This window comes from Halobacillus sp. HZG1 (assembly GCF_035818575.1).
Lineage (GTDB): Bacteria > Bacillota > Bacilli > Bacillales > Halobacillaceae > Halobacillus > Halobacillus litoralis.
Genome location: NZ_JAYLVQ010000042.1, coordinates 1 through 94377, shown reverse-complemented (window position 1 = coordinate 94377; position 94377 = coordinate 1). Strand labels below are relative to the sequence as shown.

The following is a 94377-nucleotide window of genomic DNA, read 5'->3' as shown; positions in this document are numbered from 1 at the left end:
TTGATTTTGATGATCTTGCATTTTATACTTCATATTAGAGTTCCTCCTAAGAATTGGTTTATCTGACTATAATCATCTTAGCGAGGGGCTCTTTTTTTATCAAACTTGAAATTTAACGCTCTACAGGAATGCTAACGGGGGGGCAATTCTTTAACAGAAGAATTGCCCCCTTATTATTGTTTTTGGCAGGTTGCTTGAAGACTCAGTTTCGAGATAATAATCAGTTATGAAACAAAGCCCTTCTTCAAACGTACAAGTTATTAAAACAAATAATATTTACCTAGGAGGGTCAGAAATTAAATATATTACTATTTCAATATTAGGAATCTTACTGTTTGTTTTTTCGGTTGGATGTTCAGAACAAGGAGAATCTAGTAATAGTTGGGCGTATGACTTTGTTAATTGGCAAGGGGAAAATTATGTAGTTAATGATGCAAATAAGGTGAACAAACAAAATGTAGGTAAACAAATAGGTGAGGTAGCAATTCATTTAGAACGAGAAGAAAGAGATACACCTAAGAATTCATCAAATATCTTCAAAGCTGGAACTAAATACTTCAAGTTAAAAGAAACAAGTACCTCAGAAGCTATAGTTGTAAAACAAGAAGGTGGGGCTTATATAAAAGCTATACATACAAGCTTATGGAAAGAAAAGAATTTATAGTATTAGATTAGCCTTAAATCAAGTATTCCAGGTAAAGGGCTTGGCCTTAATTAATAGGATAGGTTTTTTTAGCTACTACTTTTAGAAAAGAAAGAAAATTCATTTATTTCCATCTTTTAGTGTGTTAAATTGGTATAAGTCTTTAGTAGTGCATAGGGGGAAAGAGGGATAATAAATAGAAGGTTTTGATACCATTTGGCTTGATGATCAAAGGGTGCATGGAATAGTAAAGGTTCAAGATTTTATCTTTGAATTTATTTACCACCCAATAGTATCTGATGAAATCCTAGGGCAGTTTAAAATAATCAATAATCTATGGTACACGACTTACCATGGAGCGAGGGAATACTTTAGATCTTCCACGAATGCTTATTGCATTGCAGGGAGGATGCAAATACATAGTATAAGAAAGCTCTTTCATAATATCTCGATATCGAGATTGAAAGTATAGAGGCGATTGTTCAATGGTATCAGTCGCTTGGTAACTAACATAGCAGTTTAAGCAATCTAAGAGAAAAACAAAAAATTTAAGAAGGAAGAGTGTTAATGGTGAATTTATTCGGTAACGTAGCTAAAGATTTCAGTAAATATCGTGGTGGATATCCAAAAAAGTTTTATAATAAATTACAAGAGGAATACGGGGTAGCTCTAAAAAATCAGAAAGTATTAGATATTGCAACTTCTAATGGCTTGGCGGCTACAGATTTAGCAAGTGAAGGGTGCTTGGTAACGGGAATAGATAATTCACCAGAACTGTTAGAAGAAGCAGAAAAAAAGAATAATACAACATTAAATATTAATTATGTTCTTGGTGATGTTACAAAATTACCTTTTAATAAAAAGAAATTTGATGTTATTACTGCAGTTCACTGCTGGAAAGTGCTGCCTACGGAACATGCAAGTAGCGAAGCTCTACGAGTTCTAAAAAAGTGTGGGAAATTTGTAGTTGCTCAATATGATCAACTTCCACTAAGGGGTAATATAGTATCTGAAACTAAGAAGATTGTTTCCAAATATAACTCTAAATGTAACGCTAATAATAATTTTGGTTTTTATCCAAAATGGATTGAAGAAATTTACGGCGTTGGCTTCTCAAATATAGAAACTTTTACATTCGATACCACTACTAAATTTACCCACGATGAATGGAGAGGACGTATGAGAACATCAACAGAAATAGGCGGGAGTTTGTCAAAAGAAGAGGTAGCTCAATTTGATAGGGAGTTAGATAACTTATTAAAGGGTAACTTTTCAGTACAAATGTTAGAAGTACCTCACCGGATGTTCTCAATTGTATGTGAGAAGTAAAAACACTCATAGTTGAAGACTCGATTTCGAGATATTTTGGATAATATGCTAAAACAATGCATACAAAAGGACAATTCTTTACATGCAAAGGACATCAGTAACAACCTGCGGGGCGTTACTTAAATAAGTTTGTCATAAAGATTAAGAGTATGTAACCCTCATTCACCGAGTTTTGTTTCGCTGAATGAGGGATCTTTCAATTGTCTTATATTATAAAGAAAGGTTTTGGCCTGGTCGAACTTCTTTAGGTGGAGTTCCATGAATGTATGGAGGACCTGGTTTGAGGTCTGGGACCTGTCCCATTGGCTGAGGATCCTCGACGTATTCAAAAGAACCTTTACCGTCCAATGCAGGGCCGTTTGCCCATCTTCCTTGTTGGCTTTCCGTGCCTTTCGAGAAGTTGTAGAACGAGTAGGATACTTCTTGTTTTTCGTATTCTGAGTTAAATGAACTTGGTACGACGGCTCCCTGCGTTTGCTCCAGTTCTTCGATGGCTGCCATCCATTGGTTCTGGTGCATTGTATCACGCGCAATAAGGAAAGAGAGCATGTCTCTTACACCAGGATCTGTCGTCATTTCGTACAGCCTGCATACTTGAAGCCTTCCCTGTGATTCAGCGTTGAGGTTTGCACGGAAATCGGCAAGTAAGTTTCCACTCGCCACTGTATAACGGGCCGTCCAAGGGAAACCGACACTGTCGTTAGGCTGTGCGCCTAGTCCATTGACAATGGCGTGTTGGGGGTTTATTCCACCGAGCACAGCCTCAATAGCTGGGTCCGCAGCCGCTTGTTCCTGAGCGTGCGCGGGTGCGCCATCCAAAAGCTGGGCAATCATCGTTGCAATCATTTCTACGTGTGCAATTTCCTCTGTCGCAATGTCTAGGATCATGTCTTTGTATTTATTTTCAGCCCGGCAGTTCCATCCTTGGAAAAGGTACTGCATCATGACAGACATTTCTCCGTATTGTCCGCCTAGAATTTCCTGCAGCTTTTTTGCATAAACAGGATCAGCCTGGGATGGTTTGGCATTATATTGAAGTTCCTTGATGTGATAGAACAAGAAATCACTCCTCATTTTTTGATGTAACCTTCTTATTGTTTGGATAAGAACTAGATATATGTAGAAAAAAACAAGGGAAAACATGTCATATGTTTTCCCTTGGACGTGCGTTTATTTATCTTTATCCTCTTTTTCATAAGGAAAAAGTTCTTCCGAAGCCTCTGTTTGGAGTTGACCATTAGAACGGACTTCGTGATTTTCTTTCTTTTCCTGATCGAGACTTCTTGCCACCGACTGATGGAAAAAGTATTCGAATATCGCTAAGGAAATAGCTGAAATGAGTGTGGCTTCAAATACATCGTCACCGACCGTCAGTGCATCTGTCATAAAGTATATGACGGCGAAGATAAGCACAAAATCCCCCAGTGTGGCCATAGTGTTGTTGGATTTCTTTAGAATCGTCACATCTCCTAAATACCCGAGACCACTAACGACAATGGAAATGAGAAAGACGTTTCCGAAAGAGACGTCAAACCCTAGACCTAAAATGATAAACAATAAACCTAAAGTGAAGACAAACTTCAGGGCCCATAACTTTAAATGTGTCATATATCGCACCTCCTCAAGATTATAATGTGTGTTATTGGTATTAAAATATTCCCCTTGCATCAAGGGGTTATGTAATTTGAAAATTCTGTTTTTTTCTTGGTATGGACTTCCTTCATTATGGAATCACGGTGTTAAAATGACTTTAATGCAGTCATCTTCCTGCTGCTTTTTTTAAAAGGTAATCCATTAAACCCATGCCCGTCTTATATAGAATAAAATATTACCACAAGGGAGCCCCTTGTGGCATTGATGGAATTAATTTAAGTCAGTTAGCTTTTCTTATGCTGTGGGGGGAGAACCAACCAGCCTTTTTCTTTGTTCAGTCGAAGTGCTTTGGCACCGGCCTGTACTTTGTTCATATGGAATTTACCAAACAACATTGCGATATCTTCCCGAGTACATTGTCCAATTGCCTGACTGCAAGCGACGAGGCCTTGAGCAATGTTCAACGAAATAGCTGCACTGATCTCTGGATCGTTCATTCGTGCACCTACGGGAATGTCTTCAAGGTCTGCTATAGATCTTTCAGGTGGGGAAGGGGGGAGGATCACTCCATTTACTTTTAAGATATCTTCAATTTCTTGTGTTTCTTGTTTGATGCCTTGAACAAGTTCCTCCAGAAGGCGCTTCAATTCTTTATCACCTGCATGATTGTACATGGTTTGATAGCCTGCAGAAGTCCCTTTTGCCACTGACAAATAGCTCCAGAGACTGAAAACTTCACCGTAATGAAGAGGTTCCTGTTGTTGATTCCCACTTAAAATACCCATAATGATCTACTCCTTTGTTTTTGATACAAATGTAGTATTCTTATTTTAGGGAAAATGATTCATTAGTGAATTGACAGTCATTAATTTTTCTGATTGAAATTCATAATCTTTGTGAGCATTGTAATAACCACAATACTAAACCGTTGACGCCAGAGTGCTCCCAATAAGAAACCAAGCCACAAAGGACGTTTTATTCAACAAAAAATCCTCCTTTTGTTCGTTACTATTTATATTTTGCAAAAAGGAGGAGAAAATTCATAAAACAATTTTGGGCAATTCTGAAATAAAGGAATTGTCCTCTTTTAACGTTTAATGCAGGTTAATGGAAGACTCAGTTGCGTAAAATAAATTTATCCACAGAAATAAAACTTTCATACTTTGGGAAACATTAGGATGAGGTGATTATATGGATAAAAATCAATTAAAACTTACATCCTCTGAAATAGGAACATTGTGGGGAGAGTATGTAAATGGAACGGCCATTGATACCGTAAATAAATACATGCTGTCCATTATAGAAGATGAGAGAATAAAAGCGATCTTTGAGGATGCAATAAAAATTTCGGGTAATCAAAAGCAAGAAATAGAACGGTTTATTGAAAACGAAGGATTCCCAATTCCTGTTGGTTTTTCAGAATCCGATCTTAATGATGGTGCCAATCGTTTGTTTACTGACATATTCTGTTTACACTATTTGCATATTATGACTTTACACGGATTAATAGGGCATACGACAGCACTCAGTTCTTCTGTGAGAAAAGATTTAAGACTTTTCTACGAATCCTTAAGTAATGGTGCTATGAGTATGTACCAGCGAACCACTGAATTATTATTAGAGAAGGGGCACTTTCAACGAGATCCTTACTTCTATCCTGAAAAAACACCTGAATTTATAACAGATAAAAAATTTATTAACGGCTTCTCAGGAGAAAAGCGTCCTTTAGCCGCAACTGAGATTATTGCTTTATCACTTAATATTAAGAAAAAGATATTGGAAAAATCATTATCAATAGGATTTAGCCAAGTGGTCCAATCAAAAGAGGTTAGAAAATTTTTAGAAAAAATGGAAAATACGTCCAACGATCAAATTCAATCTTTAGGTAAAATATTAAATGGCGATAATTTACCTGTACCCATGTCTTGGGAATCTGAGGTTACTGCTTCAAAAGATTCCCCCTTCTCAGACAAGTTAATGTTGTTCCATATGGGTTTTTTACTACAATCTGCCCAATCATACCATGGCGCAGGGCTTGCATCGGCAATGCGTGTAGATCTTGTCACTACTTATGAAAAAATCATACTTAAAAATATTATGACTACAAAAGAATGGTTTAATTTAATGGTTAGAAATAGTTGGTTGGAACAGCCGCCCCTTGCTCCAAACAGAAAGGATATTGCAAAAGATAAGTAAATAAATCTGCAGGAAGAAAAGGCATAACAAATTAGGTGAATTTATGGGAACAGGATCTTCTGAAAAAAGCAGAAAATTAGAAGTTTTATTATGGAGTATAGCTTTTCCTGGGTTCGGACAATTATTAAATGGAAAATATTTAAAAGGAATAGTGTTAATGATTTTAGAGATTCTTGTTAACGTAATGGGAAACTTTAATAAGATCATTATTTTGAGTTTTCATTTTAAGATTGAGGATGCTATCGCTGAAACAAATTATGAATGGCTTATGTTTTATCCCTGCATATATTTTTTTGCTATTTGGGATGCTTACAAGGATGCTAGCGGGGGAAGGGGTAAAACTTTTTCTTATTTGCCCCTTGTATTTTCAGCTTATTTCGTGACAATAGGACTAGTGCTTTCTTCTGAGATCACATTTTTTGGATACCTGATTGGTCCGATATGGCTTCCTATATTATTTTTACCGGTTGGGTTAGGTATAGGGGGAATCATAAGAACAATGTTGTTGAAAAAATATTCAAAGCACAACATCTAGATTTCTCAGTGCGTGTCCCCACTTTGCTAAAGGAATAGTAGGGTGGGGCACAGGGACTTGTAGACCGGTCGAGAAAACTATCGAACAAAACACAGGCAGCTGAACTTACTGGACGTTCTAGTGAGACAGATGGGATAATTACAAATAATCTAATAATATCTCAGTTTAGAGTCTTCACCTAAAGGGGCATTGTTCAATATAGACAATCGCTTCTTTTTTTTTGTTGGAGGCAGAAAATTGAATTAAAAAATAAATTTTCAGTAATTACTAATGGTTCTATTTATTCAATTATCAAAAGCTGAGGAATTCGACAGAGTTCTGTTTATTAACCGTGCAAACATAATCTAAACTATATGAGAAAGACGAAAAATAGGAGGAACAATTATTCCTTATGAAAAACTCAGTGATCAAAAGGTAATTGGTTTGTATTATTTCTACCTATCAGAAATTTCTAATGAGAATTTGTCATACGCTATGCTGAGCGAAGTTGAATTACTAGAAGCACTCGCTAAAGCAAGAGGCATATCCCTCATAGGCTTCCGTTGTGTAAATCAGCAAACCACTCCAACAAAAGTTTTAGTTTTAGTAAAACCCTTAAAGATTACTTGAACTATAACTGATAAAGGGACAGTCTTTTAAAAGAGTGTCCCTTTATACGGGGGATTTGTATTTCTAGAAACTAAACCGTTTATAATAGTTTAGAGCAGACATTACATACTCAAACGGAAACAGATCAAACTGGAAGATTTCATTTTATGGTTCGTTGTTGTAAAAAGTGTATATTAAAGAAGAGAGAGTGAGATGAATATTATCTCGAATTCAAGTCTTACTGTATGTCGATTGGTTAATAGTGACAATCGCTTTTTCACCATAAGAGCTAAGTTGTTTTAAAATGAAACACTAATTTATTTTAAAAAATGAGGTTCCTGAGGTGTTGTTTTCACGTAATGATATAAATTTCATTATTCCTAAAATAAACAAGATGGGGCGTAAAGATAAATTGTAAACCACCTCGGTTTCAAGTTTTAAACAAACGTGGGTGTTTATCCAAAATCGATAACAATGAGTATAGAGAATTTCGGTTCCCGACAGAAGAAGAGTATCACTTTTTAGAAGCTACATGTAAGGATGGAAGTAATGCTGTTCAATATGCAGGAAACATTGTTTTTAACGATGATCCACATACTTCTCATTAGTTTTACAAAAGAATAAACGGGTGCCTTTAGTTGAACTATTTTATTTAGTAATATAAACACTAAACTTTAACAGAGCCTTAGGTTACACAGCCTTCTTTTGCCTCTTATCTTTGCTTTTTATGGAGGATGAGGAAGGTTTCACACTAAGTACGATAACGGTAACCAGGATGATTGCTATTCCAAGAAGTTGAATAAGGGTTAAGTGATCCCCGATAAGGAGAAAGCCGAATAATGAAGCTGTTACCGGCTCAACCATAGCGACCATTGAAGCTGTAGTCGGAGCAGTCCACTGAATGCCAATGACATAAAATATAAACGAAATTCCAGCGCCCAGGATCCCCAATAAAAGAAACAAGTTGAAGTCGTTTGAGGTCATTGCGCTAGTGACTTCATCCATGTCTGCCATAAACAAAAGGATAAGACAAAATGTGAAGAAAGCGATGGTTAACGTGGTCTGTGGCTTTGCGATGGAAGAGGCGTTTTTAAAACCGAAGATAAATAATGCATAGGAAAGTCCTGCAGCAAGCCCGGAGGCGACCCCTAGAAAACCCACTGATAGCGACTTAGTATTGTAGGCACCTGTGAGCATGACAATCCCGATAAGTACACCGAATATGCATGCCCCTTTAAACCAGGTCGGACGCTCGATTCGTAATAAGAATGAGATGACCAGGACGAAAACTGGTGCTGTGTACATTAAAGTAGAAGCAACAGCCACGCTTGAGGCCTGGATTGTGAAAAAATAAAAAATGAAATTTCCAGCAACACCTACACCAGCTAATGAAGACCAAATGTATATATGAGGAGAGGAGGCCCAATTTTGTTTAAAACGTAAAAGAAACCAAGTAAAAAAGCATACAAAGCCAATAGCTCCTCGGTAAAGAGAAATCACAATAGGATCCCAGCCGTTATTCATTAAAATATTCGCGATTCCTCCACTAAAACCCCAGCATATAGCGGCAACAATAACTAAGCTTACACCTACAGATCTCATCATTTGTATGCCTCCTAAAAATTACTCCAAAGATTAATCCCTTTTTAAGAAATCTGAATGGGTCTTGTTGATAATGGAAGCTTAAGGGCCAAACCATCTTTTGTAATTTCCTAATTAAAAGGTATGTTCTTTAGAAGGCATAAATGGTATTTGTTACTTCATGTTACGTTTGTTTTAATTGACGGATAGTAATATCTGAGACTTGACAAGCGGACATCGGCTGCCTTTCTGCCCGCTTATGGGGGTAGCTGATCTTTATAGGAATACCTAGATGCTTTCCATTAAACAAAGGAGGTACCGGAAACTTGATATCCTTGAATATGGAAATAATTAGTAATGTTGTCTAAGTGTAGCAGCGAGGAAACTTTTTATCAACGGAAAAATTGAAAAATATGGTACTTTTAAGAACGGGCAGATTCAGGAAAGTGGATCGAACTATTGTTTTTATAAATTGGCAGCCTGATTCTTTTTCTTAATGGAGGGAGGGTTGGAGAGAAAAGAACTCTCTCCTGAGATGTAGTCATTGAAATGAATAACTTGGGGTGTTCACTTATTGTTTTATCTGGAGGGATATGATGGATACTTTTGTAATTATGGCTTTTGTGTTCGGAACTTTGTCTTTCACTTTTGGTCTTACTGCCTTTACGACAGCCATGAGTAATAGTAAAAACATAAAAGACCTTGAGAAGAAGATTGATGATTTAGAGAAAAAACTGTGAACAATCTTTTAAGGTGATAGGAGGAATAGGAAAAGGACTGCCTCACCTATCTTGAAAATAAGTCTTAAATAAAGGGGGCGAAACTTTAATGAAAAGTTTCGCCCCCCTGTATGATTGTTTGTTGAATTTCATTTTCAATCTCTGGTCCAAAGGTGGAAAACTCAGGACCATAACGTAGGACTCTACCCCTTAACTTTATAAGAGTCAGTCTATATATTCACCGCTTCTCCTGTCTTCGCCGATTCATAAAGAGCCTGGATGATCTGTTGGATGAGCACTCCTTCTGATGGAGTACTTACCGGTTGTTTGTCGTGAACAATGCACTTGATAAAATCGTGTACGAGGGATTCGTGGACATCACGTTTTTCAACATAGGCAGGGGTTGTATCCACGAGCGTATCGTATTTTTCCTGATAGATTTTCAATGGGAAAAGGTCGGCGCCACCCTGGTCACCAACGATGGACACTTTTTTACTGCTCAGCTCCTCTATATTCGCTGCAAATGTGGATTCGAACATAAGAGAAGAGCCATTTTCAAAGGTAATCATTCCTCTAGCCATATCTTCGACAGAAAAGTTCTCATCATCCCATTCACCCATTAGCCCCACGCCCGGTCGATGACCGATTTTTTGATAGGTCGCCCCTAACACGGTTTTAGGTTTTGGATAGCCCATTAAATATAAAGCGGTGTCCAGCATATGGACGCCATTATCGATCAGCGTGCCACCGCCTTGAAGCTCTTTGTCCGTGAACACCCCCCATCCTGGAATGCCTCGTCTTCGGTTATAGTGGGTCTTGGCTGCATAAATTTCCCCTAATTCATGGCCGTCAATGAATTTCTTCAGTGACTCTACTTCTGGTTGAAAACGAAAATGGAACCCATAGGTAAGAATCCTGCCTGCTTTTTCTGCTTCCCAGGCCATGGTTTCGGCTTCTTCCGCCGTCATAGCCGGCGGTTTTTCACAAAGGACATGACAACCCGCTTTCAGAGCGGCTATCGCTTGAGCAGCATGAAATTTGTTGGGGGTACAAATACTGACGGCATCCAGGTCCATCTCATCGAGCATCTGCTGTTCATTTTCGTAGGCATGGGGGATGGAGAACTGTTCGGCACATTCCACCGCTTTTTCTTTATTATGGTTGGATACAGAAACGACCTCCACGTCTCTGCCGTAACTTTGGTAGCTGGGAATATGGGCCCCTCTGGCAATTCCACCTGCTCCTATAATTCCAATTCGAATGGGTTTTGACATGGAACTCCTCCTATTTATCTATTATTCTTACTTCCTTCATACAGGACTCTTTTCATTGTATCAGTTCACGACGGTGGCAAAAACAAACACTCCTTCCTCAATGGTGTGGAAAGTTTGAGCAGTCAGCCTATAAAGCGTTATCTTTTTGTAGGAACTTTCTTGAAAGTCCTCTATAATAATAGTAAATAAGATAGGAGAGAAGGGAATACAATGAGAGACACTGTGAATCTTTCAGGGACGATTTTCCTGTCGAAACTAATTGCCCAATATGCTCACTTGCACAGCCGCACGGTCGGGTCAAAAGCTGAAGAGTACATCCGTCAATTAGGAATTAAGACAGGGGAATGGCTCGAGTCCTTTTATAGTGAAAAAGGGCAGGAATGGACACCTGATCAATATGCCCGTGTGATTGTCGACTTGAAAAATTCAATTGGCGGCCACTTCGAAATATCAGAAGTCCATGAAGATCGTGTCATTGTGAAGGCGACAGCCTGTCCCTTCGGTGAAGCTGTCCATGATGCCCCTCACTTATGTATGATGACGTCCAGTGTGTTTGGTGGAGTGGCCTCCAGAAGAATGGGTTATGGGAAAGTGAATTTGCGTAAACGAATTGCCCTTGGAGATGGAGGTTGTGAAGTCGCGATTTACTTCAAGCCGACAGAGGAAGAAGACGGAATCGTATATGAAGATATCCCGATCACTCCTGAACAGGGAGATCCGTTCAACTGGGAAGAAGAGGCGATCACTGCCTTGAATAATGAACTACGAAAGAGCGATGAGATGGTGATGGAGTTATTGAAAGAATTGGAGCGTCTCCGTGAGGAAGTGGAGGAGATGAAAGGGAATGTCTCCACATCGACTTCGTGAAGAGCTCGTCACTTATTTTAAAATCTGGTCATATGAATGAGAAACGCTGGTCCTTATGGATCAGCGTTTCTTTAGTGGGGATATGGATGACTTTTTATATACCTTCCGGCTGTTTGGGAGAGGGCCCTTTCTAATCAGACCTTTTTAATTGTCGTTTTTCTTTGTGTGCTGAAGGCAATCGAGGTTTTCATTCAATTTTCTCAGTTCTGCAATCACTTCGTTCAACTTTTCTTCAAGTCCGGCAAATGTATGAGAACATGCTTCTGAAATATCCGTAATGATATTGGATAGATCCACGTTATTGGATTCATCCGTTCCTGCCGTCTGTGACCACTGGCTCAATAACCCTTCTTGTTGAGTCAAATTGGAGGCAAGCTTCAGAAGGCTGTCAAAGTCTATATTGGTATCATTTGTACCATTTTCTTCTTGTTGTTTTTTTCTTTTCATATGTCCATCCCCTTTCTAATTAAAATAGGGAGAGGGCTATGTTGGTATGCACAGCCCTCTAAGCTAAATCATGTTTTAGCTGATTGTTCCAAGAATCTCATTAATACATGAGATGACAATCTGGCGTTGCTCACTTGATCCTAGTAGAACCGCAACCAAAAGTGCCAGCAAAAACAAAACAGCAATAACCACAGCGACTAAGTTTCTTAAGAAGTTCATCATGTTTCCTCCTTCATCACAAGAATGTGTGCAGGAGACGTCCCTTACATAGATACTCTATGAGAATTTAGCAAGAGTGCTTGTATGATAGCCTGTTTAATAGAATATGGGTGGAAGGCTTTCCTCTCATTCGTCACCTCATCATAAGAATAGAGGTAGAAGGGGAGAGGAGGAGGATTCTAATAGAAAAGACGGTCGAGAATGTCTCGACCGTCTTTTTTGATTTCCTTTTATACAAACAGGCTCAGTAATAGAGTAAAGGCAAGGCCAAGGACAGAGATGATTGTTTCAAGCAGTGTCCATGTGGCGAATGTTTCTTTCATTGTAAGTCCGAAGTATTCTTTGAACATCCAGAACCCGGCATCGTTGACGTGGGAGGCAACTAAGCTGCCGGCTCCTGTAGAAAGTACCATAAGCGCCAGGTTGACATCCGTCTGTCCTAATAGTGGGATGACTAGTCCGACAGTCGTCAAGGCTGCAACCGTAGCCGAGCCTAAAGAAATCCTAAGAATGGCTGCAATCAACCACGCGAGTACGATCGGAGACATGGTGGACCCTTCGAAGAGTTCAGCGACGTAATCGCCGACACCACCGTCGATCAATACTTGTTTAAACGCACCGCCACCGCCGATGATCAAGAGCATCATCCCGATTTGGGAGATGGCTGTCGAGCAGGATTCCATGACATTTTTCACTGGAATGTTTCGGGCAATTCCCATGGTATACATCGCTACAAGCAGGGAAATGACCATAGCCGTGGAGGCGTTACCGATAAGATTGATAATGGATAAGAACAGGTTTGTTTCAAAGCCGGCCATTTCCTGAATCAAGGTAATGATCGTGGAAATAGCGATGAGAATAACCGGAAGCATCGCTGTGAAAACACTGATGCCGAATTTTGGTGTATCTTCAAGGTCGAAATTCTTTTGTTCGCCTAAGGAAGTGATATCCCCCTGTTTTGTGAACGAATCAGGTACAAGTTTTTGAGCCATTTTCGTGAAAATCGGCCCCGCAACGATAACGATCGGGATGGAAATAATGATTCCGTAAAGCAGTACTTCTCCGAGATCCGCGCCATACTCACCGGCAATGACCGTTGGCCCCGGGTGTGGTGGCAGGAAGCCGTGGGTGACAGACAAAGCAGCCGCCATTGGAATTCCTAAATAAAGAATAGAAACCTTCAATTCTCTTGAAATCGCAAAAACGATCGGGATAAGAAGGACGAGTCCTACTTCAAAGAACAACGCAATTCCGATGACGAAAGAAGCGGAAACGACCGCCCATTGAATGTTCTTCTCACCGAATTTGTTGACGAATGTCATGGCAATACGCTGCGCACCGCCGGCATCGGTAATCAGCTTACCGAGCATCGCTCCAAGTCCGAAAATCAGGGCCAGGTGTCCAAGCGTCCCGCCTAATCCGGTTTCAATCGTTCCAACAATCTCTTCAAGCGGCATTCCGAGCAGGATCGCTACTCCAAATGAAACAATAATCAAAGAAACAAAGGTATTCAGTTTCAGCCCCATAATCAAGATCAGCAGGGCGACGATTCCTATAGCAACCATTACTAATGGCATGATGATCCCTCCATGTTGTGTGTTTTACTTGTGAATTAAACGTCTTTGGTATTCGGCAATCCTTGTATAATCACTGCTCAGTCTTCTGGATAAATCGATGAAGATCGGCAGCAATTGACGGTATTCGTGAGAGGCTTCCTCTACTGGTGTGTGTTGATGGGTACTTCCGATCATCTCGGAAGCTACTTCAAACGACTCTACTTTTCCTGTGGCATAGAGTCCTAGAATACAAGCCCCGAGACAAGAGCTTTCATAGCTTTCCGGCACAGCTACTTCTGATTCGAAGATATCAGCCATCATCTGACGCCATACGTCTGAACGGGCGAAACCTCCTGTCGCCTGGATGCGGGTTACTGGTGTGTCCATACATTCCACAAGGGCGAGATAGACGGTATACAAGTTGTAAATGATTCCTTCCAGGGCCGCACGGATCATGTGCTCTTTTTTATGAGACATCGTCAGTCCAAAGAATGATCCCCGGACATCCGGATTCCAAAGCGGTGCCCGTTCACCGGCTAAATAAGGGTGGAAAATCAACCCTTCTGCCCCAGGTCGCACACCATCAGCAATTTTTGTCAGGACTTCATAAGGGTCTATGCCGAGGCGCTTCGCTGTTTCAATTTCTGCTGCCGCGAATTCGTCTCTGATCCAGCGCAGGATCATCCCGCCATTGTTGACAGGACCGCCGATGACCCATTGATCTTCGGTCAGGGCGTAACAAAAGATTCTTCCTTTTTCATCGGTCTTGGGCTGATCGATAATCGTTCGGATCGCTCCGCTTGTCCCAATGGTGACCGCGACTTCTCCTTTACCGATAGCGTTTACACCGAGGTTCGATAAAACACCATCGCTCGCACCGATAATGAAAGGAGTTTCCGGGTCTATGCCGATTTTCGCTGCCAGGGAGCGGTTGCAGGAAGTAAACGCTTCCGTTGTGGGCACAAGCCTTGATAATTTATCACGGGAGATCCCTGCGACTTGAAGCGCTTCCTCATCCCAGTCCAATTTCTCCAGGTTCATCATTCCAGTAGCGGAAGCAAGCGAATGATCAAGAACATAGTCATTAAAGAATTTATGGAAAATGTATTCTTTGATCCCAATATACTTGCTTGTGATGGAATCGATTTCAGGATGCTCCTGGACCATCCATGTGACTTTACTCAACGGAGACATGGGATGGATTGGTGTCCCTGTACGTCTGTAAATCTCATGACCGTTCCATTCGTCTTTGATTTTTTGTGTCCATGCTTCACTTCTGTTATCTGCCCAGGTGATACAGGAGGTCAGGGGATGGCCGTCTTTGTCTACGGCAATCAGACTGTGCATCGCACTACTGAATGACACGAACGATATATTCTTGTCTTTATGATCAGCCATAATCGCGGTCATGACTGTGACAACCGCCTGGAAAATTTCATCCGGATCCTGCTCGGCTGTTGAGATATCCGGAGTATGCAGGGGATACCCCTGGCTTTCCTTTTGAATGACCTCGCCTTTTTCACTGAATAATACGGCTTTTGTACTTGTGGTACCGATGTCGATACCGAGCATGAAGTTAGTCATCTTCTTTTTCGACTCCTTTAGTGAAGGTTTCCTGTGCCATCCATAATTCTTCGACGCGCCCTTTGGCGACATCATCGAAATTCTTGTGCAGGGATTGGACCATAAGTTCGCGGTCCTTCTTATGGATCGCTTCAATATATAATTCGTGGTTCTCTATGATTCGTTCAAAGTCCTCATACATCTCTTCAAACCTGTACCGCATAGAAAGGAGGACGAGGCTTTCGAGTGTTGGCTTCAAGTTGTTCCAAATCATTTGTATATGAGAATGACCGATCGAACGGATAATCGTATCGTGAAACTCCAGGTCCTGTTTGGAAAATTCATCGGCATCCTTATATTGGATCGCTATTTTCATCATTTCAAAAATCTTGCTGAGATCTTTGACCAGTTCTTCTGTCTCCATATGGACGAGCCGTTCAAATACGAAACTCTCAATGAGCAACCGGACATCGTACATTTCCTGGATTTCTTTTTCCGTGATATCGAGAACCCGTGCGCCCATCCTTTCCAATCGGATGAGATTTTCCGAAGCAAGGGCTTTCAATGCATCCCGCACAGGAGAGCGGCTGACGGAGAATTCGGAAGCCAGCTGATTCTCGGACAGGATTGAACCGCTTTCAACCGTGCCCGAGATAATCCGCATGCGGAGCTCGCAGGCGACACGTTCCCCGGCGGATGCTTTCGATAACCATTGGGACGGATACAAAAATTCATTAGAATCCTTCATGTATTCACCTCGTTTTGTTCAACTCTGTATACTTGTATACAAGTAGTGTAGTACAACTTTTCTATTTTGAAAACGCTTTTTATGTAAAATGTCGAAAAAAATCGAAAGAGGAGGATTGGAAAAGGTAGTTCTCGTCGTCGTTTTTTTCTATTTTTATATCCCACCCGGAATGAGTCGGAATGCTACTTCTATTTTTTGGTACAGGCCGTTTCCTATGCTAAAGTGGGAACAGACGAGGGGTCAGACATCGACTTCTAAGAAAAGAAGGACGGGGAGGAATTTCAGTGAAAACGATCAAATGGGGAATTGTAGGATGCGGGGACGTCACAGAAGTGAAGAGTGGTCCTGCATTTCAACTGATTGAACAAAGTTCCCTTCAAGCGGTGATGAGAAGGAATGGCGAGAAGGCGAAAGACTACGCGGAACGTCACGGCGTGCCTCAATGGTATGACCAGGCGGAAGATTTAATCCATGATGACGAAGTGGACGCAGTATATATTGCGACACCACCTTCTTCTCATAAGGAGTACACCATCATGGCAGCCAAAGCCGGCAAGCCCGTCTACGTGGAAAAACCGATGGCCAACAGTTTGGAAGAATGTGAAGAAATGGTTCGTGCATGTGAAGAGCATGGTGTACCTTTATTTGTAGCCTATTATCGGAGGTCACTGCCGAGATTTTTGAAAGTGAAAGAACTGATTGATGAAGGCGCAATTGGGGAGGTACGCTTCGCGTCTATGCAGCAGACCCAGCAGATCGTTGCGAAGGATGAGAATGGAGATTGGCCGTGGAGAGTCATTCCTGAAAAGAGTGGCGCCGGATTATTTTACGACGTTGGTTCCCATACGTTGGATCTCTTCGATTATCTGCTTGGACCTTTGAAAGATGTGAGAGGATTTGGGCTCAACCTTGCTGATTCCTATCCCGCCGAAGACACCGTCAGTGGTGTATGGCAATTTGAAAGCGGAGCGGTTGGAACAGGCGTATGGAATTTCTCTTCTTATAAAAATGAGGATGATAACCGTATCGTCGGAACAAAAGGAGAGATCCAGTTTTCCACCTTCGATGACAAACCGGTGGTCCTGGTCACCGATAAAGGGGAGGAGTCTTTTTATATCGAGCGCCCGAAACATATTCAACAGCACCATATCCAGACGATCGTGGATGAGCTGCTTGGAAAAGGGACGTGCCCAAGCACCGGAAAAACAGCGCTTCGCACCAATAAGGTGATGGGGGAGCTTGTTAAAGAGTATTATCAAGAACGCGGCTGAACGACCTACCGTTCCATAAATATTTTATGGGACGGTTTTTCTTTGCTTATGCATAGACTTCCGTGAGAAATGAAGATAAAATCAATGTTTAACAGCTTGAAGAACTTGGGGACATGATTCAAGGAGTTATAATTTTAGATTGAATAGAAGAAGGTGTTTCATATGTTACATAATCCAAAAGGTAAAGAGAGATTAGGGCTTGCGTTTCTACTTGGCATGCTCGGGATTCTAGGGCCATTGAACATTGATATGTATCTGCCGAGCTTCCCGGGGATCGCCTCCGACTTAGAGACGAGTGCCTCTCTTGTTCAGCTCAGTTTGACGACCTGTTTGATCGGACTTGCCGTCGGTCAAATTGTCGTGGGTCCCGTCAGTGATTCGCAGGGGAGGAAGAAACCGCTCATCGTTTTCCTTTCTCTCTTCGCACTGGCATCCTTCCTTTGTGCGCTTGCGCCGAATATCCTGGTGCTCGTGATCGCCCGTTTCATCCAGGGGTTCACAGCTTCTGCCGGCGTCGTCCTATCCAGAGCTGTCGTGCGTGACGTATTTTCAGGGAGAGAGTTGACGAAATTCTTCGCCTTACTCATGGTGATCAATGCGACGGCTCCGATGATCGCACCGATGACAGGGGGAGCCATTTTACTTTTACCATTCGCCACCTGGGAGACGATCTTTTTCTTTTTAAGTATCGTAGGTATTGCGATTGTTCTGACTGTCGCGGGAAAATTACCGGAAACCCTTCCGGTAGAAAAACGAATCCCGAGTTCTGTGAAAGAATCGATCCTGACGATCGGACGCCTGTTGAAAGACCGCTCGTTCATCGGCTACGCGCTGACGATCGGTTTTGTCCATGGCGGGAGTTTCGCTTATGTATCCGGAACGCCGTTCGTTTACCAGGGTATCTACGACGTATCCCCTCAGGCCTTTAGTGTCCTGTTCGGGATTAACGGACTCGCAATCATTACCGGAAGCTTTTTAGTCGGCCGCCTCGGTGGGATTTTCCATGAAAGAAGTCTGCTCCGGACCGCTGTCATTGTTGCCGTCAGTGCCACCGGTTTTCTTTTGGCGATGACCATCATTGAAGGACCGTTGTATTCGATTGTCATACCGATTTTCATCTACATGACGGCGATGGGGATGGTACTGACAAGTACGTTCACGTTGGCGATGGAACATCAGGGGCACCGGGCCGGGAGTGCCAGTGCGGTGCTCGGGATGCTTCCCTTGTTATTTGGCGCGACCGTTTCCCCCCTTGTCGGCCTTGATGAGACGACAGCTGTACCGATGGGGGCGATCCTGTTTACGACCGCTTCGATTGGTGCGGTGATCTTTTTCACATTGACGACGAAAAAACAGCATGCCCAAATCTAATGATCATTCAAAAGTGGTGTCAGCGCTAAGCTCTTTTACAACAGTAAAGAGGGGGGCTGGCACCGTTTTTATAAGTTATGAAGGAAAGGAATGCTAAAAATTTAAATGATGAGTCATTCGATTGATTGAAGGGTAAGATAATATATACTAGAATAGATAGGAATGAATGTTCATTCCGCATAGGAGGGAGGATGTTTATATGCCGACATCCACAAATAAAAGAGATCATATCTTCCATAGTGCGCTGTCACTATTCGCCGAACGCGGTTTCGATGCAACGACGATTCCGATGATTGCGAGCGATGCTAAAGTAGGGGCGGGTACAATCTACCGCTATTTTGAGAACAAAGAAGTTCTAGTCAATACATTGTTTCAATATTACACAGGCTTGTTCACAAAGACCCTTGAAGAAGGGTATCCCAGGGATGCAGGAATCCGTGATCAATTTCATCATTTGTTTCAAGGGATGGTGCGCTTTACAAATGAGCATGAGCATGCGCTTTATTTCATTAAAACTCATAACGCGGCCTACTTTCTTGATGAAACAAGCAAGAACCAATTCAACCATTTGTTAATGATTCTTCAGGAATTCCTTGATGAGGGAAAAGAAAAGGAAATCATAAGGGATTTGCCGTCAAAAGCGTTGATTGCTATCATCTTCGGCGGGTTTCTTGAGCTGTTCAAATTGATTCGTGCAGGTGAGATCGAAGCGACGGATCAATTGTTAGCCGGTGTCGAAGAAAGTTGCTGGGATGCTGTGCGTCATCATGAGTAAGGAGACAGTGTCTCCTTTACAATAAACGGAATGAATATTCATTCCGGTAACTACAATTATGATCAAAGAGGTGGGTAACTATGAATCATACAGAAAATCTTCCACAACCTAAGTCTTATGGACCGCTCGGAAATTTGCCGAGTATTGATAAGGAAAAACCCGTACAGTCGTTCATGAAGCATGCCCGTGAACTCGGCCCGATCTTTCAAATCCAATTTCCGGGACGGACCAGTACGTTTATTTCAAGTGCCCGTTTTGCTACTGAGATCTGTGACGAGACCCGTTTTGATAAAAAGGTAGGCCCTGCTCTCCAAAAGGTGCGTGCTTTTGGCGGAGACGGTTTGTTTACAAGTGGAACAGATGAGCCGAATTGGAAGAAAGCTCATAATATTCTGCTGCCGAGTTTCAGTCAGCAGGCGATGAAAGGTTACCATGACAAAATGATCGACCTCGCTTCACAGCTGGTTCAAAAGTGGGCGAGACTCAATCCCAATGAAGAAGTGGACGTTCCCGATGATATGACCCGTCTAACGCTTGATACGATCGGGTTGTGTGGATTCAATTATCGGTTCAACAGTTTCTATCGGGAAGATGCGCATCCTTTCATTGAAAAAATGGTGCGTGCCCTGGATGAATCCATGAGCCAGACGCAGCGCCTGGGCATTCAGGATAAGCTGATGGTCCGATCCAAGCGACAGTTCAGAGAAGATATCGATTACATGTTCAATCTTGTCGATCAACTCATCGAAGAACGAAAACAGGCAGGAGATCAGGGGGAGGACGATCTGCTTGGGCACATGCTGAAAGGGAAAGACCCTGAAACAGGCGAAGCCCTGGATGATAAGAATATCCGCTTCCAAATCATCACCTTCCTCATCGCTGGACACGAAACGACGAGCGGACTGCTTTCTTTTGCCATGTATTATCTATTGAAACATCCGGACAAGTTACAAAAAGCCTATCAGGAAGTAGATGAAGTGCTGGGTGATGATACCCCTTCCTTTAAACAGGTGAAACAGCTGAAATATGTACGGATGATTTTGAATGAAGCGTTACGTCTATGGCCGACTGCTCCTGCATTTTCTGTGTATGCCAAAGATAAGACAACCCTTGATGGCGAATATGAGGTGCAAGAAGGAGACACGTTCACACTGCTCATTCCGGAGCTTCATCGTGATACCACGGTTTGGGGAGAGGATGCTGAGGAATTCAACCCGGAACGATTTGAAGATCCAGCAAGCATTCCTCATCATGCGTACAAGCCTTTTGGTAATGGTCAGCGTGCGTGTATCGGGCAGCAGTTCGCCCTTCATGAAGCGACTCTCGTTCTCGGCATGATTTTACAGCACTTCGATCTTGAAGATCATACGGATTATCAATTGGACATCAAAGAAACGTTGACGTTCAAACCGGATGGTCTAACGATGAAAGTGAAATCCAGAAGAGCATTCACCGGATTCCAAACACCAGAGGCGGATGAAAAGAGTGAAACCAAAGACATGCCTGCACGTGAGTCTCATGGTACGCCATTCCTTGTCCTGTTCGGATCGAATATGGGAACCGCCGAAGGCGTGGCCCGCGAGCTTGCGGAAACGGCCCGTCATCAAGGGTTTGCTGTAACGACGGCTCCGCTTGATGAATGGACAGGAAATCTTCCGAAAGAAGGAGCGACATTGATCGTTTCCGCTTCCTATAACGGCCACCCGCCAGACAATGCGACTTCGTTTGTCCAGTGGCTGACTTCAACTGAGGAAGCAGACCTCGATGGGGTAACCTACGCCGTTTTCGGATGCGGAGACCGGAATTGGGCGAGCACGTATCAACGGGTTCCTTCAACGATCGATGATGAGCTCGATGCGAAAGGAGCCTTCCGTCTGCTTGAGCGGGGAGAAGGAGATGCCAACGAAGATTTTGATGGCGATCTGGAAAAATGGGAAGAGAAGCTTTGGCCGGCCTTAGCTGATCATTTCAGCCTGGACTTGGAAGAAGGACAGGATGCCTCGAGTCCTGTTTCCATGGAATTCGTCAGTGGAACGAGCTACACACCTGTGGCGCGCACCTATGATGCCTTCACTGCCGTTGTCCTTGAAAACGATGAACTGTTGAAGGATGCCGAACGCAGCACCCGTCACGTGGAGGTGGAACTTCCTGCAGGGATGACTTTCCAGGAAGGGGATCACTTGGGTGTCGTACCGGAAAATACGCCGGCCATGGTAAACCGTGTGCTCGACCGGTTCGGACTCAAAGGAGAAGAGCATGTGATCTTGAGCGAAGGCACAAGCCGCGCCTCCCATCTGCCTACAGGACAACCCGTTCAACTTCTGCAGTTGTTGTCGTCCTACGTGGAATTACAGGAGCCTGCATCAAGGACGCAGATCCGTGCGCTTGCAGCGAGCAACCCTTGTCCGCCTCACAAAATCGAACTTGAGCAGCTCGTTGAGGATGAAACCTATAAGACCGAGATTCTGAAGAAACGTCAAACGATGCTCGAGCTGTTAGAAGCCTATCCATCCTGTGAGATGGAATTTGAGCAATTCATTTCCCTGCTTCCAGCTTTGAAAGTGCGTTATTATTCGATTTCCAGTTCCCCTCGAGTTGAGGCTCATCAACCGAGTGTCACGGTCAGTGTTGTCAGGGGAGAGGCCTGGAGCGGGACAGGCCAGTATAAAGGCGTGGCTTCGAACTATTTGGCATCACGGGAAGCCGGAGATAAAATCGCCTGTTTCGTCCGTACCCCTCAATCAGACTTCCAACTGCCGGAAGACCCTGAAACACCGATGATTCTTGTTGGTCCGGGAACTGGAATCGCTCCCTTCCGAGGCTTCATCCAGGCTCGTAAGGCGATGCATCAGGATGGAGTGACGCTCGGCGAAGCGCACCTCTATTTCGGATGCCGTCATCCGGAACAGGACTTTTTGTACGAGGAAGAATTGAAAGAAGCAGAACGCCTCGGATTGATCGACCTGCATACTGCTTTTTCAAGACAAACGGATGGAGAAAAGGTTTACGTTCAGCATGTGATGAAGAAAAATGCGGAAGCGATCCTTTCTCTATTAGATCAGGGAGGCCGTCTCTATATTTGTGGGGATGGCAGCAAAATGGCTCCTGAAGTCACGCATACACTGGTGGAGTGTTACCGTGATCTCAATGAAGTTAGTGAGCAGGAAGCTGTTTCGTGGTTAGAAGAATTAGAACAGTCTGGCCGTCTGGCGAAAGATGTCTGGGCCGGTTCTTAATAGATTTCATTTCCTGGTTGATGCATGAACGGGAGGATATCATGAAATTCTCTCAGGGTAGCCCCTAAGGAGGATCATGATCAACCGTTTCATGCATCAGCCCTGATTATTTTATTTACAGGAGCAACATGTATGAAACAGATATGGAAAATTTTCGCAAGAGATTGGAAGAGTATTTCAACAAACTGGGTGGCTATGATTTTGATTGGCGGATTGATTGTTCTGCCTTCCTTATATGCCTGGTTTAATATTAAGGCTTCATGGGATCCCTATAGTCAGACCGATCAGCTGCCTGTTGCGGTCGTCAATGAGGATGAAGGGGCAACCGTCAGAGATACGGAAATTGATGTAGGGAAAGATTTAGTAGAAGAATTAAAAGATAATGACAGCTTTGACTGGCAGTTTACCGATCGGGAAACGGCTATGGATAAAGTCGAATACGGGGATTATTACGCCGTCATCGTCATCCCGGATACCTTTTCCGAGAAACTTGGGACAGTGGTCAGTGATCAGCCGGAAAAATCCAAAGTAGAGTACTATGTCAATGAAAAAATCAATGCTATTGCACCTAAGATCACAGAAAAGGGTGCCAGCGTGATCGTGGATCAGATTACCAATGCGTTTGTTTCAGAAGTGAATGGCACAGTCGCAGAATTGTTTAACGACCTTGGTCTGGAACTTGAAAAAGATCTCCCTGATATCAAACGTTTTGAAGAATATGTCTTTAAGCTTGAGGAAAATCTCCCGGAAATTTATGATCTGATTTCCGGAGCTTATGATGATTCAGAAAATGCGGCTTCCATCATTAACGATGTGCAGGGACTTCTCCCCCGGGCAGATCAAGTGACCCGCGAAAGTCTTGGCACCATTGATGAGACCACAAGCTTCTTAAATGACGCAGAACAGCGGTTGAATGAGGTTGCGCCTCAAGTGGAAGCTGACTTGAAAAAAGCTCAGCAGACGGCAGAAGATGTCAACAGCTTCATTACTGATGTTCAATCTGTGGACCTTGATTTAGAAGGCGTCACGCAATTGAAAGATGGAATTAACCAACGGACGAATGAGGCGCTGGAGCAGTTGAATACAGTGGAAAACTTGTTGAAGCAGATTCAGGAGCAGCAGCAACAGCAGGAAGAACAGAATGGTGAAGAGAGTCCTGAAAACGGGGAAGAGAATCAGCAGGCTGGTTCTCAAGTGTCCCAGGAAACGGTGAATCAAGCGTTAGAAGAGGTCGAGCGCATTCGTGAAGGGTTGCAGAATGTTCAGAATGATGCCGGCCAGCTTGAAGAACAACTCAAGGATAGTCAGACAGAGATTGATCAAACACTGACGACGCTGGAAGAGAAATCCGGCGAAACATCTGATCGAATCGATGCTTTTCTGACAGAGTACAATGAAAATATTGAGCCAAGAGTCCTCGAAGAAATCAATCAGGCTCAGCAGACGCTTGCTGATGCCCGAAGTATTCTGACGGAAGCTCAATCTACGATTCCACAGATCTCGCAGATCCTCGGAAGTACAGAAAGCAATCTGGCGGAAGGGCAGGATATTCTTGAATATATGTTAAATGAATATCCGTATGTGAACGAGAAAGTCAATCAGATGGCTGACCGAATTCGGGATATCCAGGGAGAAACAGATATAAATGAAATCATTGAGCTTTTGAAAAATGATCCTGAAGCAGAGCAAAGCTTTTTTGAGGAGCCGGTGAGTCTAAGTAAAAATACACTGTTTCCGATTGAAAATTACGGAACAGGGATGACGCCGTTTTACACGGTGCTTGCGCTATGGGTAGGAGCCCTTCTACTTGTATCCCTTTTATCAACGGAACCCGTCCATACGTCGGAGTACCGATCCTACGAACAGTATCTCGGTAAACTGGCGACTTTTGTAAGTATTGGTTTCCTGCAGACCTTGGTTGTTACTTTAGGTAATCTGTTTTTATTAAAGATTGGTATTGCCGAATCCCTTTATTTTGTGCTGTTTGGCCTTGGGATTAGTTTTGTTTTCATGACGATTGTGTTTACGCTTGTATCCGTTCTTGGGGATGTCGGGAAAGCAGGGGCGATTGTCTTTCTTGTCCTGCAGATTGCCGGTTCAGGGGGAACGTATCCGGTCGCTTTACTTCCGGAATTCTTCCAGAACATTCATCCATTCCTGCCGTTCTCCTACGCGGTCGACTTATTGAGGGAAGCGGTTGGAGGCATTGTTGAGGCACGCGTTAAAACAGACGTGATCCGCTTATCTGCGTTTGCCGGCCTATTCCTTGCCATTGGGATTTTCTTAAAGGGACCACTGCATGATAAATCAAGAAAATTAATGAAAAAGTCAAGAGAATCCGGTTTATTCCATTGATATCGATGGACAGTGAAAAAGGAACTTCCGATGCGGAGGTTCCTTTTTGTATTTACTTGAAATCAAAAGTATGGTCATCGTCCATGGGTACAGGGCCGATGAATACCAACCTTGTAATCAAGGGAGGACTTCTCTTTTACCGCCGCTCTTGTTCAGGAATGGATGTGCCGGGTAGAAACAGATTGCTTTCGTTCTTATTTTTTATCTGTAATAATGAAAAATACCGTTACAAAAGGAGGCAGATCAATGACAAACCAAACAACAACAAAACCTTTATTCGAAACATTTACGAGTGATAAATTAAATCTTCCGAACCGGACCGTGATGGCCCCGATGACACGTGGATTTTCTCCCGGCAACATTCCTAATGAGGAAGTGGCTGCGTATTACCGCAGACGTGCCGAAAATGAAGTCGGGTTGATTATTACAGAAGGGACAGGAATTGACCATCCCGCTTCTGTCTCTGGTGCGAATATTCCTGTGTTTCACGGAGAAAAGGCGCTGGATGGCTGGGCCGATGTGGTGAAACAAGTACATGAGGCCGGCGGTAAGATTGCTCCGCAGCTGTGGCACGTAGGAATGACTCGCAGCAAAGGCGACCTTCCGAATGAAGAGGCCATGCCTGTAGGTCCATCAGGTCTGAGCCTGGATGGGGAGCAAGTGACCGAGCCATTAACCACAGAAGAAGTAGAGGCATTGGTGGAATCCTATGCCAAAGCAGCTGCCGATGCGAAGCGCCTTGGCTTTGATGCGATTGAAATTCACGGGGCTCATGGGTACTTGATCGACCAGTTCTTCTGGGAAAACACCAATAAGCGTACCGACCGTTATGGCGGCGATTTCGTCGAGCGCACGCAGTTTGCCGTAGAGATCGTTGAAGAATGCCGTCGTGAGGTCGGAGAAGATTTTCCGATCATTTTCCGTTTCTCCCAATGGAAGATGAATGACTTCCAGGCGAAATTGGTTCACACACCTGATGAGCTGGAACGTTTCTTGCAGCCACTTGTAGAAGCAGGCGTGGATTTGTTCCACTGCTCGACACGCAGGTTCTGGGAGCCTGAATTTGAAGGTTCCGAATTAAACCTTGCCGGCTGGACGAAGAAGCTCTCCGGTAAGCCCGTAATTTCCGTTGGTTCTGTCGGTCTTGATGGTGTCTTCACAGACTTCTCAGGTGCTGGTACAACAAGTCTTGACGGTTTAGTGGAGAAACTGGATCGTGAGGAGTTCGACCTTGTGGCTATTGGCCGTTCGTTATTGATGGATCCTGAATGGGTGAAGAAAGTCCATGAGGGTAGAGCGGACGATCTGTTGGCCTTTAATAAAGAAGCATTGCAAAAACTGTATTAATGTGAGCGTACAAGTTCAGGCGTCCTAAATTTTGGACGCCTGTTTTTTTTCTTGTGAAGACTATCGACGGTACTCAATTTTAAGAGAATTTTACTCTGCATGAGACAGCACTGACGTAAAAAAGAGTGACCCCCCTCTGCCCTCTATGATCATGAATCCTGAAAACGGTCCTATATAGGAAGACTACCAAGCCCGTTTCCAAGAGGTAAGTTCAGACTCTAAGGCTTTTATCAGTTTGGTCATGAGGCTGCCATGTAATTGATCTTTCCGCTGAATTAGTCCAATAGGATAACTGAGCTGCATATCCTCAATTTCTCTCAATTGTGTTCCTTCCAAGTCACGCTCTGAGGTCGTAACCGGGACGATAGCAATTCCGAGATTTTGCTTCACCGCCTTCTTCAATGTCTCCGTGCTTCCTATGGAAATACCTGAGTATAAGGTGTTTCCATATTTCATGAGCTCCGTTTCCAAAAGGCTGCGACACGTATGATTTTGCCCTGGATATATGAGTCGTTCTCCATGCAAATCACTGACTTTAATAGTTTTCTTCTCTCTTAGAGCATGATCTTCCGGAAGGAGAAGTCCAAGAGTTTCTTCAAACCATGATGTGAAAACAAGGTTCTCTTCAATAGAAGGAGGGGCGCTTATCGCAAAATCCAATTCTCCTTTTGCGACCAGCTGGCTAATATTTTTGGTGTTTCCTACCTCCAGCTCAAACTGCACCTGGGGCCTTTCGTCTAAAAAAGGAAAGATAACAGAAGGTAAGATTAAGCTTGCGGCAGGTTCAATCGATCCCATTCGAATAGTTCCGGCCTCTCCTTTTTCATAGGAGACCATCTTCTGCCTTACGGTTTCAGCACTGAATAATAGAGGGGTTGCTTCTTCCAAAAGTACTCTTCCCGCGTCTGTTAATCCTATTCTTTTGCCTCTTTCGAAAAGCTTCACCCCTAAATCCTCTTCAAGCTTTTTGATTTGCATCGTGACAGTGGATTGAGCATAATTCAACTCTTCTGATGCTCTCTGGAAGCTACCAGTTGAAGCAATAAGTTTAAAGGTCTTTAAAGATTTTAAATCCAAAAAGATAACCTCCTTCGTTAATTCAAAAATATTGAATTTGGTAATTGAATAATTCATTTTTACAAATGTAACATAGTGCATTACGATAAATCTATCGTTTCATTTGGATTAAAATAGCTTTTCAAATAAAAAGGGAGGGGAATCGTAGTGAAACAAAATAATAAATTTTTAATTGGTATTCTTATGTGTTTGGTGGCTGTGGTGGCTTGGGGCGGTATGTTTCCTGTTATGGGCAGTGCGCTAAAAGTTATGGACCCTTTTTACTTCACCCTGTTTAGATATGGGATTGCATCTATTATCTTTGTTTTTTTATTAACCAAACAGGAAGGGAAAAAGAAGTTATCACCTGATGGTGCTTTTAAGAAAGTCACATTCTTAGGCACCATGGGGTTTGCCGGGTTTAGTTTTTTGGTATTTTTAGGGCAGCAGCTTGCTGGCCAATCAGGAGCGGTTATTGCGGCTGTAATTATGGCGGTCCAGCCACTATTGGGAGCCCTCGTGCTTTTAGTAACGAAAAAAATTGTTCCTAAACCTTTAACCTTTTTCTTTATGGTGTCAGGACTCGTAGGGGTGGTTATGGTAATTTCAAAGGGAGATTTAAGTGTATTTGTCTCGGAAGATACGAATCTCCTTGCTTATCTTTTTATTCTCTTAGGTGCTTTATGTTTTGTCATTTATACGATGGGGGCGGGTACATTTCCTGGATGGTCCCCGCTTAGATACAGCGCAGTAACATCTATATTCGGAACCATTTCCATTACGGTTATTGTTGGTTTAGCTACGTTCATTGGCTGGTTAAAGGTTCCGACTCTCACAATGGTACAGGATATTTCAGGAGAGCTGATGTATATGTCACTTATTGCAGGGGTAATGGCTTTCTTTGCTTGGAATATTGGGAATAAAATCATCACACCGATAAATGGGATTCTCTTTATGAATATGGTTCCTGTAACGACGTTTATCATCTCTGTTATTCAAGGTTATCAATTAACGACCTTTGAATTGATCGGGGCACTTATAACCATCGCAAGTTTGGTTGGCAATAACCTCTATGTGAGAAAGGTTAACCATCGTACTTCAGCTCAAACAAAACTTAGAGCAGCTCAATGATCCGGTAACCAGGGATAGACGTGACGTATGTGATTTTTATAACATCACGAAAAAAGGAGAGAAGTTGTGTCGGGGAAAGGTACTGCGGTCAAGGGAATGGGCAGCAGTATCTTCTCTTTTTAGAACAAATGAACTAAAGTTTCAATCGCAGCCGAAGATCGCTCTATGGAATATAGCGAAAGAGGAATAGGGGTTTTTTATCTAGGAAAGGTGGTAGGCTTGGATGAATTCAGAGGTTAGTATTTTAGGTGTGTTGGTGGCAATGGCTGTAACGATTTTATTAATCTTCCGGAGAATTAACCCTACATATGCCATGATGGCTGGTGCTTTTACCGGGGGGATGGTTGGCGGTATAGAGGTAGCAGCAACCCTTGACTACATGCTGGAGGGAGCTCAATTATTGACCCCTGCCGTATTACGTATACTAGCAGCTGGAATCTTAGTAGGTGTGTTAATCGAATCAGGGGCTGCTAACGTCATAGCGAATACAATTGTCGAAAAAATGGGGGAAACTAGAGCGTTATTAGCTATTACTGTGTCTACTTTAGTTTTGACGGCAGTAGGAGTGTTCATAGCAGCAGCTGTCATTACCGTCGCTCCTATTGCATTGATGATAGCCAAACGGACGGAAGTTTCAAGATTAAGTATCCTCCTTGCCGTCGTATGCGGGGCGAGAGCCGGCAATCTGATGTCCCCGAATCCAAATACGATTGCAGCTTCGGAAAGCTTTTCCATACCTTTGACCGAAGTGATGTTTGCAGGACTTGGACCAGCTGCAGTAGGAGCAATCTTCACGTATTTTATAGCTAAAAAAGTGAATGATAAAGGGTCTAAGGTCAAAGAAATAAAGGAAGAAAGAGCGGTTGAGGAGAATCAGCCCACTTTCCTGGCTGCCATTTCCGGGCCAATATTCGCTATTGGCATCCTTTCTCTGCAGCCTTTACTGGATATTAAAGTGGATTCATTACTTGCCCTGCCTGCAGGTGGTTTGTTTGGGGTGATGGTTATGAGAAAAACAAAAAAGATGAAGTCTTATATGTCGAGTGGACTTGAAAAAATGTCAGGGATTTCTATTTTGATACTTGGGACGGGGACCTTAGCCGGCATTATCGTTAATTCGTCCCTTAATCAAATCATTATGAGCGGTCTGAACACATTTCAATTACCCATCTCACTCATCGCACCTCTTTCGGGTTCATTTATGTCATTAGCAACAGCTTCAGCGACATCGTCTGTTGCCATTTCCAGTAACGTGTTTGGGGAAGTGTTATTAGAGAATGGGGTCAGTGCTTTAGCGGGTGCGATGATGATTAACGCAGGTGCCGTTGCTTTTGATTTTTTACCCCATGGTCCTCTTTTCCATATATCGAGAGATAGCTTCTATATGGATATGAAGGAAAGGATCAAAGCACTCCCTTATGAGGCACTTATCGGAATTTTGCTCGTTTTGGTTTCTACCATTATATATGGGGGGCTATTTTAGAATGAGAATCAAATACCCCCTATGAAAATGTAGTCTATCATTCATTGATTATCTCGCAAATGAAGTGGTAGATGATGGTATAATGGCAAAAAGCGGAGGTGTTGTAATGAGTGAAGAAAAAAAGATCACATTTATGCTGCCAGACCAACACAAAGAGGCGTCGGTCTCGGATACCTCAAGCGAAAAATATTTAGAGTTTCTCCCGGATGAACTGACGGATCTGGTCAATTCTTTCGATGGATTTGAGCTGGATACGATTGAATTACATGTAACTGGGGCGCTTGATTCTGGAGGAGCGACCAAGCTGTTTGTGGATTTTTCTGGTGAGGCGGGCATGAAATTTACGTTGAAGAAGAAAGAAGAGAAGAAGGACTAGGGAAGAGTTTAAGGAGGATTTTTTTCTTCTATACTAAAGGGAAACATGCTCTGGGCTTTCCTATGAATAATGAAGAGAGTGTGAAAAATTTTCATGATTGGAACGTTCACAGCCATTTTCATTGTTGAACGTGAACTCAATCTAACTTTTGCGATTGTGTACCTTGTGGTTTATGGGTTAGTACTCGGAGACAATGCGATTTATGTTCTGAATAAGAGAAGAAAAATAGCAGGGAAGTAAAGGATGAAGAAGAGCGTGGGTAGCTCTATAAGGACGCTTATCCTATAATATCTTGGTTACCCCTCGAAAATTAGATCTTATTATTGTAATATATTAATGGATGTTACCCGATCATTGAGAAGATTTTTGAGGAGGAAGACTAATGACGACTGCAAAATCAGGAACATTGACGCCCGTAACGACGACCATTCTTGAGCAGAAAGAACAGTTGGCCCGCGCCGTTGCTATTCCTAAGGAAATAGGAAAAGGAGTGTCAGAGCAGCTCATTGACTGGAGAATGGAATTAATCGAAGCTTATGCCAATTCTTTAAGTCAGGATTTCAAGGAGGTTACTTCCAATCTTGAAAAGTGGAGCGACAACGTCTCAGGACAGCTCGTAGAATTAAGGCTGCCTTTGAATCTGGCACTTGTAGAAATAAGTGAGTATAGGGAAGTCATTGGGGCAATCATTAAGGACGTAGCTAAAAAACAGGATCTATCCTTTGACGATTTTTATGATATCCTCACTCGGTTTAATCACGCGGTTGACCAGGCCGTACAATTCATGAGTCAATCCTATATGGATGATTTTGAAAATACTATACAAACCGCTAATTATGCAGTGGATGAACTCTCCGTTCCGATCGTTCGAGTCACAGAGACGGTTGGTGTCATTCCGATCGTAGGAGAAATCGATACGAACCGTGCGCAGCTCCTCATGGAGAATGCCTTGAAGCAAGGGGAAGAGTATGAGCTTGAGACGATCATCTTGGATTTATCCGGGGTGAGTATCATTGATACGATGGTCGCTCATCAATTATTTAAAGTGATCAATTCGTTAAAACTTACGGGTGTGAATGGAATCATGAGCGGCATCCGTCCGGATATTGTACAGACAATGGTCAGCCTGGGTATTGATATGAAAGGGATCAGCACTTTCAGCAGCCTACACAGGGCAATCGAATCATTGCAATTACTTGATGGGAAAGCCAACATTTAATGTTGGCTTTTTTTTAACGAAAATAGATAGCCGTATAGGAGGAACGAGGAAAACACATGAGAGGCTCACCTAGTTATACAGAAGGATAGGTGTTAAAGATATTCATACCTGTACTAATCTATTATAATGAACAGTGAACAAAACCTTAGCATCATTTTCCTGTAATCGGGGGTATTATATGAAAAAAAATCTATGGATTGTTGTTAGCATACTTTTTATTATAGCCTTGCCATCGGTCATCTGGCTGTTTTCACCATCCAAAACACTCGATGTCACGATTCTTGATAAAACCGTACCGGATGAGAGCGCTCGTGAACACAAAAGCCTGACATGGCTGTTGAATTATAACAAATACAAGACCAGTGAGAAGAAATCCTATGACTCTATGAACTATTACGGTTTAGTTCCCGATGAAGAGGAGCAGATCATAGAAGAAAAAATGCTGCCAGAAGGTCTCGGGGGTACTGACTTGATTTATGTCGCTGATACATACGGAGTATATAAGCAGGATCTGCCCTGGGCGGAGGAACCTGATGAAGGATCTCCTGAGTTGATCGAGGGAGGCCTTGGGATGGATGAATGGCAGCAGATCAGGCAGCAGGTCCAATCCAACGGGAAGGACCTGGTCATGGAGTTCAACAGCTTTGCCTCTCCGACGAGTGACGCGGTTAGAAAAGATGTGACCGACTTTTTGAAGGTGGATTGGCAGGGTTGGATCGGCCGGTATTTTCAGGATTTGAACAAAGGTGGAGAAGTCCCGGAGTGGGTGGTATCACGTTTTGAAGAAAAGGAAAAGTCATGGACGTATGAAGGAGAAGGAGTGGTCCTTATCCATGAATTCACGAGCGAAGTTGTCGTCTTGTCTTTAGAAGAAGGAGACTTGGAAGGTGCTCCTATCCTAGCGACTTTTACTGATAAGGGGGAAGAGCAGTTCAACCTCCAACAGAGTACGCCATATCTTTACTCGTTCGATATCCTTGAGGCTGAAGAAGGAGCGGAAGTGCTGGCTGAGTATGAAATCCAAACAAGTGAGCAGGGGACAGGGAAGCTTGATGAGCATGGAATACCTGCTACATTCCCGGCGGTCACTCACTATGAGGACCAAGGGGGCCATCGCTATTATTTCTCAGGGGATTTCGCTGATTTGGCAGATGTCCCCTCGTTCTATCAGTACAAGGGTTTTGCGAAAGTAAGGGAATGGGTCGCAAAGTTCCAACCGGACTCTGAAGAGAGCTTCTTTTGGAGCACCTATCAACCGATGATGGGAAGAATTCTCTCTACTGCCGCAAAGGAAGAAGAATCAGATCCTGTCACTGCTCCTCAAGCCGTGACGGAAAAAATTCATCACCCCTCTCGTGTCCATGATCAGAAAGTCGAAGTTTTTCAGGACAACGAATGGCAGTCAATGACGGTTAAAGGTGTCAATATCGGCATGGGGAAACCCGGATACTTCCCCGGGGAAGCAGCGATTGATAAAGAGGAATACGCGCGCTGGTTTGAGCAGATAGGAGAAATGGACGCGAATGCCATTCGTGTGTACACCCTGCATCCCCCGGGTTTTTATGAGGCCTTAGCGGAATACAATGCACAGGCGGAACAGCCTCTTTATGTGTTTCATGGCGTATGGATCGATGAAGGGCCTTTAGAGGAGACGAAAGATGCTTTTGATGCAACCATCACAGCCGCTTTTCAAAAAGAAATGAAGAAGATCGTGGATGTCATTCATGGTGAAGCTAAAATATCGGCACAGCCCGGTCACGCGTCCGGACTTTATACGAAGGACATCTCGCCTTATGTAGCTGGATGGATCATTGGAATCGAATGGTATCCGATAATGGTCGATCAAATGGAAAAGGATTACCCGGATCTTGGCGACTATGAGGGTACATATACGAGGACCGAAGACGCAAGTCCGATGGAATATTGGCTTGCGGAACAGATGGATGTTCTCACCACTTATGAAATCGAACAGTACCAAAGCATGCGTCCGTTGAGTTTTACCAACTGGGTGACGACAGACAACCTCGATCAGCCGGCAGAACCTCTGGAACAGGAGGATCTTGCAAGTATCGATCCCAATCATATCTTTCCAAAAGGGAAGGCGGAAGCAGCCGGCATGTTCGCTTCCTATCACGTCTATCCGTATTATCCGGATTTTCTCAACCTTGAGGAGTCCTATACGGAATTCGAAGATCACCGTGGTGAAAAGAACAACTACGCAGGCTACCTGAAAGACCTGCATGAATCGCACGACCTTCCTATTCTGATCGCCGAATTCGGCATCCCGGCTTCAAGAGGAAAGACGCACGAAAACCCGTTTGGCTGGAATCAGGGTTTCATTTCAGAAAAAGAACAAGGCCAGATCGTCAAACGCCTGTATGAGGATATTCTGCAGGAAGAGCTGCTTGGAGGTCTTGTTTTCAGCTGGCAGGATGAGTGGTTCAAGCGGACGTGGAATACGATGGATTACGACAATCCCGACCGCAGACCGTACTGGTCGAATGCACAGACGAATGAACAGCAGTTCGGACTCTTAAGCTTCGATCGTTTGAAAGTGAAAGTGGATGGAGAGGACGATTGGGAAGAAGGAGCAACTCTTTATGAAGGTGGAAAAGGGGAGCTGCAGTCTGTGATGGCCGATCACGATGAACGGTATCTATATCTCAAAGCGGTAGTCGCCCCTGAAGGTTTTACGAAAGAAAAAGAGGTTCAATTTCAGATCAGCGTGCGACCTGACAAAGGGATTCAGCTGGAAAATCAAAATCTCGTTTCAGATTTCCGTGTGACGATTCCAGGGGAAGAAGACGCGAAGGTTGAAGTTGCACGTGATTATGATGTGTTCCACTTTCAATACGTCCAGGAAATGGAGATGACCGAGGATCCCTATATGGACGAAGACTTCCATCCGATACGACTAGCTCTCAACAAAGGGCTCGTCCGCCCGGATACCGGGGAAGAGTTTCCTTTTGATTCTTACGAGACAGGCGTCCTGCGCTATGGAATCGGAAATCCTGAGTCGGAAAACTATGATTCTCTCGCCGATTATTATTACTCCGCGAAAACAGGGATTCTGGAACTCCGCCTTCCATGGATGCTGTTGAATGCAAAAGACCCTAGTCAGAAGGAATTTATCGGAGATCTGGATAAAGGTGGCCTGGGATCATCAATCACCATCGATGGACTGGATATCACAGCAGCTGTGACGGAAAAAGGAAAAGTCGTCGAGTCGTTCGGGTTTGATCAGCCTGCCCGCTATACGTGGCAGAACTGGGATCTCCCTCTGCATGAAGAACGGTTGAAGAAGTCTTATCCAATCATAAAAGATATCTTTTCTACGGTCGAATGACCCTGAGAAATTTGGACGTGATATACTTTAAACCATAGATCAGGAAGGGCAGGGTGAATCATGGCTAAACATAAGATTTATACGATGAGTTTTGCTAGTGTCTATCCCCATTATGTCAACAAGGCGGAAAAAAAGGGCCGTACGAAAGAAGAAGTCGATGAGATTATCCGCTGGTTAACAGGATATAACCAGGGGCAGTTAGAGGAGTTATTAGAAAAGAAGACAGACTTTGAAACCTTCTTTGCGGAAGCTCCTGAGATGAACCCTTCACGGACGATGATCAAGGGCGTCATCTGTGGCGTTCGGGTGGAAGAGATTGAGGAGCCATTGATGCAGGAAATCCGTTATTTGGATAAAATGATTGATGAGCTGGCCAAAGGGAAAGCGATGGAGAAGATTCTGCGTAAACCCTGATCCAAATACAAAATCCCGCTCCTAGTCATAGGAGCGGGATTTTTTTATAGCCAAGCACGCAAAGATAGAATTTCATCAGTCCGACTGCTTCACACTAAGGAACGTGATCGTAAACAGAATCAGGACTATCCCAAGGAATTGGACAGCACCAAGCGAATCTCCGAGAATCAGGACACCGAATAATGAAGCGGTCACGGGTTCGATCATGGCGACCATGGAAGCGGTTGACGGAGCGGTCTTGCGTATCCCGATTACATAAAAGATAAAGGAAATCCCAGCCCCGACGAGCCCAAGCAGAATAAACCAACCGAGGTCGCCTGAGCTCAGTACATCAGCCAATTCATGCCTGTCGCTCAAGAGGAAGAGGATGACACAGAATGAGAAAAAAGCGATGGTTGAGATGGTCTGTGGCTTTCCGAGCAAAGCGGCTTTTTTAAAACCGAAGATGAACAAGGCATAGGAGAGTCCAGCCCCAAGTCCGCCTGCCGCTCCTAGAAAACTGACGGAAACGGACGCAGGGTTATAAGCGCCTGTAAGCAGGATGATCCCTAAAAGGACACCAAGAATGCATCCCCATTTAAACCAGTTTGAACGTTCAATCCCTAATAAAAAGGATATCAAAAGCACGAAGACCGGAGCGGTGTACATTAAAGTAGCAGCAACAGCAATGCTTGAGGCTTCAATACTCAGGAAATAAGAAGTGAAATTCCCTGCCACACCGAAGCCGGCCAATGTCGCCCACAAGTATAAACGTCTGGAGAAGGTCCAATTTTGTTTTACATTCGTAAGCAGCCAGGCAAGGAAACAAATAAATCCAACTGCGCCTCTGTAAAAGGAAATGACGACCGGGTCCCATCCCTTTTCCATAAGAATATCCGCAATTCCTCCGCTGATGCCCCAGCCAATCGCTGCGAGCATCACTAATCCTACTCCTGCATATCTCACTATTTGCCTCCTAAGGTTTGAGTAATGATGCCATTGTTCCGTTCGCTGTAAGTTCCCTTAGATTGACACAAGTACCGAAAGAGGCGGCCGATTTTTTAAAGCTATTTCACAATAGTTTTTGGAAATGTGTTAACGGTTTTTCCTTATATTTCTAATTATTAAACATGGACCATTTTGTGTGGAATGGAACATTCCGTCTCCAAATGGGATAAATGAGAAATTCTGCTTGGGGAAATGGTGGGGACTTTTGGTGTTTTATCGAGGATTCACTGGGGACCGGGTTATAAGCCCATGAAAGATTCGATACTTCTCCCTAATTTTCGATAAAAATATAAAAAACAGGTTCACTCTCCTTCTTTACAGGGTAGGAATTAGGAGTATTTAAAAGTCTTAAGAAAAGAATGGGGATCATATGGGAATCTTTTACTATATAAAAAAATATTTAAAGATGTCGAAACGTCAGCGTAAAAGTGAGTTGAAATCCACGCTATGGTTTATGCCTTTCTGGTACATCGTGGGTGCGATCGGGTTGTCCGCCTTCACGTTTTATCTTGATTATGTGGTGGATGTCGGTTTGTACCTGCCGCCTGCCATCGGTTTCAGTGGGCAGACGCTCCAAGTGCTTCTGAGTGCGCTTGTCGGAGGGGTTCTGACATTGAGTGCCTTTACGATTAACTCCCTCCTTGTTGCGCTGACGACGTTCAGTGGTCAGTTTTCTTCCAAAATGCTCGTAAACTTTGTCAGTGACCGGGCGACCCAGCATGTGCTTGGTATTTTTAATGGGAGTTTTATTTATGTGCTGCTGAACTTCTTATATGTGACGCATGAAGAAGAGGAATATATTGTCGCGACACCGGTTTTATCCATTCTTACAGCGATAACTGCTGCCGTGACGTTCATATATTTTATCAACCACACCACGACATGGATGCAGGTCCATAACATCAGTTTCAATATGAATGCCAAGTCGAAGCAGGTGCAGCATTCACTCGAAAAGGAATTAAAACCTTATCACATGGAGAAGGAGATCGAGGTGGAAGCCCTTCCTGATGAATCTGAAGGGAAAGTCATTAAGACCCGCCAATCCGGTTATCTTCAAGTTGCCGATTTTTCCCGGTTGATTAAGCAGGCGGAGAGTGACGACATCCTCCTAAGGTTCGATGTCAGGATCGGAGAATTTGTCTTAGAAGGAACCCCGCTGCTCACGTATTGGGAAAGCGGAAAAACCGTCAATCCAGATTCCTACTACAAGTCCATTGAAATCGGAGTCAAACAGACCGAGATTCAAGACTTGGAGTATGGTCTGATCAAGCTTGCGGAAGTAGCGATCAAAGCCTTGGGACATAATGATCCGCTGACGGTTACGAACACGATTCATCAGATTGCCGATTTGCTGAAAAGCATCGGACAGTCTACCGATTTCTCTCCCTACCTGTTTGATGAGGAAGAGGAGCTTCGTGTGATTCTGAATCGAAAAGATTTTCGCTATTACCTTCACAAGGGCTTCGCCTCCATAAGGGAATATGCGGACCAGAATTCCGCCGTGATGACAGAACTGTTAACGATGATCAAAGTGTTGAGTAAAACGGTGGATGAAGGATACCACAACGATTTATGGGAATTCGCCAGGCAGACGATCTTAGGTTTCGATAACGATAGTATGTATGAAAATGACTGCCTGTACATGTTGGAGCAATTATCGGAGCTCTCTAAACAGACGGGGCATGAGAAGGATTACCTTTTCCTTCTTGAATATATGCTGAAGCGGGTCAGTTCGAAAAGTGCCACGGAAGAATCTGCTTCTCTTTAATGAATGGATCTGAAAATAGTGCGAAAGAAAGAAGCTGACATCTATAGATGTCAGCTTCTTATTTTTCTTAATACATATGAAGGAGGGGACTTGATGGCAGCCTCCTATGCAGGGGAGCTTGGAGCCCTGATCCCTGCATTAACCGTTAATGGACTTCATCGTTGTAACTATCTACATAAAGCGAGCCATCTTCTTTAACCTCAGCATAAAAGATATCCTCTAAGGTGTTTAATCCGTTGGCGGAAAGTTTTTTTTCCAGTTTCTCCAGGCTCCATTGCAGACTTTCCAAATTTCCATGGTTTACCTTCCCATCCTGAATGACGATCGAAGAGGTGGGGTTGGACTGCGTCGTTTGGTATGGAGTGTGGACATCGTCTTTGGTGGCGGGACGTTTCCCTTGTTTTTTCAGTACAGATAGGGTCCCGTCCGTTTCAAAGATTGCATAATCAACGTCTCCTACAGAAAAGACATTCTTTTTTCTTAGGAGTAAGTTCAATTCGTCTGTATCAAGGCGGGTCTTCCTCATCTCATTTTCCAGTATCTGTCCGTTACGAATGATGATGATGGGCTGCCCTTCTAGCGTTTTACGTGCGTTTTTCGACTTAATATCGAGAAGTCCCATGAGAATGGTGAAGGCACTCCATACGGCTAGAGCAATGAGTCCGTTCCTCACACTCAATGTGGAATCGATGGCAAGGGAGGCGCCAAGTGTACCAATGGAAATGGCGGAAACGAAATTAAAGAAGGTCATTTGGGAAATTTCTTTTCTTCCCATAATCCTTGTAAGAATGAGTAAAGTGAAAAATGCGATGGCAAGGCGGATCAATAATGTAGTAATGGACACTTCAACACTCTCCTTTGAATTAGGAAATCTTCCATATTCTTTGAAGTGGGAGTAAGTTTTATCCCTTTCTATGAAATAATTTCATCCTCCCTGGGGAAAGAAAAGGGAGTATAATCTAATGTAGACATTACGGTTTTAGGCTGGTCTTTAATGGGGCCGGGCGCCAATTTTCCAATGACAGAGAAACAGGAGTGGAACGCTCGCTGGTTCCAAGGGGAGGTATATTCAATTGAGTGTACTTGTTACTGGTTTTAACGGAAAAGTAGGGAAGGAAGTCGCAAGGAAGTTGAAGAAACAAAACTTTTCCTTTACGTGCGGGGTGAGGAACGTTGAAAAAGCTGTGAAGCGGTTCGGAGAAGAATTTTCCTTTGTAGAACTGGATTTCTCAAATCCTGAGACTTTTGCTGCTGCGCTGGAAGGGATCGACCAGGTTTTTCTTATTTATCCGCCGGGTGACAAAATGGAGTTTGGTAAATTCCTGAAAGTCATCAAGGAAAGGGGTGTCCAACACATCGTCTACCTTTCTGTTAAGGATGTCCAATACCTGCCTTTCATTCATCATTTTAAAAACGAAAAGTTAATAAAAAAACTAGGCGTTCCCTACACTTTCATCAGGGCCGGTTACTTCATGCAGAATCTGCAAGATTTCCTGGGTCAGGAAATCAAAGAAAATAAAAGGATATTTGTACCGGCAGGAAAAGGGAAAACCAGCTTCGTGGACACCCGGGATCTTGCAGAGGTGGCCCTGAAGGCTTTTCTAAACCCTAAGGAATTCAGAAATACGAGTCCTGTCATTACCGGTGAGAAAGCCTTGGATTTCTATGAGGTCGCTGAGATTATGACGGCGATACTGGGGGAAAGAATCAAATATGCCAACCCTTCGGTGAAGGAATTCAAGTCTTACATGGTAAGCAAGGGCGAAAAAGAGGACTTTGTGAACGTAGTGGTCGGTATTCATTTTCCAACGAAACTTGGATTAGCGAAAGGCGTCACGGCAGATATCGAAAAGATCACGAAATCGAAACCTATTCCATTGGAGCAGTATGTCAAAGATTATCAGGAGAAATGGTTGATGGATGAAAATGATTGAGTAAACGCTTTACAAATAGCGTTCATTCTTGCATAGTATAGAGAAATGAAAGCGGCAATGAAGAGAAGAGTAGATAAGCAGAAGTCTTTCCAGAGAGCTCCGGGTGCTGAAAAGGAGCAGGGCTTCCCTTATTGAACCAAACCTCTGAGCTTCTCATGGGAACCTGATGGGGGATCATGAGACGGGTGCTCCCGTTACAGAGACAGGGTATGAAGCGTACCTGATGAGCTGGGTGTGGCGACACATTCATAAAACTGGGGTGGCACCGCGGATGAAACAGACCTCGCCCCCAAGACTTACATGTCTTGGGGGTGAGGTTTTTTTATTGCTCTGAAATGATCTCTAAGGAGGGGGAGTCATGTTTCGTTCGTGGAAGTATCCGTTTCTATTGTTATCAGGGATCGGCTTATCGAATATCGGAGATTGGATTTATTTGATTGCGTTGAATCTTATCGTGCTTGAAATGACAGGTTCGCCACTTGCTGTCGCTGTTTTGTACTTGCTGAAGCCGGTGGGTGCGCTTCTAACAAATGTATGGGCAGGGTCGTTCGTGGACAGGGTGGATCAGCGGAATCTTATGATCGGTCTTGATGTGTTCAGGGCTATCTTACTTGTTTTTCTCCCCGCCATGTCCTCGCTTCCAGCGATGTATGGGCTTGTCTTAATTGTGAACATGGCGGGTTCTGTTTTCGAGCCTGCATCAATGACGTATGTGACGAAGTTGATTCCGAGAGAGAAGCGGAAACGATTCAACGCACTGAGAAGTTTGATTGATTCGGGAGGATTTCTGATCGGGCCTGCGATTGCAGGCGTGTTGTTTATCATCGGAACGCCTGAACTGGCGATTTACTTTAATGCCTGGACATTTTTTCTTTCTGGAATGATTTCTCTATGGCTTCCCCGTTTGGAAAAAGAAGCAGGAGCAGGGCAGGAAGCATGGTCTGTGGCCTTGCTCAGGAAAGATTGGAACGTTGTGCGGACGTTTGCGAAACAGCACCTCTTCATCATGACGATTTATTTTCTATTCGGACTGATGATGGTCATGGCAGCGGCGCTCGACTCATTGGAAGCCGCTTTTTCCAAAGAAGTGCTCGGGCTTACGGACACGGCGTATGGTTATCTGGTAAGTATTGCGGGAGCGGGAATTGCAATTGGGGCCCTGGTCGTTACGTGGGTCGGAAATGATTTGTCCACGAGGTTTCTTCTAACAGGCGGTGGTTTGTTGGTAGCGTGCGGCTATTTGATTTATGCATGGTCGGTGGATTTTTCAGGAGCGGCGATCGGGTTCTTTTTGCTATCGTTTGCGCTTGCTTTTGCAAATACCGGTTTTCATACCTTCTACCAGGAGTGGATTCCTGTTGAAGTGATGGGGAGGGTGACGAGCGTGTTCGGGTTGGTCGAAAGTGTGCTCGTCATTCTTGCGACCATCACTATAGGAGCCGCAGCTGAATGGGTTTCGATCAAAGCGGCAGTTGTAGGAGGATCATGGATAATGCTTCTAGTAACGTTAGGGATCGGTTTTGTCAATCGGCAGTGGAATGAGAAGAAAGTGGATGAAGCAGCGGTATAGCTCGCGGTTTACATTTTCATCAAACCGTCAGGGGGATGGTTTGGTTTGTCACCACTCTTGGGTAAGGATAGGGATATACAGATGAAAAAGTTGGTGGAGATTCTTATGTCAAAGGTTCAACGCATCATCATGAGTATAGGTTTGATCGGCTATCTCCTGTTTCTCGCGTTTTACATGTTTTTTCAATGGCGTGGGTCGGCGGGGATGTCTATGAGTCTAGTGGAATATATACAAAACCGTTCCAATTTGGTTCCGTTCAAAACCATCGGGAATTATATAACAGCCTGGGAGAATGGGACGATGAATACGTGGACGGCTGTGAAGAATCTGCTCGGGAATGTGCTGGTATTCATCCCGATGGGCATTTTCCTGCCGTCTCTGTTTAGAAAACTGAGGCGGATGAGTGCCTACCTGCTAGCCTTCGTTTTGATCATTCTCTCAGCTGAAGTCACACAATTACTGACGCAGAGAGGGAGTTTTGATATCGACGATTTTATTTTGAATCTATTTGGTGCCTGGCTCGGTTTCCTCGTGTGGAAAACATCCTTTGTCCAAAAATGGGTAGGTGAGAGACGCGGTGAATAGATTTGTCGTGTTGACTGTCGGGATGACTCACAGCGGGAAGTCGACGTTTGCTGGAATGCTTGAGGAAAAGGTGAAGAACACGGTCGTGATTGATCAGGATGATCATGCAGCGTTTTTGAATACCCATTATTCCCGGCTCGTTCCTAAAGGTGGCCCGAATTCGATCAAACACAGCATGACGAAAATGATTGTCGACCATGCGATTGTAGAAACGGATCTGCATCTCATCATTTGTAATTCGAACCGTAAAGCAAAGGCAAGGAATGCGCTGCTGGAAGACTTTAAAAGGAAAGGCTTTTCTACGATACTTGTATATTTTAATGTGCCGGACTCCATAATTGAAACACGTGTAAGAGAAACAATGCGGGATCCATCCGTTTTACGCACCGTCTCTTCTTTTGATGAGGTACTGAGACGTCAGCAGGAAGAATCGCTATTTCTATCGTCCCCGTCTGTTGAGGAAGCGGATCACTTTTTTACCATTGAAGAAGAGGGAGAAATCAGCGGTGTGCTTGCAAAAGTTGCGGAGCTTCTATCGTCCTAGTATAAGAATCTCGTATTCTGGCTATGCTAGTGATAGAAAGGATGATGGGCATGCAGTACATGGAGAAGACGAACAAAGTGATGGCCGATCTTATTTCAGGGAAACGTAGTCATTTCGGAAATTATTCTTATCATCAGTCGGTGTTTACGGATGGCTTAAAGGAAGTGCCGGAATGGGAAGTGCGTCAGTTCGTGCTCAATTATTTTATGGCGCTTGAGAATGTGAAGAGTCACGCGTGAGTCCAGGATTTATTATAGGTACACACTCGCTGAAAAAAGCAGGTGTGTACCTTTTGCGTTTTCATAGTAAGCAAACAGAAATATCGAAAAAAAAGTGTAGTCCTAGGGTTATCCCTAGAATCATCATCTACTCCCATCGGGGGAATTCTGATAAAATGAAGCCTACTTGAGATGGTAGGGAGCTCAAATCAAATTGAAAACCCCCATGAATACTGATAACATGAAGAAAAATGAACGTAAATGAGGGAAGCACATGCCAAGAGTATCGAAACGGCAAAAGATTTTGGAAGCAGCCGCACTCATTGTCCGGGAAAAGGGAAGCGATGCGCTCACCCTGGACGCTGTCGCTAAACGGGCAGAAGTGAGCAAGGGCGGACTGTTGTATCACTTTTCCACAAAAGAAGCGCTTGTAGAAGGTCTCGTTCAGTACATGAACGATGTCTACCGGGAGAATGTGGAAGAATTAGTAGAAAACGATGAAGAGGACACAGGGAAATGGGCACGGTCGTTCATTAACGTCATGCATGATAAAAGTACGGAAAACCGTCCGCTTAGTTCCGGGATGCTCGCCGCTCAAGGGATCAATCCCAAGTTGATGAAACCTCTGCAGGATACATATGCCGACTGGCAGAACCATATCGAGCATGACGGCCTCGACCAGGTCGATGCGACGATCCTGCGTCTTGCTGTTGATGGGTTATGGCTGTCTGAGATTTTCGGGCTCGGGAATTTGCCGCCGACGCTCAGAAAACAGGTGCTTGAACGATTGAACGAACAAACATATAAACCGAAATAAAAATCACCAGCTCTTCTGAAAGAGCTGGTGATTTTTTTCTGTAGAAAGCTTATGCGTAGGCCTTTTCCGTACGTTCCTGGAATACTTTTCTTGCCTGGGTAAGAGCATTGATGACGGATGGAAAACCGACGTAAGGAATCAGCTGCATCATCGATTCTATGATTTCTTTTTCCGAGAGCCCGGCATTTAGAGCGGTATTGATGTGAAGCTCGAGCTGCGGCAGGCTGCCGGACCCTTGGGTGACAAGGCTTGAAAGCACGGTCAGGGCACGGGATTGTTTACTCAAATGATCGCGGTTGTAAATATCGCCGTAGGCAAATTCGATGATGTATGTTCCGAGATCCGGGGCGATATCCTCCAACGCTTTCATCAGTTCAAAATGGTTGGTGCCTTTTTCTTCATCTGTATAGGATTTTAAGGTTTCCAATCCTTTTTCATAGCGAGTAGTCATGATGTGTCTTCCTTTCTTAAGATGCTTTCTTGTTTTCTTTTTCTTCTTTGGCGCGGTCTTCGTTGACCATTTTAATGAACGACCACCCGAGAATCGGTAGGATGATCAGAAGTGGGAAACCACCGACGATACTGATTGTCTGAAGGGTTGTTAGTCCACCCATGTTCATGAAGATCATCGGTAGAATCGATAAAGCCAAAGCCCAGAACAGACGGTTCCATTTCAGTGGTTCCCCTTCGACGTGTTTTTGTACAACGGATGCAATGACATACGAGCCGGAGTCATAAGTCGTCGATAAGAAAATGGTGGCGAGCAGAATGAACACGATAATCGCGAGTGTTGCGAGCGGCAGTTCTGTCAGCGTGCCGATGATGGCCGCTGGTGCTCCTTGCTGGTTCAAGGTTTCAATAACTGGGTACTGCCCGCTCAATTCGAGATACATGGAGTAGTTTCCTAAGATTCCGAAGAAAAGGATCGTCCCTAAACTTCCGAACAAGATCGTTCCGAAAACGACTTGGCGGATCGTCCGGCCTTTGGAAATCCGGGCGATGAACAAGCCGACAAACGGAGCATAGACAATCCACCATGCCCAGTAGAAGACGGTCCAGCCTTCAGGAAATCCTGTCCGGGTGAAGGAGGCAAGGTCGTTGAATGGTTCTGACCATAAGCTCATCAGGAAGAAGTTGTCCATCATCCGGCCGAGTGCAGAAGTCGTCGATTCTGTAATGAATGTCGTCGGTCCGACAGTGAAGATGAAAATCAACAGGATGAACGCGAGCCACAAGTTGATATCACTGAGGACGCGGATCCCTTTTTGTAAACCCGAATAGGCACTCAGGCCGAAGATCAATGTACAGAACAGCAGAATGATCGACTTCGTTGTCATCGTATCGGGAATACCAACCAAATGGTTTAGACCAGCTGAAATAATTGGTGCGGAAAGCGCAAGGCCTGTTCCGCCTCCACCTAACAGACCGAACATGAACAGAATGTCGACAAGGCGTCCGACCCAGCCATCGGTGTATTTTCCGAGCACAGGGCGACAGGCTTCACTGATTTTGAACACATCGGTTTTCTTCACGAAAAACATGTAGCCGATCGGTAAAGCGGGGATGGCGAACATCGCCCACGCGATCGGTCCCCAGTGGAAGAATCCGTACGTCGATGCCCACTGGATCGCTTCATTGGAACCCGCTTCTACGCCGAAGGGAGGTCCTTGATAATAGTAGGCCCATTCAATGACGCCCCAATAGAGAATCCCTGTTCCGATTCCACTTGTGAACAGCATCGCTGCCCAGGAGCTCGTTTTGAATTCCGCCTTCGTTTCGGCGTCTCCGAGCTTGATATCTCCATAGCGGCTTACTCCGACAAACAGTAAGAAGAGCAGCATGATTAATCCGACAGATAAAAATAAGAATCCTAATCGTTGTGTGACGACTTCATTCGCCGCCAGCACAATCTCTTTTCCTTGTTCAGGGAAAATGATCAGAGGCAATGATACGAATAGTAATAAGGCGAGTGCGCCTCCGAACGTTTTCCAATCCATGAGTTGTTTCTTCATGGCTATTCCTCCTTTATTCAAATGCGGTTGTTTCGTCTGTGACTTTTTAAACTGTACAATCTGGACGGTTTTGTTTCAAAACCTGGACAAGGGTGCAAATGGGAGAATATAAAGCCATATTCAAGGAATGATAGGGTAGGAAGTTATATTTCACTGATTTTCGTATGTTTTGTCCTTTAATGACTGTTCATCTATTGTGAAAAGTAGAAATTGCTTCAATGATTGATTCGTTGATGTCCCTCCTATAGGGGAAGAAAAAAGGTTTTAAAGAAAAATCCATAAAAAGCATTTGAAACTAAACAGTCCAGATGGTATAGTTTGTGCAGGTTGATTAAACAAACAAATTCAAAGGAGGACCTTTGGAATGAAAAATAAAGTATTGCTGACATCTGCCGTGACAGGAGCGGGAGATACAATGAAGAAAAATCCACATGTCCCTGTAACACCAAAAGAGATTGCAGAATCCGCGATTGAATCGGCTAAAGCAGGAGCGACGGTTGCTCACGTCCATGCCCGTGATCCGAAAACAGGTGGCATCAGCCATAATTTGGATCATTACCGTGAAATCGTCGATCGCATCCGTGAATCAGAAACGGATGTCATCATTAACATCACATCCGGAGGCGGCGGTGATTTTATTCCGAGTTTGAATACACCGGCCGCTGGTGGCGATGGTACCGATATCCAAACGCCAGCAGAACGCCATGAACCGGTGGGAGAACTTTTACCAGAAATGTGCACCCTTGACTGTGGAAGCACGAACTTCGGCAACATGATCTATATGAGCCCGACGGACTGGCTTCGTGATCAGGCGAAAATGATTCAGGAAAGCGGTGTGAAGCCGGAGCTTGAATGCTTCGATACCGGACACATCCGTTTTGCCAATCAATTGGTGGAAGAAGGATTGATCGATGGCGATCCGATGTATCAATTCTGTCTGGGTATTCCGTGGGGAGCAGCAGCCGATGCGGAAACGATGCTTTACATGAAGAATCGTATTCCAGAGAATGCGCACTGGTCCGCGTTCGGCATCGGTCGTATGCAAATGCCGATGGCGTCTCAAGCAGCGATGCTTGGCGGAAATGTTCGTGTGGGTCTTGAAGATAACATTTACCTTTCAAAAGGTGTGGTGGCCAGAAACGAACAGCTTGTCGACAAAGCGGTGACGATGCTGCGTGGCCTTGATCTTGAGCCAATGACGCCGCAGGAAGCACGTGACTATTACAATCTTAGAAATCCACGCGGAGGGAAGTAATCATGACTGTACAAAAAATAGCCGTCGTCGGCACAGGAGTTATCGGAAACGGCTGGATCGCCCGCATGCTTGCGCAGGGGTATGACGTGGTCGCGACAGATCCAGCAGAAGGAGCGGAAGAGCGCATGCGCCGTGCGGTCGAGCAGTCTTGGCCGTATGTGGAAGCACTGGGACTTGCAGAAGGTGCATCCAAAGAACGTTTGACGTTTGAAAAGGATTTGGCAGATGCCGTGAAGGATGCGGACTTTATCCAGGAAAACGTACCGGAAGTGGAAGAGTTGAAGCAGACGGTCCTGAAGAACATCGATCAGCATGCGAAACCTGATGCCCTGATCGGATCCAGTACGTCAGGTATCATGCCATCTGAACTGCAGGCGTACTTGCAGCATCCGGAACGCGTTGTCGTTGCCCACCCGTTCCACCCGGTGTATATTCTGCCGCTTGTGGAAGTCGTGGCAGGAAAACAGACGGCGACGGAGAACGTAGACAAAGCGAAGGCTTTTTATGAGAGCTTGAATATGAGTGTCCTGCTTGTCCGTCACGAGATTGAAGGGCATATCGCTGATCGTCTCATCGAAGCGATTTGGAGAGAGTCCCTGCATATCGTCAATGAAGGCATCGCCACGACAGAAGAAGTGGACAAAGCCTTCACACACGGGGCTGGTATGCGTTATGCGCAGTATGGTCCGTTTCTCACGTTCCATCTGGCGGGTGGAGAAGGCGGCATGCGTCACATGCTGAAACAGTTCGGACCGGCATTGAAAAAGCCGTGGACGAAGCTTGAGGCGCCGGAACTGACCGATGAGCTTTATGAGAAAGTCGTGACCGGTTGTGAAGAGCAGTCGAACGGCATGAGCATGTCTGAACTCGATCAGAACCGAAATGAATTCCTGATCCGTTTGTATGATCTTGTTCAGGAATACTGGCCGAAAGAAACAGAAAAAACAAAAGCGTAAAGGAGGGGTTTTTGTGTCATCCTTTTCTTACAAACAGACTGTTCCGAGTGAGTGGGTCGATTATAACGGGCATATGAACGATGCGGAGTATAATCGTGCGTTCAGTCTTGCTACCGATGCGTTTATTGATTGGATCGGGCTTGATGAAAAAGGCCGTGAGCAGTACCAGTACACGATTTTCACGCTGGAGACGCATACGTGTTACTTGAAAGAGATGCACGAAGGGGGAGCCTTTGATGTATCTGCTCGTGTCTTTGACTATGACGCAAAGCGCATCCATCTGTTTTTGGAGATGCATAATGCTGATGGGGAAGTCGTCGCAACGCTTGAGGAGATGCTGATGGGCATCGACCAGAACGAAGGCCGACCGGCACCATTTCCGGAAGAAGTGGCTAACAATGTGAAAGCGGAGTATGATAAAGTGTCCGACCAAGAACAACCCAAACAAGTCGGCCGCACGATCGGCATTCGCAGGAAGTGAATATGGGATTATCTGTAAGACCTGGTCACCCATTTTATGGGTGACCAGGTCTTACTTTTATTGGTAATATTACTGAAGTGGCTCACCCCTTCTGATATAATTGGTAATGATTTCTTTATGTGAGGTAGGTTGTTTATGATACGAAGTTTGTCTACTAGTATTTTGTTAGTCTTAGGTTTCTTGATTGCAGGAGTCGCTATCTTATATCAATGGTTGATCACTTCGGATATTCCTTTGTCCTATACAGCGGCAGAAGCTTTGACCACCCATGTGATGTTTGCCTTATCGACGGTCTTGTTCCTTGTCGCTTCTGTGATGTTTAACGAGAGAAAAGGTAATTTTCTGTTAGGCGTCATCTTCTCCGCAATCTTTATAGCCAACATCGCTATTTTTAAGCATCATTTAGGAGCTGAATATTACAACCACTCTTTTGCTCAATTGCAAGGAGCCGGCGTGTTGTACTCTGGAATAGTCATGGTATTTAATTTATATTTGGCTGCTACAAAAATTAGTGTAAAGGTGGAACCTTCAAATCGTGTGAATAGTTATGGATAGAAAATAGCGATCCACTGTCCTGGATTTCGGATGGGTCACATAAATAGGAAGAAAAAGTAAGACCTGGTCACCCAATAATTGGGTGACCAGGTCTTACTTTTTTTTCCTTTCATTCATCCGCTTGAGATTTATCATTCATGGTATAATGTAGGGAATATTTAGAATTATATGACGTTAGCAGGGTGTGTGGAGAAGATGGAAAGCTGTACATATATGGTTCGAGATCTGTCGTATGCAGTAAGAGTTGCACGAGAAGAAGATTCGAAGGAACTTTCTAGAGTTAGATTTCAGATTGACGGTGAAACGGAATACCTTGACCGGGAACAGGGAGAGGATTATTTAAGTGAAGTCGATTTAAAAGAGCTCATCAATAAGGATAGAGCAGGGGCGAACCGTTTGTTCCTGGTCGCAGAATCGGAAGGGGCCATCATTGGTTTCAGCCGATGTGCGGGCAGTGATTTGAAGAGGCTCTCCCATCAAGTAGATTTTGGTGTAGGAGTGCTAAAAGATTACTGGGGACATCGTGTCGGAAAAGAACTCTTGCAGCATTCGATTCGCTGGGCTGAAAGAAATGGAATCTTGAAAATAAACTTACGAGTGCTTGAAACAAACGAGAAAGCGATGGATATGTACAAGCGATTTGGTTTTGAAGTGGAAGGGGAGCTGAAAAAAGATAAGCGGCTTTCCGATGGCCGCTATTATTCTACACTATTGATGGCACGTTTTATAAAAAAGGAGGAGAACTATGGCCGGTAAAGTATTTTCGGGACGTTATACAGCGGAAGCTGATGATGAAGTGATCGTCTTTTTAATTGGGATGAGGGTGAACAAGTGGCTGGCCATCCATAAATGGCTCCCCGTTTTCCTTGCGATGCCCGCAATGGTTCAGGAGCTCTACACTCAAAAGGATCGTGGATTCTTCTCGTTGGAAAATTTCTTCAACTTTCGTACGACGTTAATGATTCAGTACTGGCGCTCGGGAGAAGAACTTTATGCTTATGCCAGAGCACCGAAACATTTGAAGGCGTGGAAAAACTTCAACCGAAAAGTGAAGAACAATCCGGCTGTCGGGATCTACCACGAAACGTATAAAGTGAAGGATGGGGACCATGAAGTCATTTACGGGAACATGCCTTTGTTCGGGCTTGCCAAAGCTTATCAGCATGTCCCTGTCCTACCCAATACAGTTTCAGCGAAACAAAGATTAGGCAAAAAACAGGAAGAGCGGGATGTGGCTTCCCTTAAATAAAGCGAAGAGTTTCCATCCTGGTCCTTGGTCAGGAAGACTATTAATGGAAGAAACTCGTCTAAAAGTGATTCGAAGAATGGAGAAAAGATGAAAGTGAAAATAAGCAAAAAACATAGCCACGACAGCAAAAACAAACTCAACCACCAATTGTACGAATATAATTTAAGGCACTTTCCTGAAGATTTAAGAGGGCGGTACGAAGAAATCCAGCTCTATGTAGAGGATGATGAGGGGGCGGTTCGGGGAGGTCTTCTCGCTGAAATCTGCTGGAACTGGCTCGAGATCCATACCCTCATGGTGGATGAAGAGCTTCGTGGGTCAGGGTATGGTTCAAAATTATTAATGGAAGCAGAACGAACGGCCTCTGAAAAAGCGTGCGATTTTATCAAAGTGGACACCCTTAGTTTTCAAGCCCTGGATTTTTACAAAAAGCATGGATATCGCGAGTTTGGGGTATTGGAACACGTGGGAAGAGATTTTAAGCATTACTATTTAATGAAGAACCTCTAGGTCATGATAAGGCGGTTCCTTCAGAACGGAGAGTTTCACCATGCAAAACATCACTCACACCTTTCGCATTGTCGGCATCAAGGGTCACGGTGCTTTTGAAAATTTTGCAACCGAAGTTCCTGAATTTGCGAGGCAGCTGCTGCATCGGACAAGGGAAATCGAACATCATACCAATATCGAAATCGCTCTCTTTGAGCCGAAATGGGGGGACAGTCATCTTGAAGGTCATTATTATGTAGGCATCCTGGTAAGAGATAAGCCAAGCCATGTTCCCAAAGGGATGGAGTATTTAGAGGTTTCCGGCACCTATGTCTCGGCAAAAGGGTCCATCGATCACGTAGATCTCCTCTATGAGGAAGTGGGCCAGTGCAGAGCTGAACAAAATCTCACGCGTGATTGGCTTTCCTATATTGTAGAAACTTATCACCCCATGGAAAACGGGGAAGAGGTCGAGGTTTTTCTGCCAGTGATCGGTTCTTGAATAGATCCTGTGAGCCAATCACTTGATGAAAACATTGCATAACCTTATGATGAATGTCGCATATTAGTTGAGAAAAGCGAATCGGAAAGAGGTGTCTTGAGATGAAAGCAGTACAAGTGACTGGATACGGTGATGTCGATCAGTTAGAGCTGGTGGATATCCCGACTCCGGAACCGAAAGAAAACGAAGTGCTCGTGCAGGTGAAAGCCTGTGCCATCAATAATACAGAAATCTGGATGAGGGAAGGGGCTTACGGGCAAGGCGGCAAGTCAGGCTGGCGTCCGGAAGGCGTTCAATTCCCGCGTACCCCGGGGTCTGATATTACCGGAAAAGTGGTCCAGGTCGGTGACCAGGTCGATGAGACAATGATGGGCAAAGACGTCGTTCTGTTTCCTTTCACATCGAGCGGTCCGGTTGGACAAGAACACATCTCGGAAGACATGTCCTTCATCGGTTCAGAATATGATGGGGGTTATGCCGAGTATGTGGTGTGGCCGGCAGAGCTCTGCTTTGATATGCCTCTTGAAGACTATACGGATAGCTGTGTGTTCTCTGTCAGTGGAATGACTGCATGGCATATGGTTGAACAAGTGCAGCCGAAACCGGGCGAAACGGTGATGGTCACAGGAGCCAACGGCGGGGTAGGCTCGCTTAACATTCAAATCGCATCCAAAGTCTTCGGAGCGGATGTCATCGCCCTCGTCGGAGATTTGAGTATGGAAGAGAGAATGAAGGAACTTGGAGCGACCCATGTCCTGTCTTATAAATCCGAGAACCTGGCGGATGAAATTTTAGAGGCCAACGGTGGTCCGATTGATACGGTGCTTGACGTCGTCGGAGATGCCTTGTTCTCTACGGCCCTGACTGTACTTAAAAAAGGCGGGAAATTCTGTACTTCCGGTTCTTCCGGTGGTCAAAAAACAGAACTCGATTTCCGCACCCTTTATTTGAAACACATCACGATGTATGGCTCTGTTTTAGGTACACGTGAAGAATTCCAGCGGATGTTAAAAGCGATCGCTGAACAGAAAATCCAGCCTGTGATCGATCGTACCTTCCCTTTAGAAGAAGCGAAGGAAGCGCAGCAGTATTTCAAGGAATCGGGTAAAAAAGGAAAAATCGTCCTTCTTCCATAAAAGGTGTTTCATCAATTCTGAGAACCTGTTTCACTTTTATAGTGAAACAGGTTCTTTATTTTTTCATGAAAGTTGAATTTATTATCATTCACGAATGTATGGAAAAGGTTTTGTTTCACCTGCTGGAAGGGAACGGAGATGGGAGAGCGCACCATCCCCGGTTGTTCTTGTTTATTCGACGTTAAAAAATTCCAACCCCTTCCTGAACACACATCCTTATTTTTATTAAATTGTTAGTAATTTCCTTGAAAGCGTCTATCATGTGGCGGATTTATTAAAAGTTCGTGAACGATGTATGACAAAGTTGTGAACTTGTACTTCAAATTCCGCAAAATCTGATATAATCAGTCAAGCCCTGATACGTATAACAGCTCCTAGTTTCCGAGTTTTATACTTATAATTTAACAGATTGATAGGAGGGTTAAGATTCATGAAAGCTAAACATCTCCGCAATAGATGGTTAGGTTTGCTGCCGCTCGGCTTGATTCTTTTCTTAAGCGGGTGCGGGCAGTTGGAAATGACTGTGCTCGATCCCAAAGGGCCGGTCGCTCAAAGTCAATATGACCTGATTGTATACTCCCTTTGGTTCATGCTTGGAATCATTGTTGTTGTGTTTGCTCTATTTGCCTACATGCTCATCAAGTACCGAGAGAACCGACCGGGACGTAAAGAAAGTGACTATGACCCGAATCTCCATGGAAATACGACGATCGAGGTCATCTGGACGATTATTCCTATTATTATTGTTGTCCTATTATCCATACCGACGGTTACGACGCTGTTCGATTTGGAAAAGCCTCCCGAGCCCGAAGCTGGTGAAGAGGTGAAAGAGCCGCTCGTTGTTTATGCGACAACCGCGGATTGGAAATGGTTCTTCAGTTATCCGGAGCAGGATATTGAAACCGTGAACTACTTACACATCCCGACCGATCGTCCAATCGAATTCAGACTGTCATCCGCAGATTCGATGTCAGCACTATGGATTCCGGCACTCGGCGGTCAAAAGTACAACATGGCCGGTATGATGACGACATTGTATCTAGAGGCCGATGAAGAAGGGGTCTACGATGGACGTAACTCCAACTTCAATGGGGAAGGTTTTGCTGCTCAAACGTTCAAGGTTTATGCCGAGAGCGAAGAAGAATTCAATACATGGGCAGAGGAAATCAAAAACGAAGCACCAGAGCTGACAGCAGAACGTTATGATGAGCTGCTGGCACCTGGCATGACCGACGTACAATCCTATTCCAACACACATCTGGATTATGTGAAGCACCATACGAGAGAGGATATGGGGTACGTCGTCGATAAGTACCGTGAACAATTCAAAGAGAAGCTTCATTTATATGAAATTGAAAAACAAGAGAGCTTCCAATAGAACGTAAAGAAAGCAGGTGAAGACATGCACATTACAGATATTCTAGTCACCGGTGAACCGATCATCTATGGTGCCATGGTATCGATGGCTCTAGTAGGGATCGCCCTCCTTTTCATTCTGACGTATTTCAAAAAATGGAAATGGCTATGGAGCGAATGGTTGACGACCGTTGACCACAAGAAAATCGGTGTCATGTATATTTTAAGTGCCCTTCTCATGTTATTCCGTGGTGGCGTAGACGCCATGATGATGAGGGTGCAGCTGGCATTTCCTGATTTGGGTTTCTTGAACTCCCAGCACTATAACGAAATTTTCACAACGCACGGAACGATCATGATCATTTTCATGGCGATGCCGTTCTTGATCGGACTCATGAACATTATCGTTCCACTTCAGATCGGAGCGCGTGACTTCGCGTTTCCATATTTGAACGCCTTAAGTTTCTGGTCCTTCTTCTTCGGAATGGCGCTCTTCAACATCTCCTTCGTCATCGGAGGTTCTCCGGATGCCGGGTGGACAAGTTACACGCCGCTTTCCGGTGCAGCGATGAGCCCTGGACCTGGACAAAACTTCTACCTCATGGGACTGCAGCTATCAGGAATTGGTACCCTTGCTACAGGGATCAACCTGATGGTCACGATTTTGAAAATGCGTGCTCCTGGCATGAAGCTTTTCCATATGCCGATCTTCACATGGTCGACATTGGTGACCTGTTTCATCATCGTGTTCGCGTTCCCGATTTTGACAGTAGCTCTTGCACTACTTACGATTGACCGTGTATTCGGTGCACAATTCTTTACTTTGACAGGGGAAGGCCTGCCGATGATGTGGGCGAACCTGTTCTGGATGTGGGGACACCCGGAAGTGTACATCGTTATTCTTCCTGCCTTCGGTATTTTCTCCGAAGTCATCGCCACATTCGCGAAAAAACGTCTGTTCGGCTACAATGTGATGGTTTGGTCAATGATCGTCATCGCATTGCTTAGTTTCTTAGTATGGGTCCACCACTTCTTCACGATGGGTGCCGGCGCCTTCGTCAACTCCGTCTTCTCCATATCGACGATGTTGATCGCCGTACCGACCGGAGTGAAGATCTTCAACTGGCTTGCGACCTTATATAAATCGAAAATCGAGTTCACCGTACCGATGCTTTGGTCCCTGGCCTTCATTCCAAGTTTCATCCTTGGTGGTGTCACAGGTGTCATGCTCGGTATGGCGGCAGCGGACTATCAGTTCCACAACTCGTACTTCCTGATCGCGCACTTCCACTATGTGCTGATCGCAGGTACTGTCTTCGCCTGCTTCGCAGGTCTTGTGTTCTGGTATCCGAAAATGTTCGGTCACAAGATGAACGAGCGTTTGGGTAAATGGGCATTCTGGTTGTTCTTCTTTGGCTTCCATGTCTGCTTCTTCCCGCAGTACTTCCTGGGACTTGACGGCATGCCGCGTCGTTTGTTCATCACGAACGTCGCCGAGTGGCTTCCATTGAACGTCATCTCAACTGTCGGTGCCTTTGGAATGGGACTTGGTTTCATCGTGTTCGTTTACAACGTCTATTACAGCTACCGTTACAGTGAGCGCGAAACAACTGGCGACTCCTGGAATGGAAACGGTCGTACGCTTGAATGGGCGACAACGACACCAGTACCTTATTACAACTTTGCAACGGTTCCATATGTGGACGAAATCGATCCATATATCCGTATGAAAGAAGAAGGCAAGACGACGTTTGAGGAAGACAAAGTGAAGCCGATCCACATGCCAAGTTACACAGCACAACCGTTCATCATGATGGCACTGCTTGGACTTGCCAGCTTCGGTCTCGTCTTCGAATGGATGTATGTCGCGGTCTTCGGATTGATCGGTGCCGTATTCATGATGATCCGCCGTTCCTTCGATTACGACGACGGTTATTATGTACCGGTTGAAGAAATCAAACGCACAGAGAAAAAAGCGAGGGGGTTATGATATGGCTGCGGAAGAACTGAAAACAGGTCCTTTAGAATATCGCACCCAAGAAGGTCAAATGGGCATCATGGGCTTCTGGATTTTCCTTGGAGCCGAAGTCGTCCTCTTCGCTACTCTTTTCGCAACGTATGCGGTGCTGTTCGGTCGTACGGCCGATGCCCCGCTGCCAAGTGAATTGTTCGAACCGGGCATCGTTCTTGTCATGACCTTCCTGCTATTGACGAGTAGTTTCACATGTGGACTTGCGATTCATGAAATGAGAAGGGGATCGGTCAAGGGACTGATCCTCTGGATGGTCATTACGTTAGCTCTTGGTCTTGGATTCCTTGGCTTTGAGATTTACGAATTCGTTCACTATACGCATGAAGGAGCAACGATCCAGTCCAGTGCTTTCTGGTCAGCATTCTTTATCCTTGCTGGAACACACGGGCTGCACGTTACCCTTGGTATCGGCTGGGCGATTCTGCTCTTGATCCAAATCAAGCAGCGTGGACTGACGAACGTCACAAGCCGTAAATTCTTTATCATCAGCTTATACTGGCACTTCCTTGATGTCATTTGGATCTTCATCTTCACGAGTGTCTATCTGATTGGGATGGTGATTTAATATGGCCGATTCTAAAAAACGCGTACCGATGAATCACGTTATTGGATTCATCTTGTCACTCGTCATGACGCTGGTCGCCGCCTGGGCAGCGATTCAATCTGATCTGCCTGTCACATGGGTCATCATCGGCATTATGATTCTGGCTCTTTTGCAGGCGGGCGTTCAATTGTTCATGTTCATGCACGTCACAGAAGCATCAAGCGGAAATGGACATGTGCCATGGAACATGATGTTCCACGGCTTCGCACTCGCTGGTATCCTTGTCGCAGGCTCCCTGTTCGTTATGTCCTTCGGGCATGACCATGGAGACCACGGAGATATGGGCGAGAACCAACAGCACGAAGAACAGCATTCAGAAGACCATAGCGGTCATTAAAACAAACGGGGGTTATTAGGATGGAACAAAAACAAAACATGCCGATGGAGGCCGGATGGCCGTGGAAAGATTTAGTTGGATTCGTTCTTTGCATACTGCTGACGGCTTTTTCATTGGGTGGAGCGCTTTATTCCTCCTATGACCCTAAATTCGTTTTATATATTCTGACAGGCTTCAGTTTCGTACAGGCGATGATCCAACTGTACAAGCTGCAACCGAGAGATTAAAAAAAAGAAACGCTTCTTTCCTGGAATCAGGAAAGGAGCGTTTCTTTTTCTTTGGATAAACTTTCTTTGTAACCAGGGCCGGATTTCACCGTAGACACGATGAACATCACCCAGGCGACGTGCGCGCCGATTAAACCGAGGTAGAACATCGACCATGTGATGGAGAATACTCCTGGATCTGAATACATCGTCACCTGGAAGAAATACAGCCACATGCCGATGAGCAGAATCGATTGCGCGACGGCGAAAGCCATCTTTTTCGCTTGTAAGAATAGAAATGGAGCCACTGTCGCCAAAATCAAGAACATTACGATCGCACCCATGAAAATCATCTCCTTATTGATGTTTCCTTAATGTAAACGTTTTCTTTGATATTATTGTAACAAAAAATTCGCACTTTGGACACAAAATGTTCATAAATTGGGCCGACAATTTTAGAATTACCGTTTTGGGGCCTGTTTAAACAGGTTTTTTGGAGGTTTCGGATGGGTCGTTCTGTGTGAAAGTGACCGAGCAGGCAGTTAAAGTGACTTAACGTCGCGGGAAAGTGACCTAACGCTAATGTAAAGTGACTTAACGCAGCTTGATAGTGACCTAAAGCCCATCCAAAGTGTCTGAACTCTAAATTTTATGAAAATGTTCATTTTTTTAGACACCAAACTGTCACTTCTATCGATTATAGTTTGAGACTGTAAAATAGGAGTGGAAGAAATATGGATTGGAACAGCTTAAAGGACCATCAGCGCTTCAAAGATAAAAAAGAGCTCGACCTGCATGTGCGCAGTTTTTTATATAAAAGAAAAGCAGCTTTGTCAGAGGGGACAATCAAGGTACTGACGTTCATCTGGCGTCATGCCGTCAAGTTTCCCGGTGTTGCTTTTCCGAAAAGAGCCACGATTGTAAAAGGGACGGGTTTGAGCGAGAGTACCGTGGTTCGTTCTTTAAGATGCCTCGTGACCGAGAAACTGATTGAAAAAGTCGTAACGAAAAAAACGAACGGACGGCAGGGTGGCAACTTGCTTGTGTTCCTCCCGCAGCCGGATCTTTTTTTACCCACGGATGACACCCCTCATGACACCCTTCCTGACACCCCACAAAAAACGGAAACCCCTCGACTGGACAACCCTCAAGCAGCCAAATCCACACCTGAAACAGAGAAAAAACAGAGAAAATCTTCTATTAGTAAAGTTGTACCGTTTGATGCTTCGTTTCTGCCTTCTTTCATTCCAGCCTCTTTTATTGATACCTCTCTGCCATTTGTAGGTGTGGAGCAGGTGTTACCAGCTTGGCGGACGGTTCAGAGTGCGTATAAACAATGGAAGCTGCAGCACCCGGTCGAGCACTATATGGATAAGATCAATGAGACGTTCAGGCAGGCGGTTTTTGCTTATAAAAAAGGGATGGTACGTACAGAATTGCTGCGCTATTTTTATGGAGGACTAATGGAAGTGTTTAAACAGCTGGTGAGGAAGGAAGGTTTTGAAGAGAGAAGAGGATTGATTTTTTATGACTGGTTGGAAGAAATGGATACGTCTTATAAAGGATAGTTTAAGGGTGAGAGTAACGACCTCATCCACTAACATAGCTACTTAACGATCGGCCAATTTGTAATTGAGAAAAGTTTTCATTGACAGAAATTTGTGTCTAGGGTAGGATAATGATTGTGATGATAATGAGAATCTTTATCATTCGTTGAAATTTTATAAAAGGGTATAAAGATGAAGCGATTGATCAAGGATTCTACATAATAGAAACGTGTGAAAGGATGTCGATTATGAAGAAGTTTTGGTTGTTTGCCCTCATGCTTGGGCTAGTCCTTCTTGCTGCCTGCGGAGGCGGTTCTGAGGAAGGATCAGATAGCGAAGGAACAGAAGATCAGGAAGAAGAAACAACAGAAGAGGAAACGCGTTCGGTTACGATTGAAGACGCGAACGGAGAGCAGACGATTGAAGGAACACCTAAGAAAGTCGTTGTTCTAGAGTGGACCTATGCGGAAAACCTTCAGGCGCTTGGTATGGAGCCTGTCGGCGTTGCCGGTCTTGACCAATATGGCGACTGGGTCAACGTTGGAATTCCATTCAGCGAAGATGTGGAAGATGTAGGGACGCGTCAGGAGCCGAACTTGGAAGCAATCTCCCGTTTGAATCCTGATTTGATCATTGGTGTTGATTTCCGCCACAATGCGATCAAAGAGGATTTGGAAAGCATCGCACCAACAGTGATGTTCGCCCCATACTCTGAAGAAGCGGCTCAGGATCAGTTCAAGAATATGAAAGAAGAGTTCAATACGATGGCTAAAATCGTCGATAAAAAGGACAAAGCTAAACAAGTCCTTTCTGATATGGAGAAGACATTCAAAGAGCAGCAGGCCCGCCTTGAAGAAGCAGGGAAAGATGGCATGAACTATGTGATCACTCAAGCGTTCACGATGCAGGACACGCCGACGCTTCGTTTGTTCACAGACAACTCCATGGTCGCACAGATCATGAACAGCATGGGTATGAAGAACGATTATGAGTCTGAAAAGCTTGAAGTATACGGCTACACCGAAACAACTGTCGAAGCGCTGCAAAACTATCAGGACTCCAACTTCTTCTACATCGTTCAGGAAGAAGACAACATTTTCGAAAAACAGCTGTCAGGTAATCCGGTATGGGAAAACCTTGCGTTCGTAAAAGAAGATCGTACGTATCAAATGCCAGGGGATGCCTGGACATTCGGTGGACCACTATCCGCAGAAGTCTTAGCTGAACAAGTGGTGAACGCAGCACTTGAAGAAAAATAAAGTGAGTGGATGTTATGAATTCTACCCTTAAGAACACAATGATTGCGGTTCTCACCTTTGGAGGTGGGACCGCGTTGTTGTGTCTTTTAACATTTATACATATCAATCAAGGGAATGTGGAAATACCATTAAGGGTTGTGGTTGAATCAATCGTCAATCCTCAGGATACGCTCCAGCACCATACGGTTCGGACACTCAGGCTGCCGCGGGCCGTAATGGGGATCATTGCCGGTGGGGCGCTGGCCGTATCTGGTGTGATTCTACAGACCGTTACGAAAAACCCGTTGTCGTCTGCAAGTACGCTCGGGATCCATTCCGGCACGTATTTTGCGGTCGTTGTGACAACGATTTTCCTGCCTACCGCTATGGTCGGTAATGGAATCATGACCGCTTTTCTCGGCGGTATTCTGACGTTCCTGTTCGTTTACGTTCTATCCGGTGGTTCGGATGCAACCCCTGTCCGGATGGTGCTTGCCGGTATGATTGTGACGTTCTTATTCTCTGCGCTCACGTCCGTCCTGCAGATTTTTTATGAAAATGAAACGCAGGGGCTGTTTTTGTGGGGCTCAGGAACACTGATCCAAAACGACTGGGGCGGCGTCACGTTTTCACTTCCGGTGATCATCGTGGGAGTGATTGTGTCTCTGATCTATTCCAGCAAACTTGACACGCTTACCCTCGGGGACGATGTCGCGACGGCGCTCGGGCAGAATGTGCGCCGTGTTAAAGTCGTGACGATCATCGCCGCTGTGCTTTTGACGAGTGTGACCGTCAGTATTGTCGGGCCGATCGGCTTCGTCGGACTTGTCGCGCCGCACTTGATCAAACTGATCGGTTACCGTGCCCACCTGCCACTTATCTTAGGATCGTTTTTATGGGGAGGAAACGTACTGCTTTTAGCGGACGTTCTCGCTCGCGTCATCGATCCATCCTTCAATGAACTGCCGGTCGGAGCCATTACGGCACTTGTCGGTTCGCCATGGCTCATCTGGCTTGTCATGCGCATGAAACAGACAGGCAGTCAGGATAGCGGGGCGATTATGGCCGGGAAGAATTCCGCAACCCTTTCGATGAAAAAACTGCTGCCCCTTTTACTGGCGCTTATCACGATTACGCTGCTCGTCAGCCTTGCTTCAGGGAACTACGGCTTTGAGCCGTTGGTCACCTACAATGCGTTTTTCGGGGAAGCGAATACTTTCTTACAAAACTTGATCATAGACTTGAGACTGCCGCGTGCGCTTGTTGCGTTGTTCAGTGGAGCGGTTCTCGCAGTCAGTGGTCTCATTTTTCAGGGAGTATTACGAAATCCGCTGGCAGACCCTTCTGTGATCGGGATCACTTCCGGTGCAGGGGTTGGTGCGTTGATGACGATGTACTGGTTCAGTGTGTCAGCCGTTTGGATTCCGGTCGGTGCGATGGCCGGCGCGTTGGTCTTCTTCATCATTGTCATGGCTCTCGGGGCAAAAGCGGAGTTCCAACCGACGGTACTGGCGTTACTCGGAATCGGGATGTCTGCCTTCGGTTCTGCGCTCATTCAAATCATGGTGGTTCAGGCGGATATCAGCGTAGCCTCAGCGTTGACGTGGCTTTCTGGAACAACGTATGCCAAAGGGTGGAGTGAACTGCTCCAATACTTGATCTGGCCGGTATTGTTGTTCATTCCACTGCTTGCTTTTTATATTAAAACGCTCGATGTTCTGTCGCTCGGAGACGATACAGCGAAAGGGCTCGGACTTCGTGTCGTGAACGTCCGCTTCCAAATGGCGTTGATTGCTACACTCCTTGCTGCCTGTAGTGTTGCTGCCGTCGGTTCGATCGGTTTTGTCGGTCTGATCGCACCGCACCTTGCCAGGCTGCTTGTCGGAAGCGTCAATCAGAAGCTTCTGCCTGTCACGATGCTGATCGGCGGTGCGCTGCTGGTCGTTGCTGATTTGTTCAGCCGGACCCTGCTTGCGCCGAATGAAATTCCATCAGGGATTCTCGTTGCCCTGATTGGAGCCCCTTACTTTTTATGGTTGATGAAAAAGCGTGCGGCTTAACGGTCACACGCTTCTTTTTTTCCGCGTATGTATGCTATGATAATGAAAAAATGAACGCCAGGGGAGAGTTTTATTATGAAGATTCCATATATCAAATGCCACGGGTCGGGAAACGATTTCATCCTCATTGACGAGATTGAAAACGACTTTGGCTTTTCAGAAAAAGAGCGCGAGGAACTCTCGTTATTATTATGTGACCGTGAAAACGGGATCGGTTCAGACGGCATACTGTTTGTGATGCCGAGTGAAAAAGCAGAAGGCCGGATGCGGATGTTCAACTCCGACGGAACAGAAGCGGAAATGTGCGGCAACGGCCTTCGTTGTGTCGCGCGACATATGATTGAGAAACTCGGCAAAAAGGAAATCGCGATTGAAACAGAAAAAGCGGTCCTTCCCGTTTCACAAGTGGAGGAGATCTTCCCGGAGATCGATACGTTCTCTGTCATGATTGAGCCGGTCAGCTTTGAGGTTGAGTCCCTGCCGATGATTTTCGACGGAAAAGAAGCCGTTGATATGAAGATTCCAGAATTGTCAGAGGAACGTACGTTTACAGCTCTTAGTGTTCCGAACCCTCATATCGTAAGCATTATGGATTCCGTTGACCAGGAGGAGCTGCTGTCGGTTGGGAAAAAAGCGAACGCGTTGCCGGAAGTTTTTCCGAATGGCGTGAACGTGAGCTATGTTCAAGTTCTTGAGAGAAATAAAATCTTCGTCCGGACGTTCGAACGTGGGGTCGGATTGACGAACGCGTGCGGTACGGCCATGAGCGCTTCATCGTTAGTCTCGACAATTCTGGGACCGAATGATTTGGATACACCGATCGTAGTCATCAACAAAGGTGGCCTCGTCAACTGTGTCGTTGAGAAACAAGACGGACGTTTCTCAATCCAACTGCGCGGGAATGGAACCAATGTCTATCAAGCAGAGGTTGACGTCGACTTGGAAGCCCGTACCTTTGAAGTTTCAGAGAAGCAATTTTTTGAAGAAGAAAATGCGATTTATGAAAAACTAGAAGCGTTTGCCGCTTCAGAAATTGGAGGTTGATGCTATGTTAAAAACATTCCATGTGAAAACCGATCACCACGATCAAATGATCGATGTGACCAGTCAGATTCAGGATTGGATCCGTGAGGAAGGCGTCAAGGACGGCGTTGTCGTTGTACAATCGATGCACACGACGGCAGGTCTCACGGTAAATGAAAATGCCGATCCTGATGTGAAAACAGATATGCTGAACCGCTTCCGTGAAGTGTACCCATGGGATCATCCGGAGGATCGCCATGCGGAAGGGAACACGGCTGCCCATATGAAGACGAGTACGGTCGGACATGCTCAGACACTGCTTGTGGAAGATGGCAAGCTCGTACTCGGGACTTGGCAGGGGCTTTATTTCTGCGAGTTTGACGGACCGAGAAGCCGTAAGTTTGTTGGGAAGTTGTTATAAGAGAGAAGGGAAGGCCCGTGGTCGGTGCCTTCCCTTTTTAATGGATAGTCCAAAAAGCCTGTCTGTTTCCGTGGAGCTACATGGTATAATTTAAAGTGGATCACGTTTTAGGCCAATTGAATAGGGTGTCGGCTAACCCCATAGCAAAGGGGGTGATGCCTCTGAGTATGTATGAATCGTTGATGGTGATGATCGCGTTCAGTTCGTTCATCGTTTCCGTTCTCGGCTTAGTAGTCGCGATTTTACGCATAAAAAAATAGACTCCCTATTCTGACGTGAATGCGGGTGAGTCTATTTTAAGGCTGCGCCCTTTGGCTGAAGCGCTGATCCGGGAGGACCACAGTGCCAGCTGTGGTCCTTTTCTTATGTGTATCCTTTATCTGCTCTTATCATACCACATTTTTTGAAAAAGAAACAGCGTGGGTGGTTTGGACGGATATCAATTAAATTTCGGATATATCGGCTAAATTTATAATATATCGGTTAAATCGCTAATATATCAATGAAATGCAGGTGCATTTCGGCTGAATATTCTATATATCAACAAATGATAAAAACCCTCCAGCTTCCGGGCTGGAGGGTTTCCTTTTAACAGATCGAGTCTTTTGGATTTGGATTTTTCATGCCGAACATCGGACGCAGGAACAAAGCAAGGTAGGTCCCGGCGAGCGCCATGATCATCCATACCCAACCGTGCAGGCTGAAGGAAGCGATGCCGCCGAAGTACGCGCCGATGTTACATCCGAAAGCAAGGCGGGCGCCGTATCCCATGAGCACACCACCGATGATGGATGCCGCTCCAATGCCTGGTTTAATTTTTCCAGGTTTGAAGTTGCCTTGAAAGCTTGCCGCGATGAACGCGCCAAGGATGATGCCGAAGTTCATCACACTTGTAGAGTCGGCAAGGACGGTTTGATTGAGTGGTGCCGGATCATTGGACCAGTACGTCCAGCTCGCGACATCGACGCCGAACATCTGGATGAACTTCGATCCCCAAAGTGCGAAGGCGGAAGTGATGCCCCAAGGATTGCCGCGTACCGCAAGGGTGATCGCATTCAATACACCAAGAATCACGGCAGCAAGAAGCAGCGGCCACGCGCCACGCCAAAGTTTTTTCAAACCGGTCGTCGTCTTGAGCGGCGCCATTTTTGGCGGATTCTTTTTCCGAGCCACTTTAACCGTGATGCCATAGATGCCTAAGAAAATCGCCAGCTGCAGAATCCAGCCACCGAAATAACCGAAGCCGGTAGACTCCGCTAATGAAATAGCCGGAAGTGTAGGCGTTTCACGCCAGAATCCGATGTGGTAAGCACCAAGTACGGATCCTCCGATGAAACCGAGCAGCGTGAGGATCATGGAAGACTTACCTCCGCCGATAGTATAAAGTGTTCCGGATGCACAGCCGGAACCGAGCTGCATGCCGATTCCGAAGATAAAGGAACCGAAGACAACGCTGATGCCGACAGGGAACACATACCCTTGAGGCGCGTTACCTGTGAAACTGAATCCTGTTCCAAGGATGATGGCGAAAAGGGTTGTCGCAACAGCGAGCATGAGCATATGTGCTTGAAGCCCCTGCACATTTCCGACCGAAATCAGCCGTCTGAATGCAGAAGTGAAGCCGAACCGTGCATGCAGAAGCACGAGTCCGAAAGCAAGGCCGATCAAAAACAATACGCCTTGTGTGAGAGTGGTGACAGATACAATCGTTATAAATAAAAGCAGCGATACAATCGCTCCGATCCATACGAATGGCTTTTGTACCGGATCTAATGGAGCGATAACGGTGGAACGGTTGTTTTCATAAACCGTCTGCTGGGCTGTCTGTTGTTGCATGTTTTATTCTTCCTAAATCCGATTTGTTTACTTAGTATTAACTGAACTTTTGATATTGTAACGGAGACTCGTCTATTTGTAAATCATGTTGCATACAATGGTTGTACAAAGAGAACAAAGCTCAGTCTTTACGTAGAATTAACATGGTTCAACGTGGACAAGTGGTACAATAAATGTGTAGACAGGACGACCTAAAACACTTATTGGAGGGATGTCTTATACCTGTCGCTCGCTCATATGTCACTCGCTGGTTTTTCTTTGTTTGTGGGAAAGCAAATCGAAGAACTTCTTGGCGTACATCTGGCGCACCTCCCCCTACATAAAGACTGAGATCGAAAGCGACGCTGACGGCGTGGCTTTTTTGTTGTTTTTAAAGTCGTTGAGCTGCTATTGAAGGAGGAGGTGGACCTGCTAATAAATGCAGGGAAGTCGCTAATATATCCACTATAATTGTGAAAGCTGCTAATAAAACAAGCCGCAGAACTTCATCATCAAAAACACCGTAAAATGACGGAAACGCATAGACTCCTATACCTATGTCCGTTGAAAATGATGTATGAGTTTTAATTTTAAGATTAAACTAAAAAGCAGGTGGGTAAGTAATAGTAAATTACATATAGGAAAAGGAGTGGTTAACATGGCATCAAAAAAAGAATGGCACGTGATTTTCCTGCTGGATAGTAAGCGCGTGGTGACGCATGACCTGGAGTTGAGCGAAGATATGAATGAACGCGAAGCGGCTGAGTTCATCACGAAGCAGCTGGACAAAGGGACATGGTGGTTCTTAGAAGATGGCGTCGCGCTTCATACGAGCGGGGTTGAAAGTTTTTATTTAGACAAGTGTGCGAAGAAAACAAGGTTCAGCAGAGATTAAAAAAAGCGCGGCTTTCCTGGAAAAGGAAGCTGCGCTTTTTTTAGAGGTTCTTTTGTTTAAGGGTCAGGAATGCGGCGGCTATGACAAAGAGATCAATGATGACCATGCCCGTGCCCATCGCTATAGAGACATTGAATCCTTGGATGAGTTGATACACGAGTAATGCACTTAGAAAAGAAAGAATGATCCATCCTTTTTTCCTGCTGTTTGAATATGTAGAAATAAAAATCATGGCAGCGAGTGATACGCCAATAATTTGAGCGGTAAATATGCCGATGTACATGATGATGCTCATTCTGAATCATTCCCCTTTCAATAGGATCTGAACGGGAAAACTGTCTCGATGTGTATGTGTCGTTCTTATGAGGTACGTATTTCGATAAGAGCAAGTTTCAAAATGCTGCTGCAAAAATAAAAAAACTCTCCCTTAAAGGAAGAGTTTAATTCAGAATTTCCACTTCGACTTGACGGCGTCCGTAGTCGAAGGCGTCATTTTCCTGTGCCATAAACAGATCGATGCGGTGACCTTCAATGTCCCCACCAATGTCACCAGCGACAGCTACGCCATAGCCGGGTACGCGGACTTTAGATCCTAGAGGGATGACGTTTGGATCGACGGCGATCACTTTTTGATCCGGATTGGCACGAAGGTCGATTCCTGTGTAGGTGACTCCGCTGCATCCTTCACAAAAGGCCGTATAAGCCGTTGCTTCCACAGCAACGGTGCGTTTGACATCATCTTTCTTCGTGGATGCTGTGACGGCTTTCTTTTCTTTATCTGGAAAACGTTCGAGATCTTTGGTTTTTTTATCTAAAGAGAGCGATTTCGTTTCAATATTTTGAGCGGGCTTGTCCACTTCATCGGCAGCTACCGGAAGTGTAAGACCGAAGATGACCATAGGCAAAAGAAGAAGGGATAGTAGACGTTTGTTCATTATGCATGTCCCCTTTCAATATTTCACTTAGCCCATTGTAACAACTGCCGGATACCCTTACAAAGACAAAATACCTACAAATAGATTACATTCCTGTGACAAATGACACCTTTTTGAAAAAGAGCCGCTTTTATTCTGCGGCTCCAGTTATTTTCAGCGTGATGTCCCTTTACGTTTGCGTCCACAGCACGGTTTTGAGGGCTTTCTGCTCGGCTTGTTTTCATTAGGGCGATTTGACATGAGGACCCTCCTCTCGGGTTTCAGATACATCATTTTATGCGGACAAATAAGAACGGGCCGTGCGCTTATCCTGCATGAGGGAATTTTTTTGAAAAAAGGGACCTATGTCGTTTACTAATCCATCGGATGGCATGCTATAATAGATAAGGATTCTTTGAGATTCCAGAATTATGAAAGTGATAGAAAAGGAGGACGGGACCATGACTGAATGTCCTCATTGCCAGCATAAGATGGATGACGGTGCCCGTTTTTGTTCTCAATGTGGAAAGAACTTAATAGGAACACCTGAACAGAATAGCACGGCTAAACGATCGTGGTTGCCAATCATTACGCCTATCATCATGCTTGTCGTAATGGGGGTAGCCCTTTATTTTGTTTATGACTATCAAAAAGATGTGAATTCCGAAGTGGTTGCGATGAAAAAAGAAGCCGAGCAGGAAGCTCTCGCCGGGGAATACCGGGAAGCTGAGAAACTGCTCGTCGGAGCGATTGACCGCCGTCCGGAGATCGAGGCTCTCAAGCAGGAACTCGGCTCTGTTCAGGAAGCGTTGACCTGGGATAAGGAACTGGAGACAGTCGGTCAGTGGATTGAAGAAGGTTCTTTGAAAAAGGCGAATGAGAAGCTTACGGCCATTCAAGAGGCTTTGCGTCAGGAAGACAGCCGCCTGCTTGTCACCCTTGTGCCCAAAATGAATGAAATGGATTCCAGATTGACATTAAAGGAAGTCAATCAGGAGCTTTCAAAGTTGACGAACGTGGATGAACTGGCAGGGAAATTGAATACATTATCCGGCCTTAACCTGGAGGAAGCCTCCAAAGTCCGGGATAAAATTTTTGAAAAAATCGTGAACCAGTCGACGAAAAAAGCGGAAGCAGCAGCCGGTGAAAAACGCTATGCAGAAGCGATTGCCACCATCGATCAAGGGTTGCAATATGTGTCCAATGATGAAAAGCTGATTCAGTTGAAGGAACGAATCCAACAGGAGAAGTCAGCCTTCGAACAAGCGGAACAGCAGAGGCTGGAAAGTGCCATGCAGCAGGCCGCGCAGGATGAATTGCGCAACCAGACACAGGCACTGGAAGTTGCTGATCTCTCGATAACGAAAGATGAGTTCGGTGATTTTAAAGTGAAGGGATCACTGAAAAGTGTGGCCACTCAGATCATCAGCACGGTGACCGTCAAATATGACATCCTCGATAAAGATGGAAAGGTCGTCCGTTCAGAATCTGTAAAAGTGTTCCCGAACTATATGAACCCTGGTGATCAGGGGACTTTTGAAAAAGTACATTATGAATTAGAAGAAGGAGAATACTCCGTTGAAATGACAGAGATGGAGTGGCTCGTAGAATAGGGGGATGGAAGATGAAACGCTCTTGGATCATCAGCCTTCTCGCCACTCTTTTGATTCTTGGTGGCGGGATTGCGGGCGTTTTCTACGTGATGGATACCGTTCAAAAAGACGTCACGGTTTCGGCTGTTTTAAATGAACCACCCGCTGAGGATGACGAAGAGGGAGAAGTACCTAAGGAAACACAGGAGATCATTTTTGAATCGCAGAAGCTTGTCGTGCAGTTAGAGCTCGAAGATGGTTCGGTCGGTTCAGGATTTTTATACAATGATCAGGGAGATATCATAACGAATGCACACGTGGTTGCAAATACAGAGAAGGTTAACATCATTACATCGGATGGGAAAAAAATGCCCGGTGATGTGATCGGCGTCAGCCGTGACATTGATGTAGCTGTCGTTCGTGTACCAGGTTTGAAAGGAAAAGACCCACTGCCAATTAGAGAAGAGAATACAGCAGAACTTCTTGATGAAGTCCTGGCGCTGGGAAGTCCACTTGGGCTGCAAAACACCGTTACGCGCGGGGAAATCAGCGGCCTTGAGCGGACGCTGGATATCGAGCCTTTCCATTACAAAAACTTATATCAGATTTCAGCACCCATATCCCCGGGAAACAGCGGTGGCCCCCTTCTTGACAGGGAAACCGGTGAGGTCATCGGGATCAATACTGCCAAAATGAATGACGAAACGATCGGCTTCAGCATTCCGGTTGCCGATGTGCTTCCTATGGTGAAGCGCTGGAGTGAATCGCCGATGCGCTCGCTTCCGGAATTTCCTGAGCTTACGGGCGAGGTGTACTCTCCCGTGACAGGGACAGATGCTGAGCAGGCGAGTTATATGGTGCAGTATTTTTATGACAGCATCAATCAAGGGGATTTCGTCACCGCGTATTCTTTACTCAGTGCCAGCTGGCAGGAAGACATTTCTTTTGAAGACTTCCGTTCCGGCTACAACAACACCCTCAGTGTGAAAGTGGATAACCTTGTTGTCGATCCGAAGGGTGACCACATGGAGGTGACTGCTTTCCTCACAGCCGAAGAAACGGTGGATGGGGAAGTGCAGATGAAGAAGTACAAAGTCGTGTATCCGGTCAAAAAAGAGAACCAGTCCGTTAAAATTTGGAGCGGCTCCGGCGAAGAGCTGAGTGCCGAACAAAAAGAAGCTTCCTAAGTATAAAAACCCCTTTCCGTTTTGAAAAATGGAGAGGGGTTTTTTGGGTTTTTTGTGTGAAATGGTGCACAGAAAGTCTGGCACCTGGGGGGATTTTTGTGGTGCCAGGCACTCCGACAGCCAGTATGGTGCCAGGCACCGCGGCAGCCAGTAATAGTGCCAGGCACTCCGACAGCCAGTAATAGTGCCAGGCACCCGGCACCCTCACATGGCACCTCACAACCACCCCCACACATTCACAGTTCATTCATTTCCTTCGCAGCACGGATACCGGATTCGATGGCGCCTTCAATCCAGCCATGGTAGGAGGACGTTTGTTCACCAGCGAAGTGGATCCGGCCTTCCGGGAGCGGCATCACTTCTTCCAAATCACGGCTCTGCCCCGGGGTAAACAAGGTGAAGCATCCGGCGGAGAATGGGTTTTGGCTCCAATTGTAAACAACGCTCTGCATGTACTCTTCATACACGATGTTTCCGTAGATACGAGCGAGATTCTCAAGTACTTCTTTGGTTGCTTCTTCCTGACTGAGACTGTTGAAGAGAAGGGCGTTCTGTCCCCACGTGTAACTGGCTAGTAAAATGCCCGGTCCCGGCATGCCCTGGTGGTGGCTCGCTTGGTAAGCAAAACGAATCGGTAAGTCAGAAATGAGATTTCCGATCGGATACCTTTCCCAGAAACGGGTCTTGAATTCGATGCCGATCTTAACGGCAGGTACGTTAATGACCTCTCGAATCGCCTGCCACTTCTTCTGAGATAAGCAGCCGAAGGGGAGAACGTCGATGAACTGAAAAGCGCTGAAAGGAATGGTCGTCAGTAATAAGTCACCCTTCCAGCATGATGGTTTGGCAAAACGCTGGTCTTCTGTATGGACAGTGACATGGTCATGGTTGTGGATGATTTTCGTCACTTTTTGTTCAAAGTAGATATTATCAATCAATTCGGGTAGAAAAGCATGAGGAAGCCGGTCATTGCCACCCTGAATTTCAACGAATTCCGTTTGCCCATTGAATATGGGAAACGTAATGTCGATTAAAATATCAAGAAAGGAAAACTCAGGAAACCCTTCAATCCCAAGCACCACTTTGATCATACGTACAGCATTCCTGGACATCGAGGGGCCGTATGGGTTGTTTCTCAAATATTCCCCCATGGAAAAATTAGAAAATTGATCCTCCAATTTCTTTTTCTCCTCATCCGAACTATTCTGATAGAGGTCCAGAAACGGCTGGACAGCGTCCAGAAACAATTGCTGGGCTGTCTTACCTCGTTCTTGCGGGAGGAGATGGAACTGTAAGAGGTCAGGGTTTTCTTCATATTGCGAACGGAACACCCTTTGACCATTGATCATAAAAAGGTCGTTGGGTTTAGAGTTAATAAAGGAGTTGGTCGATAGGCCGAACTGATCGATATAGGTTTGGACGTATTGGTGATTCTTTGGGATTCTCATGGCGCCGGCATCGATGTAGTTTCCATTTGAAAAAGGTTCGCGTATGGTATGGACCCTTCCACCGACCCGGTCGTTCCCTTCTAAAATAACGACATCATGTCCGGCTCTTTTCAAAAGGGATCCGGCCACAAGACCAGACATACCCGCCCCTAAAATAAGAATCCGCTTCCTTCGTCCGTACATGGGTAAACCCTCGAGAATATAAGATTTAAATTCTTCCACGCTTTCTTCATATACACGATGCATCGACACCACCCCCCTTTTACTATGTATTCAAAAAATGGAAATAAAAGTATGGGGAGAAATCCTTATCTCGAGAAAGGACATAATCCTTCGTTCTTCTTCATTAAATGTAAAAGGGGGAGATGCGAGATGTATTATCCTGGTATGAGGCAGATAGCAAGAGAAGGAGAGGGAAGACTTCTCAAAGTCAATGGGGTCGGAAAAGTGCAGGTGCGTCCGGATGTGGCGAATGTAAATATTGGCGTCGTGACACAGGATGAAAACTTGGAAAAAGCACAGCAGGATAATGCCCGGATAATGGAAAGCGTACGCAATCAATTGGTTGCTGCCGGCATACCGGAAGAAAACATTCAAACCTCGGACTACTTTATTTTTCCTGAGTATGATTATGTCGATGGCAAGCAGGAGTTCCGTGGCTATCAGGTGACCCACACGCTGAAAGTCACCATCGACGATGTGAGTCAGACCGGTTATGTCATTGATACAGCGGTAACGGCCGGGGCGAACCGGATACCCAGTATTGCATTTACAGTGAGTGACCCCTATCAGAATTATCAAGAGGCGTTAAGAATCGCTCTCGGAAACGCGCTTGCCAATGCGCAGACCATCGCAAATACGATGGGGTTGAACCTGGATCAGACCCCTGTCAAGATCATGGAATTAGGAACAGCGCCTGTTGCACCTGTCCAAAGTTTTCAAAAAGCAGAAGCTCTTGGAGCAGCCACCACTCCGATTGAACCGGGTACACTTGAAACGGTCGCAAAAGTGGAAGCACATTTTCAATATTTCCCGTAATCCGCCACTTTCCAATCCGGAAGGTGGTTTTTTTATGGGCAAAAAAGGATAGATTATGCACGGGAGGTTCTAAATATGAATATAAAAGTTGAGAATAATGTGTAGCACTTATTTTATGGGCTCATAAAATATAACTGAAACTAAAAAAGTTGCTCTAAGGAAAAACCTTCGTTACAATATGCTTAGAGAAAATGGTCGAATTGAAGGAGAGGTACCATGGAAAACTTGTTATTGGCTTTCGGGCTAACCTTGCTTGCGGGATTAGCCACAGGTGTAGGAAGTTTGATCGCTTTTTTCGCAAAGACGACGAACACGAAGTTCCTTTCCCTTGCGCTCGGTTTTTCGGCGGGGGTTATGATCTATGTATCGATGGTGGAAATCTTTTTTAAAGCTCAGGATTCACTCGTCGATGCGATGGGGAACGAGGCAGGGCAGTGGACGACGGTCGGCGCCTTTTTCGGAGGTATGCTTGTCATCGCACTGATTGATAAATTCATTCCTAAATCAGGGAACCCTCACGAAGTGAAAAAAGTGGAAGATATGACGAAACGGGACACAGCCGTAAAAGATCCTGATTTATTGAAGATGGGAACGTTCACAGCTTTGGCGATTGCGATTCACAACTTTCCGGAAGGCATCGCGACGTTTACTGCAGCCTTGAATGACCCGGCGCTGGGATTAGCCATTGCTGCTGCGATTGCCATTCATAACATCCCCGAGGGTATTGCTGTATCTGTGCCCGTCTACTATGCGACAGGAGATAAGAAAAAAGCATTCAAACTTTCTTTTCTGAGTGGTTTGTCTGAACCGGTCGGTGCCATTCTCGCCTATCTTCTACTGATGCCGTTCTTGAACGACATGATGTTCGGTATTTTATTCGCAGGGGTGGCAGGGATCATGGTATTCATTTCCCTTGATGAACTGCTTCCTGCATCAAGAAGGTACGGGGAAGCGCATTTATCGATTTATGGAGTCGTTGCCGGTATGGCCGTCATGGCTTTGAGTCTTCTCTTGTTCATATAAAAAATGCCCAGCAGGTCGATGGCCTGCTGGGCATTTTTTGTTAACACGTTTTTTCCTGGATCAGATCTTCGATGGTCTGTTGAATCTTTTGTTTGGATCTCTGAATCAGTCGCCAGTTAAGATGGATGTGGTCCGTTTCTTTTCTTCCAAGCTTCCAATGGTCTTCGTCCGCCTTTATTTCCCACTCGGAAAGTGTCGGGAATTTTTCACCTGCTTTACGGAAAAGCCAATGGTTCACTTCTGCTCGGAGTTGTTCGTTCGCTTCTTCTTCCGTCCAATTTTCAGGATAAGCGAAATGGAAGGTGCCTTTTTGAAAAGCAAAACGGGCCTCTTCCTGATGGTCGGTCCTTAGACGATAGGAGCGGCCAAGGTAAGAAATCTTTACGTTATCGGAAGCAGTTAGGGCATCGATTGCGTATAGATCGTCGTGCGTCTTCTGCCATTTTTCCAAAATCCAGTCCGCTTTCTTTTCAACAAAAGCCTGAATTTTTGCCTCTTCTTTATGAGGGGAGACGGTCACTTTTACTCCATTCAAATCATCGAGGTAGATTTTAATAAAAGAGACGTCCTGCTTTTCTACTGTATAAGCAATGGTTTTTTCTGCGTAAGTAACGATAGGCATTGATGTCTCCTTTCTGACTTACAACGTAATGTTCGTTTTTCGTTTTTGGAAGTCGACACCTTCATAATACGTGTTCTTCACCAGCACGTTCGGACCGAGGCATTTCACGGCCGGACAATGGCAGTTCAAGCTCTTCGCTGTATTCGTAGAAAGCCAGTTCTCATAGGCATCGGAAAGATTGGTGTCTTGAATGTTCCCAAGCCCTGGCTCGTCACCGAAGTCTGTCACGATAATATCCCCTGAGAAAATGTTCACGTTCAAGCGGGAACGTCCGTCTGGATCGTTTCTCACCGTCACATTCTTTTCGCTGTAAAGACGCTTCAGCATATCGAGGTCGTCTTGGGAAGAGCTGCATGGATAGTAGGGCAGCGTCCCGAATAACATCCACATATCGTCATTACGATGATCAAGAAGACGATTGATGCCTTCGCGCATTTGTTCAAGACTTAATGTCTCTAAACTGCTGGCGAAATCCACGGGATACATCGGGTGAATCTCGTGGCGGGCACACTTCATTTCTTTGACATGATCGTGAATGGACTCAAGATATGGGAACGTACGGCGATTCAGCATCGTTTCAGCTGAAACCATGACCCCTTCTTCAGAAAGCCGCTGCGAATTTTCCACCATCCGGTCAAAAAATTTCTTCCGGTTTTCTTCCGATGGTTTTCGTTCCATCCTGGCGAATCCGGTATGAATGAATTCCTCAATCGTTCCCCAGTTGTGGGATATATGTAAAACGTCCAAGTAAGGAATGATCGGGATGTAACGCTCATAAGGAAGCGTCAAGTTGGAATTGATTTGCGTGCGCACGCCGCGCTCATGGGCGTATTTCAAGAGGGGCACCACATAATTTTCCACCGATTTCTTCGACATCATCGGCTCTCCGCCCGTAATGCTCAGTGTACGCAGGTGAGGAATTTCATCAAGCCGTTTCCGGAGCAAGTCCATCGGCAAAGCTTCCGGATCCTTCGCACCTAACGTATATCCGACCGCGCAGTGCTCACAACGCATGTTGCAAAGAGTTGTGGTCGTAAATTCAATGTTCGATAAGGTCATTTTTCCGTGTTCTTCCACGTCCATATACGCTTCCCATGGATCGTAAGAAGGGGTAAGCGCCTGAAGCTTCATGTTCGTACTCATAAATTATGAAACTTCCTTTCTATTTAAATTTATTTCGGTCGATAACCTTTACCATTCTATCATTAATATGCCTAAAACCATACAATATGTATCGGAATTGTTACGGGATCACCTGTGCATGTTTTATGGAAAGAGGAGAATAAGGGTGTGACATCGAATGATATGGGGTAACGACTAGCACAAGGGGGAGTCAGATCATGAAACAAACCGTACTCATTACAGGAGCATCCAGTGGATTCGGTTTCCATACAGCTGTGAAATGTGCAGAAAAAGGTTTTCGTGTCATTGCCACGATGAGAAATATAGAAAAAGCCGTAGCGTACGAAACATTGGACGAGGAGGTCCGTGACCGCATTGAAGTGTGGTCATTGGATGTGACGGATGAACAATCGATCGCGCGATTTTCAGAAAAAGTGAATACGCTGGATCGCTTGGACGTGCTTGTGAATAACGCCGGTTATGCGGTAGGTGGATTTCTTGAACAGGTGCCGCTTGAAACGTACCGGAAACAATTTGATACCAATGTTTTTGGTGTGATTGCCGTTACGAAAGCAGTTCTTCCCCTGATGCGTGCCCAGGGTAGTGGGAAGATTTTGAATGTCAGCAGTGTGAGCGGGTTGATCGGCTTTCCAGGCTTATCCGCTTATGTCTCATCCAAACACGCCTTGGAAGGCTTATCTGAAAGTCTCCGTTTCGAAGTGAAACCATTCGGAATTGATGTCGCTCTGATTGAGCCTGGCTCTTATCAGACCAATATTTGGTCGTCCGGTCTTGTTATGCCGGAAGCCGCCCAGGACCCTGAGTCTCCTTATGCCGAATACATAAAAGGGTTGTGGAATGCGTTGAACAGTGAATCCCATGGCAATCCTCAGGATGTATCAGATTTGATGACGGGATTGATGGAAAAAGAAACCCTGGTGAAACTCCGCTATCCCATCGGTGCCGGTGTGAGAGCGAATGTGTGGTTCAAGCGCTTGCTTCCTTGGAAGTGGTTGGAGAATACCGTGTTACAAAAAATACTTGGAAAAGAGAAAGCCAAAGGAGTGGGATTGAATGGAAAACGTGATGCATGGAGCAGAGGAGATGCGCTTCGAGGGTAATGAAGTCGGTATCCTCATCTCTCATGGGTTTACAGGAACGACACAAAGTATGCAGCCTTTAGCTGAAGCCTATGCCAGAGCTGGTTACACCGTTTATTGTCCGAGATTAAAGGGTCATGGAACAAGTCCTGAGGATATGGAATCCACCTCACATATGGACTGGGTGCAATCAGTGGAAGAAGCTTATTCCTGGTTAAAAGACAGGTGTTCCAAAATATTTGTCGTCGGTTTATCGATGGGTGGGACGCTTGCGTTGTATATGGCGAGTCAGTATCGGGACATTGAGGGAGTCATTCCAATCAATGCGGCCATCGATATCCCGGCACTGGAAAGCAGCCAGGGTTCGGATGAACGCTTTTTAGATGCGATCGGTTCCGATATCAAAGATCCAGAGACGGTCGAACTTGCGTATGACCGCACGCCAGTGAAATCGATCGGAGAGCTGGTTGAATTGATGGGCATGGTCAAGGATAGACTGGATGAAATCCACTGCCCGATCATGATTTTCGTATCGGATGAGGATCACGTTGTACCTCCGCATAACTCGGAAGTCATTTTCGAATCGGTGTTTTCTGAACACAAGGAGATTATCCATCTGGAGAATAGTTATCATGTAGCGACCCTTGATCATGACAAGGATATGATCATTGAGCGTACCTTGGAATTTTTCCAAATGTACACGAATACGAAGTGATTGCCCGGGAAATACAAAAGGTTTTGTAATCTAGTAAAAAGTTTATTATAATAGAGACAAAACAAGAAAAGTAAACGGTATAAAGCCTTCAAGGGGAGCCTCCGGCTGAGAGTGAACATTTCGTTCTGACCCTTCGAACCTGTCAGTTAGCACTGGCGTAGGGATGGCGGCTTTTTTGATGGTGCAATGCAGAATTGGGACTCCTCCATCAGGAAGCTTCCCTATTTGGCGTTGCTTTTTTTGTGTCTTTTTTTAGGAGGAATGTTGAAATGAGAAATCGTCGCGTTTTATTTCTCGTAGAAGTTGCGATTTTTTCAGCACTCGCATTATTGTTGGATATCATCCCGTTTTTATCATTTAAACTGTGGGCGCAGGGAGGTTCGGTTTCCTTTGCCATGGTCCCTGTATTCATTATGGCTTTCCGCTGGGGCTTGAAAGGGGGCGTCACCACCGGTCTTCTGTTAGGAATCTATCAAATTATGACCGGCGCCTATATTATGACACTACTTCAGGCGTTCCTCGACTATATCGTCGCCTTTGCAGTAATCGGAGCGGCCGGGTTGGTAGCGAAACCGCTCTGGAAGGCGATCCAATCGAAAGAGTCCCGTCGATTGATCGGATGGATTGTTGTCGGCTGCCTGATTGGAAGCGTGCTCCGCTTTTTCGGACACTTTTTTGCAGGAATCGTCTTTTACGGCGAATTCGCCCCTGAGGGACAGCCTGTCTGGTTGTATTCCCTCATCTATAATGGTGGGTACATGCTCCCGGCGTTTATCTTAAGCAGTATCGTCGTCAGTCTCCTATTTGTAAAACGGCCAAAACTATTAAGCCATTAAATTAAATCCCCCGTCCGATGTTCTGACATCGGACGGGGGATTTTTAATAGCTCTTCCTTCTATGAATGTCCACAAACGCCGCCTTTTCTTGATGACTCAGTTTCGAGATGTCTCCAGGGTTCGTTGCCTGGTTAAGCGCTAGGGGTGGCATGAAAGCAAATCGCTTTCCTGTGGGGAGCGCCGAGCTTCCTCTCACTACGTCCTGCGGAATCTCGTCTATCTCCTTCTCCCACGGGAGTCTCGCAGCTTCCCAACCACCGCATTTCATATAAGGGGAGAAACGAACCCCTATACCGAGATGGAGTGTCCACCACTCTTCCATCTAGAGTGGGTATCAAGCTTTCACTTTCTGAATGCCCAGTGGGCAGAATTAATATTATACTCTTCCACGACCCTGCCATATCGTTCAATATATTATGTTTTTATTTTTTTTCTTCTATTAAGGTTTGAGACAGGGCATTATAGTGAAAATAGAATAAGCACTCTAGTTGAGGAGGCTACATAATGGACCGTTTGAAGCGGATTGGAAAAAGTAAATGGTTTTGGATCATTGTCGCTATTATCGCTGTTTTAAGTGTTACCATTGCTTATCATACTTCATGGAAAGCTCTTCCTGAGGGGATCTCTTATGAAGGAGAGAAGCATCAGATGGAAAATATCGAGTTTTTCCGTGATTTAACATATGAAGACGAAGCAGGGAAGACGGTGCATGATCTTCAGGTTTTTGAAGAGATCAACCGGACGATAGGGGAGGCGGAAGACTTTATTGTGGCCGATATGTTTCTATTCAATGGCTACACAAATGGAAAAAACGAGTTTCCTGACATCTCCAGCAACCTGGTTGACGCCATATTAAAACGAAAAGAGGAAGTCCCTGATTTGAAGGTGGTTTTCATAACCGATCAGATCAACACCGTGTATGGATCGTATGAGTCTGAGACGATCAAGCGCCTGGAAGATGGCGGTGTGGATGTTGTTTTGACCAACTTGAATAAATTGAGAGACTCGAATCCTTTATACTCCAGCGTCTGGCGGCTGTTGTTTTCCTGGATGGGCACCGGAGAAAACGGCTGGATCAGTAATCCGATGGCCAAAGAAGCTCCGGATGTGACCTTGAGGTCCTACATGAAACTGCTGAACATCAAGGCGAATCACAGGAAAGTCCTGGTCACGGAGAAATCTGCGATTGTCTCGACTGCCAATCCTCATGATGCGAGTGGATATCATGAAAACGTGGCGTTCAAGATGACGGGGCCGATCATCAAAGATATATTAGAAGCGGAAGAAGCGGTCGTCAACTATTCAGGAGAAGCTGATTTTCCTGACTATGAAGATCGCACTTGGGAAGAGCAGGAAGGTCCTCTGACGACCCAATTTGTGACGGAAGGGAAAATTTACAGATCCATTCTTGATGAATTGTCGGCTGCTGGTGAAGGGGACACCGTATGGCTCGGAATGTACTATTTGGCTGATAAAAAAATTACGAGCTCGCTTGATGATGCAGCCAACCGTGGGGCTACGGTAAACATTGTGATGGACCCTAACAAAAAAGCATTTGGTCACGAGAAGACGGGCATTCCTAATTTACCGGTTGCTGCTGAATTAAAACGCCTGGGGAACGAAAACATCCATCTGCGATGGTATGATGTCAATATCGAGCAATATCATACGAAGATGCTGTATATTGACCATCCTGAAGAAGATGTCATCATCGCTGGATCGGCGAACTACACACGCCGTAACCTCTCAAACTTAAACTTGGAAGCCGATGTTGTCATCAAAGGAAATGGGGAAGAACAGGTGTTTACGGAAGTGAATGACTACTTCACTCGGATTTGGAACAATGAAGAGGGACACTACACGGCGGACTACAAAGAGTATCAGGATAACTTGACTTTCATTCGCTATGCCACCTATTATCTGCAAAAATGGACCTGGTTCACAACCTATTGATATAAGAAAGGAGCGCACGGAATGTGCGCTCCTTTTGTATTCTTCTTATTATAATAAGGTTTCTGCTTTTGAAGGGTTCGTAACAATCAGGAGAACTTTCCCTTCATCCAAATCTTCTTCGTATTCTTCTGCTTCCTGTTCAGAAAATCCGATCTCCTGCAGTTTTGTCCGTAGTTCATCGCCCTGTTTACTGAAGAGATTGCTAATCACGTTTTTGATGTCCTGCTCGGAAAGGCCGATGGTATTGGCATTGACGTTCTTGGCGATACGATCTGTGCGGTCGTCATCGTGCGACAGGATGTAAATATCTTTGTTGTCGATGCCTTCATCTTTTAAACGCTTCACATCTTCCATCAGTCTTTCGTCATTTGTGTATTCTCTTACCGTTGGTTTCATATTGGATCGCTCCTTTTTTTATAGCTGCTACGGTATGGAATGTACCCGCATGGGAGTGGGATAAACTTCTGAATGGGTTATGGTTGTTTAGCCGAACGGAGAAGGATATCAATCAAGACGTAAAAATATCAACGAATAAATGGATATATCAATTAAATTTTTAATATATCAATTAAAATCAAGAGATATCAATTAATCTTCTCAGCACTCAACCGCAGACCGAAATATTGCAGGATTTTGTCCAACCATCTCGAATTACATAAAAGAGTGGAGGGGAAAAAATGAAATCAAAAATTATTGCTACGTTTTCTATTTGTGCGCACGACCCTGAAACAGGTGAGTGGGGCGTGGCTGTACAGTCTAAATTTTTAGGCGTCGGGTCGATTGTCCCCTGGGCGAAAGCCGGTGTAGGGGCGATTGCAACCCAGGCCTTCGGCAACCCGCAGTATGGACCGGACGGGCTGGAGCTGCTTGAACAAGGGCTCTCAGCTGAAGAAGTGATCGAGCGCCTTATTTCCGACGATCCTCAAAAGGAAGACCGCCAAGTCGGAATCGTGGATGCGAAAGGAAACGGGGCTACATTTACAGGAAAAGAGTGCTACGAGTGGGCGGGTGGTAAAGTTGGCAGACACTACGCCGCTCAAGGGAACATCCTTGTAAATGAAGAAACGGTGACAGATATGGGGGAAGCTTTTGAACAGGCGGAAGGGTCTCTTGCCGATCGTTTGATGATTGCGATCAAAGCCGCTCAGCTTGCGGGGGGAGACAGCCGTGGCAAGCAATCGGCAGCTATCCTCGTCGTCAAAGATAAAGCAGGTTATGGAGAACTCAGTGACGTCGCCGTCGATCTCCGTGTGGATGACCACCCGGAACCGATTGAAGAACTGGACCGCATTTATCAGCTTCACCAGCTCTATTTCGGAGCATCGAAGCCTGAGGAAGTGGTGGAAGTGGAAGGGGACGTGAAAAAAGAGGTCGAACATCATTTGCAGCGTCTCGATTACCTACCCAAAGAGAATGTGACTCCGGATGGTTTTTACGAAGCGCTGACGACTTACTTGCATACGGAGAACTTTGAGAGCCGTGAGCAAAAGCGCGGGAAAATCGACTTGAAAGTTCTGGATTACATGAAAAATCAATAATAGAGATAAGCCGTACATCCCAGATGTGCGGCTTTTTGATTGAAAGATTTTATGAAGGGGAAAGAGGCAGGATAGGAGGTTGATGACATGACACAATTGAAAGCGATCGTTCTGAATGCATCTTTGAAGAAAACGAAGGCAGAGGAACCTTCCCATACCGAAGGCCTGAGCCGTGAAGTTCTCGATATCCTTGAAAAAGAAGGGGTCGAAACAGAAATTGTCCGTCTGGCGGATTATCATATTCCTTATGGCATCAGTGGAGATCTTGGTGGCGGAGACATGTGGCCGCAAATCTTTGAAAAAGTGAAAGAAGCCGACATCGTTCTGTTCGGAACGCCCCTGTGGCTTGGAGAGAAAAGCAGCCTAGCTACGGTAGCGATGGAGCGCTTATACGGCAGCAGTGGGGAAACGAACGAAAAAGGACAGTCGATCTTTTACAATAAAGTCGGTGGTGTCATCATTACCGGAAACGAAGATGGTGCCAAACATGCTGCATCTTCTGTACTTTACGGAATGTCACACATCGGGTTTACCGTTCCGCCGAACGTCGATGCGTACTGGGTGGGCGAAGCGGGACCAGGTCCTTCCTATTTAGAGGGCGATGGTCAAAACAATGAATTTACTAAAAAGCATGTGGAAATGCTCGCTTATAACACGCTCCATTTTGCACGCATGTTAAGAGAACATCCGATTCCGGCTGAAGGAAACAAGGCGGAGTAAACGCTCCTCAACAAAGGAAAAGATCAGGGCTTCCAAAGGCCTGGTCTTTTTTTATGAAATCTATAAAAGCGATTGCAAAAACGACCTTCCAGGTATAAAATATAATTAAAGCAGGTCATCTGATGACCTTACTTTTATACATGTTATGAAAGCGTTGACAAATTGTGTGTTGGGGGAGGATTCTTATGATTTTGCTTGTGGCTTTAAGTGCGATACTTGCTCCTTTTATTTTCCTGGTCCTTTTACGGATGCCGGCGAAGAAAGGCATGTTGTACAGCGCATTGATTGTCATTGGTCTTGCTTACTTCGTCTGGGGTGTAGGGGAAAGGGTGATCGCCGCCTCAATCATGGAGGGGGCGCATAAGACTTTAACGATCCTGTTTATTTTATTCGGAGCGATTGTGCTGTTAAACACGTTAAGAAACACCGGTGCGGTAGACCGCATCAATCAAGGATTCCGGAGCATCTCCAAGGATATGAGGGTACAGATCGTCATTGTGGCCTTCCTGTTTGGTGCCTTGATTGAAGGGGCTGCAGGGTTCGGGACACCGGCGGCAGTGACTGGGCCGTTGATGGTGGCTTTAGGATTTTCACCGCTTGCTGCTGCATCCATTGCGTTGATAGCGGATAGTTCAGCCGTCTCTTATGGAGCAGTGGGCACACCGATTCAGGTCGGGTTGAGTAATATTCCAGGTGCTGATCTTTCTTTTTACAAAGAAATCGGGGTGCAGGTCGCTTTTTTTGATCTGTTTGCAGGAAGTTTCATTCCACTGATTCTTGTGATCATTCTTACCGTCTTCTTTGGGAAGCAGCGGAAGCTCACAGATATCAAGGTGATGATTCCCTGGACACTTTTGATTGGTTTTACCTATACCTTGTCCGCTTATCTTTATGCCAATCTGTTCGGTCACGAGTTCGTGGCGATCTTAGCTTCTTTGACCGGCCTGCTTGTGGCTACGCTGACGGCGAAGAAAGGTTTTCTACTTCCTGAAGAACCTTGGCAGGAAGCGCTTCAAGAGGAAAAAGAAGCCGATAAACCTGTTTCCATGAGTTTGTGGGCAGCCTGGGCTCCTTATGTGATCATTGTCCTGCTCCTCCTTGTCACGAGAATCGTTCCAGCGGTCAAAACTTTCACTTTGACCTGGGTTGATCTTTCCTGGGCGGATATTTTAGGTGTGGAAGGCATTACGTCTTCCTGGCAGGTGCTTTATTCCCCGGGATCCGTTTTAGTCTTTGCTGCGATTATGGCTGTTGTTGTTCAGAGAAAGTCTTTGGACCGGTTTACGAAGGCGGCGAAAGAATCTGTGCTCTCCATGAAAGATGCGGCTATAGCTTTAGTCGCGACACTTGCGCTTGTCCAGGTGTTTACGAATTCAGGAATGAACGCACAGGACCTTGTGAGCATGCCTCAATACATCGCTCAGACTCTTGCTGCAGGGTTTGGTTCCATGTGGGTCATGGTTGCGCCTTTTCTAGGGCAGCTCGGAGCGTTCATTACCGGAAGCGCCACGGTTTCCACCCTGACCTTTTCACCTGTTCAGTACAGCATTGCACAGGAAACAGCCCTGGCTAAAGATACGGTGTTGTCTTTGCAGGTCCTTGGGTCAGCGGCCGGCAATATGATTTGTGTGCACAATGTCGTAGCTGCGGGTGCGGTCGTAGGACTTGCAGGAAAAGAAGGGGATATCATAAGAAAAACGATTGGCCCTGCCTTGTTGTATGGTCTGCTTGTCGGGACCGCTGCTGTTGTTTATCTCTTCTTTGCATAAAAATCGCTTTCTCTTTTAAAGGGTATGGTTTTGGATTAGAATAGATGGAAGAGAAGAGCGAAACTTTGGAGGAAAACAGCGTGAATTATAAACCGATCCGTACGAAAAAAATATACGAACAAGTCGCCGATTCGCTATTGGATTCATTGAAAAAAGGGGAATTGAAGCCGGGGGACAAACTGGACAGTGTCGAGAGTCTTGCGGGCAGCTTCAGCGTTGGAAGATCGGCGATCCGTGAGGCGTTGAGCGCACTGAGAGCGATGGGTATTCTTGAAATGAGGCAGGGAGAAGGAACGTATGTAAAAGCTTTCGATCCTTCCCGTTTTTCATTGCCTGTTTCCGTCGCCTTTTTGATGAAAAAAGACGACATGAAAGATTTGATGGAAGTAAGGCATATCCTCGAGGTCGGTGCCGCTGGGGCAGCTGCACGGACGAGAAGTGAAGAGGATCTCCGCGCGATGGAGAGAGCCTTGGCCGATATGGAAGAAGCGAAAGGAAACGGGGAGCTTGGCGAAAAGGCAGATCTCGAATTTCATATTGCTCTTGTCCAGGCGACACAAAATCAGATTTTGATCAATTTGATGAACAGCGTGTCAGAAATTATGATGCAGGCCATGAGGGAAACCCGCAAACTTTTGCATACGCCGGAAGGAACGAATCGTCTGCTGAAGCAGCATAAACAAATTCTGGAGGCCGTCAAAGCTCAGGATGAAGCCCTGGCTCAAGAAGCGATGGTCCGTCACTTGCAAAGTGTGGAAGAACATTTAGCTGAATATTTATCATAAAAAGGATTCTGTTGTCAGTATCCTTTCTCAAAAATTAGGTCATCTGATGACCTTATGTTTAAAAGGGAGGACATAACCTTGAAAGTATCATTATTTATTACTTGTCTGTGCGACACGTTCACCCCGGACGTCGGGAAAGACACCGTCCAACTTCTTGAACGCTTCGGCTGTGAGGTGGATTTTCCAGAGAATCAGACGTGCTGCGGTCAACCGGCATTCAACAGTGGGTATAAACAAGAGTCGATGCAAGCGATGAAGCAGATGATTACAGCTTTTGAAGCATCTCCATACGTGGTCGGTCCATCTGGCTCCTGTGTGCAGATGATCAAGGAGTATCCTCATGCGTTGAAAGAGGAGCCGGAATGGAGTGCACGGGCCCAGGCTGTCGCGGAAAAGACGTATGAACTGACACAATTTTTAGTGGAAGTGCTGCAAGTGGAGGATGTGAAGTCCACGTTCCAGGGGACAGCGACGTATCATCCGTCCTGTCATATGACACGTCTCTTGGGAGTGAGTGATGCGCCGAGAATTTTACTGGAAAACGTGGAAGGCTTGAATTTGATTGAACTGCCCATGAAGGAAGACTGTTGTGGGTTCGGAGGAACGTTCGCCGTTAAAAATGCGGCCGTGTCCGGGCAGATGGTGGAAGAAAAAGCCCAGCATATCGACGAAACTGGTGCGGAATATCTCATTGGTGGGGATATGGGCTGCCTGATGAACATGGGGGGCTGCATGCGACGCAACAAACAGGATGTGAAAGTGCTGCACATTGCTCAAGTGCTGAACAGTCAATAAGAAAGGAGAGGTCACATGGGAATAAGAATTGGGGACAAGCCGTATGCCGAACGGATTCAGGCCGGGATTGAGAACAGCTTCATGAGACAGGCCGTATCTTCGGCGCAGGGCCGCTTCCGAACGGGACGCCTGAAAGCGGCGGAAGAACTCGGCGATTGGGAAGACTGGCGGACGCTTGGTGAAGAAATCCGTCATCATACGATGGAAAACCTGGACTACTACCTGCATCAGCTCAGTGAGCAGGTGGAAAAACGGGGCGGAACGGTGTTTTTTGCGGAAACCGCTGAGGAAGCGAACGCGTACGTCCAGGAAGTCGCAAAGAAAAAGCAGGCCCGCAAAGTGGTGAAATCGAAGTCGATGGTCACAGAAGAAATCGGCTTGAATGAAGCACTGGAACAAAGCGGCTGTGAAGTAGTGGAATCGGACTTGGGAGAGTGGATCCTGCAGCTCGATGAAGATCCGCCATCCCACATCGTCACACCTGCCCTTCACAAAAATAAGGAGCAGATCCGCGAAACGTTTGCGAATAAGAAAGGGTACACGAAAACCGATCAGCCCGAGGAACTGGCCGCTTTTGCTCGCGAACAGCTCCGAAAAGATTTTCTGGAAGCGGATTTAGGTGTGACGGGCTGTAATTTTGCTGTGGCGGAATCCGGCGCGGTCACGCTTGTCACGAATGAAGGAAATGCCCGTATGGTAACCTCTCTTCCTGATACACACATTGCTGTTATGGGAATGGAGCGCGTCGTTCCTACGTGGGAAGAGCTTGAAGTCGTCGTCAGCTTACTTACGAGAGCAGCCGTCGGTCAAAAACTGACGAGCTATATTACCGCACTTACGGGTACGCGTTTAGAAGACGAAACGGACGGGCCGGAGGATTTCCATCTGGTCATCGTCGATAATGGCCGTTCGAAAATTTTAGGGACGGAATTCCAGTCGGCATTGCATTGCATCCGCTGTGCGGCCTGTATCAACGCTTGTCCGGTGTACCGGCATGTGGGCGGCCACTCTTACGGGTCGATTTATCCAGGTCCGATCGGTGCGGTCCTGACCCCGCTCCTTGACGGGTACGAAGACCATAAAGACCTGCCTTATGCGTCCACGTTGTGCGCCGCCTGTACAGAGGCGTGTCCTGTGAAAATTCCACTCCATGAGCATTTGATCCGTCACCGTGAAATCATCGTCGAGCGGGAACAGATGGGAGCGAAGTCAGAGGAATGGATGATGAAAGGATTCGCCAAATGGGCCTCTACACCTGCTGCCTATAAATTAAGTACGAAAATGGCGAGGACAGCCATGAAGCCATGGACGAAAGACGAACAGATTGAAAATGGACCAGGGCCGCTGAAAGGATGGACACAGAGCAGGGATTTCCCTGCACCCGCGAAGAAAAACTTCCGCGAATGGTATAAACAACGAGAAAAAAGGAGGGGGGAAGCATGACGGTTCATAACCGGACATCGTTTCTGGATCGTGTCGCTGAGAATCTTGGAAGAGAGCGGCGCACAAAAGTGAAACCTCCTGTGTATTCTGTCCAACCGCAGGACCGTGTTTTCCAGGGAGCCACTCAGGACGAACTGATCGAAAAGCTGGAAGCCCAATGCCGCGTCATTCATACTTCCTTCGAACGGACGACACAATCAGGCCTTGCTGACACTTTAAAGAAGGTGTTCGCTTCGTTTGAGGGTTCGAAAAAAGTCATCAGCGCAGGAGGTCCGAGGTTGGATGAATTCGGCGTGCGGGGGATTTATGAAGAGCTTGCGGAAGAAGGCTTCGACCTTCGTATCTGGAATGACCAGGAAGGTGACGTTGCTTTCGCCGAGCAGGCAGGCGTCGGAGTTGTCTTTAGTGATATCACCCTTGCCGAATCCGGAACGGTGACCCTTTTTAATGATTCGGATAACGGCAGATCGATTAGTCTGCTCCCTGAAACGTTCATCGCCATCATTCCGAAAAGTACACTCGTACCGCGAATGACGCAGGCGGCGAGAGTGATTCATGAACAGGAACAGAAAGGAAATCCTGTCTCGTCGTGCGTCAGTTTCATTACAGGACCAAGTAACAGTGCGGATATTGAAATGAACTTGATTGTCGGGGTGCACGGACCTGTGAAAGCGACCTATATTCTGGTTGATGATTTATAAGGATGAATAAAAAAAGCACCCGGTACGGGTGCTTTTTTAGTGTTTGTTTAATGAAAAAACAGCTCCCTTACCCCATGATCAGAGAGATATAGTTGATGAACGTAAACCAGCCAAGTGAGGCTAAACTGAGGGATAGGACGGTCACGCTCAATAGAGCGTACTTTTTGGAGCGTAAGAGATGGATGCTGGAATAGAGAAGGCTCGTGATGAATAAAAAACCGAACAGAACGTTCCATGGCAGGGACATCCTCAGTCCAAAATCAAAAAGAACATGCGCGATATAAAAGACGTTCACGAATAATAGAAACAGGAAAAACAGCTTTTTCATAAGATCCCCCTCTCCTGCACAAATGAACGATATCTTCATTTATGAATCATAAGGCTTGGCTCCATTATTTCAGAACTAGAAAAATTATACAAATCATTAAGAGAGGAATCTCTCATTCCATGGCGTGGGAATCAGAAATCATGATTGACAGTTTCATCTAATTAGATTATTGTTTAATTAGATATACATTTAATTAGTGGGGTGGAAAGATGCAATTAGAGAAAATGGTCGCGTTTCATAAAGCGGTGGGAGATCCGACAAGACTGCGGATCATTGCGCTTCTCCGGAAGGGGCCGCTGCACGGGCAGGCGATTGCCGGAAAGTTAGGACTGCGTCCGCCGACGATTACCCACCATTTGAAGAAGTTGAAAGATACAGGGGCGGTCTACTCGAGAAGGGATAAAAATACGATTTATTTTTATTTGAATGAACAGAATTTGGAATTCATGACGACCGCGATCTTAAGGATTGGAGATGATGAACGAGTGGTAGCCGAAGAATTGAAAGTCGATGCGAAAGATCAGGCGAAGATCATAAAAAATTTCGTCACGGTCGAAGGTACATTGAAGCAGATGCCGAGCCAGCTGAAGAAGAAGAACGTCATTCTTTCTTACTTTGTCCAATGGTTTGAGCATGGAAAAACGTATGACGAGAAAGAGGTCAATGAATATATCAAGACATTCTTCGATGATTTTGCGACTGTCAGACGGGAATGGATCATGCAGCAGTTCATGTACAGGGAAAACAATCAGTATGAGCTGAACCCCGTAGAAATGTGGCCGGTCGTCGTCCAAAGGTGACGACATGGCTTCTTTTTTTGAACATCTAATTAGATGTATATCTAACTGGTTGTGGATGATATGATCCGCCATCATTCCTACCGCTATTTGTTTTATTCAGGGATCGTCAATGGAATCGGTGACCGGTTCAGCCAGGTGGCTGTCCTGACGCTCCTTTTACAACTGACCGGTTCGGGAGTGGCGGTAGGAGCGGCCCTTGGATTAAGAGTCATTCCATACTTACTGCTATCTCCGCTGGGAGGAAGGCTTGCTGATCGGTTGAACAAAAAGTGGATGCTCATACTGACCGACGTGATCAGGCTTCCGATTGCTCTCAGTTTTCTGCTTGTCGATACGAAGGGGATGGTGTGGCTCGTTTTTACTGCGATGTTCATTCTTGCATGTGGAGAAGCTGTTTATCAACCTGTCCGCAAAAGCTTTATTGCTTCAATTGTTGAGAAAGAGGATTTGGTGAAGGTGAATGGATGGGAGCAGCTGCTGCAAGGAGTGGTTTTGATCGCAGGATCCATTACGGGTGGCGTCGTGGCTTATGTCTTCGGCACTTCCTTTGCCTTCTGGCTGAACGGTCTTTCCTTTATCACAGCGGCTGTCCTGCTTCTTGCTTTGAAGGGGGGCACATATAATAGCCATCTTGAAAAAGAACACAGGAGAAGGCGGATCGAATGGAAAGGGTGGATGATGTTTATTCTTGCCATCCAGTTGGTTGGTGCCACGATGGATGGGGCGTTTAATGTCTTGATTAGTGTTTATGGTGCTGAAACATTTCCACTTGGCGAACTTGGCGTCGGTTTCTTATATGGGGCTCTCGGCACAGGGTTGGTGGCCAGTTTCTTTTTCTCTAGCAAAATCAAAAGCTATCGACTGCTCTTATGCCTCGCTCTCCTCATCATCGAAGGAGGGCTCCATCTGCTCGCAAGCCGCATGACCATTTTTCCGGGACTGTGGTTCACTTTTGTAACGATCGCCTTGACCGGCGGCATAATGGGGACTTTGCTGGATGCTTTTCTTATGAAACATACGAAAGCTGAAGAACAGGGGCGGGTTTTCGGCTGGATGGAATCATGGACCAACGTCCAGCTCGGACTCATGATGTTGTCCTCTGGTTGGTTTCTGGATGTTTATAGTGCCCGGACCCTTGGTTTGTGGGGAGGGGGAATCGGGATCGCTGGAGGTGTCTTGCTGCTAGGGTTCTATTTCCTATTTAAGAAAAAGGTAGAGGCAGAATCCTCATTGGACAAGGGTAGTCTGGAAACCGGCCGCGACCCACAACAGAAAGATGGGAAAGAGGGTTTTTAGAAGACCCACCGTGGTCTGTGCCATTGATTCGATAAATGAAAAAATGATTCTGTGAAAGGTAAGTGTAAACACCTCAAAAATAAAGGGAAACGGATAGAATAAGAGAAGATTATAAATAGAGAACATCCTCAACGAGACACCTGTCCAACTTTCAAAAGGGCAGGTGTTTGTTTTGTCGAAAGAACGGGAATAAGTTAGGGAACGATTGGTAAGGGGGTAAAAAATTGGGGACGAGATCGTGGCAGATTCATAGATTCCGAGAGAGAGAATGGACCTCAGAAGAAGATGAAGTCGCTATCGAGTATCCACTCACGGTGACCGTCAACGGAGAAGAATTCGCAACGATGGTCTGTACTCCGACGGACAAAGAGGAAATGGTCATCGGATTCCTTGCATCCGAGGGTTTGATTCGGAGTGTGAAGGAGATCAAGGAGATGACCATCGATGAAGACCGCGGGTTCGCTTATGTGGAAACGGTGAGTAGCCTTCCTCAGGTGCAAAGCGGGCAGAAAAGGTGGCTCGGGTCCTGCTGTGGGAAGAGTCGGGCATTTTATTTTCAAAGCGATGCGGCGACGGCCCGGACGGCTATGGATGAGAGTACCTTCGATCCGAAAGTGTGCTTTCGGTTGATGGAAGAGTTCCAGTCCCAGGCGGGTCTATTCCAGCGGACGGGCGGGGTGCACCAGGCAGCCATCGCTACGTCAGATGGGATTGTGAAAGCGTATGCGGATATCGGCCGTCATAACGCGCTGGACAAATTGTATGGGTTTTTATTAAAAGAAAAGCTAAGCAGAAAAGGGAAGATCATTTTATTTACAGGCAGGATTTCTTCCGAAGTCCTTTTGAAAATATCAAAAATGGGATTCGGTGTCCTGCTGTCCAAATCGGCACCGACAGATTTAGCCCTTCAGCTTGCGGACGATTTGAACATAACGGCTGTCGGATTTTTACGGGGGGAGCGGATGAATGTGTACACTCATCCGAGGCGTATTGCTGCAGCCCATGGAGGAGGAGTAACGATTGAATGAACACACAGTAGTGACGATCAATGGAAAAGAATTTCTGGCGGAACCGGGTCAGAACCTGCTGCAACTGATGAATCAGGCAGAAGAACAGGTGCCGCAAATCTGCTACAACGAGTCGCTTGGACCGATCCAGACATGTGATACGTGTATCGTCCAGGTCGATGGTGAATTGACGAGGGCGTGTGGCACGAGTGTGACCGCAGGTATGAAGGTCCAAACGAAACTACCTCATGTACATAAAGCACAAAAGGAGTCGTTGGACCGCATTCTGGAAAAACACGAGTTGTACTGCACCGTTTGTGATTACAACAACGGCTCTTGTGAGATTCACAATACAATGGCGGAGTTCGGACTGGAACATCAGTCGCGTCCGTTCCAGCCGACCAGTTACGATAAGGATGATTCCGGCTCATTTTACCGCTATGACCCGGATCAATGTATCCTTTGCGGACGATGTGTGGAGGTCTGTCAGGATGTCCAGGTAAACGAGACGCTGACGATTGACTGGGATCGCATGGAACCACGTGTCATCTGGGACAATGATGTGCCGATCGATGAATCGTCCTGCGTCAACTGTGGGCAGTGTTCCACCGTCTGTCCTTGTAACGCAATGATGGAAAAAGGGATGGAAGGCGATGCCGGTTTCTTGACCGATACGGAGCCGGGCCTTTTGAAGTCGATGATCAATCTAACGAAGAAAGTGGAAACAGGATACGGACCGCTTTTCGCTGTATCGGATACAGAAGCAGCGATGCGCGAAGAAGTCATCCAAAAGGAAAAAACGGTCTGCACCTACTGTGGCGTCGGCTGTTCCTTCGATGTATGGACAAAAGGACGGGAAATCCTCAAAGTCGAACCGAGTGCCGAATCTCCGGCGAACGGCATTTCTACATGCGTAAAAGGAAAGTTCGGCTGGGATTATGTCAATAGTGAAGAGCGTCTGCAGAAGCCGCTCATCCGCCGCGGCGACCATTTTGAAGAAGTGGAATGGGACGAAGCCATCGCACACGTTGCGGATCGTATGACGGAGATCAAGGAAGAAAAAGGCGCCGACCACCTGGCTTTCATTTCTTCTTCGAAAGCGACCAACGAAGAATCTTACGTGATGCAGAAATTGGCCCGTCAGGTCATTGGCACGAACAATGTGGACAACTGCTCCCGTTACTGCCAGGCCCCGGCTACAAAAGGTTTGTTCCGCACCGTAGGATATGGAGGCGACTCCGGATCCATCGATGATATCGCAGCAAGTAAACTGGTGTTGACGATCGGGTCGAATACGGCGGAATCCCATCCGGTACTCGCATCCCGGATCAAGCGTTCTCAAAAGCTGTTCGGGCAGAAGCTCTTCGTCTTTGATTTGAGAAAACATGAAATGGCGAAGCGCGCCGACCGCTTTTATCAGCCGAAGACAGGCACAGACCTCGTCTGGCTATCCGCTGTTGCGAAGTACATTCTTGATCAGGGCTGGGAAGATAAGAACTTCCTTGAGGAATGGGTCAACGATTTTGATGCATACCGAGACAGTCTGGAGCCGTTCACGATGGACTATGCTTCGAACCTGACCGGAATCCCTGAGCAGGAACTGAAGGATGTCGCGAAGGAAATCGCCTATTCGGAATCCGTAGCTGTCTGTTGGGCGATGGGTGTCACACAGCATATGCTCGGTAGTGATACGAGTACGGCCATCAGTAACCTGCTTCTTATCACCGGAAACTACGGCAAGCCGGGTACAGGTGCTTATCCACTCCGCGGTCACAACAACGTGCAGGGATGCAGTGACTTCGGAAGCATGCCGAACTTCTTCCCTGGTTATGAAAAGACCGCTGACGATGAGGTGCGTGCCCGTTATGAAAAAGCATGGGATGCCACGATTCCGAAAGAACCGGGCATGGATAACCACGAAATGATCGAGGCCATTCATAATGGTGAGCTCTCCATGATGTACGTCATGGGGGAGGACACAGGAATCGTGGATGCCAACATCAACTATGTCACAGACGCATTTGAAAAATTAGACTTGTTCATCGTTCAGGACCTTTTCCTAACGAAGACAGCTGAATACGCAGATGTTGTGCTGCCGGCATCGCCAAGCCTTGAAAAAGAAGGAACGTTCACAAACACGGAACGCCGCATCCAGCGTTTGTATCAGAGCTTTGAGCCGCTTGAAGGAACGAAGCCGGACTGGCAGATCATTCAACTGATCGCCAAAGAACTCGGCCGTGACTGGAATTACCAGCACCCTTCTGAAATCATGCACGAAGCGGCAGGGCTTGCGCCGTTGTTCGCAGGCGTTCATTATGATCGCCTTGAAGGCTATAAATCCCTGCAATGGCCGGTCGCAGAAGATGGATCTGATCAGCCGCTCTTATTTACAGAAGGTTTCCCTTTTGAAGATAACAAAGCGAAGCTGTATCCACTGACATATGAGATGAAGTACGATACGAATGAAGAATACGACCTGCATGTCAATAACGGTCGTTTGCTCGAACACTTCCACGAAGGGAACATGACGTATAAGTCGGAAGGTATTCGCCGTAAAACGCCGAACGCTTTTATCGAAGTGTCGAAAGAGCTTGCGAAAGAGCGCGGCATTGAAGAGGGCGCCGAAGTGAAGCTGATCTCAGAATCAGGAGAAGCAACCGGGGTCGTTACCGTTACCGACCGCGTACGCGGCAAGGAGATTTTCCTTCCCCTCAACGACAACGGAAAGTCAGCGATCAACTTCCTGACCGACAACCGTGTCGATAAAGATACGAACACGCCGGCGTACAAGGAAATCGCGGTGAAGATGAAAGTGTTGAAAAAGAAAGGTAAATCACCGATTCCGCACAACAACCACCGCCGCGGGAACCCGGTTCCGCAAAAAGGTGTCAAAGTACAGGAAAAATGGAAGCGTCAGGATTATATATTCCCAGGCAAGGGGGGACGATGATGGCTAAAGCCATTACGAAAATCAAAAGGTATGAAGTATCGAGGGAAGACCAAGTAGAACAGGACGTTAAGGAAGTGAAAGAAGCTGTTGCCGACAATAAAGATTCCATCCTCAAAGGCATTGAATTGTTGAAGGCGCTCGACAACGGCGGTACCCTGGACTCCGTTACTGCTTTTGTAAAGGCGAAGGATGAGGCCTTGGCAAACGTTGTGAAAGAAATCGATAAGGATCAATATGAACCTTTGCTGCGCAACCTGCCTGAACTCGTCTTCCTCTTGGGAGAGATTAATGTGACAGGTATACGTGACTTGAGTTCCCGACTCAATCACGGTCTTGAAGCGATGGAAGGGGAAGGGACGACAGATAAGACGTCCTTCCTCGATCTTGCCAAAGCGCTTAAAGATCCGGAAATCAACCGCAGCATCACGATGCTCCTTCACTTTTTGAAGGGCATGGGAAGGTAACAATCGTAGAGGATGAAGCCATTATGGCTTCATCCTCTTTTTATTTGTCCTATCCCTTCTCTTTGTTTCAGAAAAGCTCCCTTTAGTTGAAGGCTCAGTTTCGAGATTTTTGTTGAGTGTATGGGGCTGCGGGGAATGACTCGCTTTCCGCGGGAGCGCGGTGAGCCTCCTCGGACTGCGTCCTGTGGGGTCTCACCAAGCACTTTTTTCCTCCTAGATATCCGGTTCCGGCGCCTAGTGAGACTTCCCTCGCTTCTGTACGATAAGTCAACATCGAATCACTTCGTTCTTCGTGTTTCCTTTATCTCCGCCAGCTCAGTCCAGTCCATACGCCGCTGAGCGAGGCGCTTCCACACTTAAGATAGGAGTCTCGCCATTCCCCTCCGCCCCTTTGCTATATA

Annotated in this window: 94 protein-coding genes, 1 riboswitch and 1 other annotated feature; of the genes, 68 read left to right on the top strand and 26 right to left on the bottom strand. The window is 45.6% G+C overall.

All coding sequences use genetic code 11. The features are described 5' to 3' along the window. Positions 1-226 precede the first annotated feature (226 nt). Positions 227-664: a hypothetical protein gene (locus VKA52_RS06610; protein ID WP_326314671.1), complete on the top strand. Its 438-nt coding sequence runs from the start codon at positions 227-229 to the stop codon at positions 662-664. Between the two features lie 546 nt (positions 665-1210). Further along, positions 1211-1972, top strand: a complete 762-nt coding sequence (locus tag VKA52_RS06605; protein WP_326314670.1) for a class I SAM-dependent methyltransferase — start codon at positions 1211-1213, stop codon at positions 1970-1972. A gap of 210 nt (positions 1973-2182) precedes the next feature. Here the strand turns inward: VKA52_RS06605 and VKA52_RS06600 are convergent, their stop codons facing one another. The 3 genes from VKA52_RS06600 to VKA52_RS06590 all read right to left on the bottom strand — a co-directional run bounded on the left by VKA52_RS06600 (position 2183) and on the right by VKA52_RS06590 (position 4350). Continuing rightward, a complete protein-coding gene (locus VKA52_RS06600; RefSeq protein WP_326314669.1) occupies positions 2183-3031 on the bottom strand; it encodes a manganese catalase family protein in 849 nt (282 codons plus the stop codon). Positions 3032-3142: 111 nt separating this feature from the next. Beyond that, on the bottom strand, positions 3143-3580 hold the full coding sequence (locus tag VKA52_RS06595) for a YndM family protein (protein WP_326314668.1): 438 nt from the start codon (positions 3578-3580) through the stop codon (positions 3143-3145). A gap of 269 nt (positions 3581-3849) precedes the next feature. Then, positions 3850-4350: a DUF3231 family protein gene (locus VKA52_RS06590; protein WP_326314667.1), complete on the bottom strand. Its 501-nt coding sequence runs from the start codon at positions 4348-4350 to the stop codon at positions 3850-3852. A 406-nt stretch (positions 4351-4756) separates the two neighbouring features. On the opposite strand from VKA52_RS06590, the gene VKA52_RS06585 reads away from it, so the two are divergent. Together VKA52_RS06585 and VKA52_RS06580 are read left to right on the top strand one after the other, a co-directional pair. Beyond that, the gene (locus tag VKA52_RS06585; protein WP_326314665.1) at positions 4757-5761 is read left to right on the top strand and encodes a DUF3231 family protein; all 1005 of its coding nucleotides are present in this window, start codon (positions 4757-4759) and stop codon (positions 5759-5761) included. A 43-nt stretch (positions 5762-5804) separates the two neighbouring features. Continuing rightward, the gene (locus VKA52_RS06580) at positions 5805-6296 is read left to right on the top strand and encodes a hypothetical protein (RefSeq protein ID WP_326314663.1); all 492 of its coding nucleotides are present in this window, start codon (positions 5805-5807) and stop codon (positions 6294-6296) included. Between the two features lie 1278 nt (positions 6297-7574). On the opposite strand, the gene VKA52_RS06575 is transcribed toward VKA52_RS06580, so the two are convergent. After that, positions 7575-8486 (bottom strand): DMT family transporter, encoded by a 912-nt coding sequence (locus VKA52_RS06575; RefSeq protein ID WP_326314675.1) that lies wholly within the window; start codon positions 8484-8486, stop codon positions 7575-7577. A 575-nt stretch (positions 8487-9061) separates the two neighbouring features. On the opposite strand from VKA52_RS06575, the gene VKA52_RS06570 reads away from it, so the two are divergent. After that, positions 9062-9205: a hypothetical protein gene (locus VKA52_RS06570; protein WP_202412404.1), complete on the top strand. Its 144-nt coding sequence runs from the start codon at positions 9062-9064 to the stop codon at positions 9203-9205. Between the two features lie 209 nt (positions 9206-9414). Here VKA52_RS06570 and VKA52_RS06565 read toward each other — a convergent pair whose 3' ends face one another. After that, positions 9415-10458, bottom strand: a complete 1044-nt coding sequence (locus tag VKA52_RS06565) for a Gfo/Idh/MocA family protein (protein WP_326314662.1) — start codon at positions 10456-10458, stop codon at positions 9415-9417. A gap of 210 nt (positions 10459-10668) precedes the next feature. Between VKA52_RS06565 and VKA52_RS06560 the strand changes: the two genes are divergently transcribed. After that, positions 10669-11325 carry a methanogen output domain 1-containing protein gene (locus tag VKA52_RS06560; protein WP_326314661.1) on the top strand — a complete coding sequence of 219 codons (657 nt, stop codon included), beginning with the start codon at positions 10669-10671 and terminating at the stop codon, positions 11323-11325. A gap of 144 nt (positions 11326-11469) precedes the next feature. Here VKA52_RS06560 and VKA52_RS06555 read toward each other — a convergent pair whose 3' ends face one another. From VKA52_RS06555 to VKA52_RS06535, 5 genes are all read right to left on the bottom strand, one after another. Then, positions 11470-11772 carry a hypothetical protein gene (locus VKA52_RS06555; RefSeq protein WP_326314660.1) on the bottom strand — a complete coding sequence of 101 codons (303 nt, stop codon included), beginning with the start codon at positions 11770-11772 and terminating at the stop codon, positions 11470-11472. Between the two features lie 75 nt (positions 11773-11847). Further along, positions 11848-11991, bottom strand: a complete 144-nt coding sequence (locus tag VKA52_RS06550; protein WP_167355989.1) for a hypothetical protein — start codon at positions 11989-11991, stop codon at positions 11848-11850. Between the two features lie 230 nt (positions 11992-12221). Further along, on the bottom strand, positions 12222-13568 hold the full coding sequence (locus VKA52_RS06545; protein ID WP_160912554.1) for a GntP family permease: 1347 nt from the start codon (positions 13566-13568) through the stop codon (positions 12222-12224). Positions 13569-13592: 24 nt separating this feature from the next. Next, entirely contained in the window at positions 13593-15131 is a 1539-nt protein-coding gene (gene gntK, locus VKA52_RS06540) for a gluconokinase (protein WP_326314659.1), read from the bottom strand. Continuing rightward, positions 15124-15858: a GntR family transcriptional regulator gene (locus tag VKA52_RS06535; RefSeq protein WP_326314658.1), complete on the bottom strand. Its 735-nt coding sequence runs from the start codon at positions 15856-15858 to the stop codon at positions 15124-15126. Before VKA52_RS06535 ends, gntK begins: the two co-directional genes overlap by 8 nt. 284 nt (positions 15859-16142) lie before the next feature. Here VKA52_RS06535 and VKA52_RS06530 point away from each other — a divergent pair, with 284 nt between their 5' ends. The 6 genes from VKA52_RS06530 (at position 16143) to VKA52_RS06505 (ending at position 26213) form a co-directional block, all read left to right on the top strand. Beyond that, complete coding sequence (locus VKA52_RS06530; protein WP_326314657.1) at positions 16143-17129, top strand: Gfo/Idh/MocA family protein; 987 nt, start codon at positions 16143-16145, stop codon at positions 17127-17129. Positions 17130-17291: 162 nt separating this feature from the next. Next, complete coding sequence (locus tag VKA52_RS06525) at positions 17292-18500, top strand: Bcr/CflA family efflux MFS transporter (protein ID WP_160912561.1); 1209 nt, start codon at positions 17292-17294, stop codon at positions 18498-18500. A 199-nt stretch (positions 18501-18699) separates the two neighbouring features. Next, a complete protein-coding gene (locus VKA52_RS06520) occupies positions 18700-19275 on the top strand; it encodes a TetR/AcrR family transcriptional regulator (RefSeq protein WP_326314656.1) in 576 nt (191 codons plus the stop codon). Between the two features lie 80 nt (positions 19276-19355). Continuing rightward, complete coding sequence (locus VKA52_RS06515; RefSeq protein ID WP_326314655.1) at positions 19356-22511, top strand: bifunctional cytochrome P450/NADPH--P450 reductase; 3156 nt, start codon at positions 19356-19358, stop codon at positions 22509-22511. Between the two features lie 132 nt (positions 22512-22643). Continuing rightward, the gene (locus VKA52_RS06510) at positions 22644-24866 is read left to right on the top strand and encodes a YhgE/Pip domain-containing protein (RefSeq protein ID WP_326314654.1); all 2223 of its coding nucleotides are present in this window, start codon (positions 22644-22646) and stop codon (positions 24864-24866) included. Between the two features lie 246 nt (positions 24867-25112). Further along, the gene (locus VKA52_RS06505) at positions 25113-26213 is read left to right on the top strand and encodes an NADH:flavin oxidoreductase (protein ID WP_326314653.1); all 1101 of its coding nucleotides are present in this window, start codon (positions 25113-25115) and stop codon (positions 26211-26213) included. Between the two features lie 183 nt (positions 26214-26396). Here VKA52_RS06505 and VKA52_RS06500 read toward each other — a convergent pair whose 3' ends face one another. Further along, positions 26397-27290, bottom strand: coding sequence for a LysR family transcriptional regulator (locus VKA52_RS06500; protein WP_326314651.1), 894 nt, complete (start codon positions 27288-27290; stop codon positions 26397-26399). Between the two features lie 147 nt (positions 27291-27437). On the opposite strand from VKA52_RS06500, the gene VKA52_RS06495 reads away from it, so the two are divergent. From VKA52_RS06495 to VKA52_RS06465, 7 genes are all read left to right on the top strand, one after another. Further along, on the top strand, positions 27438-28400 hold the full coding sequence (locus VKA52_RS06495) for a DMT family transporter (RefSeq protein WP_326314650.1): 963 nt from the start codon (positions 27438-27440) through the stop codon (positions 28398-28400). A gap of 223 nt (positions 28401-28623) precedes the next feature. Continuing rightward, positions 28624-29883 (top strand): GntP family permease, encoded by a 1260-nt coding sequence (locus VKA52_RS06490; protein WP_326314649.1) that lies wholly within the window; start codon positions 28624-28626, stop codon positions 29881-29883. A 106-nt stretch (positions 29884-29989) separates the two neighbouring features. Continuing rightward, the gene (locus tag VKA52_RS06485; RefSeq protein WP_326314648.1) at positions 29990-30259 is read left to right on the top strand and encodes a hypothetical protein; all 270 of its coding nucleotides are present in this window, start codon (positions 29990-29992) and stop codon (positions 30257-30259) included. A 93-nt stretch (positions 30260-30352) separates the two neighbouring features. Then, positions 30353-30499 (top strand): hypothetical protein, encoded by a 147-nt coding sequence (locus VKA52_RS06480; RefSeq protein WP_326314646.1) that lies wholly within the window; start codon positions 30353-30355, stop codon positions 30497-30499. A gap of 142 nt (positions 30500-30641) precedes the next feature. Beyond that, on the top strand, positions 30642-31478 hold the full coding sequence (locus VKA52_RS06475) for an STAS domain-containing protein (RefSeq protein ID WP_326314645.1): 837 nt from the start codon (positions 30642-30644) through the stop codon (positions 31476-31478). Between the two features lie 178 nt (positions 31479-31656). Next, positions 31657-34824, top strand: coding sequence for a hypothetical protein (locus tag VKA52_RS06470; RefSeq protein WP_326314643.1), 3168 nt, complete (start codon positions 31657-31659; stop codon positions 34822-34824). Positions 34825-34884: 60 nt separating this feature from the next. Continuing rightward, a complete protein-coding gene (locus VKA52_RS06465; RefSeq protein ID WP_326314642.1) occupies positions 34885-35238 on the top strand; it encodes a DUF2200 domain-containing protein in 354 nt (117 codons plus the stop codon). 75 nt (positions 35239-35313) lie between these two features. On the opposite strand, the gene VKA52_RS06460 is transcribed toward VKA52_RS06465, so the two are convergent. Then, positions 35314-36183, bottom strand: a complete 870-nt coding sequence (locus VKA52_RS06460; protein ID WP_326314640.1) for a DMT family transporter — start codon at positions 36181-36183, stop codon at positions 35314-35316. Between the two features lie 448 nt (positions 36184-36631). On the opposite strand from VKA52_RS06460, the gene VKA52_RS06455 reads away from it, so the two are divergent. Then, a complete protein-coding gene (locus VKA52_RS06455; protein WP_326314638.1) occupies positions 36632-37993 on the top strand; it encodes a DUF2254 domain-containing protein in 1362 nt (453 codons plus the stop codon). Positions 37994-38138: 145 nt separating this feature from the next. Here the strand turns inward: VKA52_RS06455 and VKA52_RS06450 are convergent, their stop codons facing one another. Continuing rightward, on the bottom strand, positions 38139-38837 hold the full coding sequence (locus VKA52_RS06450; RefSeq protein ID WP_326314636.1) for a DUF421 domain-containing protein: 699 nt from the start codon (positions 38835-38837) through the stop codon (positions 38139-38141). 229 nt (positions 38838-39066) lie between these two features. On the opposite strand from VKA52_RS06450, the gene VKA52_RS06445 reads away from it, so the two are divergent. The 6 genes from VKA52_RS06445 (at position 39067) to VKA52_RS06420 (ending at position 43661) form a co-directional block, all read left to right on the top strand. Continuing rightward, complete coding sequence (locus tag VKA52_RS06445; protein ID WP_326314634.1) at positions 39067-39927, top strand: SDR family oxidoreductase; 861 nt, start codon at positions 39067-39069, stop codon at positions 39925-39927. A 48-nt stretch (positions 39928-39975) separates the two neighbouring features. Beyond that, positions 39976-40221, top strand: a binding site (T-box leader). Positions 40222-40285: 64 nt separating this feature from the next. After that, entirely contained in the window at positions 40286-41497 is a 1212-nt protein-coding gene (locus VKA52_RS06440; RefSeq protein WP_326314632.1) for an MFS transporter, read from the top strand. 105 nt (positions 41498-41602) lie between these two features. Beyond that, positions 41603-42082 (top strand): VanZ family protein, encoded by a 480-nt coding sequence (locus tag VKA52_RS06435; protein WP_326314630.1) that lies wholly within the window; start codon positions 41603-41605, stop codon positions 42080-42082. Beyond that, positions 42075-42626 (top strand): AAA family ATPase, encoded by a 552-nt coding sequence (locus VKA52_RS06430; protein ID WP_326314628.1) that lies wholly within the window; start codon positions 42075-42077, stop codon positions 42624-42626. The genes VKA52_RS06435 and VKA52_RS06430 overlap by 8 nt, the downstream gene beginning before the upstream one ends. A gap of 50 nt (positions 42627-42676) precedes the next feature. After that, positions 42677-42865 (top strand): hypothetical protein, encoded by a 189-nt coding sequence (locus VKA52_RS06425; protein ID WP_326314627.1) that lies wholly within the window; start codon positions 42677-42679, stop codon positions 42863-42865. Between the two features lie 253 nt (positions 42866-43118). Next, a complete protein-coding gene (locus VKA52_RS06420) occupies positions 43119-43661 on the top strand; it encodes a TetR/AcrR family transcriptional regulator (RefSeq protein ID WP_326314625.1) in 543 nt (180 codons plus the stop codon). A 49-nt stretch (positions 43662-43710) separates the two neighbouring features. Here the strand turns inward: VKA52_RS06420 and VKA52_RS06415 are convergent, their stop codons facing one another. Both VKA52_RS06415 and VKA52_RS06410 read right to left on the bottom strand, forming a co-directional pair. After that, complete coding sequence (locus VKA52_RS06415; RefSeq protein ID WP_326314673.1) at positions 43711-44115, bottom strand: carboxymuconolactone decarboxylase family protein; 405 nt, start codon at positions 44113-44115, stop codon at positions 43711-43713. A gap of 13 nt (positions 44116-44128) precedes the next feature. Beyond that, entirely contained in the window at positions 44129-45673 is a 1545-nt protein-coding gene (locus tag VKA52_RS06410; protein ID WP_326314623.1) for a BCCT family transporter, read from the bottom strand. Positions 45674-46037: 364 nt separating this feature from the next. Here VKA52_RS06410 and VKA52_RS06405 point away from each other — a divergent pair, with 364 nt between their 5' ends. From VKA52_RS06405 to VKA52_RS06340, 14 genes are all read left to right on the top strand, one after another. After that, entirely contained in the window at positions 46038-46928 is an 891-nt protein-coding gene (locus VKA52_RS06405) for a 3-keto-5-aminohexanoate cleavage protein (protein WP_326314622.1), read from the top strand. Positions 46929-46930: 2 nt separating this feature from the next. After that, positions 46931-47884: a 3-hydroxyacyl-CoA dehydrogenase NAD-binding domain-containing protein gene (locus tag VKA52_RS06400; protein WP_326314620.1), complete on the top strand. Its 954-nt coding sequence runs from the start codon at positions 46931-46933 to the stop codon at positions 47882-47884. A 13-nt stretch (positions 47885-47897) separates the two neighbouring features. Then, positions 47898-48365, top strand: a complete 468-nt coding sequence (locus tag VKA52_RS06395; RefSeq protein WP_326314618.1) for a thioesterase family protein — start codon at positions 47898-47900, stop codon at positions 48363-48365. Between the two features lie 135 nt (positions 48366-48500). Next, positions 48501-48920, top strand: coding sequence for a hypothetical protein (locus tag VKA52_RS06390; protein ID WP_326314616.1), 420 nt, complete (start codon positions 48501-48503; stop codon positions 48918-48920). 213 nt (positions 48921-49133) lie between these two features. After that, a complete protein-coding gene (locus VKA52_RS06385; protein ID WP_326314615.1) occupies positions 49134-49676 on the top strand; it encodes a GNAT family N-acetyltransferase in 543 nt (180 codons plus the stop codon). Next, positions 49666-50169, top strand: a complete 504-nt coding sequence (locus VKA52_RS06380) for a DUF4188 domain-containing protein (protein WP_326314614.1) — start codon at positions 49666-49668, stop codon at positions 50167-50169. Before VKA52_RS06385 ends, VKA52_RS06380 begins: the two co-directional genes overlap by 11 nt. An 87-nt stretch (positions 50170-50256) precedes the next feature. Continuing rightward, positions 50257-50679, top strand: a complete 423-nt coding sequence (locus tag VKA52_RS06375) for a GNAT family N-acetyltransferase (protein WP_326314613.1) — start codon at positions 50257-50259, stop codon at positions 50677-50679. A 40-nt stretch (positions 50680-50719) separates the two neighbouring features. Further along, complete coding sequence (locus VKA52_RS06370; RefSeq protein WP_326314612.1) at positions 50720-51160, top strand: GyrI-like domain-containing protein; 441 nt, start codon at positions 50720-50722, stop codon at positions 51158-51160. A gap of 101 nt (positions 51161-51261) precedes the next feature. After that, positions 51262-52296, top strand: a complete 1035-nt coding sequence (locus tag VKA52_RS06365; protein WP_326314611.1) for a zinc-binding dehydrogenase — start codon at positions 51262-51264, stop codon at positions 52294-52296. Positions 52297-52726: 430 nt separating this feature from the next. Then, positions 52727-53674, top strand: coding sequence for a cytochrome aa3 quinol oxidase subunit II (gene qoxA / locus VKA52_RS06360; RefSeq protein WP_160912618.1), 948 nt, complete (start codon positions 52727-52729; stop codon positions 53672-53674). A 24-nt stretch (positions 53675-53698) separates the two neighbouring features. Then, complete coding sequence (gene qoxB, locus VKA52_RS06355) at positions 53699-55642, top strand: cytochrome aa3 quinol oxidase subunit I (RefSeq protein ID WP_326314610.1); 1944 nt, start codon at positions 53699-53701, stop codon at positions 55640-55642. A 1-nt stretch (position 55643) separates the two neighbouring features. Continuing rightward, a complete protein-coding gene (gene qoxC, locus VKA52_RS06350; RefSeq protein ID WP_160912622.1) occupies positions 55644-56249 on the top strand; it encodes a cytochrome aa3 quinol oxidase subunit III in 606 nt (201 codons plus the stop codon). 1 nt (position 56250) lies between these two features. Next, positions 56251-56625, top strand: a complete 375-nt coding sequence (qoxD, locus tag VKA52_RS06345; RefSeq protein WP_146813508.1) for a cytochrome aa3 quinol oxidase subunit IV — start codon at positions 56251-56253, stop codon at positions 56623-56625. 20 nt (positions 56626-56645) lie between these two features. Next, positions 56646-56852: a hypothetical protein gene (locus tag VKA52_RS06340; protein ID WP_146813506.1), complete on the top strand. Its 207-nt coding sequence runs from the start codon at positions 56646-56648 to the stop codon at positions 56850-56852. A gap of 26 nt (positions 56853-56878) precedes the next feature. Here VKA52_RS06340 and VKA52_RS06335 read toward each other — a convergent pair whose 3' ends face one another. Next, positions 56879-57175: a hypothetical protein gene (locus VKA52_RS06335; RefSeq protein ID WP_160912626.1), complete on the bottom strand. Its 297-nt coding sequence runs from the start codon at positions 57173-57175 to the stop codon at positions 56879-56881. A 390-nt stretch (positions 57176-57565) separates the two neighbouring features. On the opposite strand from VKA52_RS06335, the gene VKA52_RS06330 reads away from it, so the two are divergent. The 6 genes from VKA52_RS06330 (at position 57566) to VKA52_RS20770 (ending at position 63380) form a co-directional block, all read left to right on the top strand. Further along, positions 57566-58399, top strand: a complete 834-nt coding sequence (locus VKA52_RS06330) for a helix-turn-helix domain-containing protein (RefSeq protein ID WP_326314608.1) — start codon at positions 57566-57568, stop codon at positions 58397-58399. A gap of 227 nt (positions 58400-58626) precedes the next feature. Further along, entirely contained in the window at positions 58627-59637 is a 1011-nt protein-coding gene (locus tag VKA52_RS06325) for an ABC transporter substrate-binding protein (RefSeq protein WP_326314606.1), read from the top strand. Between the two features lie 14 nt (positions 59638-59651). After that, positions 59652-61676: an iron ABC transporter permease gene (locus tag VKA52_RS06320; RefSeq protein WP_326314605.1), complete on the top strand. Its 2025-nt coding sequence runs from the start codon at positions 59652-59654 to the stop codon at positions 61674-61676. Between the two features lie 75 nt (positions 61677-61751). Beyond that, positions 61752-62720, top strand: coding sequence for a diaminopimelate epimerase (gene dapF, locus VKA52_RS06315; protein WP_326314604.1), 969 nt, complete (start codon positions 61752-61754; stop codon positions 62718-62720). A 4-nt stretch (positions 62721-62724) separates the two neighbouring features. Then, the gene (locus VKA52_RS06310) at positions 62725-63120 is read left to right on the top strand and encodes a secondary thiamine-phosphate synthase enzyme YjbQ (RefSeq protein WP_326314603.1); all 396 of its coding nucleotides are present in this window, start codon (positions 62725-62727) and stop codon (positions 63118-63120) included. A gap of 155 nt (positions 63121-63275) precedes the next feature. Continuing rightward, complete coding sequence (locus tag VKA52_RS20770) at positions 63276-63380, top strand: putative holin-like toxin (protein ID WP_146813494.1); 105 nt, start codon at positions 63276-63278, stop codon at positions 63378-63380. Between the two features lie 328 nt (positions 63381-63708). Here VKA52_RS20770 and VKA52_RS06300 read toward each other — a convergent pair whose 3' ends face one another. Next, complete coding sequence (locus tag VKA52_RS06300; RefSeq protein WP_326314599.1) at positions 63709-64956, bottom strand: YeeE/YedE family protein; 1248 nt, start codon at positions 64954-64956, stop codon at positions 63709-63711. 637 nt (positions 64957-65593) lie between these two features. On the opposite strand from VKA52_RS06300, the gene VKA52_RS06295 reads away from it, so the two are divergent. Continuing rightward, entirely contained in the window at positions 65594-65830 is a 237-nt protein-coding gene (locus tag VKA52_RS06295; protein WP_206946225.1) for a hypothetical protein, read from the top strand. Positions 65831-65870: 40 nt separating this feature from the next. On the opposite strand, the gene VKA52_RS06290 is transcribed toward VKA52_RS06295, so the two are convergent. The 3 genes from VKA52_RS06290 to VKA52_RS06280 all read right to left on the bottom strand — a co-directional run bounded on the left by VKA52_RS06290 (position 65871) and on the right by VKA52_RS06280 (position 66989). Further along, a complete protein-coding gene (locus VKA52_RS06290) occupies positions 65871-66125 on the bottom strand; it encodes a hypothetical protein (protein WP_326314597.1) in 255 nt (84 codons plus the stop codon). Positions 66126-66270: 145 nt separating this feature from the next. After that, a complete protein-coding gene (locus VKA52_RS20765) occupies positions 66271-66765 on the bottom strand; it encodes a 3D domain-containing protein (RefSeq protein WP_160912641.1) in 495 nt (164 codons plus the stop codon). Between the two features lie 74 nt (positions 66766-66839). After that, positions 66840-66989 carry a hypothetical protein gene (locus tag VKA52_RS06280; RefSeq protein ID WP_326314596.1) on the bottom strand — a complete coding sequence of 50 codons (150 nt, stop codon included), beginning with the start codon at positions 66987-66989 and terminating at the stop codon, positions 66840-66842. A gap of 216 nt (positions 66990-67205) precedes the next feature. On the opposite strand from VKA52_RS06280, the gene VKA52_RS06275 reads away from it, so the two are divergent. From VKA52_RS06275 to VKA52_RS06265, 3 genes are read left to right on the top strand one after another with little or no spacing between them, the layout of a single operon-like run. Beyond that, positions 67206-68357, top strand: a complete 1152-nt coding sequence (locus VKA52_RS06275) for a zinc-ribbon domain-containing protein (RefSeq protein ID WP_326314595.1) — start codon at positions 67206-67208, stop codon at positions 68355-68357. A gap of 11 nt (positions 68358-68368) precedes the next feature. Continuing rightward, positions 68369-69523 carry a S1C family serine protease gene (locus VKA52_RS06270; protein WP_326314594.1) on the top strand — a complete coding sequence of 385 codons (1155 nt, stop codon included), beginning with the start codon at positions 68369-68371 and terminating at the stop codon, positions 69521-69523. A 56-nt stretch (positions 69524-69579) separates the two neighbouring features. Continuing rightward, positions 69580-69705: a hypothetical protein gene (locus tag VKA52_RS06265; protein ID WP_326314593.1), complete on the top strand. Its 126-nt coding sequence runs from the start codon at positions 69580-69582 to the stop codon at positions 69703-69705. 54 nt (positions 69706-69759) lie between these two features. Here the strand turns inward: VKA52_RS06265 and VKA52_RS06260 are convergent, their stop codons facing one another. Beyond that, complete coding sequence (locus VKA52_RS06260; protein ID WP_326314592.1) at positions 69760-71217, bottom strand: flavin monoamine oxidase family protein; 1458 nt, start codon at positions 71215-71217, stop codon at positions 69760-69762. Positions 71218-71343: 126 nt separating this feature from the next. Here VKA52_RS06260 and VKA52_RS06255 point away from each other — a divergent pair, with 126 nt between their 5' ends. Continuing rightward, the gene (locus VKA52_RS06255; protein WP_326314590.1) at positions 71344-72009 is read left to right on the top strand and encodes an SIMPL domain-containing protein; all 666 of its coding nucleotides are present in this window, start codon (positions 71344-71346) and stop codon (positions 72007-72009) included. A 216-nt stretch (positions 72010-72225) separates the two neighbouring features. Continuing rightward, complete coding sequence (gene zupT, locus VKA52_RS06250; RefSeq protein WP_160912650.1) at positions 72226-73032, top strand: zinc transporter ZupT; 807 nt, start codon at positions 72226-72228, stop codon at positions 73030-73032. Between the two features lie 40 nt (positions 73033-73072). Here zupT and VKA52_RS06245 read toward each other — a convergent pair whose 3' ends face one another. Together VKA52_RS06245 and yfkAB are read right to left on the bottom strand one after the other, a co-directional pair. Then, a complete protein-coding gene (locus tag VKA52_RS06245; protein ID WP_326314589.1) occupies positions 73073-73654 on the bottom strand; it encodes a YgjP-like metallopeptidase domain-containing protein in 582 nt (193 codons plus the stop codon). Between the two features lie 18 nt (positions 73655-73672). Next, positions 73673-74797, bottom strand: a complete 1125-nt coding sequence (gene yfkAB, locus VKA52_RS06240; protein ID WP_326314588.1) for a radical SAM/CxCxxxxC motif protein YfkAB — start codon at positions 74795-74797, stop codon at positions 73673-73675. Between the two features lie 194 nt (positions 74798-74991). Between yfkAB and VKA52_RS06235 the strand changes: the two genes are divergently transcribed. The 3 genes from VKA52_RS06235 (at position 74992) to thiT (ending at position 77427) form a co-directional block, all read left to right on the top strand. Continuing rightward, positions 74992-75897, top strand: a complete 906-nt coding sequence (locus tag VKA52_RS06235) for an SDR family oxidoreductase (RefSeq protein ID WP_326314672.1) — start codon at positions 74992-74994, stop codon at positions 75895-75897. Further along, on the top strand, positions 75851-76591 hold the full coding sequence (locus VKA52_RS06230) for an alpha/beta hydrolase (protein WP_326314587.1): 741 nt from the start codon (positions 75851-75853) through the stop codon (positions 76589-76591). The genes VKA52_RS06235 and VKA52_RS06230 overlap by 47 nt, the downstream gene beginning before the upstream one ends. Before the next feature lie 81 nt (positions 76592-76672). Continuing rightward, a riboswitch (TPP riboswitch) is annotated at positions 76673-76772 on the top strand. An 88-nt stretch (positions 76773-76860) separates the two neighbouring features. Then, positions 76861-77427 carry an energy-coupled thiamine transporter ThiT gene (thiT, locus tag VKA52_RS06225; RefSeq protein ID WP_160912659.1) on the top strand — a complete coding sequence of 189 codons (567 nt, stop codon included), beginning with the start codon at positions 76861-76863 and terminating at the stop codon, positions 77425-77427. 43 nt (positions 77428-77470) lie between these two features. On the opposite strand, the gene VKA52_RS06220 is transcribed toward thiT, so the two are convergent. Then, the gene (locus VKA52_RS06220; RefSeq protein WP_326314586.1) at positions 77471-77749 is read right to left on the bottom strand and encodes a hypothetical protein; all 279 of its coding nucleotides are present in this window, start codon (positions 77747-77749) and stop codon (positions 77471-77473) included. 182 nt (positions 77750-77931) lie between these two features. On the opposite strand from VKA52_RS06220, the gene VKA52_RS06215 reads away from it, so the two are divergent. After that, a complete protein-coding gene (locus VKA52_RS06215; protein ID WP_326314585.1) occupies positions 77932-79380 on the top strand; it encodes a phospholipase D family protein in 1449 nt (482 codons plus the stop codon). Positions 79381-79428: 48 nt separating this feature from the next. Here VKA52_RS06215 and VKA52_RS06210 read toward each other — a convergent pair whose 3' ends face one another. Further along, the gene (locus VKA52_RS06210; RefSeq protein WP_326314584.1) at positions 79429-79776 is read right to left on the bottom strand and encodes a general stress protein; all 348 of its coding nucleotides are present in this window, start codon (positions 79774-79776) and stop codon (positions 79429-79431) included. A 281-nt stretch (positions 79777-80057) separates the two neighbouring features. Here VKA52_RS06210 and VKA52_RS06205 point away from each other — a divergent pair, with 281 nt between their 5' ends. From VKA52_RS06205 to VKA52_RS06175, 7 genes are all read left to right on the top strand, one after another. Then, on the top strand, positions 80058-80918 hold the full coding sequence (locus VKA52_RS06205; RefSeq protein ID WP_326314582.1) for a DUF1028 domain-containing protein: 861 nt from the start codon (positions 80058-80060) through the stop codon (positions 80916-80918). 87 nt (positions 80919-81005) lie between these two features. Continuing rightward, complete coding sequence (locus VKA52_RS06200) at positions 81006-81638, top strand: flavodoxin family protein (RefSeq protein WP_160912667.1); 633 nt, start codon at positions 81006-81008, stop codon at positions 81636-81638. A gap of 185 nt (positions 81639-81823) precedes the next feature. Beyond that, on the top strand, positions 81824-83407 hold the full coding sequence (locus tag VKA52_RS06195) for an L-lactate permease (RefSeq protein ID WP_326314581.1): 1584 nt from the start codon (positions 81824-81826) through the stop codon (positions 83405-83407). A gap of 80 nt (positions 83408-83487) precedes the next feature. Beyond that, the gene (locus VKA52_RS06190; RefSeq protein ID WP_160912671.1) at positions 83488-84192 is read left to right on the top strand and encodes a FadR/GntR family transcriptional regulator; all 705 of its coding nucleotides are present in this window, start codon (positions 83488-83490) and stop codon (positions 84190-84192) included. Between the two features lie 78 nt (positions 84193-84270). Next, a complete protein-coding gene (locus tag VKA52_RS06185; RefSeq protein ID WP_326314580.1) occupies positions 84271-84987 on the top strand; it encodes a (Fe-S)-binding protein in 717 nt (238 codons plus the stop codon). Between the two features lie 15 nt (positions 84988-85002). Beyond that, the gene (locus tag VKA52_RS06180) at positions 85003-86430 is read left to right on the top strand and encodes a LutB/LldF family L-lactate oxidation iron-sulfur protein (protein ID WP_326314578.1); all 1428 of its coding nucleotides are present in this window, start codon (positions 85003-85005) and stop codon (positions 86428-86430) included. Next, positions 86427-87131, top strand: a complete 705-nt coding sequence (locus VKA52_RS06175; protein WP_326314576.1) for a LutC/YkgG family protein — start codon at positions 86427-86429, stop codon at positions 87129-87131. The genes VKA52_RS06180 and VKA52_RS06175 overlap by 4 nt, the downstream gene beginning before the upstream one ends. Positions 87132-87198: 67 nt before the next feature. On the opposite strand, the gene VKA52_RS06170 is transcribed toward VKA52_RS06175, so the two are convergent. After that, a complete protein-coding gene (locus tag VKA52_RS06170) occupies positions 87199-87459 on the bottom strand; it encodes a hypothetical protein (protein WP_326314575.1) in 261 nt (86 codons plus the stop codon). Between the two features lie 209 nt (positions 87460-87668). Between VKA52_RS06170 and VKA52_RS06165 the strand changes: the two genes are divergently transcribed. The 5 genes from VKA52_RS06165 to VKA52_RS06145 all read left to right on the top strand — a co-directional run bounded on the left by VKA52_RS06165 (position 87669) and on the right by VKA52_RS06145 (position 93976). Continuing rightward, positions 87669-88259 (top strand): DUF2087 domain-containing protein, encoded by a 591-nt coding sequence (locus tag VKA52_RS06165; RefSeq protein ID WP_160912680.1) that lies wholly within the window; start codon positions 87669-87671, stop codon positions 88257-88259. 60 nt (positions 88260-88319) lie between these two features. Further along, positions 88320-89555: an MFS transporter gene (locus tag VKA52_RS06160; protein WP_326314573.1), complete on the top strand. Its 1236-nt coding sequence runs from the start codon at positions 88320-88322 to the stop codon at positions 89553-89555. A 224-nt stretch (positions 89556-89779) separates the two neighbouring features. Further along, positions 89780-90583, top strand: a complete 804-nt coding sequence (gene fdhD / locus VKA52_RS06155; protein ID WP_326314572.1) for a formate dehydrogenase accessory sulfurtransferase FdhD — start codon at positions 89780-89782, stop codon at positions 90581-90583. Beyond that, on the top strand, positions 90576-93512 hold the full coding sequence (gene fdhF, locus VKA52_RS06150; RefSeq protein WP_326314571.1) for a formate dehydrogenase subunit alpha: 2937 nt from the start codon (positions 90576-90578) through the stop codon (positions 93510-93512). The genes fdhD and fdhF overlap by 8 nt, the downstream gene beginning before the upstream one ends. Further along, the gene (locus VKA52_RS06145) at positions 93512-93976 is read left to right on the top strand and encodes a DUF1641 domain-containing protein (RefSeq protein WP_326314570.1); all 465 of its coding nucleotides are present in this window, start codon (positions 93512-93514) and stop codon (positions 93974-93976) included. The genes fdhF and VKA52_RS06145 overlap by 1 nt, the downstream gene beginning before the upstream one ends. Positions 93977-94377: the final 401 nt, after the last annotated feature.

Bases quoted from the DNA above. Each gene is read 5' to 3' on its own strand.
- VKA52_RS06375 (WP_326314613.1), top strand. From the start codon at position 50,257: ATGAAAGTGAAAATAAGCAAAAAACATAGCCACGACAGCAAAAACAAA.
- VKA52_RS06275 (WP_326314595.1), top strand. From the start codon at position 67,206: ATGACTGAATGTCCTCATTGCCAGCATAAGATGGATGACGGTGCCCGT.
- VKA52_RS06330 (WP_326314608.1), top strand. From the start codon at position 57,566: ATGGATTGGAACAGCTTAAAGGACCATCAGCGCTTCAAAGATAAAAAA.
- VKA52_RS06515 (WP_326314655.1), top strand. From the start codon at position 19,356: ATGAATCATACAGAAAATCTTCCACAACCTAAGTCTTATGGACCGCTC.
- dapF (WP_326314604.1), top strand. From the start codon at position 61,752: ATGAAGATTCCATATATCAAATGCCACGGGTCGGGAAACGATTTCATC.
- VKA52_RS06255 (WP_326314590.1), top strand. From the start codon at position 71,344: ATGTATTATCCTGGTATGAGGCAGATAGCAAGAGAAGGAGAGGGAAGA.
- VKA52_RS06290 (WP_326314597.1), bottom strand. From the start codon at position 66,125: ATGAGCATCATCATGTACATCGGCATATTTACCGCTCAAATTATTGGC.
- VKA52_RS06535 (WP_326314658.1), bottom strand. From the start codon at position 15,858: ATGAAGGATTCTAATGAATTTTTGTATCCGTCCCAATGGTTATCGAAA.
- VKA52_RS06200 (WP_160912667.1), top strand. From the start codon at position 81,006: ATGACACAATTGAAAGCGATCGTTCTGAATGCATCTTTGAAGAAAACG.
- VKA52_RS06400 (WP_326314620.1), top strand. From the start codon at position 46,931: ATGACTGTACAAAAAATAGCCGTCGTCGGCACAGGAGTTATCGGAAAC.
- VKA52_RS06485 (WP_326314648.1), top strand. From the start codon at position 29,990: ATGAGTGAAGAAAAAAAGATCACATTTATGCTGCCAGACCAACACAAA.
- VKA52_RS06280 (WP_326314596.1), bottom strand. From the start codon at position 66,989: ATGAAAACAAGCCGAGCAGAAAGCCCTCAAAACCGTGCTGTGGACGCA.
- VKA52_RS20765 (WP_160912641.1), bottom strand. From the start codon at position 66,765: ATGAACAAACGTCTACTATCCCTTCTTCTTTTGCCTATGGTCATCTTC.
- VKA52_RS06560 (WP_326314661.1), top strand. From the start codon at position 10,669: ATGAGAGACACTGTGAATCTTTCAGGGACGATTTTCCTGTCGAAACTA.
- VKA52_RS06220 (WP_326314586.1), bottom strand. From the start codon at position 77,749: ATGGAAGAGTGGTGGACACTCCATCTCGGTATAGGGGTTCGTTTCTCC.
- VKA52_RS06170 (WP_326314575.1), bottom strand. From the start codon at position 87,459: ATGAAAAAGCTGTTTTTCCTGTTTCTATTATTCGTGAACGTCTTTTAT.
- VKA52_RS06480 (WP_326314646.1), top strand. From the start codon at position 30,353: ATGATTGGAACGTTCACAGCCATTTTCATTGTTGAACGTGAACTCAAT.
- VKA52_RS06410 (WP_326314623.1), bottom strand. From the start codon at position 45,673: ATGAAGAAACAACTCATGGATTGGAAAACGTTCGGAGGCGCACTCGCC.
- VKA52_RS06365 (WP_326314611.1), top strand. From the start codon at position 51,262: ATGAAAGCAGTACAAGTGACTGGATACGGTGATGTCGATCAGTTAGAG.
- VKA52_RS06295 (WP_206946225.1), top strand. From the start codon at position 65,594: ATGGCATCAAAAAAAGAATGGCACGTGATTTTCCTGCTGGATAGTAAG.
- VKA52_RS06230 (WP_326314587.1), top strand. From the start codon at position 75,851: ATGGAAAACGTGATGCATGGAGCAGAGGAGATGCGCTTCGAGGGTAAT.
- VKA52_RS06385 (WP_326314615.1), top strand. From the start codon at position 49,134: ATGGTTCGAGATCTGTCGTATGCAGTAAGAGTTGCACGAGAAGAAGAT.
- VKA52_RS06595 (WP_326314668.1), bottom strand. From the start codon at position 3,580: ATGACACATTTAAAGTTATGGGCCCTGAAGTTTGTCTTCACTTTAGGT.
- VKA52_RS06320 (WP_326314605.1), top strand. From the start codon at position 59,652: ATGAATTCTACCCTTAAGAACACAATGATTGCGGTTCTCACCTTTGGA.
- VKA52_RS06510 (WP_326314654.1), top strand. From the start codon at position 22,644: ATGAAACAGATATGGAAAATTTTCGCAAGAGATTGGAAGAGTATTTCA.
- VKA52_RS06420 (WP_326314625.1), top strand. From the start codon at position 43,119: ATGCCAAGAGTATCGAAACGGCAAAAGATTTTGGAAGCAGCCGCACTC.
- VKA52_RS06180 (WP_326314578.1), top strand. From the start codon at position 85,003: ATGGGAATAAGAATTGGGGACAAGCCGTATGCCGAACGGATTCAGGCC.
- VKA52_RS06270 (WP_326314594.1), top strand. From the start codon at position 68,369: ATGAAACGCTCTTGGATCATCAGCCTTCTCGCCACTCTTTTGATTCTT.
- VKA52_RS06570 (WP_202412404.1), top strand. From the start codon at position 9,062: ATGGATACTTTTGTAATTATGGCTTTTGTGTTCGGAACTTTGTCTTTC.
- VKA52_RS06440 (WP_326314632.1), top strand. From the start codon at position 40,286: ATGTTTCGTTCGTGGAAGTATCCGTTTCTATTGTTATCAGGGATCGGC.
- VKA52_RS06370 (WP_326314612.1), top strand. From the start codon at position 50,720: ATGCAAAACATCACTCACACCTTTCGCATTGTCGGCATCAAGGGTCAC.
- VKA52_RS06390 (WP_326314616.1), top strand. From the start codon at position 48,501: ATGATACGAAGTTTGTCTACTAGTATTTTGTTAGTCTTAGGTTTCTTG.
- VKA52_RS06470 (WP_326314643.1), top strand. From the start codon at position 31,657: ATGAAAAAAAATCTATGGATTGTTGTTAGCATACTTTTTATTATAGCC.
- VKA52_RS06555 (WP_326314660.1), bottom strand. From the start codon at position 11,772: ATGAAAAGAAAAAAACAACAAGAAGAAAATGGTACAAATGATACCAAT.
- VKA52_RS06175 (WP_326314576.1), top strand. From the start codon at position 86,427: ATGACGGTTCATAACCGGACATCGTTTCTGGATCGTGTCGCTGAGAAT.
- VKA52_RS06145 (WP_326314570.1), top strand. From the start codon at position 93,512: ATGGCTAAAGCCATTACGAAAATCAAAAGGTATGAAGTATCGAGGGAA.
- VKA52_RS06160 (WP_326314573.1), top strand. From the start codon at position 88,320: ATGATCCGCCATCATTCCTACCGCTATTTGTTTTATTCAGGGATCGTC.
- qoxA (WP_160912618.1), top strand. From the start codon at position 52,727: ATGAAAGCTAAACATCTCCGCAATAGATGGTTAGGTTTGCTGCCGCTC.
- gntK (WP_326314659.1), bottom strand. From the start codon at position 15,131: ATGACTAACTTCATGCTCGGTATCGACATCGGTACCACAAGTACAAAA.
- VKA52_RS06580 (WP_326314663.1), top strand. From the start codon at position 5,805: ATGGGAACAGGATCTTCTGAAAAAAGCAGAAAATTAGAAGTTTTATTA.
- qoxD (WP_146813508.1), top strand. From the start codon at position 56,251: ATGGCCGATTCTAAAAAACGCGTACCGATGAATCACGTTATTGGATTC.
- VKA52_RS06435 (WP_326314630.1), top strand. From the start codon at position 41,603: ATGTCAAAGGTTCAACGCATCATCATGAGTATAGGTTTGATCGGCTAT.
- VKA52_RS06605 (WP_326314670.1), top strand. From the start codon at position 1,211: ATGGTGAATTTATTCGGTAACGTAGCTAAAGATTTCAGTAAATATCGT.
- VKA52_RS06475 (WP_326314645.1), top strand. From the start codon at position 30,642: ATGACGACTGCAAAATCAGGAACATTGACGCCCGTAACGACGACCATT.
- VKA52_RS06335 (WP_160912626.1), bottom strand. From the start codon at position 57,175: ATGGGTGCGATCGTAATGTTCTTGATTTTGGCGACAGTGGCTCCATTT.
- VKA52_RS06165 (WP_160912680.1), top strand. From the start codon at position 87,669: ATGCAATTAGAGAAAATGGTCGCGTTTCATAAAGCGGTGGGAGATCCG.
- VKA52_RS06245 (WP_326314589.1), bottom strand. From the start codon at position 73,654: ATGCCTATCGTTACTTACGCAGAAAAAACCATTGCTTATACAGTAGAA.
- VKA52_RS06340 (WP_146813506.1), top strand. From the start codon at position 56,646: ATGGAACAAAAACAAAACATGCCGATGGAGGCCGGATGGCCGTGGAAA.
- VKA52_RS06455 (WP_326314638.1), top strand. From the start codon at position 36,632: ATGTCGAAACGTCAGCGTAAAAGTGAGTTGAAATCCACGCTATGGTTT.
- VKA52_RS06310 (WP_326314603.1), top strand. From the start codon at position 62,725: ATGTTAAAAACATTCCATGTGAAAACCGATCACCACGATCAAATGATC.
- VKA52_RS06195 (WP_326314581.1), top strand. From the start codon at position 81,824: ATGATTTTGCTTGTGGCTTTAAGTGCGATACTTGCTCCTTTTATTTTC.
- VKA52_RS06380 (WP_326314614.1), top strand. From the start codon at position 49,666: ATGGCCGGTAAAGTATTTTCGGGACGTTATACAGCGGAAGCTGATGAT.
- zupT (WP_160912650.1), top strand. From the start codon at position 72,226: ATGGAAAACTTGTTATTGGCTTTCGGGCTAACCTTGCTTGCGGGATTA.
- VKA52_RS06425 (WP_326314627.1), top strand. From the start codon at position 42,677: ATGCAGTACATGGAGAAGACGAACAAAGTGATGGCCGATCTTATTTCA.
- VKA52_RS06325 (WP_326314606.1), top strand. From the start codon at position 58,627: ATGAAGAAGTTTTGGTTGTTTGCCCTCATGCTTGGGCTAGTCCTTCTT.
- VKA52_RS06490 (WP_326314649.1), top strand. From the start codon at position 28,624: ATGAATTCAGAGGTTAGTATTTTAGGTGTGTTGGTGGCAATGGCTGTA.
- VKA52_RS06525 (WP_160912561.1), top strand. From the start codon at position 17,292: ATGTTACATAATCCAAAAGGTAAAGAGAGATTAGGGCTTGCGTTTCTA.
- VKA52_RS06565 (WP_326314662.1), bottom strand. From the start codon at position 10,458: ATGTCAAAACCCATTCGAATTGGAATTATAGGAGCAGGTGGAATTGCC.
- VKA52_RS06505 (WP_326314653.1), top strand. From the start codon at position 25,113: ATGACAAACCAAACAACAACAAAACCTTTATTCGAAACATTTACGAGT.
- qoxB (WP_326314610.1), top strand. From the start codon at position 53,699: ATGCACATTACAGATATTCTAGTCACCGGTGAACCGATCATCTATGGT.
- VKA52_RS06545 (WP_160912554.1), bottom strand. From the start codon at position 13,568: ATGCCATTAGTAATGGTTGCTATAGGAATCGTCGCCCTGCTGATCTTG.
- VKA52_RS06590 (WP_326314667.1), bottom strand. From the start codon at position 4,350: ATGGGTATTTTAAGTGGGAATCAACAACAGGAACCTCTTCATTACGGT.
- VKA52_RS06465 (WP_326314642.1), top strand. From the start codon at position 34,885: ATGGCTAAACATAAGATTTATACGATGAGTTTTGCTAGTGTCTATCCC.
- qoxC (WP_160912622.1), top strand. From the start codon at position 55,644: ATGGCTGCGGAAGAACTGAAAACAGGTCCTTTAGAATATCGCACCCAA.
- VKA52_RS06575 (WP_326314675.1), bottom strand. From the start codon at position 8,486: ATGAGATCTGTAGGTGTAAGCTTAGTTATTGTTGCCGCTATATGCTGG.
- VKA52_RS06550 (WP_167355989.1), bottom strand. From the start codon at position 11,991: ATGAACTTCTTAAGAAACTTAGTCGCTGTGGTTATTGCTGTTTTGTTT.
- VKA52_RS20770 (WP_146813494.1), top strand. From the start codon at position 63,276: ATGCCTCTGAGTATGTATGAATCGTTGATGGTGATGATCGCGTTCAGT.
- VKA52_RS06610 (WP_326314671.1), top strand. From the start codon at position 227: ATGAAACAAAGCCCTTCTTCAAACGTACAAGTTATTAAAACAAATAAT.
- VKA52_RS06205 (WP_326314582.1), top strand. From the start codon at position 80,058: ATGAAATCAAAAATTATTGCTACGTTTTCTATTTGTGCGCACGACCCT.
- yfkAB (WP_326314588.1), bottom strand. From the start codon at position 74,797: ATGAGTACGAACATGAAGCTTCAGGCGCTTACCCCTTCTTACGATCCA.
- VKA52_RS06520 (WP_326314656.1), top strand. From the start codon at position 18,700: ATGCCGACATCCACAAATAAAAGAGATCATATCTTCCATAGTGCGCTG.
- VKA52_RS06585 (WP_326314665.1), top strand. From the start codon at position 4,757: ATGGATAAAAATCAATTAAAACTTACATCCTCTGAAATAGGAACATTG.
- VKA52_RS06215 (WP_326314585.1), top strand. From the start codon at position 77,932: ATGGACCGTTTGAAGCGGATTGGAAAAAGTAAATGGTTTTGGATCATT.
- VKA52_RS06405 (WP_326314622.1), top strand. From the start codon at position 46,038: ATGAAAAATAAAGTATTGCTGACATCTGCCGTGACAGGAGCGGGAGAT.
- VKA52_RS06300 (WP_326314599.1), bottom strand. From the start codon at position 64,956: ATGCAACAACAGACAGCCCAGCAGACGGTTTATGAAAACAACCGTTCC.
- thiT (WP_160912659.1), top strand. From the start codon at position 76,861: ATGAGAAATCGTCGCGTTTTATTTCTCGTAGAAGTTGCGATTTTTTCA.
- VKA52_RS06210 (WP_326314584.1), bottom strand. From the start codon at position 79,776: ATGAAACCAACGGTAAGAGAATACACAAATGACGAAAGACTGATGGAA.
- VKA52_RS06260 (WP_326314592.1), bottom strand. From the start codon at position 71,217: ATGCATCGTGTATATGAAGAAAGCGTGGAAGAATTTAAATCTTATATT.